92 protein-coding genes, 1 tRNA gene, 6 pseudogenes and 1 riboswitch (1 of these 100 only partly in view) are annotated in these 115,343 nt (G+C 71.9%); of the genes and pseudogenes, 68 read left to right on the top strand and 31 right to left on the bottom strand.

Features of this window, described 5'->3' with window-relative positions:
* From D6270_RS12765 to D6270_RS12740, 6 genes are all read left to right on the top strand, one after another.
* Window positions 1-2,426: the 3' portion of a lantibiotic dehydratase gene (locus tag D6270_RS12765; RefSeq protein ID WP_109165295.1), read on the top strand. 412 nt of this gene lie to the left of the window's left edge; the window shows 2,426 of its 2,838 coding nt (coding positions 413-2,838); the start codon falls outside the window, past its left edge; it ends in the stop codon at window positions 2,424-2,426.
* Window positions 2,423-3,493: a lantibiotic dehydratase C-terminal domain-containing protein gene (locus tag D6270_RS12760; RefSeq protein WP_109165296.1), complete on the top strand. Its 1,071-nt coding sequence runs from the start codon at window positions 2,423-2,425 to the stop codon at window positions 3,491-3,493. Before D6270_RS12765 ends, D6270_RS12760 begins: the two co-directional genes overlap by 4 nt.
* Entirely contained in the window at window positions 3,490-4,617 is a 1,128-nt protein-coding gene (locus D6270_RS12755) for a zinc metalloprotease (RefSeq protein WP_109165297.1), read from the top strand. The genes D6270_RS12760 and D6270_RS12755 overlap by 4 nt, the downstream gene beginning before the upstream one ends.
* 62 nt (window positions 4,618-4,679) lie before the next feature.
* Window positions 4,680-5,639, top strand: a complete 960-nt coding sequence (locus D6270_RS12750; protein WP_204117126.1) for an ABC transporter ATP-binding protein — start codon at window positions 4,680-4,682, stop codon at window positions 5,637-5,639.
* A 52-nt stretch (window positions 5,640-5,691) separates the two neighbouring features.
* A complete protein-coding gene (locus D6270_RS12745) occupies window positions 5,692-6,447 on the top strand; it encodes an ABC transporter permease (protein WP_109165298.1) in 756 nt (251 codons plus the stop codon).
* Window positions 6,444-8,423 carry a TOMM precursor leader peptide-binding protein gene (locus D6270_RS12740; protein ID WP_109165299.1) on the top strand — a complete coding sequence of 660 codons (1,980 nt, stop codon included), beginning with the start codon at window positions 6,444-6,446 and terminating at the stop codon, window positions 8,421-8,423. Before D6270_RS12745 ends, D6270_RS12740 begins: the two co-directional genes overlap by 4 nt.
* A gap of 80 nt (window positions 8,424-8,503) precedes the next feature.
* On the opposite strand, the gene D6270_RS12735 is transcribed toward D6270_RS12740, so the two are convergent.
* Window positions 8,504-8,680, bottom strand: coding sequence for a thiazolylpeptide-type bacteriocin (locus tag D6270_RS12735; protein ID WP_018515646.1), 177 nt, complete (start codon window positions 8,678-8,680; stop codon window positions 8,504-8,506).
* A 193-nt stretch (window positions 8,681-8,873) separates the two neighbouring features.
* Here D6270_RS12735 and D6270_RS12730 point away from each other — a divergent pair, with 193 nt between their 5' ends.
* Both D6270_RS12730 and D6270_RS12725 read left to right on the top strand, forming a co-directional pair.
* Complete coding sequence (locus D6270_RS12730) at window positions 8,874-10,241, top strand: amidohydrolase (RefSeq protein WP_109165300.1); 1,368 nt, start codon at window positions 8,874-8,876, stop codon at window positions 10,239-10,241.
* Entirely contained in the window at window positions 10,238-10,504 is a 267-nt protein-coding gene (locus D6270_RS12725; protein ID WP_109165301.1) for a hypothetical protein, read from the top strand. Before D6270_RS12730 ends, D6270_RS12725 begins: the two co-directional genes overlap by 4 nt.
* 22 nt (window positions 10,505-10,526) lie before the next feature.
* Here D6270_RS12725 and D6270_RS12720 read toward each other — a convergent pair whose 3' ends face one another.
* On the bottom strand, window positions 10,527-11,522 hold the full coding sequence (locus D6270_RS12720; RefSeq protein ID WP_109165302.1) for a helix-turn-helix transcriptional regulator: 996 nt from the start codon (window positions 11,520-11,522) through the stop codon (window positions 10,527-10,529).
* Window positions 11,523-12,033: 511 nt separating this feature from the next.
* On the opposite strand from D6270_RS12720, the gene mfd reads away from it, so the two are divergent.
* The 5 genes from mfd to D6270_RS12695 all read left to right on the top strand — a co-directional run bounded on the left by mfd (window position 12,034) and on the right by D6270_RS12695 (window position 18,275).
* Complete coding sequence (gene mfd, locus D6270_RS12715; RefSeq protein ID WP_109165303.1) at window positions 12,034-15,567, top strand: transcription-repair coupling factor; 3,534 nt, start codon at window positions 12,034-12,036, stop codon at window positions 15,565-15,567.
* A 124-nt stretch (window positions 15,568-15,691) separates the two neighbouring features.
* The gene (locus D6270_RS33975) at window positions 15,692-16,006 is read left to right on the top strand and encodes a hypothetical protein (protein ID WP_158650503.1); all 315 of its coding nucleotides are present in this window, start codon (window positions 15,692-15,694) and stop codon (window positions 16,004-16,006) included.
* Window positions 15,988-16,527: a GntR family transcriptional regulator gene (locus tag D6270_RS12705; RefSeq protein ID WP_109165304.1), complete on the top strand. Its 540-nt coding sequence runs from the start codon at window positions 15,988-15,990 to the stop codon at window positions 16,525-16,527. Before D6270_RS33975 ends, D6270_RS12705 begins: the two co-directional genes overlap by 19 nt.
* Window positions 16,524-17,321, top strand: a complete 798-nt coding sequence (locus D6270_RS12700) for a GntR family transcriptional regulator (RefSeq protein WP_109165305.1) — start codon at window positions 16,524-16,526, stop codon at window positions 17,319-17,321. Before D6270_RS12705 ends, D6270_RS12700 begins: the two co-directional genes overlap by 4 nt.
* A 162-nt stretch (window positions 17,322-17,483) precedes the next feature.
* Entirely contained in the window at window positions 17,484-18,275 is a 792-nt protein-coding gene (locus D6270_RS12695) for an HNH endonuclease family protein (RefSeq protein WP_109165306.1), read from the top strand.
* A 37-nt stretch (window positions 18,276-18,312) separates the two neighbouring features.
* Here the strand turns inward: D6270_RS12695 and D6270_RS12690 are convergent, their stop codons facing one another.
* Entirely contained in the window at window positions 18,313-18,978 is a 666-nt protein-coding gene (locus D6270_RS12690; RefSeq protein ID WP_109165307.1) for a hypothetical protein, read from the bottom strand.
* A gap of 181 nt (window positions 18,979-19,159) precedes the next feature.
* On the opposite strand from D6270_RS12690, the gene D6270_RS12685 reads away from it, so the two are divergent.
* From D6270_RS12685 to D6270_RS12605, 17 genes and pseudogenes are all read left to right on the top strand, one after another.
* Entirely contained in the window at window positions 19,160-19,906 is a 747-nt protein-coding gene (locus D6270_RS12685; RefSeq protein ID WP_109165308.1) for an N-acetyltransferase, read from the top strand.
* Between the two features lie 86 nt (window positions 19,907-19,992).
* Window positions 19,993-20,306: pseudogene (locus D6270_RS12680) on the top strand (restriction endonuclease subunit M); the annotation flags it as partial.
* Between the two features lie 102 nt (window positions 20,307-20,408).
* Window positions 20,409-21,013 (top strand): annotated as a pseudogene (locus D6270_RS32975) (hypothetical protein).
* Window positions 21,010-22,647, top strand: a complete 1,638-nt coding sequence (locus D6270_RS12670; protein ID WP_109165310.1) for a serine/threonine-protein kinase — start codon at window positions 21,010-21,012, stop codon at window positions 22,645-22,647. Before D6270_RS32975 ends, D6270_RS12670 begins: the two are co-directional and overlap by 4 nt.
* A gap of 141 nt (window positions 22,648-22,788) precedes the next feature.
* The gene (locus D6270_RS12665) at window positions 22,789-23,445 is read left to right on the top strand and encodes a SurA N-terminal domain-containing protein (RefSeq protein WP_109165311.1); all 657 of its coding nucleotides are present in this window, start codon (window positions 22,789-22,791) and stop codon (window positions 23,443-23,445) included.
* Between the two features lie 127 nt (window positions 23,446-23,572).
* Complete coding sequence (locus tag D6270_RS12660; RefSeq protein ID WP_109165312.1) at window positions 23,573-24,568, top strand: nucleoside triphosphate pyrophosphohydrolase; 996 nt, start codon at window positions 23,573-23,575, stop codon at window positions 24,566-24,568.
* A 125-nt stretch (window positions 24,569-24,693) separates the two neighbouring features.
* Window positions 24,694-25,407 (top strand): hypothetical protein, encoded by a 714-nt coding sequence (locus D6270_RS12655; protein ID WP_109165313.1) that lies wholly within the window; start codon window positions 24,694-24,696, stop codon window positions 25,405-25,407.
* The gene (locus D6270_RS12650; RefSeq protein WP_391040289.1) at window positions 25,404-26,744 is read left to right on the top strand and encodes a cytochrome P450 family protein; all 1,341 of its coding nucleotides are present in this window, start codon (window positions 25,404-25,406) and stop codon (window positions 26,742-26,744) included. Before D6270_RS12655 ends, D6270_RS12650 begins: the two co-directional genes overlap by 4 nt.
* Before the next feature lie 164 nt (window positions 26,745-26,908).
* Window positions 26,909-27,906: pseudogene (locus tag D6270_RS33805) on the top strand (transglycosylase family protein).
* 290 nt (window positions 27,907-28,196) lie between these two features.
* Window positions 28,197-28,394: riboswitch (cyclic di-AMP (ydaO/yuaA leader) on the top strand.
* Window positions 28,395-28,399: 5 nt separating this feature from the next.
* A complete protein-coding gene (locus tag D6270_RS12640) occupies window positions 28,400-29,116 on the top strand; it encodes a transglycosylase family protein (RefSeq protein WP_109165315.1) in 717 nt (238 codons plus the stop codon).
* Window positions 29,117-29,463: 347 nt separating this feature from the next.
* A complete protein-coding gene (eno, locus tag D6270_RS12635; protein ID WP_109165316.1) occupies window positions 29,464-30,744 on the top strand; it encodes a phosphopyruvate hydratase in 1,281 nt (426 codons plus the stop codon).
* Between the two features lie 93 nt (window positions 30,745-30,837).
* On the top strand, window positions 30,838-31,308 hold the full coding sequence (locus D6270_RS12630; RefSeq protein ID WP_109165317.1) for an FtsB family cell division protein: 471 nt from the start codon (window positions 30,838-30,840) through the stop codon (window positions 31,306-31,308).
* 82 nt (window positions 31,309-31,390) lie between these two features.
* Window positions 31,391-32,005: a DUF501 domain-containing protein gene (locus D6270_RS12625; protein ID WP_109165318.1), complete on the top strand. Its 615-nt coding sequence runs from the start codon at window positions 31,391-31,393 to the stop codon at window positions 32,003-32,005.
* Window positions 32,002-32,955, top strand: coding sequence for a Ppx/GppA phosphatase family protein (locus D6270_RS12620; RefSeq protein ID WP_109165319.1), 954 nt, complete (start codon window positions 32,002-32,004; stop codon window positions 32,953-32,955). The genes D6270_RS12625 and D6270_RS12620 overlap by 4 nt, the downstream gene beginning before the upstream one ends.
* A gap of 76 nt (window positions 32,956-33,031) precedes the next feature.
* Entirely contained in the window at window positions 33,032-34,030 is a 999-nt protein-coding gene (locus D6270_RS12615; RefSeq protein WP_109165320.1) for an arsenic resistance protein, read from the top strand.
* A 386-nt stretch (window positions 34,031-34,416) separates the two neighbouring features.
* Complete coding sequence (locus tag D6270_RS12610; RefSeq protein ID WP_109165321.1) at window positions 34,417-35,802, top strand: NAD(P)/FAD-dependent oxidoreductase; 1,386 nt, start codon at window positions 34,417-34,419, stop codon at window positions 35,800-35,802.
* A gap of 292 nt (window positions 35,803-36,094) precedes the next feature.
* Window positions 36,095-37,438 carry a class I SAM-dependent methyltransferase gene (locus tag D6270_RS12605; protein WP_109165322.1) on the top strand — a complete coding sequence of 448 codons (1,344 nt, stop codon included), beginning with the start codon at window positions 36,095-36,097 and terminating at the stop codon, window positions 37,436-37,438.
* Window positions 37,439-37,565: 127 nt separating this feature from the next.
* On the opposite strand, the gene D6270_RS12600 is transcribed toward D6270_RS12605, so the two are convergent.
* Both D6270_RS12600 and D6270_RS12595 read right to left on the bottom strand, forming a co-directional pair.
* Window positions 37,566-40,100, bottom strand: coding sequence for an ABC transporter permease (locus D6270_RS12600; protein ID WP_109165323.1), 2,535 nt, complete (start codon window positions 40,098-40,100; stop codon window positions 37,566-37,568).
* 102 nt (window positions 40,101-40,202) lie between these two features.
* Complete coding sequence (locus D6270_RS12595; RefSeq protein ID WP_109165324.1) at window positions 40,203-40,973, bottom strand: ABC transporter ATP-binding protein; 771 nt, start codon at window positions 40,971-40,973, stop codon at window positions 40,203-40,205.
* A 552-nt stretch (window positions 40,974-41,525) separates the two neighbouring features.
* On the opposite strand from D6270_RS12595, the gene D6270_RS12590 reads away from it, so the two are divergent.
* The 3 genes from D6270_RS12590 (at window position 41,526) to D6270_RS12580 (ending at window position 43,314) form a co-directional block, all read left to right on the top strand.
* A tRNA-Leu gene (locus tag D6270_RS12590) sits at window positions 41,526-41,611 on the top strand.
* Window positions 41,612-41,804: 193 nt separating this feature from the next.
* Entirely contained in the window at window positions 41,805-42,683 is an 879-nt protein-coding gene (locus D6270_RS12585; protein WP_109165325.1) for a Bax inhibitor-1/YccA family protein, read from the top strand.
* Window positions 42,684-42,996: 313 nt separating this feature from the next.
* Window positions 42,997-43,314 carry a hypothetical protein gene (locus D6270_RS12580; RefSeq protein ID WP_093691895.1) on the top strand — a complete coding sequence of 106 codons (318 nt, stop codon included), beginning with the start codon at window positions 42,997-42,999 and terminating at the stop codon, window positions 43,312-43,314.
* Between the two features lie 68 nt (window positions 43,315-43,382).
* Here D6270_RS12580 and D6270_RS12575 read toward each other — a convergent pair whose 3' ends face one another.
* The 3 genes from D6270_RS12575 to D6270_RS12565 form a co-directional block, all read right to left on the bottom strand.
* Window positions 43,383-44,273 carry a hypothetical protein gene (locus D6270_RS12575; RefSeq protein ID WP_225976830.1) on the bottom strand — a complete coding sequence of 297 codons (891 nt, stop codon included), beginning with the start codon at window positions 44,271-44,273 and terminating at the stop codon, window positions 43,383-43,385.
* A 478-nt stretch (window positions 44,274-44,751) separates the two neighbouring features.
* Complete coding sequence (locus D6270_RS12570) at window positions 44,752-45,972, bottom strand: acetyl-CoA C-acetyltransferase (RefSeq protein ID WP_109165327.1); 1,221 nt, start codon at window positions 45,970-45,972, stop codon at window positions 44,752-44,754.
* A 165-nt stretch (window positions 45,973-46,137) separates the two neighbouring features.
* Window positions 46,138-47,148 carry an SGNH/GDSL hydrolase family protein gene (locus D6270_RS12565; protein ID WP_109165328.1) on the bottom strand — a complete coding sequence of 337 codons (1,011 nt, stop codon included), beginning with the start codon at window positions 47,146-47,148 and terminating at the stop codon, window positions 46,138-46,140.
* A gap of 217 nt (window positions 47,149-47,365) precedes the next feature.
* Here D6270_RS12565 and D6270_RS12560 point away from each other — a divergent pair, with 217 nt between their 5' ends.
* Window positions 47,366-48,772 (top strand): cystathionine beta-synthase, encoded by a 1,407-nt coding sequence (locus D6270_RS12560; protein WP_109165329.1) that lies wholly within the window; start codon window positions 47,366-47,368, stop codon window positions 48,770-48,772.
* Between the two features lie 491 nt (window positions 48,773-49,263).
* On the opposite strand, the gene D6270_RS12555 is transcribed toward D6270_RS12560, so the two are convergent.
* The gene (locus D6270_RS12555; RefSeq protein WP_109165330.1) at window positions 49,264-49,710 is read right to left on the bottom strand and encodes a hypothetical protein; all 447 of its coding nucleotides are present in this window, start codon (window positions 49,708-49,710) and stop codon (window positions 49,264-49,266) included.
* A gap of 185 nt (window positions 49,711-49,895) precedes the next feature.
* Here D6270_RS12555 and D6270_RS12550 point away from each other — a divergent pair, with 185 nt between their 5' ends.
* The gene (locus tag D6270_RS12550) at window positions 49,896-50,741 is read left to right on the top strand and encodes a MurR/RpiR family transcriptional regulator (protein WP_109165331.1); all 846 of its coding nucleotides are present in this window, start codon (window positions 49,896-49,898) and stop codon (window positions 50,739-50,741) included.
* 79 nt (window positions 50,742-50,820) lie between these two features.
* On the opposite strand, the gene D6270_RS12545 is transcribed toward D6270_RS12550, so the two are convergent.
* The 5 genes and pseudogenes from D6270_RS12545 to D6270_RS12525 all read right to left on the bottom strand — a co-directional run.
* Window positions 50,821-51,195, bottom strand: coding sequence for a hypothetical protein (locus D6270_RS12545; protein ID WP_018515594.1), 375 nt, complete (start codon window positions 51,193-51,195; stop codon window positions 50,821-50,823).
* Window positions 51,196-51,318: 123 nt separating this feature from the next.
* The gene (locus D6270_RS12540; protein WP_109165332.1) at window positions 51,319-51,786 is read right to left on the bottom strand and encodes a roadblock/LC7 domain-containing protein; all 468 of its coding nucleotides are present in this window, start codon (window positions 51,784-51,786) and stop codon (window positions 51,319-51,321) included.
* A gap of 38 nt (window positions 51,787-51,824) precedes the next feature.
* Complete coding sequence (locus D6270_RS12535; RefSeq protein ID WP_109165333.1) at window positions 51,825-52,637, bottom strand: winged helix-turn-helix domain-containing protein; 813 nt, start codon at window positions 52,635-52,637, stop codon at window positions 51,825-51,827.
* The gene (locus tag D6270_RS12530; protein WP_109167474.1) at window positions 52,634-53,047 is read right to left on the bottom strand and encodes a hypothetical protein; all 414 of its coding nucleotides are present in this window, start codon (window positions 53,045-53,047) and stop codon (window positions 52,634-52,636) included. Before D6270_RS12530 ends, D6270_RS12535 begins: the two co-directional genes overlap by 4 nt.
* A gap of 171 nt (window positions 53,048-53,218) precedes the next feature.
* Window positions 53,219-53,734 (bottom strand): annotated as a pseudogene (locus D6270_RS12525) (amino acid permease); the annotation flags it as partial.
* A gap of 352 nt (window positions 53,735-54,086) precedes the next feature.
* Here D6270_RS12525 and hutU point away from each other — a divergent pair.
* The 4 genes from hutU to hutI all read left to right on the top strand — a co-directional run bounded on the left by hutU (window position 54,087) and on the right by hutI (window position 59,723).
* Complete coding sequence (gene hutU / locus D6270_RS12520) at window positions 54,087-55,745, top strand: urocanate hydratase (RefSeq protein ID WP_109165334.1); 1,659 nt, start codon at window positions 54,087-54,089, stop codon at window positions 55,743-55,745.
* Window positions 55,745-57,100 (top strand): allantoate amidohydrolase, encoded by a 1,356-nt coding sequence (locus D6270_RS12515; RefSeq protein ID WP_391040299.1) that lies wholly within the window; start codon window positions 55,745-55,747, stop codon window positions 57,098-57,100. Before hutU ends, D6270_RS12515 begins: the two co-directional genes overlap by 1 nt.
* Entirely contained in the window at window positions 57,091-58,476 is a 1,386-nt protein-coding gene (locus D6270_RS12510; RefSeq protein ID WP_391040301.1) for a formimidoylglutamate deiminase, read from the top strand. Before D6270_RS12515 ends, D6270_RS12510 begins: the two co-directional genes overlap by 10 nt.
* A 74-nt stretch (window positions 58,477-58,550) precedes the next feature.
* Complete coding sequence (hutI, locus tag D6270_RS12505) at window positions 58,551-59,723, top strand: imidazolonepropionase (RefSeq protein WP_109165335.1); 1,173 nt, start codon at window positions 58,551-58,553, stop codon at window positions 59,721-59,723.
* 144 nt (window positions 59,724-59,867) lie between these two features.
* Here hutI and D6270_RS12500 read toward each other — a convergent pair.
* Window positions 59,868-60,853, bottom strand: a pseudogene (locus D6270_RS12500) (RNA polymerase sigma factor SigF).
* A 287-nt stretch (window positions 60,854-61,140) separates the two neighbouring features.
* Here D6270_RS12500 and D6270_RS12495 point away from each other — a divergent pair.
* The 6 genes from D6270_RS12495 to D6270_RS12470 all read left to right on the top strand — a co-directional run bounded on the left by D6270_RS12495 (window position 61,141) and on the right by D6270_RS12470 (window position 66,795).
* Window positions 61,141-61,509 carry an STAS domain-containing protein gene (locus tag D6270_RS12495; protein WP_109167477.1) on the top strand — a complete coding sequence of 123 codons (369 nt, stop codon included), beginning with the start codon at window positions 61,141-61,143 and terminating at the stop codon, window positions 61,507-61,509.
* A 208-nt stretch (window positions 61,510-61,717) separates the two neighbouring features.
* Window positions 61,718-62,209 (top strand): ATP-binding protein, encoded by a 492-nt coding sequence (locus tag D6270_RS12490; protein WP_109165337.1) that lies wholly within the window; start codon window positions 61,718-61,720, stop codon window positions 62,207-62,209.
* A gap of 179 nt (window positions 62,210-62,388) precedes the next feature.
* Window positions 62,389-63,114, top strand: a complete 726-nt coding sequence (locus D6270_RS12485; protein ID WP_109165338.1) for a peptidase — start codon at window positions 62,389-62,391, stop codon at window positions 63,112-63,114.
* Window positions 63,115-63,146: 32 nt separating this feature from the next.
* Window positions 63,147-64,295 carry a hypothetical protein gene (locus D6270_RS12480; RefSeq protein WP_225976829.1) on the top strand — a complete coding sequence of 383 codons (1,149 nt, stop codon included), beginning with the start codon at window positions 63,147-63,149 and terminating at the stop codon, window positions 64,293-64,295.
* Window positions 64,292-65,371 (top strand): hypothetical protein, encoded by a 1,080-nt coding sequence (locus D6270_RS12475; RefSeq protein WP_109165339.1) that lies wholly within the window; start codon window positions 64,292-64,294, stop codon window positions 65,369-65,371. Before D6270_RS12480 ends, D6270_RS12475 begins: the two co-directional genes overlap by 4 nt.
* The gene (locus D6270_RS12470) at window positions 65,368-66,795 is read left to right on the top strand and encodes a hypothetical protein (protein WP_109165340.1); all 1,428 of its coding nucleotides are present in this window, start codon (window positions 65,368-65,370) and stop codon (window positions 66,793-66,795) included. The genes D6270_RS12475 and D6270_RS12470 overlap by 4 nt, the downstream gene beginning before the upstream one ends.
* Before the next feature lie 90 nt (window positions 66,796-66,885).
* Here the strand turns inward: D6270_RS12470 and D6270_RS12465 are convergent, their stop codons facing one another.
* The gene (locus D6270_RS12465; RefSeq protein WP_109165341.1) at window positions 66,886-68,370 is read right to left on the bottom strand and encodes an oligopeptide:H+ symporter; all 1,485 of its coding nucleotides are present in this window, start codon (window positions 68,368-68,370) and stop codon (window positions 66,886-66,888) included.
* A 508-nt stretch (window positions 68,371-68,878) separates the two neighbouring features.
* Between D6270_RS12465 and D6270_RS12460 the strand changes: the two genes are divergently transcribed.
* Entirely contained in the window at window positions 68,879-69,556 is a 678-nt protein-coding gene (locus D6270_RS12460) for a response regulator transcription factor (RefSeq protein ID WP_109165342.1), read from the top strand.
* Window positions 69,557-69,656: 100 nt separating this feature from the next.
* A complete protein-coding gene (locus tag D6270_RS12455) occupies window positions 69,657-70,922 on the top strand; it encodes a sensor histidine kinase (protein ID WP_109165343.1) in 1,266 nt (421 codons plus the stop codon).
* A gap of 20 nt (window positions 70,923-70,942) precedes the next feature.
* On the opposite strand, the gene D6270_RS12450 is transcribed toward D6270_RS12455, so the two are convergent.
* Window positions 70,943-71,476 (bottom strand): GtrA family protein, encoded by a 534-nt coding sequence (locus tag D6270_RS12450; protein WP_109165344.1) that lies wholly within the window; start codon window positions 71,474-71,476, stop codon window positions 70,943-70,945.
* Between the two features lie 162 nt (window positions 71,477-71,638).
* Here D6270_RS12450 and D6270_RS12445 point away from each other — a divergent pair, with 162 nt between their 5' ends.
* The 3 genes from D6270_RS12445 to D6270_RS12435 are packed head-to-tail and all read left to right on the top strand — an operon-like array spanning window position 71,639 to window position 74,521.
* Window positions 71,639-72,778: a 5-(carboxyamino)imidazole ribonucleotide synthase gene (locus tag D6270_RS12445; RefSeq protein WP_109165345.1), complete on the top strand. Its 1,140-nt coding sequence runs from the start codon at window positions 71,639-71,641 to the stop codon at window positions 72,776-72,778.
* Window positions 72,775-73,317 carry a 5-(carboxyamino)imidazole ribonucleotide mutase gene (gene purE, locus D6270_RS12440; RefSeq protein WP_109165346.1) on the top strand — a complete coding sequence of 181 codons (543 nt, stop codon included), beginning with the start codon at window positions 72,775-72,777 and terminating at the stop codon, window positions 73,315-73,317. Before D6270_RS12445 ends, purE begins: the two co-directional genes overlap by 4 nt.
* A 10-nt stretch (window positions 73,318-73,327) precedes the next feature.
* Window positions 73,328-74,521: a dipeptidase gene (locus D6270_RS12435; RefSeq protein ID WP_109165347.1), complete on the top strand. Its 1,194-nt coding sequence runs from the start codon at window positions 73,328-73,330 to the stop codon at window positions 74,519-74,521.
* Here the strand turns inward: D6270_RS12435 and D6270_RS12430 are convergent.
* The 3 genes from D6270_RS12430 to D6270_RS12420 all read right to left on the bottom strand — a co-directional run bounded on the left by D6270_RS12430 (window position 74,518) and on the right by D6270_RS12420 (window position 77,567).
* Entirely contained in the window at window positions 74,518-75,696 is a 1,179-nt protein-coding gene (locus tag D6270_RS12430; RefSeq protein WP_109165348.1) for a GDSL-type esterase/lipase family protein, read from the bottom strand. The two genes, D6270_RS12435 and D6270_RS12430, sit on opposite strands and share 4 nt — an antisense overlap.
* Before the next feature lie 61 nt (window positions 75,697-75,757).
* A complete protein-coding gene (locus D6270_RS12425) occupies window positions 75,758-76,120 on the bottom strand; it encodes a VOC family protein (protein ID WP_109165349.1) in 363 nt (120 codons plus the stop codon).
* Window positions 76,121-76,223: 103 nt separating this feature from the next.
* Window positions 76,224-77,567 carry a UDP-glucose dehydrogenase family protein gene (locus D6270_RS12420; RefSeq protein WP_109165350.1) on the bottom strand — a complete coding sequence of 448 codons (1,344 nt, stop codon included), beginning with the start codon at window positions 77,565-77,567 and terminating at the stop codon, window positions 76,224-76,226.
* A gap of 207 nt (window positions 77,568-77,774) precedes the next feature.
* Here D6270_RS12420 and D6270_RS12415 point away from each other — a divergent pair, with 207 nt between their 5' ends.
* Complete coding sequence (locus D6270_RS12415; protein WP_109165351.1) at window positions 77,775-78,932, top strand: acyl-CoA dehydrogenase; 1,158 nt, start codon at window positions 77,775-77,777, stop codon at window positions 78,930-78,932.
* Between the two features lie 79 nt (window positions 78,933-79,011).
* On the opposite strand, the gene D6270_RS12410 is transcribed toward D6270_RS12415, so the two are convergent.
* Window positions 79,012-79,584, bottom strand: coding sequence for a dihydrofolate reductase family protein (locus D6270_RS12410; RefSeq protein WP_162600275.1), 573 nt, complete (start codon window positions 79,582-79,584; stop codon window positions 79,012-79,014).
* Between the two features lie 138 nt (window positions 79,585-79,722).
* Between D6270_RS12410 and D6270_RS12405 the strand changes: the two genes are divergently transcribed.
* Window positions 79,723-80,193: a hypothetical protein gene (locus D6270_RS12405; RefSeq protein WP_109165353.1), complete on the top strand. Its 471-nt coding sequence runs from the start codon at window positions 79,723-79,725 to the stop codon at window positions 80,191-80,193.
* A gap of 123 nt (window positions 80,194-80,316) precedes the next feature.
* The gene (locus D6270_RS12400; RefSeq protein ID WP_109165354.1) at window positions 80,317-81,366 is read left to right on the top strand and encodes a DUF5954 family protein; all 1,050 of its coding nucleotides are present in this window, start codon (window positions 80,317-80,319) and stop codon (window positions 81,364-81,366) included.
* A gap of 51 nt (window positions 81,367-81,417) precedes the next feature.
* Here the strand turns inward: D6270_RS12400 and D6270_RS12395 are convergent, their stop codons facing one another.
* Window positions 81,418-82,692, bottom strand: a complete 1,275-nt coding sequence (locus D6270_RS12395; protein ID WP_109165355.1) for an LCP family protein — start codon at window positions 82,690-82,692, stop codon at window positions 81,418-81,420.
* Between the two features lie 137 nt (window positions 82,693-82,829).
* On the opposite strand from D6270_RS12395, the gene D6270_RS12390 reads away from it, so the two are divergent.
* Window positions 82,830-83,387, top strand: coding sequence for an acyl-CoA thioesterase (locus tag D6270_RS12390; protein WP_109165356.1), 558 nt, complete (start codon window positions 82,830-82,832; stop codon window positions 83,385-83,387).
* A 246-nt stretch (window positions 83,388-83,633) separates the two neighbouring features.
* Here D6270_RS12390 and D6270_RS12385 read toward each other — a convergent pair whose 3' ends face one another.
* The gene (locus D6270_RS12385; RefSeq protein WP_109165357.1) at window positions 83,634-85,019 is read right to left on the bottom strand and encodes an LCP family protein; all 1,386 of its coding nucleotides are present in this window, start codon (window positions 85,017-85,019) and stop codon (window positions 83,634-83,636) included.
* Between the two features lie 362 nt (window positions 85,020-85,381).
* Here D6270_RS12385 and D6270_RS12380 point away from each other — a divergent pair, with 362 nt between their 5' ends.
* Entirely contained in the window at window positions 85,382-86,413 is a 1,032-nt protein-coding gene (locus tag D6270_RS12380) for a glycosyltransferase family 2 protein (protein WP_109165358.1), read from the top strand.
* 93 nt (window positions 86,414-86,506) lie between these two features.
* On the opposite strand, the gene D6270_RS12375 is transcribed toward D6270_RS12380, so the two are convergent.
* The 4 genes from D6270_RS12375 to D6270_RS12360 form a co-directional block, all read right to left on the bottom strand.
* Window positions 86,507-88,219, bottom strand: a complete 1,713-nt coding sequence (locus D6270_RS12375; protein WP_204117127.1) for an LCP family protein — start codon at window positions 88,217-88,219, stop codon at window positions 86,507-86,509.
* Window positions 88,220-88,256: 37 nt separating this feature from the next.
* Window positions 88,257-89,975 (bottom strand): LCP family protein, encoded by a 1,719-nt coding sequence (locus D6270_RS12370; RefSeq protein WP_109165360.1) that lies wholly within the window; start codon window positions 89,973-89,975, stop codon window positions 88,257-88,259.
* A 224-nt stretch (window positions 89,976-90,199) separates the two neighbouring features.
* Window positions 90,200-91,702, bottom strand: coding sequence for an LCP family protein (locus D6270_RS12365; protein WP_391040312.1), 1,503 nt, complete (start codon window positions 91,700-91,702; stop codon window positions 90,200-90,202).
* Between the two features lie 187 nt (window positions 91,703-91,889).
* Window positions 91,890-92,642: a TIGR03089 family protein gene (locus tag D6270_RS12360; RefSeq protein ID WP_109165362.1), complete on the bottom strand. Its 753-nt coding sequence runs from the start codon at window positions 92,640-92,642 to the stop codon at window positions 91,890-91,892.
* Between the two features lie 137 nt (window positions 92,643-92,779).
* On the opposite strand from D6270_RS12360, the gene D6270_RS12355 reads away from it, so the two are divergent.
* From D6270_RS12355 to D6270_RS12345, 3 genes are all read left to right on the top strand, one after another.
* Entirely contained in the window at window positions 92,780-94,384 is a 1,605-nt protein-coding gene (locus tag D6270_RS12355; RefSeq protein ID WP_109165363.1) for a peptidoglycan recognition protein family protein, read from the top strand.
* 80 nt (window positions 94,385-94,464) lie between these two features.
* Window positions 94,465-95,556 carry a mannose-1-phosphate guanylyltransferase gene (locus D6270_RS12350; protein WP_109165364.1) on the top strand — a complete coding sequence of 364 codons (1,092 nt, stop codon included), beginning with the start codon at window positions 94,465-94,467 and terminating at the stop codon, window positions 95,554-95,556.
* A 63-nt stretch (window positions 95,557-95,619) separates the two neighbouring features.
* Window positions 95,620-96,639, top strand: coding sequence for a DNA-3-methyladenine glycosylase family protein (locus D6270_RS12345; protein WP_109165365.1), 1,020 nt, complete (start codon window positions 95,620-95,622; stop codon window positions 96,637-96,639).
* A 272-nt stretch (window positions 96,640-96,911) separates the two neighbouring features.
* Here the strand turns inward: D6270_RS12345 and D6270_RS12340 are convergent, their stop codons facing one another.
* The 3 genes from D6270_RS12340 to D6270_RS12330 form a co-directional block, all read right to left on the bottom strand.
* On the bottom strand, window positions 96,912-98,225 hold the full coding sequence (locus D6270_RS12340) for a coenzyme F420-0:L-glutamate ligase (RefSeq protein ID WP_343236518.1): 1,314 nt from the start codon (window positions 98,223-98,225) through the stop codon (window positions 96,912-96,914).
* Between the two features lie 98 nt (window positions 98,226-98,323).
* Window positions 98,324-99,280 (bottom strand): 2-phospho-L-lactate transferase, encoded by a 957-nt coding sequence (gene cofD / locus D6270_RS12335; protein ID WP_109165367.1) that lies wholly within the window; start codon window positions 99,278-99,280, stop codon window positions 98,324-98,326.
* A 13-nt stretch (window positions 99,281-99,293) separates the two neighbouring features.
* Entirely contained in the window at window positions 99,294-99,833 is a 540-nt protein-coding gene (locus D6270_RS12330; protein ID WP_109165368.1) for a cysteine dioxygenase, read from the bottom strand.
* A gap of 694 nt (window positions 99,834-100,527) precedes the next feature.
* Here D6270_RS12330 and D6270_RS12320 point away from each other — a divergent pair.
* From D6270_RS12320 to D6270_RS12310, 3 genes are all read left to right on the top strand, one after another.
* Window positions 100,528-100,791 carry a WhiB family transcriptional regulator gene (locus D6270_RS12320; protein ID WP_014046372.1) on the top strand — a complete coding sequence of 88 codons (264 nt, stop codon included), beginning with the start codon at window positions 100,528-100,530 and terminating at the stop codon, window positions 100,789-100,791.
* A 444-nt stretch (window positions 100,792-101,235) separates the two neighbouring features.
* Entirely contained in the window at window positions 101,236-105,105 is a 3,870-nt protein-coding gene (locus tag D6270_RS12315) for a glycosyltransferase family 2 protein (protein WP_109165369.1), read from the top strand.
* Window positions 105,102-106,652 (top strand): DUF5719 family protein, encoded by a 1,551-nt coding sequence (locus tag D6270_RS12310; protein WP_109165370.1) that lies wholly within the window; start codon window positions 105,102-105,104, stop codon window positions 106,650-106,652. The genes D6270_RS12315 and D6270_RS12310 overlap by 4 nt, the downstream gene beginning before the upstream one ends.
* Window positions 106,653-106,781: 129 nt before the next feature.
* On the opposite strand, the gene D6270_RS12305 is transcribed toward D6270_RS12310, so the two are convergent.
* Window positions 106,782-107,114 (bottom strand): metallopeptidase family protein, encoded by a 333-nt coding sequence (locus D6270_RS12305; protein ID WP_151414669.1) that lies wholly within the window; start codon window positions 107,112-107,114, stop codon window positions 106,782-106,784.
* 468 nt (window positions 107,115-107,582) lie between these two features.
* Between D6270_RS12305 and D6270_RS12300 the strand changes: the two genes are divergently transcribed.
* The 7 genes and pseudogenes from D6270_RS12300 to ahcY all read left to right on the top strand — a co-directional run bounded on the left by D6270_RS12300 (window position 107,583) and on the right by ahcY (window position 115,317).
* The gene (locus tag D6270_RS12300) at window positions 107,583-107,960 is read left to right on the top strand and encodes a DUF3499 domain-containing protein (protein WP_204117128.1); all 378 of its coding nucleotides are present in this window, start codon (window positions 107,583-107,585) and stop codon (window positions 107,958-107,960) included.
* Window positions 107,961-108,027: 67 nt separating this feature from the next.
* Window positions 108,028-109,395 carry a phosphomannomutase/phosphoglucomutase gene (locus D6270_RS12295; protein WP_109165372.1) on the top strand — a complete coding sequence of 456 codons (1,368 nt, stop codon included), beginning with the start codon at window positions 108,028-108,030 and terminating at the stop codon, window positions 109,393-109,395.
* A 374-nt stretch (window positions 109,396-109,769) separates the two neighbouring features.
* A complete protein-coding gene (locus D6270_RS12285) occupies window positions 109,770-109,952 on the top strand; it encodes a Trm112 family protein (RefSeq protein WP_018492918.1) in 183 nt (60 codons plus the stop codon).
* A 162-nt stretch (window positions 109,953-110,114) separates the two neighbouring features.
* A complete protein-coding gene (locus tag D6270_RS12280; protein WP_109165373.1) occupies window positions 110,115-111,248 on the top strand; it encodes an SIS domain-containing protein in 1,134 nt (377 codons plus the stop codon).
* 46 nt (window positions 111,249-111,294) lie between these two features.
* A pseudogene (gene manA / locus D6270_RS12275) lies at window positions 111,295-112,472 on the top strand (mannose-6-phosphate isomerase, class I).
* Window positions 112,473-112,559: 87 nt separating this feature from the next.
* Window positions 112,560-113,582, top strand: coding sequence for a cation diffusion facilitator family transporter (locus D6270_RS12270; protein ID WP_109165375.1), 1,023 nt, complete (start codon window positions 112,560-112,562; stop codon window positions 113,580-113,582).
* A 277-nt stretch (window positions 113,583-113,859) separates the two neighbouring features.
* The gene (ahcY, locus tag D6270_RS12265; RefSeq protein ID WP_109165376.1) at window positions 113,860-115,317 is read left to right on the top strand and encodes an adenosylhomocysteinase; all 1,458 of its coding nucleotides are present in this window, start codon (window positions 113,860-113,862) and stop codon (window positions 115,315-115,317) included.
* Window positions 115,318-115,343: the final 26 nt, after the last annotated feature.

The raw sequence follows: 115,343 nt of genomic DNA, 5'->3' as shown, positions 1-115,343 counted from the left end.
GCAGCCGTGAGGCCCTGCGCCGGCTCGCCGGTCACGAACGCCTCCGGCGGGCGCTGCTGCTCGCCTCACCGGCCCTGGACGCCCAACTCGACGTGTACCGGCACGGGTTGGGGAGTCCGGCCGCGCGCCCCGACAAGAAGCAGCGCAAGATCGAACGGTCGCTGCTGTCGTACGTCTACCGGACGGCGTGCAAGACGAGCCCCTTCTCCACCTTCACCGGCGTCGCGCTCGGCTCGCTCGCCGGCTCCGACGGGCTGCGGCTGCGCGTCGACGAGGAGTGGCGGGCGCAGACCCGGCTCAACGTCGTCGCGCTGGGCCGCCTCGCGGATGCCGTGATCGCCGACCCGGCCCGCCGCGCCGACCTGCCGGTCGCCCCCGCCTCCGGGTGGGGCCGTGACGACGACCGGGTGCGGTATGTGCGGCGCTGGGTCACGGCGGGCGACGACGACACGGCCGTCACGTTCGACGCGGTGAAGGACCGGCTGTTCTTCCTGCGCCGCAGCGGCACCCTGGACCGGCTGCTCGGCCTCTTCGAGGAGCGGGGCGGGGGCGGGCTGCGGTACGGGGAGCTGGTGGAGTGGCTGGCCCGGGACCAGGGGGCCGCGCGCGAGGAGTGCGAGCAGTACCTCGGGGCGCTGCTGGACGTCGGGATGGTCCAGGTGCCGTGTCTGCGGACCGAGGTGCACGACACGGACCCACTGCGGGCGTTCCAGGGCGCGCTGCGCGGTCTGGAACGTTCCTGGGCCGACCGGCTCGCGGACCGGCTGGAGGAGCCCGCCCGCTGCGTTGAGCAGTTCGCGGATGCCTCGCCGGACGAGCGGCGCGTGCTGCTGGACGCGTTGCGGGCGGGGCTGCGGGCGGTCCAGGAGGAGGAGCTGGGGGCGGACCGGGCGAAGGTCCCGCAGACGCTGGTGTACGAGGACGCGGCGGCGGGCGGGGCCGTGGAGGCGGGCGGAGCGGGCGGGGGGCCGGTGGAGGGCCGGGCGCGCGGCAGCGTGGAGTCCGGCTCGGACGCGGGTCGCGATCGCGGCAGCGTGGAGGCGCGCGTGGACCCGGGCCCGGATCGCGGCAGCGTGGAGCTGGACCCCGATGCCTGGCAGGAGCTGGCGGCCGGGCCGCTGGCCGCCGTGGAGCGGGTGCTGCCCGCCTTCGACCTCACCCTCCCGCAGCGGATCACCTTCGCGGGCTTCTTCCTCGCGCGGTACGGGCGCGGGGGCCGGTGTGACGACCTCCTGAAGCTGGTCCACGACTTCCACGAGGACTTCTTCGACCAGTACATGACGTTCACCGCCACCCGCACCCCGTACGACGCCGACGGCAGCTACGTTCCGGAGGTCAACTGGCTCGGCCTCGATCGCCTCCGCGCCCTCGACACCGCCCGCCGCACCTTCACCGCCCGCATGGCCGCACTGTGGGAGGCGGCGGGGCCGGGGACGGCCGAGGTGCGGGTGGACGAGGCGTTCCTGGCGGAGGTCGCCGGTGAACTGGACGGACTGGCACCGGACTTCGCCCCCATGAGCCACCACCTCCAGATCGCCGACCGCCCTGGCGACCCCCTCGTCGTCCTCAACCGGTCCTACGGCGGGGTCTCGTTCCCCTTCAGCCGGTTCACCCAGCTCTTCGACGGGCTGGACGAGCACCTCCTCGCGGACGCCCGGACGATCGTGCCCGAGGGGGCGGTGCTGGCCGAGGTCACCGGCGGCCCGGTCACCAGCAACCTCAACCTGCACGGCCGGCTGACCCCGTACGAGATCGTCTGCCCGGGTGAACGCGGAACCCTGGAGGAGCAGTTCAGGATCTCGCTGGACGACCTGTACCTCGTCCACGACCCGGACGCCGACCGGCTGGTCCTGCGCTCGGCCCGGCTGGACCGCGAGGTGATCCCCGTCTACCTCGGCTATCTCGTCCCCCTCGCCCTCCCCGAACTGCCCCGCACCCTGCTCCTCCTCTCCCCGACCTCCATGGCCCCGCTCAACGTCTGGGCCGGGGTCCCCGAGGGCGCGCCGGACGCGGGCGGGGTCACCACCCGGCCCCGGGTCCGGCACGGCTCGCTGGTCCTCAGCCGCCGCAGCTGGAGCGCCCCGGCCTCCGCTCTGCCGCTGCACCGGGCCGGGGCCCCGGAGGACGGCTGGTTCCTGGACTGGCACGCCTTCCGGCGTGACCACGGGCTGCCCGACCGGGTCTTCGCGACCGTGTCCGACTCCGGGGCCCGGGGCGCGACCGGGGCCAAGCCGCAGTACCTGGACTTCGACAGCCCGCTCTCCCTGTCGGCCTTCGAAGCCCTGATCAAGACGCCCGAGGCCCGGGTGGTGTTCCGGGAGGCGCTGCCCGACGAGGACGCGCTGCACACCGTCTCCGGCCACGGCCGCCATGTCGCCGAACTGGCCGTGGAGACGGCCGTACCCGTCCGCAGGAGGACCCCATGACCCCGCCCGCCGCCACGACCGCGACCACCACCGGTGCCTGGCAGGCCACCCATGTCTTCTACGCCGCCAACCCCCGACCCTTCCTCCTGCACTGCGTCCGCCCGCTGGTGGCGGAGCTGGAGGCGGACGGGCTGCTCGCCGGGTACTTCTTCATCAACTACTGGCTGGAGGGGCCCCACGTCCGCCTCCGCCTCAAGCCGTCCTCACCCGCCGCCGAGCCCGAGGTGGCCCGCCGCACCGGAGAGGCCGTGGACGCCTTCCTCGCGGAACGGCCCGCGCTGTACGCGGTCGACTCCGGGTTCCTCAACGACTTCTACAACACCCTCTTCGAGATCGAGTTCCCCGGCAGCGAGCGCGGCCACTACATGGACGAGCAGGGCCGGATGAACCTGCGCCCCAACAACTCCCGCCACCGGGAGGCGTACGAGCCGGAGTTCGGGAAGTACGGCGGCCCGGCCGGGACCGAGTTGGCCGAGTGGCACTTCCGGCACTCCAGCGATCTGGTCATCGACGCGCTCGCCACCAAGAACCTGCACCTGCGCACGGTCCTGCTCGGTACCTCGGCCCAGCTGATGATGGTGATGTCGTCCACCTTCCTGCCGGAGCGGGCGGAGCTGACCCATTACCTGGACAGCTACTACGAGTTCTGGCACCGGGCCTTCCCCGGCACCGGCTTCATCGGCACGGACGAGTACGACCGGAACTACGCCCGTACGGCGGACGGGCTGCGGGACCGATTCACCCGCATCCGGACCGCCACGGCCCCGCCCGGGAGCCCGGGTTCGCTGCCCGGGTCCCTGGCCGGGTGGGCCGAGCACTGTGCCGAACTCCGGGACCGGGCGCGGAAGCTGGCCGTCGACGGGGACCTGGTCTTCCGGTCCTGGGACGGTGAGCGGGACGAGCGGGTCACCGACCCGGCCGTGGCGCTGCCGCTGCTGCTCTCCCCGTACATGCATATGACCAACAACCGGCTGCACGTGACCATCCGGGACGAGGCGTATCTCAGCCATGTTCTGGGCCGGGTTCTGAAGGAGCCCGCCGCCGGGCCCGCAGGGGGGGCCGTATGAGTGCGCCCGGGGCTTCCGGGGTGTCCGGGGCTTCTGCCGGGCTCGCCGCCTACCGGCCCGAGCTGCGGCCCCGTGTCCTGCTCAGCGATCCGCTGCTCGACGGCGCCGCGACCGTCCACCTCATCAAGGACACCGGGAGCGGCAACTCCTTCAAGGTCGGCGCCAAGGAGCACTTCCTCATCGCCCGGATGGACGGCGAGCGGAGCCTCGCGGAGATCGGTGAGGAGTACGCGGGGGAGTACGGGCGGCGGCTGGGCGACGCGCACTGGCAGCAGATCCTCACCATGCTCGGGACGAAGGGGCTGCTGGCCGGAACGCCCGCCCCCAGGGTCCCCGTTGTCGCGGATGAACCCCGCACCCTCCTGCGCGGCACCCTCCCCCTGGTCGCCGACGCCGACGCCACCACCGCCCGCCTCCACCGGGTCTTCGGCTTCCTGCTCACACCGTGGGCGATGGTGCCGCTGCTGGTGCTGATCGTGGCGATGGAGGCGGCCGTCGCCAGCCGCACCGGTGAACTCCTCATCGCTGTCCGGGAATTGTTCACCAACCCGGTCCTGCTGACCGGTACGGCCATCCTGCTCTGGCTGAGCACCGCCCTCCACGAGCTGGCCCACGGCGTGGTGGCCCGGCACTACGGCGGGCAGGTCGCGGAGATCGGGCTGCGGTGGCGGCTGCCCGTCGTCATCATGTACTGCACCGTCGACAACTACCTCTATCTGGCGCGCCGTCGGCACCGCATCGCCACCGCTGTCGCGGGCGCGGTGATGAACCTCCTCTTCCTGCTGCCCTTCTGCGGACTGTGGCTCTTCGCCCCGCTGGACGACGCCACGCACGAGGCGCTCGCCGCGCTGCTGCTCCTCGGCAGCGTCCAGGCGTTCGCGATGCTCGTGCCGCTGCCGCCGCTGGACGGCTACAGAATCGCGAGCCAGCTCGCCGGGGCCACCGGTCTCGCCGCCTCCGCCGGCGGCTACCTGCGGCTCGCGCTGCGCCGCTCCCCGGAGGCGTCGGCCTACCCCCGCCGCGCCCGAATCGCTTATCCGGCCTATGCGTTGGGCACGGTGCTTGTTCTCGCCGCTGTGGTCGCGGCGGTCGTCGCGGGCGCCCATCATCTGCTGACAACCTGATGCACCCGCTGATGGCCCGATGTGCCTGCTGACGGCCTGATGTTCCCCTCAAGGAGAGTTCCATGACGTCCACCGCCCCCCGCACCCCGCACGACCCCCCGGCGGAACCGGCCGCCGGACCCGCCGCCGTGGCCCTGGCCGACGTCCACAAGACGTACGGCGCCACCCGGGCCGTCGACGGGGTCTCGCTGACCGTCGCCCGCGGGGAGTTCTTCGGGCTGCTCGGGCCCAACGGGGCGGGCAAGACCACCCTCGTCGAGATCATGGAGGGGCAGCGGCGCGCCGACTCCGGCAGGGTGGCGGTCCTGGGCGAGAGCCCCTGGCCGCGCAACACCGCCCTGCTGCCCCGGCTCGGCGTACAGACCCAGAGCTCCGCGTTCTTCGTCCGGCTGACCGCCCGCGAACACCTGGTCACCATGGCCGCCCTCTACCGGTGCGACGCGGCCGCCGCCGAGCGGGCCCTCGCCTCCGTCGGCCTCACCGAGCAGGGGGACACCCGGGTCGACGACCTCTCGGGCGGCCAGCGGCAGCGGCTCGCCATCGCCTCCGCCCTCGTCCACGACCCCGAGCTGATCTTCCTGGACGAGCCGACCGCCGCCCTCGACCCGCAGGCCCGCCGTTCGCTCTGGCAGGTGCTCCGGGACCTCAAGGGCGCGGGCCGCACCATCGTCTACACCACCCACCACCTGGACGAGGCCGAGGCGCTCTGCGACCGGGTCGCGATCATGGTCGAGGGCAGGGTCGCGGCCCTGGACAGCCCCGGCCGGCTCATCGCCGCCTCCAGCCCCACCACCCGGCTCCTGGTCCCGGCCGACCGCCTCACGCCCGCGCAGGCCCGCGCCATCCCGGGCGTGGACCGGGTCACCGAGGAGGGCGGCTCCATCGTGCTAGAGACCCTCACCTCGGGCCAGGTGCTGGCCGCCGTCGACGAGATCGCCGGGCTCCAGGGCGTACAGACCAGGACGGCGAGCCTGGAGGACGTGTACCTGGCGCTGACCGGGACCGGAGCCCCACAGCCGTAACTCCGTTGAGAACCAGACCCCTTGCACGGAACCACCGATACGGAGACACCTCATGAGCGCCTACACCGCGCTGAGCCAGGCCGGATACCGGGCCTACACCCGCGACCGCACCACCCTCTTCTTCACCTTCGCCTTCCCCCTGATCTTCCTCGTCGTCTTCGGGCTGATCTTCCACGGCCAGACCGTCGAGGAGAGCGGCAAGCCCTACATCAACTACATCGCGCCCGGCGTCCTGTCCTGGGGCGTCGGCAACGCCGCCGTCTTCGGTGTCGGGTTCGTCCTCATGCAGTGGCGGCGCGACGACATCCTCCGGCTGATCCGGATGACGCCCACGCCCGTCTCGGCCGTGCTCGCCTCGCGCTATGTGCTGGCGCTCGCCATCGGAGCCGTACAGGCGGTGCTGTTCGTAGCGGTTGCTCTACTGCCCTCCTTCGGACTCCAGTTGGACGGCCGCTGGCCGCTCGCCCTGCCGGTGCTGGTGCTCGGGATCACCGCGTTCCTCGCGCTCGGGGTCATCGTCGGCAGCTACGCGAGGACCCCGGAGGCGGTCGCCGCCGTCGCCAACTGCCTGATGATCCCGATGGCGTTCCTCTCCGGTTCGTTCTTCCCGCTGGACGCCATGCCGCAGTGGATGCAGAGCCTCTCCCGCGTCCTGCCGCTGCGCTACCTCAACGACGGGGTATCCGGCGCGCTGACCGGCGGCGGCACTCTGACGGACATCGGCGTCGCCTGTGCGGTGCTCGCCGGATTCGCCCTCGTCCTCGGCGCGGTGGCGCTGAAGACCTTCCGCTGGAGCGACAAGACATGACGACGGCCACCGCTTCGACCCCCCTGGACGTGGCGCGCGCCCAGCTCCAGGCCGCTCTGTCGGCCCGCCACTCCGGGATGGCGCTTCCCGCCCCCTACGTCGTTCCGCTCGGGGCCGCCGACACGCTCGGCTTCGGCCACCGGGACCCGTACGCCGGCACCCGGCCCGCCGCCAACGTCCAGCTGACCTCGCGGGCCGTGCTGATCGGCCCCTGGGGCGGCGGGCCGTCCGAGGGGGCCTGCGGGCAGTGCCTGGCGATGCGGTGGCAGCGGCTCCGGAGCCGGTCCGAGCGGGAGGCGCTGGAGCTGGGGCACGAGCCACGGGGGGCGGTGCACTGGCCGGTGCTCACGCGGTACGCGGTGGACGCGGTCTGGGCCACGTACAGCGCGGTCCTGGGCGGTCACGGCAGCCGCCCGGACGCGGCCCCCGCGAGCCCCCGCTCCACCCCCGCGAGCCCCGAAGCCACCCCCGCCGACCGCGCGCTCCCCCAGGTGACCCGCATCGACCTGGCCACCCTCGCCACGGCCACCTTCCCCCTGCTCCCCGAACCGCTCTGCCCCGCCTGCGTCACCGAGGTCCCCGACACGGCGGAGGCCGCCCGCATGGAGCTGGGCCCCACCCCCAAACCGGACCCCGACGGCTACCGCCTCCGTACCCTCGACTCCTACCCCCTGCCGACCGCCGCCCTCGCCAACCCCGTGTGCGGGGCGCTCGGTTCGGACACCTGGATCAACCCCGCCTCCACCACCACCGCACCCGTCGCCGGGACCCACTTCGTACGCGGCTACGCCGGACTCAACGACGTCACCTGGAGCGGCCAGGCCAACCGGTACGCCACCAGCCGCACCCTCGCCTATCTGGAAGGGCTGGAGCGGTACGCGGGCACCCACCGCCGGCGCGGCACCTCCCCGGTCGTCGACAGCTACCGCAACCTGGCCGGGCAGGCCCTGAACCCCGCGGACTGCGGTTTCTACGCCCCCGGGACGTACGCCTCCGATCCCCTGGTCAGCCCCTTCGACCCGGACCGGGCGATCCCCTGGGTCTGGGGCCACTCCCTCCGCGACGACCGCCCGATCCTCGTCCCGGCCCGGCTCGCGCACTACAGCGCCGGTGTCGACGCCGACAACTTCGTCTTCGAGTGCTCCAACGGCTGTGCGACGGGCGGCAGTCCCGAGGAGGCGATCCTCTTCGGCCTCCTCGAACTCGTCGAGAGGGACGCCTTCCTCCTCGCCTGGTACGGCCGCGCCCGCCTCACCGCGATCGACCTCGCCACCGCGACCACCCCCGCCGTCCGCTCCATGCTCGACCGGGCCGCCCTGCACGGCTACGACGTCCACGCCTTCGACACGCGGATGGATCTGGCCGTCCCCGTCGTCACCGCCCTCGCGGTCCGGCGCGACGGCGGCCACGGCACGCTCTCCTTCAGCGCGGCGGCGGGGTTCGACCCGGCGGACACGGTGGAGGCCGCCCTGTCGGAGGTCCTCACCTACATCCCGCACCTGCCCTACCAGGTGGCCGAGCGGCGCACCGAACTGGAGGCGATGGAAAGGGACTTCACCAAGGTCCTGCACCTCAAGGACCACGCCCAGCTGTACGGGCTGCCGTCGATGACCCGGCACGCGGCCGAGTATCTGGAGCCGGCGGCCGTCCTCCCGCTGGAGGAGGCGTTCGCCGACTGGCAGCCGCTGCGCCCGCGTACGGGAGACCTGCTGGACGATCTGCGGTGCCTGCGCGACCAGTTGACGGCCGGCGGGTACGACGTCATCGCCGTCGACCAGACGACCCCCGAGCAGCGCCGGATGGGCCTGCACACCGTCTCCACCACCGTCCCCGGCCTGCTGCCGCTGGACTTCGGCTGGACCCGGCAGCGGGCCCTGCACATGCCCCGGCTGCGGACGGCGCTGCGGGCGGCCGGGCGGCGGGCGGACGACCTTCCGGAGGCGGAGATCAAGGCCGTCCCGCACCCGTTCCCGTGACCGGCCCCGCGCACCACATACGTCAGCCCCCTCCGACCGACGGAGGGGGCTGGCGTACGCGCGCGGCCCGGGAACGGGTGTCAGGCGCTGCAGGAGGTGGTGCTGGTGGTGCTGGAGCAGGTGGAGGTGGAGGAGGAGGACGTGGAACCGGCGAGGACGACCTCCACCGCGTCGGAGTAGTCCGAGATCTCGAAGGTCTCCGACTCCAGCTCCAGGATCTCGTCGGCGAGGGTGGCGAGCTCGGTCTTGGGGGCCATGGTGTTCTCCCTGGTCTCGTGGGGACCGGCGGCCGGTGGCTCCGGCCCGGTGTCCCCGGTGCTGGATCCATTGGAGGGGTGGCCGCTGTCAGATCGGCCGCGCTTTCGCTGTCACTTCGCTGGCATCCGGTGACAGCGGGACGGCGGGGCCGCTGACGGTCGTACGGATCAGGCTCGTCGAGAGGGAAACGGGATGAGGTGCGAAATGGTCACAGCGGCGAGAACGGCGAAGGACGCGGGCGGCGCGGACGGCGACGGGCGCGCGGGGGCGGGTGGCGAGGCGGCACCGGGAAGCGCCCTGCCGCGCCCGCTGCTGAGATCGGCCCTCGGGCTCTACCTCGACCTGCACGCCCACCCCGAGCTCTCCGGCCACGAGCACCGCACCGCGGACCTCCTCGCTGCCCGGCTGGCCGAACACGGCCTCACGGTCACCCACGCGGTCGGCGGCGGCCACGGGCTCGTCGGCGTCCTGCGCAACGGCCCCGGCCCCACCGTGCTCCTGCGCACCGAGCTCGACGCGCTCCCCGTCACCGAGGCGACCGGTCTGCCGTACGCGAGCGAGGTGCCCGGGGTCATGCACGCCTGCGGCCACGACCTGCACATCGCGGCGGTCACCGGGGCGGTGGCCCTCCTGGCGGCGGACCGGGACAGCTGGCGCGGCACGGTGCTCGTGGTGGGCCAGCCCGCCGAGGAGACGCTGGGCGGGGCCCGGCAGATGCTGGAGGACGGCCGCCTGTACGAGCGGTTCGGCACCCCGGACGCGGTGCTCGCCCAGCACGCCGCCCCGCTCCCGGCGGGCACCGTCGCCCACGCGCCGGGCGGGGCGCCCCTGATGGCGGGCAGCATCGCGGCCGACGTCACCCTGTACGGCCGGGGCGGTCACGCGGCCACCCCGCACCTCACCGTCGACCCGGTCCTGATGGCGGCCTCGGCCGTGCTCGGGCTCCAGCCGGTGGTGGCCAGGGAGACCGCGCCCGCCGAACAGGCCGTGCTCACCGTGGGCTCGCTGCGGGCCGGCGAGCGCGGCAACATCACCCCCGACACCGCCGAACTCTCCTTCACGGCAAGGGCGTTCACCGACTCCGCCCTCGATCGCCTGCTGACCGCCGCGACCCGCGTCGTACGGGCCCACGCCGCCGCCTCGGACGCCCCGCGCGACCCGGAGGTCACGGTGACGGCCCGCTCGCCCGCCCTGCTCCCCGACCCGGCGCTGACGGCGGCGGTCCGCCGCGCCCACGAGGCGGTGCTCGGCGAGGGCCGGGTGCTGGACGCGGCCCCCACGACGGCCACCGAGGACTTCCCGCACTTCGCGGCGGGCGGGGTGCCGACGGCGTACTGGCTGCTCGGCACCACGGGCCTGCGTCAGTGGCGTGCGGCGCGGGCCGGGGGAGTGCCCGTACCGCCGAACCACGCGCCCGGGTTCGCGCCCGACGTGCGGACCGCCCTGCCCGTCGGTGTCACGGCGCTGGCGGCGGCGGCCCGGCAGGTGCTGGACGCGGGGCCGGGCGGCGGGAGCGCGGTGCCGGGCGAGGGTGAGGGTGGCGGGGAGGTGGGGTCATGAGGCCAGGTCCGTCCGGTGGCGCGGCCGGGGTCGCCGATGTCGTCCTCGTACGCCGCGACCGCGCCGCCCCGACCGGCTGGACCACCGTCGTACGGCTTCTGGGGCTGCTCCCCGGCCATTGGGCCTGCCACCCGGAGGCGGACCAGGACCGGGTGGTGCTGCGGGTGGAGCTGGCCGGGTCGACGGACGCCCCGGCGGTGCGGCGGGCGGTCTCCCGCGTCCTGGCGGACACGGCGCTGCGGGGGTGGGCGGAGGAGGCCTGACCCGGCCCCGTGGGACCGTGCGTCAGATCCAGCCCCGCTCCCGGGCGAGCAGCGCGGCCTGGGCGCGGCTGGCGGCGCCCAGGGTCTGCATCAGCTCGGCGACATGCCGCCGGTAGGTCCGTACCGACACCCCCAGCTCCCGGGCCCCCGCCTCGTCCTTGCCGACCGTGCACATCGCCACCAGCACGCGCCGCTCCATGGCGGAGAGGCCGCCCCGGTCGGGGCCGCCCTCACCGTCGGCGGCGGGCAGCTCCTCGGCCTGGGCCCAGATCTTCTCGAACAGCGCGATGATGTTGGAGACGAGCCCGCTGCGGTGGGCGAGCAGCGCCCCCCGGGAGGTGTCGCGGGGGTCCAGCGGTACGAGGGCGGCGCGGCGGTCGTAGACCAGGAGCCGTTCCGTGGTGTCCGCGGTGACCCGGATCGACGCGCCGTGCTCGGACAGCTCGCGCAGATAGGCGGCGGTCGGCGGGTCCTGGAGGGCGGTGCTGGAGACGACGTTGCGGATCCGGACCCCGCGTCTGAGACAGCGCAGGTCCAGCGGTCTGGAGCGGGCGATGTTCTCCGGGGAGAGCCGGGTGTACGGCTCCACGGAGAGGATCTCGTCCCGGGCGAAGAAGGCGAGGTCGTCGATCCGGTTGCGGATCTGGGTGAGCCCCTCCAGCTGTTCGATGCCCTGCGGAGGCGGCGTACGGGCCCCCTGCTCCGCGCGTAGACCATCAATGACGTGCCGCGACCGGGTGACGCGCTGCAGCTCCTGGTGGAGCGCGTGGAGCCGCAGGTCGACCAGGCGGGAGAGGGCGGTCTCGGGGTCCACGGGCGCTATACGGCGGCCGTCGTCCTCCACCCGCAGCAGGCCCAGCTCGCGGAGCCGGTCGATCCGGGTGCGGGCCTGCCCGGGCTCGGTGTGGAGCAGGAGGTGGAGGTCGTCGGCGGCGGTGGAGGGGTTGCGCAGGAAGTGGCGGTAGATCTCCTCCTCGGCATCGGAGACCCCGAAAACCGCCATCTCGTTCTCGCCCACGTACGCCCCCGATACCCGATACCTGGTGTCCGCTTGAGTCCGCGCACCGCGGGGGATCGCCCTGCGGAGCTGGTCGCCGCCCGCTGCCGCGGCCGGTGGAACTGGTGGAACCGTGTCTGCGCCGGTGATCCGTCGGAAACCGTTCGTGCCATGGTCGGCCACAGACTAGACGCTGGGATCACTCCTGTGAGCACCCCGGACGGAACTGTGTGCCGTACGGAGATGAACGGTGGGCGACCGGCGGTGAGCGGTGGCGGCGGAGCGACGGGCGGCCCGGTCCCGGTACCGCCGGTACCCGCCGGGGCGCCCGAACGGGCACCCCGTGGAGACCTCCCCACCCGGCCCGCCCGCTACACCGGTGCCCCCGGTCGCGGGTGAGCGGCTGTCACCGCGGGGTCGTAGTCTGGAACCCCCGGCTCGTCCCACGCGTCGGGCTCTTCGCGTTGCCCCTGGCCGCGGCAGCCGGCTGCCGGCCACACCTGAACACCTCATGACCCGGACGGATGCCCCTATGAGCCTGCACGGTCTGCTGGATGTCGTCGTAACGGACCCGGCGATCGCCGAGGCGGTGAAGGCCGCCGCCGACGGCCACCGCATGCATGTCGACCTGGTGGGTCCGCCCGGCGCTCGGCCGTTCGCGGTGGCCGCGCTGGCCCGGCAGACCGGCCGGACCGTGCTGGCCGTCACCGCGACGGGCCGGGAGGCCGAGGACCTGGCCGCCGCGCTGCGGACGCTGCTGCCGCCGGACACGGTGGCGGAGTTCCCGTCCTGGGAGACCCTGCCGCACGAGCGCCTCTCGCCCCGCTCGGACACGGTGGGCCGGCGCCTCGCCGTGCTGCGGCGGCTGGCCCACCCGCGCGAGGACGACCCGGAGACGGGCCCGGTCTCGGTGGTCGTCGCGCCGATCCGTTCCGTGCTCCAGCCGCAGGTCAAGGGGCTCGGCGAGCTGGAGCCGGTGAGTCTGACCGGCGGGCAGAGCGCGGACCTGGGGCAGGTGGTGGACGCGCTGGCGGCCGCCGCGTACGCGCGGGTGGAGCTGGTGGAGAAGCGGGGCGAGTTCGCCGTACGCGGAGGGATCCTGGACGTCTTCCCGCCGACCGAGGAGCACCCCCTTCGGGTGGAGTTCTGGGGCGACGACGTGGAGGAGATCCGGTACTTCAAGATCGCCGACCAGCGGTCCCTGGAGGTCGCCGACCACGGGCTGTGGGCGCCGCCCTGCCGTGAGCTGCTGCTGACCGACGAGGTGCGGGAGCGGGCGGCGGCTCTCGCCGAGGCGCACCCGGAGCTGGGCGAGCTGCTCGGCAAGATCGCGGAGGGCATCGCGGTCGAGGGCATGGAGTCGCTGGCGCCGGTCCTGGTCGACGACATGGAACTGCTGCTGGACGTCCTGCCGAAGGGGTCGATGGCGCTGGTCTGCGACCCCGAGCGGGTGCGGACCCGGGCGTCCGACCTGGTCGCCACGAGCCAGGAGTTCCTCCAGGCGTCATGGGCGGCGACGGCGGGCGGCGGCGAGGCCCCGATCGACGTGGGCGCGGCCTCGCTGTGGAGCATCGCGGACGTCCGGGACCGGGCCCGTGAGCTGGGCATGATGTGGTGGTCGACCTCCCCGTTCGCCGCCGAGGACGCCGAGCACGACGAGGACACCCTCAAGCTGTCGATGCACGCCCCGGAGGCGTACCGGGGCGACACCGCCCGGGCGCTCGCCGACACCAAGGGGTGGCTGGCCGACGGATGGCGCACGGTGTACGTCACCGAGGGCCAGGGGCTCGCCACCCGTACGGTCGAGGTGCTGGGCGGCGAGGGCATCGCGGCCCGCTTCGTCCCGGATCTCACCGAGATCGCCCCGTCCGTGGTCCACGTCTCCTGCGGGGCGATCGACCAGGGCTTCGTCGACCCGGCGCTGAAGCTGGCGGTGCTCACCGAGACGGACCTGACCGGCCAGCGCTCCGCCACCAAGGACCTCGGCCGGATGCCGGCCCGCCGCAGGAAGACGATCGACCCGCTGACGCTGGAGGCGGGCGACTACATCGTCCACGAGCAGCACGGTGTCGGCCGGTACGTGGAGATGGTGCAGCGCACGGTCCAGGGCGCGACCCGTGAGTACCTGCTCGTCGAGTACGCCCCCGCCAAGCGCGGCCAGCCCGGCGACCGGCTCTACATCCCGACCGACCAGCTGGAGCAGGTCACCAAGTACGTCGGCGGCGAGGCCCCGACCCTGCACCGGCTCGGCGGCGCCGACTGGACGAAGACGAAGCAGCGGGCGAAGAAGGCGGTCAAGGAGATCGCCGCCGACCTGATCAAGCTGTACTCGGCCCGGATGGCGGCCCCCGGCCACTCCTTCGCCCCCGACACCCCGTGGCAGCGGGAGCTGGAGGACGCGTTCCCGTACGCGGAGACGCCCGACCAGCTCTCCACCATCGCCGAGGTCAAGGAGGACATGGAGAAGACGGTCCCGATGGACCGGCTGGTCTGCGGTGACGTCGGCTACGGCAAGACGGAGATCGCGGTCCGGGCGGCGTTCAAGGCGGTGCAGGACGGCAAGCAGGTGGCGGTCCTGGTCCCCACGACCCTTCTCGTCCAGCAGCACTACGGCACGTTCACCGAGCGCTACTCCCAATTCCCGGTCAACGTGAAGGCGTTGAGCCGCTTCCAGTCGGAAGCCGAATCCAAGGCGACCCTCGCGGGCCTGAAGGACGGCGCGGTCGACCTGGTCATCGGCACGCACCGCCTCTTCTCCTCCGAGACGCGGTTCAAGGACCTGGGCCTGGTCATCGTGGACGAGGAGCAGCGGTTCGGCGTCGAGCACAAGGAGCAGCTGAAGAAGCTCCGCGCCAACGTGGACGTCCTCACGATGTCGGCGACGCCCATCCCCCGTACGCTCGAAATGGCGGTCACCGGCATCCGCGAGATGTCCACGATCACCACTCCGCCGGAGGAGCGCCATCCGGTGCTGACCTTCGTCGGCCCGTACGAGGAGAAGCAGATCGGCGCGGCGGTGCGGCGTGAACTCCTGCGTGAGGGCCAGGTGTTCTACATCCACAACCGGGTCGAGTCGATCGACCGGGCGGCCGCGCGCCTCCGCGAGATCATCCCGGAGGCGCGGATCGCGACCGCCCACGGCCAGATGTCCGAACAGGCCCTGGAGCAGGTGGTGGTGGACTTCTGGGAGAAGAAGTTCGACGTCCTGGTCTCCACGACGATCGTGGAATCCGGCATCGACATCTCCAACGCCAACACGCTCATCGTGGAGCGCGGAGACAACTTCGGTCTCTCCCAGCTCCACCAGCTGCGCGGCCGGGTGGGCCGAGGCCGCGACCGGGGGTACGCCTACTTCCTCTACCCGCCCGAGAAGCCCTTGACGGAGACGGCCCACGAGCGGCTGGCCACGATCGCCCAGCACACGGAGATGGGCGCGGGCATGTACGTGGCGATGAAGGACCTGGAGATCCGCGGCGCGGGCAACCTGCTGGGCGGCGAGCAGTCCGGCCACATCGCGGGCGTCGGCTTCGACCTGTACATCCGCATGGTCGGCGAGGCGGTCGCCGACTACCGGGCCCAGATGGACGGCTCCGTGGAGGAGGAGCCCCCGCTGGAGGTCAAGATCGAACTCCCCGTCGATGCCCACGTCCCGCACGACTACGCCCCCGGCGAGCGCCTGCGCCTCCAGGCGTACCGGGCGATCGCCCAGGCCACCTCGGAGGACGACATCCGCGCGGTCCGCGAGGAGCTGACCGACCGCTACGGCCCCCTGCCCGAACCGGTCGAGAACCTCCTCCTGGTAGCCGGCCTGCGCATGCTGGCCCGCGCCTGCGGAGTCGGCGAGATCGTCCTCCAGGGCTCCAACATCCGCTTCGCCCCGGTGGAGCTGCGTGAATCCCAGGAGCTGCGCCTCAAGCGCCTGCACCCCAAGACGGTCATCAAGCCGACCGCCCACCAGATCCTGGTCCCGCGCCCGACGACGGGCAAGATCGGCGGCAAGCCGGTGGTGGGGCGCGAACTGCTGTCGTGGACCGGGGAGTTCCTCACGACGATTCTGGGGTCGTAGGCCCCGGGGTCGCTGCACGTCGGCCCCGCCGGGCTTCCGGCGGGGCCGACGTGTTCGTTCGTGGGGGCGGCTAGAGGTCGGCGGGTCGCTTGAACGCGGCCCAGACAGTCTTGCCGACGACGTGATGGTCGGCCCCGAACTCCGACGCCAGCTCACCGACGAGGAACAAGCCGCGCCCCGAGCAGCTGTCTTCCTCCGGGGGCTGAACCAGCGGCTGACCATCGCCGCCGTCCCGGACCTCCAGTCGTACGAGGTCATCCGTCAGGTCGAGGCGACGCCGTGGAGCAGGGCGTTGGTCGCCAGCTCCAACGAGAGAACCGTACTGCTATTCGCGAAAGGCGGCAAGGTACTCTTAGGGGTGTTCGACGGAGTCGCCTACCGTGTGCACCGGCAAGGTCCGTCGTCGCGAAGGAGGAGGCCATGGGTGAGGGCGAAGTGATCAGCGCGTCCACTCACTACCTGACGACGGCGGAGGGTGGAGGCGACGTCTGGAGCGCCGAGGCGGCGTCGGCGGGGCTACGGGGCACCCAGAAGATCGTGAGTGCTGGTGAAGTCGCCGCTCCGGGGCGCGTGGCGGGCCTGCTCGCGGTGGAACCCGGCGGACAGGTCGTGGCACGGCGGCGGATCATGTATCTCGACGGCGAACCCTGCGAGTTGACCGACAGCTACTACCCCGTGGAGATCGCTCGGGGCACAGGGTTGGCGGGTATGGCGAAGATCCGGGGCGGGGCCGCCCGGCTGCTCGCCGAACTCGGTTACGTCGGTGCCCGCGCGCAGGAGGATGTGGTGGCCCGCATGCCCTCCGAGGGCGAACGGGCGTCCCTGGCTCTGGAGGGCGGCGAGCCGGTGCTCGAACTGACCCGACTCACCCTGAGCGCGGATGACCGGCCGATCCAGGCCGATGTGATGGTCATGCCTCCCCGGGGCCAGAAACTGCGGTACGAGATCAGGATCGGATGACGATGCGCGGACCGGAGACGGAAGAGGCGGACGGCCGTCCGCTGCACGAGCGGATCGCTGCCGATCTGCGGGGTGACATCATGTCCGGGGACCTGGCCCCGGGGGACAGCCTGCCCTCCACCGCACAGTTGAAGGACCGGTTCGGCGCGGCGAACGCCACCGTTCAGAAGGCCTTGCAGCTCCTCAAGGGCGAGCACCTCGTCATCGGCAGGGCAGGCGCGTCGGTGACCGTACGCGAGCACAGGCAGCGCACGCTACGGCCCGCCGCGTACATGGCGCCTTCCCCGTCGGGTGAGCCCTATCGCTGGCTTACAGAGGCGGCCAACTCCGGCGCACGCGCCCGCAGCACTCTCTTGGACGTCATGGAGGTCGAACCCCCGGCGGATGTCGCCGACGCGCTCGGTCTCGCCCCCGGCGGCACGGCGATCTTTCGGTACCAGCTCTTGTCGCTCGACGACGAGCCGGCCGAACTCGTCGCGTCGTACTACCCACTGGAGATCGCCGAAGGCACCGCCATCGCCGAACGCCGCCGCATCCCGGGAGGCACGCCCACCCTCCTGGCCTCGCTCGGTCACCCGCCCCGGCTCAGCGTCGACCGGGTCTCGGCCCGCGTAGCGACGCAGGAGCAGTACCGCCTCCTCCGCCTCCCCGGCGACCTGCCTGTTCTGCGGACCTTGCGGGTCGTGTTCAGTCACGACGACCGGCCCGTCGAGGCGACGGTGATGGTCAAGGCGGGGCATCTGTACGAGGTGCAGTACGAGTTCACGCCTGAGGCCGATGGAGATGGTCGGTAAGGGGGCGCGTCCCCCCCACAGCCGGTGGGAACAGCGCTCGCGCGGCAGACGAGGAATGAAGGCGAGTGCTGCAACTGAAGGAAAGCCATGAAGGGCCGCCTACGGGGAAGACGCCCATACGATTCCGCGCGTTCGGCTTTCTCCCCGTCAGGATGGCTTCACGTGATATCTCCCCGTACGTACCGAGCTGCGGCCCTCCCCGCCCTCGGCGCCCTCGTCGTGCTCGCCCTGGCCGGCTGCGACCCCGACGACCTCGCGGCGGAGAGCGGCGGCAGCGCCAGTGGCGGTGCGAACGGTGGCGGGGCGCAGTCCGCCGAGGGGTTCGGTGTCAGCCCGCTGGACAACCCCGACGGTACGAAGCCGGGCCTGGCGCCTCTCACCAGTGACGCGGACCGGGCCGCCGCCCGCAAGGTCATCGAGAAGGTCGCCACCAAGGGGCGCGGCCCGAAGACCGGTTACGAGCGGAGCAAGTTCGGCTCGGCGTGGAAGGACGGGATCGACGGCATCCCGCTCGCCCGCAACGGCTGCGACACCCGCAACGACCTCCTCGCCCGCGACGGCAAGGACGTCGAACACCGCTCGGGCTCCAACTGCGTCGTCGTCTCGCTGAAGCTCAAGGACCCCTACACCGGCAAGAGCATCGACTGGCGCAAGCAGCAAGCGACCGAGGTGCAGATCGACCATGTGATGCCGCTCTCCTACAACTGGCAGATGGGCGCCGCCCGCTGGAACGAGACCAAGCGGCAGCAGATCGCCAACGACCCGCTCAACCTCCTGCCGGTGGACGGCCCGGCCAACAATGCCAAGCGCGACTCCGGCCCTGCTGCCTGGCTGCCGCCGTACAAGCAGGTCCGCTGCTCCTACGCGGTGCGGTTCGCCCAGGTCTCGCTGAAGTACGAACTCCCCGTCACCGCACCGGACAAGCAGGCCATGCTCGCCCAGTGCGGAGGATGACGCCGCGGGTCCGTGCCCTGCGGAGCCGTGGAGCGTGTCAGGCCTTGCCGCCGCAGATCACGTTGTACGGCCTGCCCACCGCCATCATCAGCTGCATCGGCTCCGTCGCCGCCGCTGGGCACTCCTCCTTCTCCTCGACGAGGTCGAGGACCTTGAAGGCGTCGGACCCGGCCGAGGCGCAGGCGATCTCCTTGGCGGTCGGTGTGATGCAGTCACCCTTCACCAGCTGCCCGCCCCCGGCGCCCGCATCCCCGGGGTGGTCGCCCGTCAGGTTGCGGCCGCAGACGGTGTTGGTGGGGATGCCGCCGCCCTTCTTGTTGCCGCCGGAACCGAAGACCCGGGAGACCTGGATGATCAGGTCCGTCCCGGCCGGGCACTGGATCGCGTTGGGCAGGATGCTCGCGCTCCTGATCTCCAGCGCCTCGAAGGTCGCCCCGGAGTCGTCGCAGTCGAACGCGCGGTAGCCGTCCGGCTTGTTCTCCGGGTCCGGCCCGCCGCAGTCGCCCACCTTCCACGAACCGCCCTTGCCGTCCGAGGCGGAGGAGGGGGCCGACGAGGAGGAGTCCGAGGCGGAGGAGTCCTTGTCGCCGAAGACCTTGGACGCGCCGTAGCCCAGGCCGAGAATCACCGCCAGCACCAGCAGGCTCCGCAGACACCCGGCACCTCTGCGGGGACGGGAGGGCGTACTGCCTGGGTGGGTCATGGTGCTGCTCCTCATGGCGTCGTGCACGGGTACGAAGTCACGGGTGGGGACGCGGCATGAACACCTCACGGTTCCTCGGTCCGGGCTTCCGGAGAACGGCCCCCGGGATCGGCCGCCGCACGGGTCCGGACGGTCGGAAATGCCTGGTCGCAGGGGGTGTGGTCCGGTTAGGGTCGGCCGCATGGAACTGCGCATCACCACGCTCGCCGAGCGCCCCGAGCTCGCCGACGCCCTGGACCGGATGCCGGACGACTGGCCGGAGTTCGTCCTGGAGGACATCGTCGGCTGGGCCAACTTCGGGCGGGTGGCCGTCGAGTTCCCGCAGTACGTGCTCGTCGCCACCGACCCGGGCGGCACCGTGGTCGCCCGCGCCTACAGCGTCCCCTTCGAGGTGGACGCCCCCGGGCGCGGGCAGCTCCCCGCCGGCGGCTGGGACCGGATGCTGCTCTGGGCCTTCTCGGACCTGCGGCGCGGGCGGACCCCCGACACCGTCGGCGCGCTGGAGATCACGGTGGCCACCGGTCACCAGGGCAAGGGGATCTCGGGCCGCATGCTGGCCGCGATGCGGGAGAACGCGGGCCGGCACGGCTTCGGGGAGGTCGTCGCCCCGGTGCGGCCGAGCGGCAAGCACCTGCGGCCCGCGCTGCCGATGGAGGAGTACGCCCGGCTCACCCGCCCCGAGGACGGGCTGCCCGAGGACCCGTGGCTGCGGGTCCACGTCCGGGCGGGCGGGGTCGTGGACTCGGTGGCACCGGTGTCGATGACGGTGAGCGGGACGCTGGAGCAGTGGCGGACGTGGACCGGGCTGCCGTTCGACACGGACGGTCCGGTGGAGGTGCCGGGCGCGCTGGTGCCGGTGCAGTGTTCGCCCACGCACGGGTACGCCGTCTACGCCGAGCCGAACGTGTGGGTGCGGCACCGCGTGTGAGGGGGCACCAGGGCGCGGCGGCTGTCGCGGTACTCGACCCCTGGCGCGACCGGGCCCCGCGCCAGCCGCGCGTCCCCGTCATCGAACTCCTCGACGAGGCGACCGCAGGGGCCGTGCCCGGCCGCAACCTCCAGCTCCTGCGCCCCGATCCGGACGCCATCGACCCATGGTTCCTCGCCGGGTTCCTCCGGGGCACCGCCAACCACCGCCAGGCCAGCAGCTACGCCTCCACCGCCGCCCGGCTGGACGCCCGCCGCCGGCCGGACAGCAGCGGTACGGGGAGCAGTTCCGCGCGCTCGCCGCATTCGAGGACGCCCTGCGGACAGCGGGACGGCTCGGCGGGCAGCTGGTGAAGGCGATGTACGACGGGCTGACGGACGGTACGGTCACGCCCCGGTGACCTCATAGGCAACGGTTGGACACAACCGGGGACGGTCTGTCGGCGGCGGTGTATACGCTCACCTCACACGCCCGACTCTCGTACGCCTCCCAGGAGCAGCACATGCACGGCTACGGCTATCCGCCGCAGCAGCCGCCGACGTCCCGGCCGTCCTCGGGGACGATCACCACGCTGCGCGCGATCTTTGTTGTGCTGACCGTGCTGAGCTGCGGGTTCCTCGGGTGGGTGGCGATGCTGAGGCTCGCGGTCGTCACCCGTAAGCCCCGTGACTGGTGGCTGCTGGCGGTCACGGTCCTCCTCACCATCGGCCTGTCCGCCTTCTTCGCGGGCCTGCCCGAGGAGGAGGAGATGACGGACGCCCAGGCGCTGATCGGGATGGGCTGGCTCATAGTGAACCTGGCCGGCGTCATCACGTACTACCTGATCATGGAGACGCGGCACTTCGCCGGGCCCGGACCGTACGACACCCGGACGCCGGTGCCCGGCCCCGCCCCGTACCGGCCGGCCGTCCACCAGCACCCGCCCGCCCAGGTCCAGAACCAGCCGCCCGTCCGGCCCCAGGCGCAGCACCCGACGCCGCCGCCCATCCCGAACCCGTACACCGTCGAGACCACACCCCCAAGCCCGCGCCCCAGCGCCTCGACCAGGTCCGGGCGGAGCTGGACGAGCTCAGCGACTACCTCCGCAAGGAGGGCGAAGGCCGGTGAGCAACCGGGTCATCGCCGGGCGGTACGAGCTGGCCACCATCCTCGGCCAGGGCGGCATGGGCCAGGTCTGGACGGCGTACGACCAGCGGCTGGACCGCCGCGTCGCGGTGAAGCTGCTGCGTCCGGACCGGGTCGCCGGGCCCACCGGCAGCGACGCCGCCGACGAGCTGCGCCGCCGGTTCGTCCGCGAGTGCCGGGTCACCGCCCAGGTCGACCACCCCGGCCTGGTCACCGTCCACGACGCGGGCAGCGACGGCGACGACCTCTTCCTCGTCATGCAGTACGTGGAGGGCGCCGACCTCGCCGACCACCTGGCCGAGCAGGAACCGTACCCCTGGCCGTGGGCCGCCGCGGTCGCCGCTCAGCTCTGCGCGGTCCTCTGCGCCGTCCACGCGGTGCCGATCGTCCACCGCGACCTGAAGCCCCGGAACGTGATGGTCCGGCCCGACGGCTCCGTCACCGTCCTCGATCTCGGCGTCGCCTCCGTCCTCGACACGGACACCACCCGCCTCACGCACACCGGTTCACCGATCGGCTCCCCGGCCTACATGGCCCCCGAGCAGGCGATGGGCGGCGCGGTCGGCCCGTACACCGATCTGTACGCCCTCGGGATCGTCCTGCACGAACTGCTCAGCGGTGACGTGCCGTTCGCCGGGTCCACCGCGCTCGGCGTCCTGCACCGCCACCTCTACGAGCCGCCGGTGCCCGTACGGCAGAGCAGGCCCGAGATCCCGGCCGCGCTGGAGGCCCTCGTGCTGCGGCTGCTCGCCAAGGACCCGCAGGAGCGGCCCGCCTCCGCACAGGAGGTGTACGAGGAGCTGGCCCCCCTGCTCCCCAAGCACGGCGCCCCCGCCGGGCCCCTCGACCCGACCCGCCCCTTCCTGCGCCCGCACGCCCCCTGGCCGGACCGCGCCGCGACCCCGGCCACCTCGCCCGTACCCCCGTCCGTCTCCGTACCGTCGCAGGCCCAGGCCGGCACCACCCCCTGGCCCGCCGTCGCCTCCCTCCTCTCCCCGCCACCGCCGCTCACGGCCCCGGCCAACTTCACCCCGCCGCCCGCCCGGCCGGACGTCGCCCAGGCCGTCGACGAGGTGAAGAAGCTGCTCGGCGAGGGCCGGATCACCCAGGCCGTGGACATCCTCGGCGCGATCCTCCCGGCGGCCGCCGCCGAGCACGGCGAGCACTCCCCGGTCGTTCGCATCCTGCGCAAGCAGTACGCGGCGACGCTGATGGACGACGGGCAGTTCCGCCGTGCCCTCCCGGAGCTGCGCCGCCTCGCGGAGGACCGCACCGCCGAGTCCTGGCCGGCCGACCCCCAGGTCCTCCAGTTCCGTTACGACGCCGCCCAGTGCCTGGAACAGCTCGGCGAGGCCACGGCCGCGCTCGGCGAGTACCGCGCGGTCCTCCCGTACTACGAGAACGCCTACGGGGCCGTCACCACCGACCCCGGCCGCGCCCTCGACATCCGCCACCGCATCGGGCAGCTCCTGCTCGCGGTCGGGGACCACACGGCGGGGCGCGCCCAGCTCCAGGCGCTGCTGTACGACGCGGAGCGCACATACGGCCCGCACCACCCGCTCCCCGCCGACCTGCGCCGCCGCCTCAGCCACCAGCAGGACGTGCGCGGCGGCTGATTGCCGGGGCGGACCGCCCCCCACATCCCCAACTCCTACGGAATCGTTGGTCGAATCAGTGGCACCGATCACCACCACTGCCTAACATCGGTCACCGCAAGGCTTGTGCACCGATGCACAAACTCTCCACGGGAGGCTCCTTTGCACCGCCGTCGTCGCACCGCGCTCGCCGTCTCCGCCGCAACCCTGCTCGCGGCCCCACTCCTGGCCGCCTGCGGCAACGAGGCCCACCCCGGTGCCGCGGCCGTCGTCGGCGGCGAACGGATCGAGGTCTCGGCGGTCCAGGCCCAGGCCGCCGACGTCCGCGCCGCCCAGGAGAGCTCGCCCGAGGCGGCCCAGCTGGTCAACAAGTCGGGCCAGCTCAACCGCGCCAAGCTGCACGGGCTGATCTTCGGCCGGATCCTGGACAAGGCCGCCGAGGACGCCGGGGTCACCGTCACCCGCAAGGAGATCCAGGAGGCCCGGACCGCCGGCCGCGCGCAGTACGGCGGCGAGGAGCAGCTGCGGGCGATGATGCTCCAGCAGCGCTGGGTCGCCCCGGACCAGATCGACGGCGACATGCGCCAGGAGGTGCTGCTCCCGAAGCTCGCCAAGGCGCTCGGCGCGGACCTCGGCACCCCCGCCGGGCAGCAGGTCGTCGGCGAGGCGCTGACCAAGGCGTCGAAGCAGCTGAAGATCGACGTGAACCCGCGCTTCGGCGCCTGGGACGACCAGAAGATGCAGCTCGGCACCTACAAGGCGCCGTGGATCACCCAGGTCACGGAGTTCGCCCCGCAGCAGCCCGAGGCGGGCGCCTGAGCCGGGTCCTTGGGCGGGGCGTCCGAGCGCGGGCGCCGCTCGGGTATCGGCCGGGCGCCTGAGCCCGGGCGCCCGGCGGGCATCGGCCGGGCGTCTGACCCGGAAGCGCGGCGGGTAGGTTCGCGGGGTGAACGCTGAAGCCCCCGGCACGCCCACCGCCGGCCCCGGTGACCCCGGCCGCATCGTCCTGCTCACCGCCAGCCACCGGGTCGCGCCCGGCCTGCTCTCCTGGCCGGCCTGGCAGACGCTGCACGCCGCCGGCCAGGTCCTGTGCGCCGACCCGGACCACCCGCAACTGCCCTACCTCCGCGAGGCGGGCGTCCGCGTGGAGCACGCCGAGCCCTCCGCCGACGAGCTGGTCGCCGCCTGCGCGGACGGCCGCACGGTCGTGGTCCTGGTCGGCGGCGAGGGCGACAGCCGCCTGACCGACGGCCTGGCCCGGCTCGGCGGCTCGGGCCGGGTCGCCATGCCGGACCTGGAGCTGCTCCCCGGCTCGTACGACCTGCCCGGCGCCCGCCTCCTGGACCTCGTCCAGGTCATGGACCGGATCCGCCGCGCGTGCCCGTGGACCTCGCAGAAGACGCACAAGGGCCTCGCGAAATACGCCATCGAGGAGGCGTACGAACTGGTCGAGGCGATCGAGGACGGCGACCGGACCGAGCTGCGCGAGGAGCTGGGCGACGTACTCCTCCAGGTCGTCTTCCACGCGCGGATCGCGGAGGAGGACCCCGAGGAACCGTTCGCCATCGACGACGTCGCGGGCGGCCTCGTCGAGAAGCTGATCCACCGCCACCCGCACGTCTTCGGCGACGAGCGCGCCGAGACCCCGGAGGACGTCCACGCGCACTGGCTGCGCACGAAGGCGATCGAGAAGCAGCGCACCTCGGTCACCGAGGGCGTCCCCCTCGGCCAGCCCGGCCTGGCCCTCGCCGCCAAGCTGGGCAGCCGCGCCCGCACGGCCGGACTCGACGTCCCCCTCCCCACCGGCGACACCATCGGCTACGAGCTCCTCGCCCTGGCCGTGGCCGCCGAGGCGGACGGCACCGACCCGGAGGCCGCCCTGCGCGCGGCGGCCCGGGCGTACCGGGACGCGATCGTGGCGGCCGAGGGCGGGGCGGGTTAGTACGGTGACCTGAGAGGTCGCACGAGGGGCGGGGGCGGGCGGGGGCGGGCGGGGGCGGGGAACGGGAAGCGTCGGACGACGATGCCCGCCTGCGGGGCGCGGTACTGGGACGCGGTGCACACACCGTGCCGGAGTACCTTGCCGTCGGTCCCGAACTCCTGGAGGAGTGGCGGCGGGCGCGTCGGCCCACCGCCCACCCGCGCGGCCATCTGCTGGTGCGCGTGGCGATCGACTTCGCCCGGAGCGGGCCGGGCGAGGTCCCGCGAGAAGCGCTCCGCACGGCGCAGCCGCTGTATCGGCGGGAGCTGGTGGCGGCCCGAGCCGAGCCCTTCGACGACGGTCTCGGCTGGTCCCCCCACATCCGCCACGGGGTGACCGGGCTGCTGACTCCCGTGGGGAGGCAGGACAGCTGGGCCGTGCTCGGATCGCCCGTCGCCGATGTGGGGGACCGGCCGGAGAGCCCGCCCGTCCCGCTCGGCATGTGGACGCTGGCACTCCACGCGGCACCGGAGGAGGCCGCGCGGTGGACGGTGCGGCGGAACGCCCATCTGACGCTGGTGCCCCTGGCCGACGGCGATCCCGGGACAGCGGTGGTGCTCGGCCGCATCAACGCCACCCTCGGCGACATCGAGACCGCCGCGTTCTGGTACCGCAAGGGGGCGGACGCGGGGCACATCGGGGCGACGGCGTCGCTGGGAGAGCCGCTGGTCCTCCTCGACGCGGAAGCGGAAGCCGTCCCGTACCTGGAGGCCGCCGGGGCCGGCCACCCCGCCGCGGCGGAAGCCCTCACCGCACTCCGTGCGGTCACCGCCACCCCGCCCGATACCGTCAAGGAGTGACCGACACCCCCGCCTGCCCCCACCACACCCCCGCGCCCCCCGAAGACGCCCCAGCCATCCCCGAAGCGGCTCCCGAAGACGCCCCCGAGCTCTTCACCTGGGAGTTCGCCACCGACCCCTACCCCGCCTACGCCTGGCTCCGCGAGCACAGTCCCGTGCACCGGACCGCGCTGCCCAGCGGGGTCGAGGCGTGGCTCGTGACGCGGTACGGGGACGCCAAGCAGGCGCTCGCCGACGCGCGGCTCTCCAAGAATCCGGCGCACCACGCCGGGTCCGCGGCGGCCAAGGGGAAGACGGGGATTCCGGGGGAGCGCAAGGCGGAGCTGATGACGCATCTGCTCAACATCGACCCGCCGGACCACACCCGGCTGCGCCGGCTCGTCTCCAAGGCGTTCACCCCGCGCCGGGTCGCGGAGTTCGCGCCCCGCGTGCAGGAGCTGACCGATCGGCTGATCGACGACTTCGTCGAGAAGGGGGAGGCCGACCTCATCCACGACTTCGCCTTCCCGCTCCCCATCTACGCCATCTGCGACCTGCTCGGCGTCCCGCGCGAGGACCAGGACGACTTCCGGGACTGGGCGGGCATGATGATCCGCCACGGCGGCGGGCCGCGCGGCGGGGTGGCCCGGTCGGTGAAGAAGATGCGCGGCTACCTCGCCGAACTCATCCACCGGAAGCGGGAGAACCCCGGTGACGACCTGATCTCCGGGCTGATCCGGGCCAGTGACCACGGCGAGCACCTCACCGAGAACGAGGCCGCGGCGATGGCGTTCATCCTGCTCTTCGCCGGGTTCGAGACGACGGTGAATCTGATCGGGAACGGTACGTACGCCCTGCTGCGCCACCCCGGACAGCGTGCCCGGCTCGAAGAGTCCCTGGCGGCGGGGGAGAGCGCGCTGCTGGCCACCGGGATCGAGGAACTGCTCCGGTTCGACGGGCCGGTGGAGCTCGCGACCTGGCGGTACGCCACCGAGGCGCTGACCCTCGGCGGGCAGGAGATCGCGGCCGGGGATCCGGTGCTGGTGGTGCTGGCGGCGGCGGACCGGGACCCGGACCGGTTCACGGATCCGGACGCACTCGACCTCTCACGGAGTGACAATCAGCACCTGGGTTACGGACACGGCATCCACTACTGCCTGGGAGCACCGCTGGCCCGGCTGGAAGGCCAGGCCGCGGTGGCGACGCTGCTGAAACGCCTTCCTGGCCTACGACTTGCCGCGGAACCTGCCGATCTGCGCTGGCGCGGCGGGCTCATCATGCGCGGACTGCGCACGCTGCCGGTGCAATTCGAGCCGGGGCGACGCCTCCAGGAAAGTGACACGCTGTCACCTCTGTGACTTTCACGTGATCTGCGCTGCATCGACTTGTGACATGCGTTCGAGTCCCGCTAGGTTCACGGTTCGACACGTCGGCCACCGTTCACCGTTGGCCCGTCCGTCACTTGTGCAACAGCTTCATGCTCCTCAGTTCCTGCTTGTCAGTCGCACGGAAGGCAAACCCCATGGGCTCCGCGAACGGCAGACACCGCCGCCCTCGTCAGGCACCCGCCATCGTCGTCGCCGCGGGCGTGACCGGCTCGGCCATCGCCATCCCGCTCCTCGGCGCGGCAGGCGCACACGCGGCCGACGCCACCACCTGGGACCGGGTCGCGGAGTGCGAGAGCGGCGGCATGTGGAGTGCCGACCTCGGCAACGGCTACTACGGCGGGCTCCAGTTCTCGCAGGAGACATGGTCGGCGTACGGCGGTACCGCCTTCGCCGAGCGGGCCGACCTCGCCAGCCGTGCCCAGCAGATATCCGTCGCCGAGAAGGTCCTGGACGACAAGGGCCCGCAGGCCTGGCCGAGCTGCGCGGTGATCTCCGGCCTGGCGGTGGACGGCAGCCTCCCCGGTGTCGACCCCGGTACCACGCCCTCCGCCGACCCCACCGAGGACCCGACGACCGCCCCGGCGGACGAAGCGGATGAAAAGGGCGAGAGCGGCACTTCCGACAAGGCGGGCAAGGGCGAGAAGGGGGGCGGCGACGCCCTCGACCCCTCGGCGAAGCCTTCCGCGAAGCCCTCCACCGGGAAGGCCGGGGAGACCGGCAAGACCGGCGGGACCGGAAACGTCGAGTCCCCCGACGCCTCGCAGCCCTCCCAGGGCGCCGACCGCACCGGCGGCAAGCACCGGGGCGCCCCGGCCCCCGAGGAGACCGGCGCGGTGGACCAGGGGACGGCCCCCGCGAGTCCGGCCGGCACGCCTCGCGGGGCGAGGGTGACGCACGGGACGGCGGCGCGGTCGCCGACGGCGGCTACACCGTGCAGCCCGGGGACAACCTCTGGGCGATTGCTGACGCACAGAAACTTCCCCAGGGCTGGACCGGTCTGTACGAGGCCAACAAGGATCTCCTGGGCTCCGACCCGGACCTGATCCTGCCCGGGCAGAGCCTGGATCTGGGGCTGGACCAGGCCGGTCAGGCGGGTGCCGAGCAGGGCGCCGAGGTGCCTGCCGCCAACTGATCGAATTCGGGAAAACACCCCAAAATCGCGGGTAGTTCAGAGGCCTATGTCCACTTATGCGTAAGTGAGACATGGGTCTCTTTGCTTCAACTGGCGTGTTGCGTCCGCCCGCTCGGCGCAGATCCCCTCCGACCTGCGGAAACGGTCCATCAGGGTGGGCAAGTAAGCGCCGATTGGGCCATTATGTCCATCTTTGAATGTCGGGGTTGCCTGTGTTTACGGTCGGAACCGCTCGCACCGCGGGCCCCGTCGACCGTCACGCCGAATCCTGCCGTCGGTCGAAGGGAACAGACGCGTAAGCGCCGTAGGCAGGAGCGGGGGACCCAGGTAGGCCGCCGGGTCCGTACGGCCCCTTCGGAGGACAGCTCCTTCGAAGCCGGGGACGTACGGGAACGGCTTGGGGTGAAGTCGTGCGCAAGGTCGCGCGACCGGGCAACTCATCAGCCCGAACCCGACAGCTCACCTCGTAGGCGTCGGTGAGGAGATCCGTTCCATGCTGCTGAACAGCAAGGCCAAGCACCGCCGCCCCTCGAAGACCGTCCGTTTCGCCACCCTCGCGAGCATCACCGGTGCAGCCGTCGCCGTCCCGCTGATGGGCGCGACCAACGCTTCCGCCGCCTCCGTCTCGACCTGGGACGCCGTCGCCCAGTGCGAGTCCGGCGGCAACTGGTCCATCAACACCGGCAACGGCTACTACGGCGGACTGCAGTTCTCGCAGTCCAGCTGGGCCGCCGCCGGCGGTACGCAGTACGCCTCCCGCGCCGACCTGGCCTCCAAGGACCAGCAGATCGCCACCGCCGAGAAGCTCCTCGCCCTGCAGGGCCCGGGTGCCTGGGCGTGCGCCGGCGCCGGCGGCCTCACCAACGACGGTGTGGACCCGGGCGTGAACACCGGCTCCGGCCAGTCGCAGAGCAAGCCGCAGCAGGCGCAGCCCGAGCGCAAGGCCGAGCAGCCCACCACGCGCAGCGAGCAGCGCACCGCCCCGGCCGCCCCCAAGGCCGAGAGCTCCAAGAAGACCGTCACCACCCCGACCGGTGAGAAGGTCAAGAAGGGCGACGGCGAGTACAAGGTGAAGTCCGGCGACACCCTGAGCAAGATCGCTCAGAAGGAGGGTGTCAAGGGCGGCTGGAGCAAGCTCTTCAACCTCAACGACGACATCGTCGAGGACGCCGACCTGATCTTCCCGGGTCAGCAGCTCCACCTGAAGTAACAGCCGTCTCTCCTCCCCGGAGGGAGGGGGTCCGGCGGCACCCTCCCTCGCACGGCTCCCCGGCCCGGCGCGCTACTCCCCCCGTGCGCGTCGGGCCGGGGTCTTTCGGTGCGAGGGGCGCCGGCGGGCGGGCCGATCCGTTCACTTCTTGTCGGCAGCGCGCCGCCACTGCTTGTTACTACCCAGTAGATTTCTAGAGATTTGTCCCGTGATGCTGGTCCTTGGGTCCTTTTTCGTCCCAGGAGACGGGCGGTCGGCCGACTGACGCGGCCAGGCCGGTTAGGCTCGTGTCGCAAGGCCACAGTGACCCTGCACAACCAGCGTCATATCCCAGAAGGAGATGCCTCGTGCCGTCCATCGACGTCGTCGTAGCCAGGGAAATCCTCGACTCCCGGGGCAACCCCACGGTCGAGGTCGAGGTCGGCCTCGACGACGGCAGCACGGGCCGTGCTGCCGTTCCGTCCGGCGCCTCCACCGGTGCGTTCGAGGCCATCGAGCTTCGCGACGGTGACCCCAACCGCTACATGGGCAAGGGTGTCGAGAAGGCCGTCCTCGCCGTCATCGAGCAGATCGGCCCGGAGCTCGTCGGGTACGACGCCACCGAGCAGCGCCTCATCGACCAGGCGATGTTCGACCTGGACGCCACCGAGAACAAGGCCTCGCTCGGCGCGAACGCCATCCTCGGTGTCTCGCTCGCCGTCGCGCACGCCGCCTCCGAGGCGTCCGACCTGCCGCTCTTCCGCTACCTCGGCGGCCCGAACGCGCACCTGCTGCCCGTTCCGATGATGAACATCCTGAACGGCGGCTCGCACGCCGACTCCAACGTGGACATCCAGGAGTTCATGATCGCGCCGATCGGCGCGGAGTCCTTCTCCGAGGCCCTGCGCTGGGGCGCGGAGGTCTACCACACGCTGAAGAAGGTCCTCAAGACCAAGGGCCTGTCCACCGGCCTCGGCGACGAGGGCGGCTTCGCCCCGAACCTGGAGTCCAACCGCGCCGCCCTGGACCTCATCGTCGAGGCTATCAAGGAGGCCGGTTACGTCCCGGGCCGCGACATCGCGCTCGCCCTCGACGTCGCCGCCTCCGAGTTCTACAAGGACGGCGTCTACGAGTTCGAGGGCAAGTCCCGCTCGGCCGCCGAGATGACCGAGTACTACGAGGAGCTCGTCTCCGCCTACCCGCTGGTCTCCATCGAGGACCCGCTGTACGAGGACGACTGGGCCGGCTGGAAGGTCATCACCGACCGGCTGGGCGCCAAGGTCCAGATCGTCGGCGACGACCTCTTCGTCACCAACCCGGAGCGCCTGGCCCGCGGTATCGAGGAGGGCTCCGCCAACGCCCTGCTCGTCAAGGTCAACCAGATCGGTTCGCTGACCGAGACCCTGGACGCCGTGGAGCTGGCCCAGCGCAACGGCTTCAAGTGCATGATGTCGCACCGCTCCGGCGAGACCGAGGACGTCACCATCGCCGACCTCGCCGTCGCCGTGAACTGTGGCCAGATCAAGACCGGCGCCCCGGCCCGCTCGGACCGCGTCGCCAAGTACAACCAGCTGCTGCGTATCGAGGAGATCCTCGACGACGCCGCGGTGTACGCGGGCCGCTCCGCATTCCCGCGCTTCAAGGGCTGACCCGCAGTCGTAGGACGGTAGCCTCCGCCCGTCCCCGCACCCGGTCCCGTACCGTGTGCGGGGACGGACGTGCGTAACGGGGAGGCGGGAGACATGGCCGGGAAGGACCGGGACAGGTTCTCCACCGCGACCAGGCTGCGGCTGCTCGGCGAGCAGACCGCGGCCCGCGTGTACCGATCCCAGAACCGCCGTCAGGCGCGCCGCTCCCGGCTCACCGGCCGGGCCGCGTTCCTGGCGCTGGTGGTCTGCTCCCTGGTGGTCGCGCTGGCCTACCCGATGCGTCAGTACGTCTCCCAGCGCGACGAGATCGCCGAGCAGGAGCGGCTCTCGCGCCAGGCGGAGCAGCGCACCGAGGAGCTGCGGGACGAGAAGGCGCGGCTCCAGGACGACGCGTACATCATGCGTCTGGCCCGCCAGCACCTCCACTACGTACTCCCCGGGGAGACCGGCTACACCGTGGCCGACCCCGAAGCGGCGCAGGACCGCCGAGGGGATCAGGGCGCGAGCCACCGCCCCTGGCACTCCAACGTCTGGGACGGCGTGGACGGCGCCGACCGCGACTGACGCCCCCTCGCCCACGATCCTCCCCTCCCACGACCCTTCCCTTCTTCCCTCCGACGAGCTTCCGAGCAGAACCAAGGCAGGCATGGAAACGCCCCCTCCGCAGACCGAGTCCACCAAGCCCACCGACGCGGACATCGCCGCGTTCGAGCAGCAGCTCGGCCGCCCGCCGCGCGGCCTGCGCGCCATCGCGCACCGCTGCCCGTGCGGCAACCCGGACGTGGTGGAGACCCAGCCCCGTCTGGAGGACGGCACGCCGTTCCCGACGACGTACTACCTGACCTGCCCCCGGGCGGCCTCGGCGATCGGCACGCTGGAGGCGAACGGGGTCATGAAGGAGATGACGGCCCGTCTGGAGACCGACCCGGAGCTGGCCGCCGCCTACCGGGCCGCGCACGAGAACTACATCACCCGCCGCGACGCCATCGAGGTCCTGGAGGGCTTCCCGAGCGCCGGCGGCATGCCGGACCGGGTGAAGTGCCTGCACGTCCTGGTCGGCCACTCGCTGGCCGCCGGGCCCGGGGTGAACCCGCTGGGCGACGAGGCCATCGCGATGCTGCCGGAGTGGTGGGCCAAGGGCGCGTGCGTCACGCCGTGCACACCGCCGGCCAAAGGCGACGGCTGGACGGTGGAGGAGGGGGACGGCGGCCACTTCGCCTTCCGCCCGGCCGACGGCTCCACCGAAGGGCAGGGCGCATGACCAGGGTCGCCGCCGTCGACTGCGGCACGAACTCCATCCGGCTCCTCGTCGCCGACGCGGACCCCGCCACCGGCTCCTTCGCCGAGCTGGACCGGCGGATGACGATCGTCCGTCTCGGCCAGGACGTCGACAAGACGGGCCGGCTCGCCCCCGAGGCGCTGGAGCGCACTTTCGCGGCCTGCCGCGAGTACGCCGGGGTGATCGAGGAGCTGGGCGCCGAACGGGTCCGCTTCGTGGCCACCTCCGCCTCCCGCGACGCCGAGAACAGCGAGGAGTTCGTCTCCGGCGTCCGGGACATCCTGGGTGTGGAGCCGGAGGTGATCACCGGCGACCAGGAGGCGCAGCTCTCCTTCGACGGCGCCACCAAGGAGCTGACCGGCGGCGACCAGCTGGCGAAGCCGTACCTGGTCGTGGACATCGGCGGCGGCTCCACCGAGTTCGTGCTCGGCTCGGACGAGGTCGAGGCGGCCCGCTCCGTGGACATCGGCTGCGTACGGATGACCGAGCGTCATCTGACCGTGGACGGCGCCGTGGTGGACCCGCCCACCCACGAGCGGGTCGCCGCGGTCCGTGCGGACGTCGAGGCCGCCCTGGACGTGGCGGCCCAGGCCGTGCCGCTCACCGAGGCGGCCACGCTGGTCGGTCTGGCGGGCACGGTCACCACGATCGCGGGGATCGCGCTGGAGCTGACGGAGTACGACTCCGAGGCCATCCACCACTCCCGGGTCTCCCGAGGCCAGGTCCGCGCGATCACCGAGCACCTCCTCCAGGCCACCCACGAGGAGCGCGCCGCGATCCCCGTGATGCACCCGGGCCGCATCGACGTGATCGCTGCGGGCGCCCTCGTCCTGCTCGCCGTGATGGAGCGGACGGGCGCGCACGAGGTCGTCGTCAGCGAGCACGACATCCTGGACGGCATCGCCTGGAGTGCGGCAGAGGACCCTCGGTAACGCTCAGGGCGACCGGCCTCGACGGCTTCGACGGTCTCGCCCGCGGTGCCGCTCAACAGCCCAGGGGGCGTACGACATGACCGGCGACGCACCGCGCGGGGCCGTCGAGGTGATGGAGCACCACCAGGTGGCCGTCTATCTCGCCGCGATGGCCCTCGGCGCCCTCCTCGGCCTGGCGGCGCCCGCCGCCGGACCTGGGCTGGAGCAGCTGATCAACCCCGTCCTGGGCGCGCTGCTGTTCGTGACCTTCCTTCAGGTCCCGGCGGCCGAGCTGCTGCGCTCGTTGCGGGACGGGCGGTTCCTCTCCGCCGCGCTGGTGGTGAACTTCGCCGTCGTGCCGCTCGTGGTCGCCGCGCTGTTCACGTTCCTGCCGGACGACCGGGCGCTGCGCCTGGGTGTGCTGCTCGTGCTGCTCTGCCCCTGTGTCGACTACGTCATCGTCTTCAGCGGTCTCGCCGGGGGCTCGGCCCGCCGGCTGCTGGCCGTGACCCCGGTCCTGCTGGTCGCGCAGATGGTGCTGCTGCCGGTCTTCCTGTACGCGTTCCTGGGCTCGGGGCTTGCCGACATCGTGGAGGCCGGGCCGTTCCTGGAGGCGTTCGTCGTCCTGATCGTCATCCCGCTCGCGCTGGCGTGGGGGCTCCAGGCCTGGGCGGGGCGGCGGGAGAGCGGGCGGAAGGTGTCGGACGCGGCCACCACGACGATGGTCCCGCTGATGGCGGCGACCCTGTCGACCGTCGTCGCCTCCCAGGTGCCGAAGCTGGGCGGGAACCTCACCGACGTCGCCGCGGTCGTCCCCTTCTACGCCGGGTTCCTGGTGGTGATGGCCTTCGCGGGGAAGGCGGTGGCCCGGCTCTTCCGGCTGGACGTGCCCGGGGGGCGGGCGGTGGTCTTCAGTGGGGCGACGCGTAACTCACTGGTGGTGCTTCCGCTCGCGCTGTCCCTCCCCGACGCGTACGCGATCGCCGCCGTCGTGGTGGTCACGCAGACCCTCGTCGAGGTCGTCGGCATGGTGCTCTACGTGCGGGCCGTGCCCCGGCTGCTGCCCGCTCAGCCGCAGCGTCACCTGCACCTTTGAGCCCGTGGGCGGCCCCGGTCGGCCGCTCGGGGGACCCTTCCCGGGACACGCCGCGACGAAGTTCGTGAACTTCTTCACAAGGAATTCGGCCCTGTTGGGCGCAGTTCGGACCCGCAAGGGCCGTCCGGGCCCTACGAGGGTCTCTGCGGAAGGCGTACGGGCGCGTTCCGGGGGTGTTGCGTACATGTGAAGAAGGGGGGCGATGCGGCGCTCCTGGAGGGCCAAGGGCCAGCTCACAGGCGGTCAGGAACGTTTCCCGGGGCGTCGCGGTTCCCCTGCGGGGTCATGACCTGGGTCACGTGGGCGGCGAAGTGTAGCAGAGGGGGATGAATCCTTGTGAAGGGGCTCACGAGCACCCCCCTGGGGCGAGGTGGATACTCGATGGCATGAGCACCACGGAGCGTCCCAGGATCCTCGTTGTAGGCGGTGGGTACGTAGGCCTGTACGCAGCTCGTCGCATTCTGAAGAAGATGCGATACGGAGAGGCGACCGTCACGGTCGTCGACCCGCGGTCGTACATGACGTACCAGCCCTTCCTCCCCGAAGCTGCCGCAGGCAGCATCTCGCCTCGGCATGTCGTCGTCCCGCTGCGACGCGTGCTGCCCAAGGCTGAGGTTCTCACCGGTCGTGTCACGACCATCGACCAGGACCGCAAGGTCGCCACGGTCGCGCCGCTCGTCGGCGAGGCCTACGAGCTGCCCTTCGACTACCTGGTCATCGCGATGGGCGCGGTCTCCCGTACCTTCCCGATCCCCGGCCTCGCCGAGCAGGGCATCGGCATGAAGGGCGTCGAGGAGGCCATCGGCCTGCGCAACCACGTCCTGGAGCAGCTGGACAAGGCCGACTCCACCACCGATGAGGACGTCCGCCGCAAGGCGCTCACGTTCGTCTTCGTGGGCGGCGGCTTCGCCGGTGCGGAGACCATCGGCGAGGTCGAGGACATGGCCCGCGACGCGGCGAAGTACTACACCAACGTGAAGCGCGAGGACATGCGCTTCATCCTGGTCGACGCCGCCGACAAGATCCTTCCCGAGGTCGGCCCGAAGCTGGGCGCCTACGGCAAGGAGCACCTGGAGAGCCGCGGCGTGGAGATCTACCTCTCCACCTCCATGGACTCCTGCGTCGACGGCCACGTAGTGCTCAAGAACGGCCTGGAGGTCGACTCCAGCACCATCGTGTGGACCGCCGGTGTGAAGCCGAACCCGGCGCTCGCCCGCTTCGGTCTGCCGCTCGGCCCCCGCGGCCACGTGGACACCTCCGAGAAGCTCCAGGTGCAGGGTACCGACTACATCTGGGCCGCGGGCGACAACGCCCAGGTGCCGGACATGATCGGCCGCCGCGCCGGCAATCCGAACGCCTGGTGCCCGCCCAACGCCCAGCACGCGCTGCGTCAGGCCAAGGTCCTCGGCGACAACGTGATCTCCGGCATGCGGGGCTTCCCGCAGAAGGAGTACAGCCACGCCAACAAGGGTGCGGTCGCCGGTCTCGGCCTGCACAAGGGCGTCGCGATGATCGTCATGGGCAAGGTGAAGATCAAGCTCAAGGGCCGTCTCGCCTGGTACATGCACCGTGGCTACCACGGCATGGCGATGCCGACCTGGAACCGTAAGATCCGGATCTTCGCCGACTGGACCCTCGCCGTCTTCCTCAAGCGCGAGGTCGTCTCCCTCGGTGCCATGGAGACGCCGCGCGAGGAGTTCTACGAGGCCGCCAAGCCGGCTCCGGCCCCGGCCGTGGCCGCCAAGTCCGAGGGCGAGAAGGCCACGGCCTGACCCCCGGGTGACCCGCTCCGCGAGGAGCACCCCGTACGACGCCCGAAGGGGCCGTCCGCCATCCGTGGTGCGGACGGCCCTTTCGGCGTCTCCGCCGCCGGGACGGTTCGCGGGCCCCCGGGCGCCTCTTTGCCGTTTCGTTGTCCGGTGGCGGGATGACGGAGCGTGCCGGAAGAGTTGACACAGAAGTACCTCGTGGTGGCACCGAACCATGTCACGGCGCGACTATGAGCACGTACGTACGCAGTGGGCTTTTGTGTTTGTCGGGAACACCACCACGGAGGTGTGCGCCATGGCACGCGCCGCATCGCGGCTGACCGCTCTTGCCGAAGAGCTGCTCTCGGAACCCCTACCGGTCCGCATCCGGGCCTGGGACGGCAGCGAATCGGGTCCGCCCGGCGCCCCCGTCCTCGTGATCCGCCACCGCCGCGCCCTGCGCAGACTCCTGTGGAAGCCGGGTGAACTGGGCCTGGCCCGCGCCTGGGTGGCCGGTGAGATCGACGTCGAGGGCGATCTGTACGAGCTCCTCGACCGGATCGCCGGGCTGCTCTGGGACCGGGACGCCGACGCCAAGGACACCGTCCACCCGGTCCGCGACCCCGCCGTACGCGCCTTCGCCCGCGGCCTCCTCCAGCTGGCCGGCCCCTGGCCCCCGCCCGCCCCGCCCGCCGAGGAGGTCCGCCGCCGCACCGGCCCGCTGCACACCAAGCGCCGGGACAAGGAGGCCATCAGCCACCACTACGACGTGGGCAACGACTTCTACGCCCTCGTCCTCGGCCCGTCCATGGTCTACTCCTGCGCCTACTGGCAGGACGGCGGGAGCCTGGAGGACGCCCAGCGCGACAAACTCGACATGGTCTGCCGCAAGCTCGCCCTGAAGGAGGGCGACCGCCTCCTGGACGTCGGCTGCGGCTGGGGCGCGATGGCCATCCACGCGGCCCGCGAGTACGGGGCGCACGTCACCGGCATCACCCTCTCCCAGGAACAGGCCGCCCACGCCCGCAAGCGCATCGCCGAGGAGGGGCTGACCGACCGGATCGAGATCCGCGTCCAGGACTACCGGGACGTCCTTCCCCCAGCTCTCGGCCCCGCTCGAACAGGGGACACCCCACCCGGACCGTACGACGCGATCTCCTCGATCGGGATGGCCGAACACGTCGGGTCGGTCCGCTACCGCGAGTACGCCGACGACCTCTTCGCCCTCCTGAAGCCCGGCGGACGCCTGCTGAACCACCAGATCGCCCGCCGCCCGGAGAAGGACGAGGACGCCTACCGCATCGACGCGTTCATCGACTCCTACGTCTTCCCCGACGGCGAACTCGCCCCCCTCGGCCGCACCCTGTCCACCCTGGAGGAGGCCGGCTTCGAGGCCCGGGACGTCCAGGCGCTGCGGGAGCACTACGCGCTGACCCTGCGCAGCTGGGTGGCCAACCTGGAGCGCCACTGGGAGCAGGCGGTACGGGCCACCTCCCCGGGCCGGGCCCGGGTCTGGCGGCTCTACATGGCGGCCTCGGCGATCTCCTTCGAGCGCAACAGCATCGGCGTCAACCAGATCCTCGCGGTGCGTCCGCTGGAGGGCGGCTCCTCCCGGCTCCCGCTGCGCACCCGCGCCTGGACGGAGGGGACGGGCGGCTGACCGTACGCCCCTGAGCCGACCCGTACGCCGTACGTCCTCGGAACGGGCGAGGGGCCGGTGCGCCGCCTTCCAGCGGTGCACCGGCCCCTCGTCGTCCCTGTCCCGTCCCGGTCCCCCGGGACCCCGGCTACTCGGTCTTGATCGCCGTCAGCATGTTGAGCTTCGCGGCGCTGCGGGCGGGCCACAGCGAGGCGAGGACGCCCACCAGGCCGGCCAGGGCCAGGAAGACCGCGAGGCGGTCCCACGGGATGACCAGGGCGTAGCCGGGGATGTCGGAGGACAGGGTCTGGCCGATCGCCCAGCCGAGGAAGACCCCGAGGCCGATCCCGATCACCGCGCCGAAGACCGAGATGACCACGGCCTCCAGGCGGATCATGCGCTTGACCTTGGCCCGGTCGAGACCGATCGCCCGCAGCATGCCGATCTCCTGCTGGCGCTCGAACACCGACATGGCGAGGGTGTTGACGACGCCGAGGACCGCGATCAGCAGGGCCATGGCGAGCAGCCCGTACATGATGTTCAGCGCGGTGTTGATGAAGCCGCCGAACATGTCACGGATGTCCTGCCGGTCCATGACGCTCATCGCCGGGTTGTCGCCGAGCGCGTTCACGATGGACTCTTCGGTGGCCTTGCTCGCGCCGCCGTCCGCCTTGATCCAGATCTCGCGGATGTCGGGGCGCGAGGCGGCGCTGTGCTGGTCGGCGAGCTTCTTCGGGATCACGAAGGTCGACAGGAAGTCGTTCTCCTCGTAGACCGCCCCGATGGTGATCTCGCCCTTCTTCTCGTCGTCGAACTTCACGGGGAGGGTGTCGCCGGTCTTCCAGCCGTTCGACTTCGCGGTCTTGGCGCCGACGGCGACCTGGCCCTCCTTCAGGGAGGCGAGCGAGCCGGAGACGGTGTCCAGGGAGAAGACCTTCTCCACGTCGCCCGGGGTGACGCCCGAGGCGGAGTGGTGCTCCCCGTCGACCTCGAAGTACGTCGACTGCTGCGGGGAGAGCGCGGCGACGCCGTCCGCCTTCGACAGGGCGGTGAGCGCGGACTCGTCGAGGGAGCCGCCACTGGCCATCGTGACCATGTAGTCGGCCTTGATGTTGTCCGTGGTCATCTTGTCGATGGCCTGGCCGAGGGTGACGCCGAGCACCGAGATGCCGGTGACCAGGGTCAGCCCGATCGCCAGGGCGGAGGCGGTGGCTCCGGTACGCCGCGGGTTGCGGACCGCGTTCTGCGAGGCCAGCTTCCCGGAGACACCGAACAGCTTGGTGACCGCCGGCCGCACCAGGGCGATGACCGGGCGGGAGAGCAGCGGGATCAGGATGATGATGCCGATCAGGGCGAAGAAGGCGCCGACCGCGACCAGGTAGCGGCCGTTGGTCCCGCCGGTCGCCGCGCCGCCGACGATGGCCACGGCACCCACCAGGGCGATGAAGCCGCCGATCGAGTTCCGTACGACCAGGGACTTGGTGGAGGCGGTGGCGTGCACGCTGCTCATCGCCGCGACCGGGGCGATCTTCGCGGCCCGGCGGGCGGGCAGCCAGGCGGCCAGGATGGTGATCACGACGCCGACGGCGAAGGCGGAGACGACTGCCGTGGGCGAGACGATCAGCGGTCCGGCCGGAATCTTGCCGCCGAGCTGGCCCATCGCGGAGCGCAGCCCGGTGGCGAGTCCCAGGCCGAGGGCGAAGCCGATGACGGAGGCGAGCGCGCCGACGACGGCGGCCTCGATCAGCACCGAGCGCTTGACCTGGCGGCGCGTGGCGCCGATGGCCCGCATCAGGGCCAGCTCACGGGTGCGCTGGGCGACCAGCATGGTGAAGGTGTTGGCGATGAGGAAGATGCCGACGAAGAGGGCGATGCCCGCGAAGGCCAGCAGCATGGTGTTGAGGCTGGTGAGACCGGACTCGATCTGCCGTGCCTGCTCGTCCGCGAGGGCCTTGCCGGTCTGCGCGGTGGCCTCCTCCGGCAGCAGCGGGACGATCGCGTCGACCAGCTCCCGGTCGGAGGCGCCCGCGGTGGATGCCACGGTGGCGTTCTTGAAGACGCCGGGCTCCAGGTAGAGCTTCTGGGCGGTGGCGGTGTCGAACAGCACCAGGCTGCCGCCCGCGTTGACCGCGCCGTCCTCGGTGGTGAAGACACCGGAGAGGGTGTACTCCTTCACCGGGCCGTTGGTGGCGACCCGCACCGGGTCGCCGACCCGGTACTTGCCCTTGGCGGCGGTGTCCTCGTCGAGGGCGATCTGACCGTCCTTCACCGGGCCGCTGCCCTGGGTGAAGTCGTACGCGCTGTCCTTGCCGTCCTTGCCGGGGGCGAAGTTGGCGCCGGTGTTGGACCAGCCGTTGCCGATCAGCTTGCCGTCGGGGTCGGCGACTCCGGCGAAGCCGTCGACCCGGCCGGTGACGGAGGCCACGCCGTCCACGCCGCGGATCTTGTCGAGGGTGGCCTCGTCGAGGCCGGGGGTCTTCTCGTCGCGCCCGCCGGCGTAGGTCTCCACGGCGACGGCGACGTCGTCGTAGCTCTTGGCGGACTGGTTGCGGAAGGCGTTGCCGAGGGTGTCGGTGAAGACGAGGGTGCCGGAGACGAACGCTACGCCGAGCATGACGGCGAGCACGGTCATCAGCAGCCTGGCCTTGTGCGCGAGCACATTGCGCAGGGCGGTACGGAACATGTCTGTGTGTCCTGGGATGGGTTCCGGAAGGGGGACGGGGACGCGCGGACGGCGGCCGTACGCGTCAGCCGGTACGGCGGCGGTGGTACGGGGCCGCCGGCGTCAGCTCTTGCGGCCCTTCGCGTCGAACGCCTTCATCCGGTCGAGGACCCCGTCGGCGGTCGGGCGCATCATCTGGTCGACGACGGCACCGTCCGCGAGGAAGATCACCCGGTCCGCGTAGGAGGCGGCCACCGGGTCGTGGGTCACCATCACCACGGTCTGGCCCAGCTCGCGCACCGAGTTGCGCAGGAAGCCCAGGACCTCGGCGCCGGAGCGGGAGTCCAGGTTCCCGGTCGGCTCGTCACCGAAGATGATGTCGGGCTGCGAGGCCAGGGCGCGGGCCACGGCGACACGCTGCTGCTGGCCGCCGGAGAGCTCGGTGGGCCGGTGCTTCAGCCGCTCCGAGAGCCCCACCATGTCGATGACCTTCTGGAGCCACGCGGCGTCGGGCTTCCGGCCCGCGATGTCCATCGGCAGGGTGATGTTCTCCAGCGCGGTGAGCGTCGGCAGCAGGTTGAAGGCCTGGAAGATGAAGCCGATCTTGTCCCGGCGCAACTGGGTGAGCTGCTTGTCCTTCAGCGTCGACAGCTCGGTGTCGCCGATGCGCACCGAACCGCTGCTGAAGCTGTCGAGACCGGCGACGCAGTGCATCAGCGTCGACTTGCCCGAACCCGAGGGGCCCATGATCGCGGTGAACTCGCCCTGCGGGAAGTCCACGGTCACCCGGTCCAGGGCGACGACCTGTGTCTCGCCCTCGCCGTAGACCTTCGACAGCTCCGTGGCGCGGGCGGCCACCGCGGTGGCGCGGTGAACGGTGGGGGTGGTGGTCACAGGGACGCTCCTGGTTCGGTGATGCGGACGCATACGGGATGACGCGGCCCGCCCTGACGGCGTGGCCTAGGGGACTACTCCATCGTCACGTCCCGACTGCCCCGGGGCGTCACTCCCGATGCCCGTTCCCGTGGCCCCCTTGAGTCGCACCACAGGGGTGGAGCCGTCCTCCTCGGGTATGACATCGACCCTGACGCTTCATCCGAGGGACGGTGCTGTGACACAGGGTGACCGCCACTTCCCGGCCCGCCGGGACGCCCGCGGAGCCGGAAGGGGAGCCTCCCCCCACGCCTTGGATCCCGAGGGTGGCGTACCCCCTGGCGAGGCATGGCGCGTACCCGGCGCATTGGGCCGTACGGGTGCGGCGACTTTCCGTCATTCCGTCACGGTGTCCTACCTGGCGGTATCCGGTGCGGGCGCGTGGTGAGGCCGCGCCCATGTGCTGACGGTCCCTCAAGCGGTCAATAAAATAGGACAACATCGCGCCACTGTTCCGCTGATCGGGGGACGCCCCCGGATAGGGTCAGTTGCCAACGCGGAGCCGCGCGGCACGCCCGGATGGTGGAACGTAGACACGGCGAGCTTAAACCTCGCTGCCCCTCGGGGGCGTGCCGGTTCGAGTCCGGCTCCGGGCACCACGCAGCGTACGGAGCGTGACGCCGGCAGCCCTCTCCGTGGGCTTCTGCCAACGGGGCGCCCGCACCGGTACGCCGGCGGCCCACCGCCCGCGACGGCCGGGGTGACAAAGATCCTCCTCCGGCACTGGGTGGTTCTTTTGCCTACCCATTACTCTTGTCGCAAGGCCGCGCAGTGTGGCCATGGAGGAGTGAGATGAGGAGCAGCAACCCGGTCTTCTCGCGACGGGGGTTCAGCCGCGACAACGGCCACGCGGGCTTCAACGCGGCGCCGCAGGCCGGGGCCGCCGCGACGGCCGGCAACCCGTTCGCGCAGGGCACCGCCGCAAACCCGTACGCCACCAACCCTTACGCACAGCAGGGCACCCAGCCCGGCGCCCCGGCGCGCACCGACGCGATGACCATCGACGACGTGGTGACGCGTACGGCGATGACGCTCGGACTGGTCGTCGTGGCCGCCGCCATCGCCTGGTGGGTCATGCCGGTCGACCAGGCGAACCTGGGCACCGCCTACGGCGTCGCCATCGGTGCCGCGATCATCGGCTTCGTGCTGTCGCTGGTGAACTCGTTCAAGCGTCGGCCCTCGCCGCCGCTGATCCTGTTGTACGCCGCCTTCGAGGGTGTCTTCCTCGGCATCGTCAGCAACATCGTCAGCGTCTACGTCGCCCCCGGCGCCGCGATGCAGGCGGTGCTCGGCACGATGGCGGTCTTCGCCGGTGTGCTGATCGCCTACCGCACCGGTCTGATCCGGGTCACGCGCCGTTTCTACGGCTTCGTGATGGCCGCCGCCATCGGCTTCATGCTGCTGATGATGGTCAACATGCTGTTCGCCGTCTTCGGCGGCGGTGACGGCCTCGGCTTCCGCAGCGGCACGCTCGGCATCATCTTCGGCATCGTGGCCATCGTGATCGGCGCGTGCATCCTCGCCCTCAACTTCAAGCAGGTCGAGGACGGCATCGCCTACGGCGCCCCGCGCGAGGAGGCATGGCTGGCCGCCTTCGGCCTCACCGTGACCCTGGTGTGGATCTACATCGAGATGCTGCGGCTGGTCGCCATCCTCCAGGGTGACGACTGACCGGCAACCACATCGGAAGGGCCCGCAGGCATCGCGCCTGCGGGCCCTTCCGCGTTCCCGGTGCACAGGGGGGCGGGTGCGGGTCGCAGCAGCTTGCGGGTGGCCCGCCTGAGGTCGTACGCGTGGGTGATCGCTGTGGCGTGCCCGCAGACGAGTTCGTGCTCCTCGCGCGGCGGGCTCAGGCGTTCGCCCTTCGGCGACCGTGTGGGGAGGGCGCGCAGGCGCGCGCGGCGGTACCTGAGGAAGGGCGCGCGGCGGTACCTGAGGAAGGGCGCGTGGCAGCCGGGCGGGAAGCGCGCGTAGGGTCGGCCGGGTGCTTGATACGACGCCTCTGATCCTGGCCGTGGACCGATTCGCCGACCGGCTGCGCTCGGCCCCGCAGAGCCGCCTCCAGCGCGGTGCGGCCGCCGAGGCCCTGGCCGCCGCCCGCGAACTCGCCGTACGGGCCCAGCGCTTCGAGAGCCCCGGGGTGGAGCCGCGGGTGCTGCCCGACGCCGGGGTGTTCGCCGTGGGCGACCAACTCGCCGTCGCCGGGCGGGATCTGGCCGTGGCACTGGTAACGGCCCCGCCCGGAGAGCTGGACGAGGCCGTGCGATACGTCGAGGAAGCGGCGGCGCGGGCTTTCGCGTAGCCGGGCCCGCGCCCGGGGGTGCCTGGGGCGGACCTGGCCGCTTGGCCGCCGGTCCGCCGGAAGCAGGCTCAGAACGAGGCGATGACGCGGTCCGCCAGGATGTAGACGTTGTCCTCGCCGCAGGAGAAGGTCAGCGCGTAGGCGCCGGAGACGCCCGAGCCGCCCAGCAGCACCGGCTGCCGGCCCGCCCGCAGCGCGTCCGCGAGGCGCTCGGCCGTCTCGCGGTGGCCAGGGGTCATGCAGAGCGTGGTGCCGTCGGCGAAGACGTACACATCGAGGGTCCCCAGCGGGCCCGGCCGCACATCGGTGAGCTCGGTGGCCAGATCGGCCAGCTCCTCCAGGCGGCTCACGGTGCGCTCGTGGTCGGTGACCACGGGGGTCTGTACGGGGACGAAGTCCGGGTGCGAGGGGTGGCGGCGGCGGGCCGCGGCCAGCTCGGGGGAGTCCTCGGGGTGGTCCGAGATCTCCGGGAGATCCGTGAACTCACCGGCGAAGTCGGCGGCGAAATCGGCTGCCTCGTGCTCCGCGAGGGTCCGCTCGCTCAGCTCGGCCAGCTCCTCCATGGCCTCGGCCGCCTCGATGTCCAGCGACTCCAGACCGGCGAAGTCGGCCTGGCGCGGAAGGTAGAACGGGGCCTCCTCGCCGAGCACCGGCATCCCGCCCAGCAGGGACGGCGCGTCCGCCGCGTCGCGGGCCTCCTGGGCGGCCCAGAACGCGCGCGCCTCGGCCAGCTCGCGCTCGCGCTCCTCGGCGAGCGCCTCCGACACGGCCGCGCGTATCTCCTCGGCGGGGGTGGCGGTACTACGGCTCTGCGGTGGCACAGACGCACCGAGAGCGCGGCCCTCGGCCAGGTCCGTGCGCAGGGCCGCGACCTGCTTGCGCAGCCCGTGAGCGGCATGCAGCGCGGCGGCGCCGACGGCCGTGGCAGCGGCGGTGGTCAGCAACAGGGCAAATGACATGGCGCTCACTGACAACTCCCGGTTTCAATCGATACCCCCGACTTCCTACATCAGCTTGGCCTGTACCCGTACCGGCTGTCAGTGCATTACGTCACGAAATGGACAGGTCTTTCGGTCCTGGGTTTAGCCCCAAAAGGCCGTGACCTGCAGAAACGACTCTCCCCCGGGACGCAGATCACATCCTGGGGGAGATTCGGTCACGGTCGGGGCTCGGCCGGATTCGGGCACCCCTTGGTGAGGGAAGGCCTGCGGCGCGTAAGGGAGGCCTCCGCTGCGGCTCAGCTCAGCCGCTCGTGCTGGTGGTCGCGCTGGGCCTCGCCTCCGCTGCGGGCAGGTGCCGCACTCGTCCCTCGTACGACCCCTACCCTCCGCTGCGGCTCAGCTCAGCCGCTCGTGCTGGTGGTCGCGCTGGGCTTCGCCTCCGCTGTGGGCAGGTGCCGCACTCGTTCCTCGTACGACCCCTACCCTCCGCTGCGGCTCAGCTCAGCCGCTCGATCACCATCGCCATGCCCTGTCCGCCGCCCACGCACATCGTCTCCAGGCCCCACTGCTTGTCGTGGAACTGGAGGCTGTTGATCAGCGTGCCGGTGATGCGGGCGCCGGTCATGCCGAAGGGGTGGCCGACTGCGATCGCGCCGCCGTTGACGTTGACCTTTTCCAGCGGCAGGCCCAGGTCCCGGTAGGAGGGGATGACCTGGGCGGCGAACGCCTCGTTGAGCTCGGCGAGGTCGATGTCGCCGATGGTCAGGCCCGCCCGCTTCAGCGCCTGCTTGCTCGCCTCGACGGGGCCGTACCCCATGATCTCGGGGGAGAGGCCGGAGACGCCGGTGGAGACGATCCGGGCCAGCGGGGTCAGGCCCAGCTCGCGCGCCTTGGTGTCGGACATGATCACCAGGGCGGCGGCGCCGTCGTTGAGCGGGCAGCAGTTGCCCGCGGTGACCAGGCCGTCGGGGCGGAAGACCGGCTTCAGGCCCTGCACGCCCTCCATCGTGACGCCCGCGCGGGGGCCGTCGTCCTTGGAGACGACCGTGCCGTCGGGGGTGGTGACCGGGGTGATCTCCCGCTCCCAGAAGCCGTTCTTCAGGGCCTCCTCGGCGAGGTTCTGCGACCGTACGCCGAACTCGTCCATCTCCTGGCGGGTGATGCCCTTGGTGCGGGCCAGGTTCTCGGCCGTCTGCCCCATCGAGATGTACGCGTCCGGGACGATGCCGTCCTCGCGCGGGTCGTGCCAGCCGGCGCCGGACTCCTCGGCGCGGGCGGCGGTGCGGGCCTCGGCCTCGGCGAAGAGCGGGTTGTGCGTGTCCGGGAGGCTGTCGGAGTTGCCCTTGGTGAAGCGGGACACCATCTCGACGCCCGCCGAGATGAAGACGTCGCCCTCGCCCGCCTTGATCGCGTGCAGCGCCATCCGGCTGGTCTGCAGCGAGGAGGAGCAGTAGCGGGTGACCGTACAGCCGGGAAGGTGGTCCATCCCCATCTGTACGGCGATGATGCGGCCCAGGTTGTTGCCCTGCTCGCCCCCGGGCAGACCGCAGCCCAGCATCAGGTCGTCGATGTCCTTCGGGTCCAGCTCGGGGACCTTGGCCAGCGCGGTCTGGATGATCGTGGCGGTCAGGTCGTCCGCGCGCAGGTCCTTGAGGGACCCCTTGAAGGCCCGGCCGATCGGCGAACGGGCGGCAGAGACGATCACGGCTTCGGGCATCACGCGGCTCCATGAGGGCTGGAAAGCTGGGTGGACAGGGGGAACTCCCTTGGAAGCTACCCGGGCGTATCGCCGGGGTCACCCGGCAGGCCGTGTGATGCGGGACTCTTTTCTAAGCGCTTGCTCAGCCCCCTGGCCTGCCGGGTCCGCCCGCTCCGCGGAGGCCTATGTGTGCCCGCGCGCCGTGTCCGGGTGGGGATGCGGCGCCGCCGGTTCCGCCTCGGTGGAGGCGGGCAGGCGCCGCCGCCTGCGGTGCTTGAGGAGGGCCCACGGGGCGCGGGCCCCCGTGACCTCCGTACCGGCTTCGCGGGCCGCCTGGGAAGCCGCCTTGGCCACCGGGAGGATGTCCTCGCGGCGCGAGCTGTCCAGCCGGTCCGACTCCGGCCACAGGCCCAGCACCGCGCACAGGGTGGGCAGCACCGCCATCGCCGCCGTGGCGTACCCCTCGGCGGAGGGGTGGTAGTTGTCGGGACCGAACAGCTCGCGCGGGTTCGCCGCGAACTCCGGGCCCAGCAGGTCGCCCAGCGACACCGTGCGCCCGCCCTGCTCCACCGAGCCGATCGTCTGCGCCGCCGCCAGCTGCCTGCTCACCCGCCGGGCCAGCCACCGCAGCGGCTGGTAGACCGGTTCGATCGTGCCCAGGTCCGGGCAGGTCCCCACGACCACCTCCGCCCCCGCCGTCCGCAGCCTGCGCACCGCCGTCGTCAGACAGCGCACCGACTGCGTGGCGGGCATCCGGTGGGTGACGTCGTTCGCCCCGATCATGATCACGCAGACGTCCGGGGTACGGGCCGGGTCCGCCAGCAGCAGCGACACCTGCCGCTCCAGATCGTCCGACCGGGCCCCCGGCAGCGCCACGTTCCGCAGATCCACCGGCCGCTCGGCCACCGCCGCGAGCCCCGAGGCGAGCAGCGCCCCCGGGGTCTGCCCGGCCCGCCGCACCCCCTGGCCCGCCGCCGTCGAATCCCCGAGCATCCCGAGCCGCAACGGATCGTTCGGGCCGGCGAACGCCACCCCGTACCGCCCGTCCGCGCTCGGCGGAACCGGCGCCGAACCGCCGCCCACCTGCCTCTTCGCGAGCTGGACCTCCGCCAGGAACACGCCGACGGCCGCCGCACCGATCAGTCCGATGCTGCCGCCGCCGTAGGCCGCGCCCGCCGCGATCCGCCGTGCCACCCTTGCTCTCGACACAGTCCGGTCCACCTCCTTCTCGCCGTACCGTCCTCCATGTACCTACCTGCCCCGCGAAGGGCGCCGCCCAATCGCACCGCGCGTTTCGGGGCCCGTACGCTCCGTATCCGGCCTTCCTTCCCCGGAGGCGCTCGTACGTACGCATCGTCCGGCTCGTACGCATACCCTTGGCCGGACCATCTCGGAGATCCCGGAGTACACGGTGCAATTCCACGATTCGCTGATCACTCTTGTCGGCAACACCCCGCTGGTGAGGCTGCGCAACGTCACGGCAGGCATTCAGGCGACCGTCCTGGCCAAGGTCGAGTACTTCAACCCCGGCGGGTCGGTGAAGGACCGCATCGCCCTGCGCATGATCGAGGCGGCCGAGCAGAGCGGCGAGCTCAAGCCCGGCGGCACGATCATCGAGCCGACCAGCGGCAACACGGGCGTCGGCCTCGCGATCGTCGCCCAGCAGAAGGGCTACAAGTGCATCTTCGTCTGCCCGGACAAGGTGTCGACGGACAAGATCAACGTGCTGCGCGCCTACGGTGCCGAGGTCGTCGTCTGCCCCAGCGCGGTTGACCCGGAGCACCCGGACTCCTACTACAACGTCTCCGACCGCCTGGTCACCGAGACGCCCGGGGCCTGGAAGCCGGACCAGTACTCGAACCCGAACAACCCGCGCTCGCACTACGAGACCACCGGTCCCGAGCTGTGGGAGCAGACGGAGGGGAAGATCACCCACTTCGTCGCGGGCGTCGGCACCGGCGGCACGATCACCGGCACCGGGCGCTACCTCAAGGAGATCAGCAACGGCGCCGTGCAGGTCATCGGTACCGACCCGGAGGGCTCGGTCTACTCCGGCGGCTCCGGCCGGCCGTACCTGGTCGAGGGCGTCGGCGAGGACTTCTGGCCCTCCGCCTACGACGCGAGCGTCACCGACGAGATCGTCGCGGTCTCCGACAAGGACACCTTCCAGATGACCCGCCGCCTCGCCAAGGAGGAGGGCCTCCTCGTCGGCGGCTCCTGCGGCATGGCGGTCGTGGGGGCCCTGGAGGTCGCCAAGCGGCTCGGCCCGGACGACGTCGTCGTGGTGCTGCTGCCCGACAGCGGCCGCGGCTACCTCAGCAAGATCTTCAACGACGAGTGGATGGCCGACTACGGTTTCCTGGAGGACACCAGCTCCTCTCCGCAGGTCAGCGCGGTGCTGAACTTCAAGGAGGGCCCGCTGCCCTCCCTCGTCCACATGCACCCGGACGAGACCGTCGGCGAGGCGATCGACGTCCTGCGCGAGTACGGCGTCTCCCAGATGCCCATCGTGAAGCCGGGCGCCGGACACCCCGACGTGATGGCCGCCGAGGTCATCGGCTCCGTCGTGGAGCGGCAGCTGCTGGACGCCCTCTTCACCCAGCGCGCCTCGCTCAGCGACCCGCTGGAGAAGCACATGTCGGCCCCGCTGCCGCAGGTCGGCTCGGGTGAGCCGGTCGAGGACCTGATGGCCGCGCTCAGTGGTGCCGATGGTGCGGACGCGGCGATCGTGCTGGTCGAGGGCAAGCCGAAGGGCGTCGTGAGCAGGCAGGACGTGCTCGCGTTCCTCGCGAAGGACGCCGGGGCGACGAAGGCCTGACCGGTCGGAGCCGGTCGGAGCCGGTCGGGGCCGGTCGGGGCCGGTCGCGGTCAGCGCTTCGCGAAAACGGTACGAGCGCGTCACGTCCGCGCAGCACCCGCTTAACACGGCTCCGGCACATTGGTGGGTGTCGGCAGGGAAACCCGCCGGCACCCAGAACGGCGACACCGGACTACGGAGCGGCTCCCGGACCTCCACCGTCGCCCGGACGCGGGCACCCGGCCCTGACCCGGACCGCGTCCTTCGCGGGGACCGCCGTCGTCCCGCCCCCCGGGCCACCGGGGGTGCGGCGGCCCCCGCGACATACTTGGCCTCGCGGCCGGACCCCCCGTGGGTCCGGCCGCTCGGTCGTTCCCGGCTGCCGGAGACGGGTGTCGGCCGCACGGACGAGGCGCGGCTGTGCGGAGGCCGCGCGGTCGTGCGCTCGTACGGTCGTGCCGAAACGACGCGCGGGCGGCCGGAGGCGGCGGTCAGTTGTCCCGAGGCGGCGGTCAGTCCTCCTGCCAGGCCGAGGCCGGGACCGCGTTCCGCTCCCGCCGTCGGAACAGGCCCCCGCCGCGCGCCGCGTGGACCGCGTTCACCCCGACGATCCCCAGCCAGGCCACCACCAGCCCCTCGATGCCCGCGTTGACCACCCCGATCGCGGAGAGCGGGACGGCCAGCACGAGCGAGACCACCCCGAACCCGAACCGCTCCCCGAACCCGGGCGGTGCCCCCGAGGCGGACGGCGGCCGTATGGAGCGGGGGTCCCGGGCGGCCGTCACCTGCTGCTCGGCCAGGTGGCGCCGGACCCGCCGGTCCATGGTGGTGTCGAGGCGTTTCTCGACCTTCTCCAGGAACGAGTCGACGAGCGCGGACTCATACTCCGGCCCCAGCTCGCCGCGCGCCCGGAGAGTGGCGGCCAGCTCCTTCTCGATCTCGTGGTCACGGGCTTCCATACCGGTTACGTTACGAGCGGCGGCGGCCCGGAACACGGGGGCTAACCCCCGTATTTCCCCGCCGGGAGGCTGCCCCGTCCACCCGCTGCATATGGACATGCAGGGGCCTTCCTGGCTGAATGGATCTGTCGGCGCCGACCCTGGCGCGACGGATCCGGCACGGCACAGCCCAGCAAGGGGACAGCATGAGTGGGAGCAGCCCCGCCGCGCGGTTGCAGCAGCTCTTCGAGGGGCACCGGCTCACGCCCACCCAGCGGCGCATCGCGCACTGCATGGTCCGCCGGGCGGCCGACGCGCCGTTCCTCTCCAGCGTGGAGCTGGCCGAGCTCGCCGGGGTCAGCCAGCCCTCCGTCACCCGCTTCGCCGTCGCCCTCGGCTTCGACGGCTACCCGGCGCTCCGCCGCCATCTGCGCGAGGTCGCACCCGCCGACACCGAGCAGGAGGAGGCGGGCGAGACGTACAACGAGTACCAGCAGGCCGTCCGCGCCGAGATCGAGAACCTCCAGCACCTCTCGGACTTCCTCGCCGACCCCGCCCCCGTGGAGCGGGCGGGCCGCCTGCTGGCCACCTCCCGGCCGCTGCCCGTGCTGGGGCTGCGTGCGGCCTCCTCACAGGCGCGCGGGTTCGGCTACTTCGCGGCCAAGGTCCACCCCGACGTCCGGGTGCTGGACGAGGGCGGCTCCATGCTCCTGGACCGGATCGACTCCGCCCGCCGGGCCGGCGCCACCGCCCTGATGTGCTTCGCGCTGCCGCGCCACCCCAAGGAGTGCGTGGAGGCGCTGGCGTACGCCGGGGAGCACGGGCTCACCGTCGTCACCGTCGCCGACTCGGCCTTCGCGCCCGTCGCCCAACACAGCGACCTGCTGCTCCCGGCGGCCATCGGCTCCGGGCTCTCCTTCGACACCGTCTGCGCGCCGATGCTGCTGGGGCGGGTGCTGCTGGAGGCGATGTGCGACGAACTGCCCGACGCCCAGGCGCGGCTGGAGGAGTTCGACGTACGGGCGGCAGCGCGGGGGCTGTTCGTGGAGTGAGTACCCGCGCCCGGTGGCGGGGGACGCCGCGCCGGGCAGGGCGCGGCGTCGCCGCCGGTGAGGTCGGACCTTTGGCGGCTCAGACCTCCAGCTCGGCCTCGATCTTCTTCAGCTGGTGGCGGGCCATCGCCAGGTTCGCGCGGCTCGCGTCCAGCACCAGGTAGAGGAAGAGGCCGTTGCTGCCACGGGTCTTGAGCAGCCGGATCAGGTGGTACTGGGTGCCCAGCGTGATGAGGATGTCCTCGATCTCCTCCTTGATGCCCAGGTGCTCCATGGTGCGGAGCTTGGCGCGGATCACATCGGTGTTGCCCGCGGCCGCGACCTCCAGGTTGAAGTCCTTGCCGCCGCCGAGCGTGCCCAGGGCCATCCCGCTCGTGTAGTCGACGAGGGCGACACCCGTGGTGCCCTCGATCGAGCTCATCGCTTCCTTCAGTGACGCTTCGGTGTTCGCCATGGAGGCTCGTTTCCTTTCCGTGGCCGGTCGCGGTGACCGGGTCCGTTTCTGTGTGCGTGGTGTGGGGTTACGCGTGATGGCGTGAGTCCCGGTGGTCTGGGTGTACGGGTGGGGGGAAAGGGGTTACGTCGGGCGCTGCGGGAGCGTGCGGTTGGGGGCACCGCGTGAGGGGGCGGTGCGGGGCATGGGGGGCGTGCGCTCGGCGCGCTCCAGCGCGGTGTCGACGAGTTCGCCGATCCGGGCACCCGCGCGGCGGCCCTCCAGATGGAGCCGGCCGACGTTGATGCGGTCCTCGGCCAGCAGGGTCAGGACGGCGGAGGAACCGGCGGCATAGGTGGCGATGTAGCCGCTCTCGCCGCGGACCAGGAGCTCCCGGAAGCCGCCGCGGCCGGTGGCCTCCGTCATCCGGATCGAGACGCCGAGCGCGGCGGCGGTGAGGGCGGCGACGCCCTCGGCCTCGATGCCCGGGGTGTCGTGGGCCAGGACCAGGCCGTCGGTGGAGGCGGCCAGCGCCCCGCCGAGAAGGGGGACCCGGGCCCGTAACCGCTGGAGCTCGTCGAGGACACCGCGCGTCTCGGCCTCGGGAACCATCAGCTGTCTCCTCCCGGCACGCTGTCTGAGCGCGCGTATCACAGGGCCTCCAATGCGTCTCGGAGCCGGCGCAGCAGGGCGATATCGGGGTCGGCCGTCACCTCGGGGAGCGTGATCCGGCCGGGTGCCGAGGTGGCGGCGGGCAGCGGCTGCGCGCGGACCGCCTCCACCAAGCCGGCCGCGGCGAGCCGCCGCAGGTCGACCAGGATGTGGAACGCCGAACGGCCCAGTGCCTGGGCGATGTCGGAGGCCGTGCGCGCGCCGTCGGCCAGCTCGAGCACCGCGCGCTGGCGGGCGGGTACGGGGCTGTCGCCGGTGTGCGCGGCCGTCCGGGCCACGGGGGAGCTGTCGCAGGCGGCGTCGGGCCAGATCCGGTCCAGCAGCTCCCGTCTGCGCAGGGTCTCGCGCTGGACGGCGGCCACCGGGACCGGTCGCACCGGGCCGATCCAGTGGGACACCCCGTAACGGAAGCGGGCGGGCGTCCCGGTCGGCGCGAGGGCGAAGAACGCGGCGTCGTACAGCGCACCCAGGTGGCACAACTCCAGGGCGCCGCCCGGCACATGGCCGCTGTCCACGAGGTAGCGGCCGACCCGCTGTCCGGCCCCGGCCTGCGCCACCGCGTCCCACCACCCCTCGTGCCGCAGGGTGCCGCCGGTGGTGAGGAGCACGTCGATGCCGGGGGTGGCGGGGCTCTCGGCGTGCACCACCTGGCCGTCGGCGAGGTAGAGCGTGCCGCGGTCGCGCATCAGGGCGCCAGTGGCCCGTTCGGCGGCGAGGCGTTGGAGCATCGGGGAGAGGACCGGGAGCCGGTCCGTCCCGGGGGCGCCGGGGTCGGCGGCTATCGCGCTCATGCCAGCACCAGCCGCTCGGCCAGCTCGCCCAGCCGTAACCGGGCCAGCGCGAGGTTGCCATCGGAGCGGCTCAGCCAGAGATGGAGGAAGACGCTGCTGTCGAAAGCCGTCTCCACGAAGCGGAGCATGTGGTAACCGTCTTGTGTGGTGACGATGACGTCCTCGACGGCGGTGCTCGGCGCTTCCCCGGAGCGCTCGGCTCCGCCCCCTGACGCGAGGTGGGCGAAGGCGGGCTGCTCGGCGGTCATCCGGGCGACCTCCGCCGTCTCGGCCGCCGTCGCCTCGTGGTCGCCGTTGGGGGACTCGCCGATGGTGCCGAGCGCGAGGCCGCTCGTCCAGTCGACCACCGAGGCGCCCCGGGCGCCGGGCAGCCTCATGACTTCGAGCAGGCACTCGTCGATTCCGGGCACGCGGATTCCCCTCCCGACGCGGCGTACGGCTGTGACCCTGAGGCTACGCAACGTGCTCACGGCAGGTGGGGGTTCTGGCATTTTCCTTTGGTACATGCGCCCCAGGGTGTAAAGGAGCGGCTGGAATGTGTTGGCCGGGAGACGAGGTGACGTCCCGTCAGCCGTAGTGCCCCCGGACTTCCCGGCGGCCGTCATCACCGCTTCCTTCACCGCCCGGAGCCCGACGCCGATCGGCAGCAGGGTCCCGGCGCGCACGTGGCCGCCGGCGCCCCGGTCGGCGAGCGGGCTCGCCAGGATCGCCGAGGTGATGGCGCCGAGCACCGGCTGGGCGGTCGGTGTGCCGAAGCGGTGGTGCTCCACCCGGTCCCCGCACAGCGCCAGTAAAGCGATGTTGACCACGCCGAAGACGCGGAGCGGCAGGGGGGAGGTGGTGTCGTCGCGCCCCTCGATCTCGCCGGTGGAGACCGGGCCGATCGCCAGGACGGAGGCGAGGACGATGCCGACCCGGGGGGCCCGCCGGCCCGTCGGCACCTTGCCCATCCCGGGCGGGAGGGTGCGTTCGTCGGCCATGCCGCAGCAGGGCCGGGAGGCCATCATCAGGTTGATCAAGGCCGATTCGGTGACCGCGAACAGAGCGATCGGCGCGAAGAGTTTCGGCGGAAAATCGACGCCGCCCGCCTTCACCACCCAGCGGGGCATATGCGCCGATCGCCAGGATCGCCACGAACCCGCCGACCTCCACCAGGGTCGGCGCGAGCTTCGCCTTCACCTGCCCGGAGCCCGCGCAGCGCGGCCCCGGCCGCCTTCGGGTACGTGCCGATGAGCTCCACGTACGAGGCCGCGTCAAGCGGGGCAGCGACGACCCCGATCGCGTACGGCGGTCAGGGCGCGCTCCGCACGCGCTCATCGGCGCCTCCGGGCGGGCCGAGACGGTTCGGGAGCCGCTTTCCCGGGCGCGGCGCGAACCGCACCTGTTGACTACGACTATTCAGCGCCTCAGGATGTGAATATCTAGTCATCGTCGCGAGGAGGCACCGCCATGTCAGGACCCCGCCCCGTACGAGCGCCGCGCGGCAGCGCCCTGAGCGCCCTGGGATGGCAGCAGGAAGCCGCCCTGCGCATGCTCCAGAACAACCTGGACCCCGAGGTCGCCGAGCACCCCGACAAGCTCGTCGTCTACGGCGGCACGGGCAAGGCGGCCCGCGACTGGCGCTCGTTCGACGCGATGGTCCGCACCCTCCGGACGCTCAAGCAGGACGAGACGATGCTCGTCCAGTCCGGCCGGCCGGTCGGGGTCATGCAGACCCACGAGTGGGCGCCGCGCGTCCTGATCGCCAACTCCAACCTGGTCGGGGACTGGGCGAACTGGGAGGAGTTCCGCCGTCTGGAGGCGCTCGGCCTCACCATGTACGGCCAGATGACCGCCGGGTCCTGGATCTACATCGGCACCCAGGGCATCCTCCAGGGCACCTACGAGACCTTCGCCGCCGTCGCCGCCAAGAAGTTCGGCGGGTCCCTGGCCGGGACGATCACCCTCACCGCCGGGCTCGGCGGCATGGGCGGCGCCCAGCCGCTCGCCGTCACCATGAACGACGGCGTCGCCATCTGTATCGACTGCGACCCGCGCGCCATCGAACGCCGCATCGAGCACCGTTTCCTGGACGTCAAGGCGGACAACCTGGAGCACGCCCTCCAGCTCGCCGTCGAGGCCCGCGACGCCCGCCGCCCCCTCTCCATCGGCCTCCTCGGCAACGCGGCGGAGCTGCTGCCCCGGATGCTCGCCGAGGGCGCGCCGGTCGACATCGTCACCGACCAGACCAGCGCCCACGACCCGCTGGCCTACCTCCCCATCGGCGTCGACTTCGACGACATGGCCACCCTCGCCGCCGAGAAGCCCGCCGACTTCACCCAGCGCGCCCGCGAGTCGATGGCCCGCCATGTCGAGGCCATGGTGGGCTTCATGGACGCCGGGGCCGAGGTCTTCGACTACGGCAACTCCATCCGCGGCGAGGCCCAGCTCGCCGGGTACGCCCGCGCCTTCGACTTCCCCGGCTTCGTCCCCGCCTACATCCGCCCCCTCTTCTGCGAGGGCAAGGGCCCCTTCCGCTGGGCCGCCCTCTCCGGCGAGGCCTCCGACATCCACAAGACCGACCGGGCGATGCTGGAGCTCTTCCCGGAGAACGAGTCGCTGCACCGCTGGATCAAGATGGCCGGCGAACGCGTCCACTTCCAGGGCCTGCCCGCCCGCATCTGCTGGCTCGGCTACGGCGAGCGCGACAAGGCCGGCGAGCGCTTCAACGACATGGTCGCCGGCGGCGAACTGGCCGCCCCGCTGGCCATCGGCCGCGACCACCTCGACTGCGGCTCGGTCGCCTCCCCGTACCGCGAGACCGAGGCCATGCTGGACGGCTCCGACGCCATCGCCGACTGGCCGCTCCTGAACGCCATGGTCAACGTCGCCTCCGGTGCCTCCTGGGTCTCCCTCCACCACGGCGGCGGCGTCGGCATGGGCCGCTCCATCCACGCGGGCCAGGTCACCGTCGCCGACGGCACCGAGCTCGCGGGCGAGAAGATCCGCCGCGTCCTGACGAACGACCCCGGCATGGGCGTCATCCGCCATGTCGACGCGGGCTACGACATCGCGGAGTCCGTCGCCACCGACAAGGGCGTACGCGTCCCGATGGCGGAGGACAACTGATGCCCACGGGCACCACGCCGAACGGCACGACGGGCACGACGTGCACGCCCGGGGCCACGTCAGGGGCTGCGACCGGCGACGCGTCAGTGCCTGCCCCCGGCACCGTGACAGGCACCAACTGGCGTACGGGTGACTCCTTCCTCTCCATGTGGCGCGAGCTGGCCCCCGTCGGACGCCACCCCGACAGCGGCGGCTACCGGCGTTACGCCTGGTCGGCGGCGGACCTGGAGTGCCGGGCCTGGTTCCGTACGCAGGCCGAGGCGCGCGGGCTCACCCATGAGACCGACCGCAACGGCAACCAGTGGGCCTGGCTCGGCGACCCCCTGGCGGGCGACGCCGTCGTCACCGGCTCGCACCTGGACTCCGTCCCCGACGGCGGCGCCTTCGACGGGCCGCTGGGTGTGGTCTCCTCCTTCGCCGCACTCGACGAACTCCACGGCAGGGGCGCGGTGTTCACCCGCCCCCTGGCGATCACCAACTTCGGTGACGAGGAGGGCGCGCGCTTCGGTCTCGCCTGTGTCGGGTCCCGGCTCGCCGCCGGACAGCTCACCGTCCACGACGCCCACCGCCTCCGGGACGCGGACGGGACCGCCCTGCCCGCCGCCATGGAGGCAGCCGGATACGACCCAGGAACCATCGGCCCCGACCCCGAACGGCTCGCCCGGATCGGCGCGTTCGTCGAACTCCATGTGGAGCAGGGCCGCGCCCTCGACCTGACCGGCGACCCCGTCGGCATCGCCTCCGCCATCTGGCCGCACGGCCGCTGGCGGTTCGACTTCCGGGGCGAGGCCAACCACGCGGGCACCACCCGCCTGGCCGACCGCCGCGACCCGATGCTGACGTACGCCGAGACCGTGCTCGCCGCCCGCCGCGAGGCCGAACTCACCGGTGCCCTCGCCACCTTCGGCAAGATCGCGGTCGAGCCCAACGGCGTCAACGCCATCCCCTCCCTCGTCCGTGGCTGGCTGGACTCCCGCGCCGCCGACCAGGCCACCCTGGACGCCGTCGTCACCGGGATCGAGAGCGCCGCCCACCGGTACGCCGAGCGGGCCGGTATCGACCTCGATGTCGTACGCGAATCGTTCACGCCCGTGGTCGAGTTCGAGCACGCCCTGCGCCACGAGCTGGCCAGGATCCTGGAGGGGACCGGCGACACGGGGCGCCCGGTCCCCGTCCTCGGCACCGGCGCGGGCCACGATGCGGGTATTTTGTCCGCTTCGGTGCCCACCGCCATGCTCTTCGTGCGGAACCCCACCGGAATCTCGCACTCTCCGGCCGAGCACGCCGCCGAGGAAGACTGCACGGCCGGGGTGCGGGCACTCGCCGACGTACTGGAAGGCCTCGCGTGCAGCTGACGAACCGGACCGCGCCGACAACCCGCACGGCCGGCGGGCCCGTCACCGCGACGTACTGGATGGACCACGCCTGGCTCGGCACCCATGTGGAGCCCGACGTCACGGTCGAGGTCGCCGGCGGCCGGATCGCCGGGGTCAGGACCGGCGTGGAGACACCCCCGGCCGACGCCACGGTGCTGCGCGGCCTGACCCTCCCCGGCCTGGCCAACGCCCACTCCCACGCCTTCCACCGGGCCCTGCGCGCCACCGTCCAGGTGGGCTCCGGCACCTTCTGGACCTGGCGCGAGCTGATGTACCAGGTGGCCTCCCGGCTCACCCCGGACACCTACTTCGACCTGGCCCGCGCCACGTACGCGGAAATGGCCCTGGCCGGCATCACCTCCGTCGGCGAATTCCACTATCTGCACCACGCGCCCGGCGGCACGCCCTACGCCAACCCCAACGCCATGGGCGAGGCGCTGATCGCGGCGGCGGCCGAGGCCGGGATCCGGATCACCCTGCTGGACACCGCCTACCTCGCCGCAGGCTTCGGCGAGAAGCCCAACCGGCACCAGCTGCGCTTCTCCGACACCACCGCCGACGCCTGGGCCGAACGCGCCTCCCTCCTCAAGGGCGACGACCACACCCTGATCGGCGCGGCCATCCACTCCGTCCGCGCGGTCCCGGCCGGCCAACTGGCCACCGTCGCCGCCTGGGCCGAGGAGCGGGGCGCCCCGCTCCACGTCCACCTCTCCGAGCAGACGGCGGAGAACGACGCCTGCCGGGCCGCCCACGGCCGCACCCCCACCCGGCTCCTGGCCGACCACGGTGTCCTCGGCCCGCGCACCACCGGCATCCACAACACGCATCTGACGGAGGAGGACATCGCCCTGCTCGGCTCCTCCACCACCGGCACCTGCATGTGCCCGACGACCGAGCGCGACCTCGCCGACGGCATCGGCCCCGCCGCCGCCCTCCAGAAGGCCGGCTCGCCGCTCTCGCTGGGCAGCGACAGCCACGCCGTCATCGACCTCTTCGAAGAGGCGCGGGCGATGGAGCTCAACGAGCGGCTGCGCACCCACATCCGGGGCCACTGGACGGCCGCCGCCCTGCTGAGGGCCGCCTCCGCCGACGGGCACGCCGCGCTCGGCCGTCCCGACGCGGGCGTCCTGGAACCGGGCGCCCCCGCCGACCTGACGACCATCGCCCTGGACTCCGTCAGAACGGCGGGACCGGTGCCCCGGCTGGCAGCGGAGACCGCCGTATTCGCCGCCTCCGCCGCTGATGTGCGGCACACGGTCGTGGCAGGGCGTCAGATCGTCCGCGACGGCCGGCACGCGCTGATCGAGGATGTGCCAGGAGCGCTCGCGGCAGCCGTGGCCGCCCTGCACCACTGACCGCCCCACGCCCTGGACCTGCCGAACGTCCGGCACTCCGGGCGCTCCCGGAACGCAAGGAGAACACTCTCCAGATGACGACCACCGCCGTCACCCATATCGCCAGCCTGGTCACCAATGACCCCTCCCTCGGCAACGGGACCCCCCTGGGCCTGATCCAGGACGCGGCCGTCGTCATCGAGGGCGACCGCATCGTCTGGACCGGTGAATCAAGCAAAGCACCCGCCACTGACAACGTCCTCGACGCGGCGGGCCGGGCCATGATCCCGGGCTTCGTCGACTCCCACTCTCACCTCGTCTTCGCGGGCGACCGGACCCAGGAGTTCAACGCCCGGATGTCCGGGCAGCCCTACACCGCCGGCGGCATCCGCACCACGGTCGCCGCCACCCGCCAGGCCTCCGACGAGCAGCTCTCCGACAACGTCGCCCGCTACGTCGCCGAGGCCCTGCGCCAGGGCACCACCACCCTGGAGACCAAGTCCGGCTACGGCCTCACCGTCGAGGACGAGGCCCGCGCCCTGCGCATCGCCTCCCGCCACACCGACGAGGTCACCTACCTCGGCGCCCATGTCGTCTCCCCGGACTACGCCGACGACCCGGCCGGCTACGTCGACCTGGTCACCGGCCCGATGCTGGAGGCCTGCGCCCCGCACGCCCGCTGGATCGACGTGTTCTGCGAGCGCGGCGCCTTCGACGGCGAACAGGCCCGCGCCATCCTCACGGCGGGCCGCGCCAAGGGGCTGCACCCCCGCGTCCACGCCAACCAGCTGACGTACGGCCCCGGAGTCCAGCTCGCCGTGGAACTCGACGCCGCCTCCGCCGACCACTGCACCCACCTCACCGACGCGGACGTGGACGCGCTCGGCCAGGGCGACACGGTCGCCACGCTGCTCCCCGGCGCCGAGTTCTCCACCCGCGCCACCTGGCCCGACGCCCGCCGCCTGCTGGACGCGGGCGCCACGGTCGCGCTCTCCACGGACTGCAACCCCGGCTCGTCGTTCACCTCGTCCATGCCGTTCTGCATCGCCCTGGCCGTACGCGACATGGGGATGACCCCCGACGAGGCCCTCTGGTCCGCCACCGCGGGCGGCGCGGCGGCCCTGCGCCGCACGGACGTCGGCCGCATCACCCCGGGCGCCCGCGCCGACCTGGTCCTTCTGGACGCCCCGAGCCACGTCCACCTCGCCTACCGCCCGGGCGTCCCGCTGGTCAGCGCGGTGTGGCGGGGCGGGAAGCGGGTGGAGTAGCCGCCGGACACGCGGAAGGACCCGCTCCCCGTACGTGGATACGTACAGGAGCGGGTCCTTCCGCAGAGCCGCAGGCCCGCAGAGCCGCAAGCCCCGCAAAAGCCGTCAGCCGCCGGCCCGCAGCGCGCAAGCGCTCAGGCGGCCCTACTCGTCCAGAGTCAGCCCCTTGCGGAGCTTGACCAGCGTCCGGGAGAGCAGCCGGGACACGTGCATCTGCGAGATGCCCAGCTCCTCCCCGATCTCCGACTGCGTCATGTTGCTGACGAAGCGGAGCGAGAGGATCATGCGGTCGCGCGAGGGCAGTGCGGCGATCAGCGGCTTCAGGGACTCGACGTACTCGATGCCTTCGAGCCCGTGGTCCTCGTAGCCGATGCGGTCAGCGAGGGCGCCCTCGCCGTCGTCGTCCTCGGGCTTGGCGTCCAGCGAGCTGGCGGTGTACGCGTTGCTCGCGGACATGCCCTCGACGACCTCGTCCGGCGTGATGCCGAGGCGCTCGGACAGCTCCGCCACGGTGGGCGCGCGGTCCAGCTGCTGGGACAGCTCGTCCCCCGCCTTGGCCAGGTCGAGGCGCAGCTCCTGGAGTCGGCGCGGGACGCGCACGGACCAGCTGGTGTCGCGGAAGAACCTCTTGATCTCGCCGACGATGGTCGGCATCGCGAACGTCGGGAACTCGACACCGCGGCTCAGCTCGAACCGGTCGATCGCCTTGATCAGGCCGATGGTGCCGACCTGGACGATGTCCTCCATGGGCTCGCTGCGCGAGCGGAACCGGGAGGCGGCGAACTTGACGAGCGCGAGGTTGAGCTCGACGAGGGTGTTGCGGACGTACGCGTACTCGTGCGTGCCCTCTTCGAGGGATTCGAGACGCTCGAAGAGCGTCTTCGACAGGGCCCTGGCGTCCAGAGCCCCTATTTCGGCGTAGGGCGGGATCTCGGGCAGTCCTTCAAGCCCTGTGGAGAGCCCTGCGGAGAGCCCGTGAAGCCCTCGAACCCCTCGCCGGAAGATTCGGGTGTAGTGCTGGTGCGCGGGCCGGGAACGGCGCTCGCGGCGGGGGAGTCGGAATTGGTCGGTCCCTGAGGACATGCCGACGACGCGTTGGGGGTACGCGCTTCGTCGAGCCGGGGTGACATGGTTCTCCTCCATCGTTCTCGGCATATGGCTGCCGATGCCCATACGTGTTCCTGCGGTGAAGCGGCGCCTCCAAAGCCGGTCGTGTTTTAGGTGTCCCTCTACCCTTACCCGGTTCTTGCCAGCAGTTACAAGCGCCAATTCACCGCATATGTCCGGTTTGTTGAGGTCTTCGACTACCGCGTGGCCTACGAAACGCGTACTGTTTCACGAACGTCGGCGGCAGCTCTGTACGCAGCCGCACAGGCGGTGACGCGCACAGTGACGGACGGCGAAGAGGTACATGGGCATGGACCGCGGGACGGTCGGCAGTGCGAACCGGGGTCGGCTTCAGGTCGAGACCCGGACCGAGGGGCGCAGCGAGGTCGTGACTCCGGTAGGTGAACTCGATCACCACACCGCCGATCTGCTGCGGGAGCCGCTGGAGAGTGCGGTCGAGCAAGGGCGGTCACGCCTGGTGGTCGACTGCTCACGCCTGGACTTCTGTGACTCCACCGGGCTGAACGTGCTGCTCGGCGCCCGCCTCAAGGCGGAGGCGGTCGGAGGGGCGGTCCATCTGGCCGGGATGCAACCGGTCGTGGCGAGAGTGTTCGAGATCACCGGCGCCGAGGCGGTCTTCACCGTCCACGCCACCATCGAGGACGCCCTGCGGACCTAGATCCGGTACGGTGCGCTCGCGCGTCACCCGGCCTGACGGCCGTGTTACGCGATCGACAGCCCGAAGTGGGTGTCGTAAGGGTGCGGCCGGGCAGGAGACCCCCGTCGGCATCACGCAAAGATCCGGCACATTCGGTAACTGATCATTTCTGTTCAATCGTGAACGTGGCGAACATGACGACATGGCGAATCGGTGAGGTGAAGCGCTGATGAGCACCACCCGGCAGCATCCGCCGGGCGACCTCGGCCGCGAGCCGGAAGGAGCGGGCGCGGACTCGCCCGTTCCGGCCGAGCGGCAGTGGCGCACGCTCTCACTCGGGCAGGCCAGCGGCATTGTCCCGATGGCCCGTGATTTCGCCCGGCAGGCTCTGCACGACTGGGGCTGGCTCCCGGCCTCCAGCGCGGACCGCCGGGCCGCGGCCGAGGACGTCCTGCTGGTCGTCTCCGAGCTCGTGACCAATGCCTGCCTCCACGCGGAGGGCCCCGAGGAGCTCCGGATCGGCCGCACGCCCAAGGCGCTGCGCGTCGAGGTCGTCGACCGGGGGGCCGGCCAGCCCGCCCCCCGTACGCCGCACCGCGCCGGCCGCCCCGGCGGGCACGGCATGTTCATCGTGCAGCGCCTCTGCCTGGACTGGGGCGTGCAGCGTACGCCGGAGGCGCCGGGCAAGACCGTCTGGGCGGAGCTCGCCGCCCCAGCGTGACCGGCCGAAGCCGGGAACGTATCCCTCACGTCGAAGAGCGCGCCGGATCCGGCGCGCTCTTTGTCTTCCCTCCATCAGGCCCCGGGCGTACCTTGAGCGCCCAATCTGATGTGTCGTCAGTAACTCGCGCCCATACGGACCGTGGCGCGCGGCGACGTCCGGCATGAGGGGAACACGAGGTGTCGAACCAGAAGCGGACAGCTCTCGCGCTGACGGCCGCGCTGACGACCGGTCTTGCGGGCTCGGTGGTGCTGATGGCCGCACCCGCCGCCCACGCCGAGGTCGTGGACGTCAACTACCAGTGCGAGACGCCCATCGGGCCCAAGGGGGCCGTCTCGCCCATCGATATCAAGAGCGTAAGGAGCGGGGGCGGCTACAAGCTCACCGTGTCCTTCCAGAAGGGCGTCTCCTCCAGCCCTGTGGAGCTGGGCAAGGGGGCCATGAACCCGAGCGCCGTGATCGAGGTGGGCGGTGCGGAGACGGGGAAGGTCCAGGTCTCGGGCCCGGCGAACGGCGAGGCGATTCCGGCCAACACCCCTATCAAGATCAGCGACTTGTCGGGGACGTACACCCCGAAGAAGAGCGGCAAGGTCACCTTCACCGCCGGGGTGCTCACCATCAAGGCGCTCGGTACGACCACGACCTGTACGCCGAAGAACAGCCCCGGCCCCTCCCTGGAACTCGACGTCGAAGGCGCCGGGGGATCCGGGGGATCCGGAGGTTCCACGGGCGGTTCGACGGGCGGCGGCTCCGCCGGAGGCAGCGCCTCGGGCGGCGGTGAGCTGCCGAAGACCGGCCCCCTCGACTCGGTGGCCGCGCTCGGCACCCTCGGCGGGACCGTGCTGCTGACCGGGGCGGCCGGAGTGCTCTGGCTGACCCGGCGAGGACAGCGCCCCACAGGCTGAACGCCGGAACCGTCAGCGTGAGGGAGCCGCCCATGGAGCCGTCGACCCCGTACGGACGCTCGCCGTCGACCCCGTACAGATGCGCGGCGCCGATCCCGTACGGGCACTCGCCGTCGGTCCTGTCCGTACGCCTGCTCGCCGCCTTGCTGCTGGTGCTGCTCGTCGTCCCTGAGGCGGCGGCCGACGACGGCCCCGGGGCGCCGGCGGGCTGGACGGTCCGGCCTGCGGGAGGCGGGAGCGGTGGGCAGGAGACGAGGCCGTACGTGTACGGGGAGGCCACCCCCGCGACCGTGCTCCAGGACCTGCTCTCGGTGACCAACCCCGCCCGCACCCCGCTGACCGTACGGCTGCGGGGTGACGGCCCGGCCGGGGCGGGGCTCCGGTTCGCGGCGGAGACCGTCACCGTGCCGGCCCGGACCCGCGCCGACGTGCCGTTCGCGCTCTCCGTGCCGGGCGACGCGGTGCCGGGCGACGCGGTGCCGGGTGACCTCGCGGGGGAGATCGTGGCCGTCGGCGGGGGCCAGGAGAAGCGCGTACCGGTACGGGTGCGGGTCGGCGGTCCCACCCTGGCGGCGCTCACCGTGGAGGACGTCGAGGTGTCGGGCCGGACCATCCGGTACGCGCTGGTCAACCGGGGCAACGCGCCGCTGCGGCCCCGGCTGGCGGTGCGCGCGGACGGGGTGTTCGCCACGCTGCTGGACCGCCCGGCCCGGCCGCTGGACCTGGAGCTGGCCCCCGGCCGCCGGATGGAGCTCACCGAACCCTGGCCCGACGTGCCGGCGTTGGATTCCGTCACCGTACGGCTGCGGGTCGCCGCGGAGGGCGGGGCGCGGGACGAGGCGGCGGCCTCGGCGGTGTACGTCCCGGTGGCGCCGGTCGTCGGGGGAGGGCTCCTGGCGCTCGGCGTACTGGCGCTGCTCGGCACCGGGACGTACCGGCGGCGGCGGGACGGGCGCGGGACGGCGATGGCCGACCCGGCGGGTACGGCGGTCACCGGCCTGGACGGCGCGACGGACATCAAGCCGTCCGGAGCGACGCTCGCCGACCCGGACGGCACGTCGGACACCGATCCGGACCGCACGACTGACAGCGGGCCGGACCGCACGACGGACACCGGGCCCCAAGCCGCGCAACCGGCCCAGGAATCAAGCCCCTTGGCGAAGGCGGGAGCGGAATCGTGACGCAGCACCCCGGAAGCGGAGTCGGCAGCCGCGTCTCCCCGACTCTCCTGCTCCTCCTCTCCGTTCTCCTGCTCCTGGCCGCCTCCACCACCGCCCCGACAGCACGGGCGGCCGAAAGCGACGGCCCCTCCGTCACCCTCTCCAAGAAGGAGGCGGGCAAGGGCGGTGACATCACCGTCAAGGGAGGCGGCTGGCGCTCCGAGGCGCTGCTGATGCTGCTGATCTGCGGCAAGTCCACGCCCGAGCGGGGCGTGGTCGGCGGCACCAACTCCTGTGCGAACGCCGACGGCCGGGCCGTCACCACCGACAAGAAGGGCGCCTTCAGCAAGAAGCTGCCGGTGGCCGAACCGCCCGAGCCCTGCCCCTGCGTGGTGCACGTCGCCACGGTCACCGGCGAACAGGGCCTGGTCGACGCGGTGTTCACGGTGGCGGGCCACCCCACCGCCCCGCTGCCGCCCCCGGCCGATGAGGGAAGGCTGGCAGTGCTGGCCACCACCCGTCTTGAAGGCGAGAGTTCGCTGCTCACCTGGTTCGGGGCGCCGCCCGCACGGCAGTTGGTCTTCACCGTCGGCAACCTGGGGTCCGCGCCCGTGGAGGACCCGGTCTTCGAGATCGGCACGGCGCACGGCGTCTTCGCCCCGCAGTGGGAGGAACGCCAGTGGCGCGGCACGGTCGCCCCCGGGGGCAAGGCACAGATCAAGCTGCCGGTCGAACTCTCCGCCGGCGCGCACGGCGATTACCAGGTCTCCCTGCGGTACGGGACGAAGGTGCTGGCCGAACAGCCGTGGGAGGTGGGCCGCCCGTGGGGCGTCACGCTCTTCTGGGTGCTGCTCTGCCTGGTCGTCCCGGCCGCCGTCTTCCGTATCGGCATGGCCGTCGTGGACAAGGTCCGCCCCCGCCCCGCCGGCATGGTGGCCCGCCACGCCCGCCGCACACGGCCCGCGAGCACCGACACGGCCGTACTGCCGTGGTTCACCCAGGACTCCGCACCGTCAGAGAACCGGCGTTCCGCACCGCCGGAGAACCGACCCCCACCCACGACGAAGGGACACGTGTGGACACGCAACGGAGGATGAGCGCGGCCGGTCTCGCGCTGATGCTCGGCGGCGCGGGCCTCGTGCTGGCCGCGAGCCCGGCGCAGGCCGCCGAGGTCAGTTACGCGACGGAGTGCGTTCCGCCGCCCATTTCGGGACTGCCGCCGGTCCAGGGCACCACGAAGGTGGAGCTGAGCGCCCCGGCCGAGGCGAAGGTCGGCGACGAGATCGAGGTCGTCTGGAAGACGGTCGAGGCCGCGTCCAGGAACCCGGACGTGCTGGACCTGGGCAAGGACACGGTCAAGCCGACCGGCACGATCACGCTGGGCGGGGCCGCGAGCGGCGAGCTGAAGCTGGAGGGCCCCCGGCAGAACCCGCCCATCCCCAAGAACAGCCCCATGCTGCTGCCGGACATGACGGCCAAGCTGAAGCTGGCGGCGGCCGGGGAGATCACGCTGACCCCGGGGGCGTACAACATCAACGTCTCCAAGCCGATCTCCACGGACACCAAGTGCGCCCCGAAGGAGGCGGTGCGGCCGGGCGCCACGATCAAGGTCACGGAGGCGGGCTCCACCACCGGTGGCAGCACAACCGGAGGCTCGGACTCCGGGGGTACGGCGACGGGCGGCACGGACTCGGGAGGCGCCACGACCACCGGAGGCACGGACTCCGGCGGCACCGCCGACGGAGGAAGCACCGACGGCGGCATCACCACCGGAGGGGACGACACGGGCGGCGCCACCACCGGAGGCACCACATCCGGAGGCGGTGACACCGGTGGCACCACAGGCGGCACCGGCGGCCAGACCGACTTCCCCGGCAAGGAGATCTCCGTCGCCTACGCCTGCAAGACCCCCATCGGCGACAAGAACGCCACCTCCCCGGTCCGGATCAGCGCCAGGAAGAACGGCGGCGCCTACGACCTCACGGTGAAGTTCGGCAAGTCCGTGATGGACAGCCCGATCGACATCCCGGCCGAACAGGTCAAGCCGTCCATGGAGGTCAAGCTCGGCGGGGCCGACCAGGGCACGGTCACGGTCGAGGGGCCGCTGAACAAGGAGGTCATCAAGACCGGCGCCCCGATCGAGATCCCGGACCTCACCGGCACGTACAAGCCCGGTGCGAGCGGCAAGTCCACGCTCAGCCCGGGCGTCCTGACGGTGCTGGCCGCCGGTACGACGACGACCTGCACCCCGCCCGCCGATGTCGCGGTCTCCCTGGAGCTGGACACCTCCGCCCAGCCGGGCGGCGCGTCCGGAGGCACGGGCTCCGGCGGCTCAACGGCCGGATCGGGCGGAGCGGCGGCGTCCGGCGGCGGTACGGACTCGGGCGGCGGTCTGGCCGCCACCGGCTCCGAGGACGACGGAGCCCTGCGCGCGCTCGGCCTGGTCGCGGGTACGGCGATCCTGCTGGGCGGCGCGGTGTTCACGTTCACCCCCTGGCGGCGGCTGCGCTCCCCGCGCTGAGCCACCGGCACGGGAAAGGCGGAGGGCCGTCGCACCGGAACACTCCGGTGCGACGGCCCTCCGCCGCGTAGCGCTACAGGCTGTACGACGTCAGCGGACGTCGCCCATGAGCTGCTTGACCTTGCCTCGGTACATGAAGATCGCGATACCGGCGGCCACGGCGAGCGCCGCCTCCAGGGCCACCACCCCGGTGCCGTTGAGCCCCACACCGGCCAGCGAGAGCAGACCCGTGGTGCAGTCACCGGCGGTGACGGCGAGGAACCAGACACCCATCATCTGGCTCGCGTACTTCGCCGGGGCCATCTTCGTGGTGACCGACAGGCCGACCGGCGAGAGCGTCAGCTCGGCGACGGTCTGGATGAAGTAGATCGCGACCAGCCACATCGCGGCGGCCTTGTGGCCGTCACCCGCGATGGTCAGCGGCATCAGGAAGACGAAGAACGAGGCACCGACCAGGACGAGGCCGGAGCTGAACTTCACGATCGTGCTCGGCTCCTTGCCGCGGCGGTTCAGCGCCAGCCAGAAGGCGGCGAAGACCGGCGCGAGCGCCATGATCAGGACCGGGTTGACCGACTGGTACCAGGAGACCGGGAAGTCCCAGCCGAAGACGCTGTTGTCGGCCGAGGACTCGGCGAAGATCGCCAGCGTCGAACCGCCCTGGTCGTAGATCATCCAGAAGATGGCGGCGGCCACGAAGAACCAGATGTAGCCGGACATCTTCGACTGCTCGGCCTCGCTGAGCTCCTTGTCGCGCTTGATGCGGACGAGGACCATCACCGGGATGACCAGACCGGCGAGGGTGATCGGGACCAGCAGCCAGTTCAGCGTGTAGACGCCGGTGACGACCGTACCGATGTAGAAGACGGCCGCGATGCCGAGCCAGATCATCGACTTGCGCAGGGTCGAGGCGCGCTCGTCCTTGGAGAGCGGCTTCGGGACGATCAGGCTGCGCTCGTTCAGGTGGCGGGTGCCGAGCAGGAACTGGAGCACACCGAGGCCCATGCCGAGCGCGGCGAGGGCGAAGCCCAGGTGCCAGTTGACGTTCTCACCGACGGTGCCGATCACCAGGGGCGCCGCGAAGGCACCCATGTTGATGCCCATGTAGAAGATCGTGAAGCCACCGTCGCGGCGCGGGTCGTCCGGGCCGTCGTAGAGGTGGCCGACCATCGTCGAGATGTTGGACTTCAGCAGACCGGAGCCGATGGCCACGAGACCCAGGCCGGCGAAGAACGTGCCCTCGGCGGGCAGGGCCAGGGTCAGGTGGCCGAGCATGATCACACCGCCGGCGATGGCGACGGTCTTGCGCGGGCCCCAGACCCGGTCGCCGAACCAGCCGCCGGGCATGGCGAGCAGGTACACCAGCGACACGTAGACCGAGTAGATCGCGGTCGCCGTGGCGGGGTTCATGTCGAGACCGCCGGGCGCGATCAGGTAGAGGGGGAGCAGTGCCCTCATGCCGTAGTAGCTGAAGCGCTCCCACATCTCCGTCATGAAGAGTGTGGCCAGGCCGCGGGGGTGGCCGAAGAAGGTCTTCTCGCCGGAACTGGCCGAGTCCTTCGTCAGGCTGGACGCCATGGTCGATCCTTGCTGGTCGGGACGGGCTCGCCTTGTGAGCGGTGCGCGCCCGGTGGGGGGGGGGGGGGGGGGGGGGGTAGCCGGCACCGGCGCGGCCGCACCCCATCCCCACGCCTGAGGGGGGACTCGCCCCGGGGCCGGGCTCCGGATCGGAGCGTTCGGCGGCGGGGCGGGGAAGTGCCGCGTCGGGATCCACACCCGGGTGCGTTCGTACGCTCCGGGCCCGGCTCACAGGTCATTCACTCAAGACGGGCCGGCGCGAACCGGCCCAACACACAGAAGAGACCCTTGGTGCTCATGGCGGCCCAAAGGTCCTTCATCAGTGCAACAGGCACGGGACACCATACGACACGACACAGCGGGATATGGAAGGACTTGAGACATGGATCACAGGTAATGGTGGAACCAGGCTCCCATATTCAAAGGTCTGTGGCCGGATTGCGACCCTGACCCGCAGGCGTGGGCGAGGGCCTCACTCCGGACGTCCCGGCCGGACTACCATCAGTCCATGACCCGTGTACTGCTCGCCGAGGACGACGCGTCCATCTCGGAGCCACTGGCCCGCGCACTGCGTCGGGAGGGTTACGAGGTCGAGGTCCGCCAGGACGGCCCGACGGCTCTGGACGCCGGACTCCAGGGCGGGATCGACCTCGTGGTCCTCGATCTGGGGCTGCCCGGGATGGACGGCCTCGAAGTCGCCCGCCGCCTCCGCGCCGACGGCCACACCGTGCCGATCCTGGTGCTGACGGCCCGTGCCGACGAGGTCGACACGGTGGTCGGCCTGGACGCCGGCGCCGACGACTACGTCACCAAGCCCTTCCGCCTGGCCGAGCTCCTCGCCCGGGTCCGCGCCCTGCTCCGCCGCGGCGCCTCCGAGCCCGTCGCGCAGCCCGCCACCCACGGCGTCCGGATCGACGTCGAGTCGCACCGGGCCTGGATGGGCGAGGAGGAACTCCAGCTCACCGCCAAGGAGTTCGACCTGCTGCGGGTCCTGGTCCGGGACGCCGGCCGGGTCGTCACCCGCGACCAGCTGATGCGCGAGGTCTGGGACACCACCTGGTGGTCCTCCACCAAGACGCTGGACATGCACATCTCCTGGCTCCGCAAGAAGCTCGGAGACGACGCGGCCAATCCCCGTTACATCGCCACGGTCCGGGGCGTCGGCTTCCGGTTCGAGAAGAGCTGACGTACGAAGCCCTCATGCCTCCGTTGCCTCCGTACGAAGCACCCGTGCCCCCTGACGGCGAACAGCTTCCCGATGAAGCCCGACGACCCGACGGGCAGCCGTGCGCCGCCGTCTGATCAACTCCACGCTCGCCGTGGTCCTCGTCGTCATCGCCGTCTTCGGTGTCTCCCTGGTCATCGTGGAGACGCGCACCATCAGCGCCAGCGCCCAGGAGAGCATCGAATCCGAGGCGCTGCGGCTGATCAGCGTGGTCGACAGCCGGCTGCTGGGCGACGAGGTGATCAGCTCCGGGGTGCTGTCCGAGCAGATCGGCGCCGACCGGTTCGCCCTGATCGAGATCCCGGGCCGCGCCCCCATCGCCGTCGGGGAGCGCCCCAGCGGCAGCGTCCTGAGCGCCACCCAGACCGGTGAGCGGGGCGAGAAGGTCACCGTCGAGGAGTCCCGCTCGGCCGTCACCCGCGAGGTCGGGCGCACGCTGCTGATCATCGGCGCGGTGGCGCTGCTCGCGATCATCTCGGCCGTGCTCCTCGCCGTACGCCAGGCCAACCGGCTGACCTCCCCGCTCACCGACCTCGCCGAGACCGCCGAACGCCTCGGCTCCGGTGACCCCCGCCCGCGCCACAAGCGGTACGGGGTGCCCGAGCTGGACCGGGTCGCCGACGTCCTGGACTCCTCCGCCGAGCGGATCGCCCGGATGCTGACCGCCGAGCGGCGCCTGGCGGCGGACGCCTCGCACCAGCTGCGTACGCCGCTCACCGCGCTCTCCATGCGGATCGAGGAGATCTCGGTGACCGACGACCCGGAGACGGTGAAGGAGGAGGCGAACATCGCCCTCACCCAGGTGGAGCGCCTCACCGACGTCGTGGAGCGGCTGCTGACCAACTCCCGGGACCCGCGGACGGGCTCCGCCGTCGTCTTCGACCTGGACGAGGTCATCAAGCAGCAGATCGAGGAGTGGCGCCCCGCCTACCGCTCCACGGGCCGCGCGCTGGTCTGCTCGGGCAAACACGGCCTGCGGGCGGTCGGCACCCCGGGCGCGGTCGCCCAGGTCCTGGCGGCGCTGATCGAGAACTCCCTGATGCACGGCGGCGGCACCGTCGCCCTGCGCACCCGCGTCACCGGCAACCAGGTGGTCATCGAGGTCACCGACGAGGGCCCCGGCGTCCCGGCCGAGCTGGGGGCGCGTATCTTCGAGCGGACGATCAGCGGCCGTAACTCCACCGGGATCGGCCTGGCCGTCGCCCGCGACCTGGCGGAGGCGGACGGCGGCCGGCTGGAACTGCTCCAGCAGCACCCGGCGGTCTTCGCGCTCTTCCTCAGCCGCATCCCGCTGGACCGCATGGACCCCGAACGCCCGGTGCGCTGAGCGGAGAACTGCCGAAGGCGTCAGTTCCGTACGGGACCGGGCTCTACGGTCTCCGTCGACCGCCGCTGTTCCAGAAACCGGTCCGGGCTGAGCACGGCCTCCTCGGAGGGGAGCGCCTTGCCGGGGAGGGTCTTGAAGACCCACGTCCGGTAGGACCAGAAGCGGAAGAGGGTCGCGATCCCGATGCCGAGGACCTTGAAGACGTTGCTCTGGACCGGGCTGTCCCAGCCGAAGCCGTACGTCGCGAGGTACAGCACACCGTTCTCGATCACCGCGCCCGCCGCGCTGAACAGCAGGAACAGGGTCAGCTCACGGGTCCGGCCGGTCTTGTCGCGGTCCCGGTAGGTCCAGTAGCGGAAGCCGACGTAGTTGCAGAGGATGGCGACGAAGGTCGCCAGCACGCTCGCCCGGACGACCTGGAGGTCGGTGGTGTGCCGGATCAGGTTGAAGACCAGGATGTTGACCAGCAGCCCCACCGCACCGACCGCGCCGAACTTGGCGACCTCCCGGGCCAGCAGATCAAGCCGGGTCCGCAGTGCGCCCCGTTCGCTCATGGTGATCGCTCAGTCCGTCCGTTCGGTGGCGTCGACGGGTCCGTCAACCCAGCCATGCTAACCAGCCCTCCCGTGTGACACCCCGCCGATGGGCCGGAGCCCGCCGGGGACGGCACCCGGACGGGGTCCCGGCCGCCCCGGCGCGCCCGATACCCTGGGGGTGTGACGTTCCCGGTAGTCGGCATGGTCGGCGGCGGTCAGCTCGCCCGTATGACCCACGAGGCGGGTATCCCCCTCGGCCTGAAATTCAAGCTCCTCAGTGACACGCCCCAGGACTCGGCGGCCCAGGTGGTCAGCGAGGTCGTCATCGGCGACTATCGCGACCTGGAGACGCTGCGCGCCTTCGCGCAGGGCTGCGACGTGATCACCTTCGACCACGAGCACGTGCCCACCGAGCACCTGCGGGCCCTGGAGGCGGACGGCATCCCCGTGCGCCCCGGCCCCGATGCCCTGGTGCACGCGCAGGACAAGGGGGTGATGCGCGCCCGGCTCGCGGAGATCGGCGCGCCCTGCCCCCGTAACCGCATCGTGAGCGACCCGGCCGACGCCGTCGCGTTCGCCGAGGAGGCCGGGGGCTTCCCCGTCATCCTCAAGACCGTGCGCGGCGGGTACGACGGCAAGGGCGTGTGGGTGGTCCGCTCCGAGGCGGACGCGGCCGACCCGTTCCGCGCCGGGGTCCCGGTTCTCGCGGAGGAGAAGGTCGACTTCGTACGGGAGCTGGCGGCCGACATCGTCCGCTCGCCGCACGGCCAGGCCGTCGCCTACCCGGTGGTCGAGTCCATCCAGGTCGACGGGGTCTGCGACACGGTGATCGCCCCCGCCCCCGGCCTGTCCGAGGAGCTGGCCGGCGAGGCCCAGCAGCTCGCGCTCCGCATCGCCGCCGAGCTGGGGGTCGTCGGCCACCTCGCGGTGGAGCTGTTCGAGACGCGCGACGGCCGCATCCTGGTCAACGAGCTGGCCATGCGCCCGCACAACTCGGGCCACTGGACCATGGACGGCGCGATCACCTCGCAGTTCGCCAACCACGTACGGGCGGTCCTCGACCTCCCCCTCGGCGACCCGCGCCCGCGCGCCCCCTGGACGGTCATGTGCAACGTCCTGGGCGGCGACTACCCGGACATGTACCAGGCGTATCTGCACTGCATGGCACGCGACCCGCAGCTCAAGATCCACATGTACGGAAAGGACGTGAAGCCCGGCCGCAAGGTCGGCCACGTCAACACCTACGGCGACGACCTGGCGGACGTGCGGGAGCGCGCCCGGCACGCGGCCGACTACCTGCGAGGAACGATCACCGAATGACATCCCCCTCCGCACCGGCCGCACCCGTGATCGGCATCGTGATGGGCTCGGACTCCGACTGGCCCGTCATGGAGGCGGCGGCCAAGGCGCTCGACGAGTTCGAGATCCCGTACGAGGTCGACGTCGTCTCCGCCCACCGCATGCCGCGCGAGATGATCGCGTACGGCGAGGAGGCGGCGGGCCGCGGTCTGCGGGCGATCATCGCGGGCGCGGGCGGAGCCGCCCACCTGCCCGGGATGCTGGCCTCGGTCACCCCGCTGCCGGTCATCGGCGTGCCGGTCCCGCTGAAGTACCTGGACGGCATGGACAGCCTGCTCTCCATCGTCCAGATGCCCGCCGGTGTCCCCGTCGCCACCGTCTCGGTCGGCGGCGCGCGCAACGCGGGCCTGCTCGCCGCCCGGATCCTGGCCACGCGGGACCCCGCGCTCCAGGAGCGGATGCGGGAGTTCCAGCAGGAGCTGAACGACCAGGCCACGGAGAAGGGCAAGCGGCTGCGCTCCAAGGTCCAGGGCTCGGACTCCTTCGGCTTCGGAAAGTAGGGGCAGGCTGATGGACCACCTCCAGCGAGCCCACGAGCTCCTCGCCGCCCACCCGGTCGTCGACGGCCACAACGACCTCCCCTGGGCCCTGCGCGAGCAGGTCGGCTACGACCTGGACGCCCGGGACATCGCCGCCGACCAGCGCGGCCGGCTCCACACCGACCTGGCCCGGCTGCGGGCCGGCGGGGTCGGCGGCCAGTTCTGGTCCGTCTACGTGCGCACCGACCTGACCGGCGACGCGGCGGTCAGCGCCACGCTGGAACAGATCGACATCGTCGCCGAGCTGATCGCCCGCTACCCGACCCATCTGCGCCGCGCGCTCACCGCCGACGACCTGGAGAAGGCCCGCGCCGAGGGCCGGATCGCCTCCCTGATGGGTGCCGAGGGCGGCCACTCGATCAACAACTCGCTGGGCACCCTGCGAGCCCTGCACGAGCTGGGCGTCCGCTATATGACGCTCACCCACAACGACAACATCGACTGGGCCGACAGCGCCACCGACCTGCGCCGCCTCGGCGGCCTCTCCGCCTTCGGCCACGAGGTCGTCCGCGAGATGAACCGCATCGGCATGCTGGTCGACCTCTCGCACGTCGCGGACGGCGTCATGCGCGACGCGATCGCCACCAGCACCGCGCCGGTGATCTTCTCGCACTCCTCGGCCCGCGCCGTCTGCGACCACCCGCGCAACATCCCCGACGACGTGCTGGCGGCGCTCCCGGCCAACGGCGGGGTCGCGATGGCCACGTTCGTCCCGAAGTTCGTGCTGCCCGCGGCCGTCGCCTGGACCCAGGCCGCCGACCGCAACATGCGCGAGCACGGCCTGCACCACCTGGACACCACCCCGCAGGCGATGCGCATCCACGAGGACTTCGAGGCGGTCAACCCCCGCCCGCAGGCCACCGTGGCGACCATCGCGGACCACCTGGACCACATGCGGGAGGTTGCCGGCGTCGACCACATCGGCATCGGCGGCGACTACGACGGCACGGCCTTCACCCCGCACGGCCTGGAGGACGTCTCCGGCTATCCCAACCTGATCGCCGAGCTGCTCCGCCGCAACTGGTCCGAGGCCGACCTCGCCAAGCTGACCTGGCAGAACGCCGTACGCGTGCTGCGCGACGCGGAAGCCGTGGCCCGCGACGAGCAGGCCACGCGCGGCCCGTCCCACGCGACGATCACGGAGCTGGACGGGCGGATCCACTAGCGGGCGGTGGCGAACGGTCCCCCCGGCCCGAAGGCGTGCGTCCCGAAGCGCTCGCCCATGCGCCGGTGGGCGGCCGCGTCCGGGTGGAGCCGGTCGGGCAGCGGCAGCTCGGCGAAGTCGGCCTCGCCGTACAGGGCGAGGCCGTCCAGGTAGGACAGCCGCGGGTCCTCGTCCGCCCGCTCCGCCACGATCCGGGCGAGCTCCTCCCGTACGACCCGAAGCGTCAGCTTCCCGAGGGCCGCCTCCGAGGGGTCGCCCAACGCCGCGAACTCCACCCGCCCGTCCGCGATGTCCGGGGCGGCCGGTCCGGGGGTGGTCTCCTGGGCTGGGCAGAGGATGGGCGAGACCACCAGCAGGGGCGTGGTGGGGTGCCCCTCGCGGACGGTGTCGAGGAACCCGTGCACGGCCGGTCCGAAGGCGCGCAGCCGCATCAGATCCCGGTTCACGAGGTTGATGCCGATCTTGACGCTGATCAGGTCGGCCGGGGTGTCCCGCAGGGCGCGCGCGGTGAACGGATCGAGGAGCGCGCTGCCGCCCAGGCTCAGGTTGATCAGCTCCACACCTGCCGAGGCGGCGGCCAGGGCGGGCCAGGCGGTGGCGGAGCTGTCGGCGGCGGACCCCTGGCTGATCGAACTGCCGTGGTGCAGCCACACCCGCCGCCCGCCCGGCTCCACGGGGGTGACGGGAGCATCGGTGCGCAGGGCCATCAGCTCGGTGGTCTCGGTGTACGGCAGCCAGACCTCGACGGTCTTCTCCCGCGCGGCCAGCCCGTCGAACCGGACGGTGCCGACCGGCCCGTGGACCGTCTCCTGAGACCCGTCGCCCAGGTCCACCGTCACCCGGTCACCCCCGCCCGCCGAGGCCCGCCCGGCCGGCTCCCCGTCGACGTGGAGGTCGTACGCGCCGTCCGGGCGTGGCGGGACGCCCCGGTACCCGACGACCGTGCGCAGGACGTCCACCTCGACGGCGGTGGCCCGGGTGCGGAACACCAGCCGTACGCCGGAGGGCTGGGTCTCCGCCTGCGCCACCTGCTCGTCACCGCCGAACTGGGCCCGGGCGCGGGCGGGCAGCCGGTGGGGGAGAAGGCCGCCGCGTGCGGTGCGCTCCAGGTCGAGTGCGCCGCGTACGAGGTCGTCGGTGAGGGGGGTGGTGATCAAGCCGGGGGAGTCGTCCATGGGTGCAGCCTGTCCACGGGACGCGCGATCACCACGTGCCGAGGGCCACTTTCGCCCCGGTTCAGCGGGCGCAGAGGCAGAACGGGTGCCCGGCCGGGTCGGCGTACACCCGGAAGGACCGCTTCCGGTCCTTGGTGTCCAGCGGCCGTGCCCCCAGCGCCAGCACCTCCCGCTCCGCCGCGTCGAGATCCTCCACGGTCAGGTCCAGGTGGAACTGCTGGGAGCCGTCGGGCCGGGGCCACCGCGGCGGTACGAAGCCCGGGGTGGCCTGGAACGCCAGCGGGGTGCCCGGGGCGTCCACGAGGTCGACCCAGCGGCCCCCGTCGTCCTTGACGGTGCCGCCGATCAGATCGGCGTAGAAGTGAGCGAGCGCGGCGGGGTCGGGGCAGTCCAGCACGACGGCGCCGAGTGTGGCGATGGGCATGACGCGTACCTCCGGATGATCGCCGCCCTGTTGCGGCATGGGGCAACGCCTACCCCGTCCCGGCCGGGGGGTGCGGGTACATCCGGGTGGATGGGGCGGGCGCTCAGGCCTTCGGCCGCCCCATCGCCCGGTAGGTCCAGCCGGCCTCGCGCCACACCGCGCTGTCCAGGGCGTTCCGCCCGTCCAGGATGATCCGGCGGGACACCGCCTCGCCCAGCTCCGCCGGGTCCAGCTCGCGGAACTCCCGCCACTCCGTCAGATGCAGCACCACGTCCGCCCCGCGCACGGCCTCCAGCGCGGAGTCGGCGTAACCGAGCGTCGGGAACAGCCGACGGGCGTTCTCCATCCCCTTCGGGTCGAAGACGGTCACCTGGCCGCCCTGGAGGTGGATCTGCCCGGCGACATTGAGCGCGGGGGAGTCGCGTACGTCGTCGGAGTCCGGCTTGAACGCGGCGCCCAGGACGCCCACCCGCGTACCGAGGAATGAACCGCCGCCCACGGCCTCCCGGGCCAGCTCCACCATGTGGCCGCGGCGGCGCATGTTGATGGAGTCGACCTCGCGGAGGAAGGTGAGCGCCTGGTCCGCGCCCAGCTCGCCGGCGCGCGCCATGAAGGCCCGGATGTCCTTGGGCAGGCAGCCGCCGCCGAAGCCGATCCCGGCCCGCAGGAACTTCTTCCCGATGCGCTCGTCGTGCCCGATGGCCTCGGCGAGCTTCACGACGTCCCCGTCGGCGGCCTCGCAGACCTCGGCCATGGCGTTGATGAAGGAGATCTTGGTGGCGAGGAAGGAGTTGGCGGAGGTCTTCACCAGCTCGGCGGTCGGGAAGTCCGTCACCACGAAGGGGGACCCCTCCGCGACCGGCCCGGCGTACACCTCGCGGAGCAGCTTCTCGGCCCGCTCGCTCTCCACGCCGACCACGATCCGGTCCGGGTGCAGGGTGTCGTTGACGGCGAAGCCCTCGCGCAGGAACTCCGGGTTCCAGGCCAGCTCGGCGCCCGTGCCCGCCGGGGCCAGCTCCGCGAGGCGGGCGGCGAGGCGGGCGGCGGAGCCGACGGGGACGGTCGACTTGCCGACGACCAGGGCGGGCCGGGTGAGATGGGGGGCGAGCGACTCGAAGGCGCTGTCGACGAAGCTCATGTCACAGGCGTACTCACCGTGCTTCTGCGGAGTGTTCACACAGACGAAGTGCACGTCCCCGAACTCCCCGACCTCCTCCCAGGAGGTGGTGAAGCGCAGCCGTCCGGTGGACCCTTCGATGCCCGCGACATGCCGCTGGAGCATCTCCTCAAGACCCGGCTCGTACATCGGCACGCGCCCGGTGGACAGCAGTTGGATCTTCTCCGGTACGACGTCGAGTCCGAGGACCTCGAACCCCAGCTCTGCCATGGCCGCGGCATGGGTGGCGCCGAGATAGCCGGTGCCGATCACAGTGATCCTGAGGGCCATGGGTGCTCCTGGGAGGTACGGACGGACGTGCGAACCGAGCATAGTCGCGGCGGTTGCCCCCACCTCTCCCCACCCGATACACCACTTACCACCTCATTTGCCCGACCCCTGTCACGAAGCTCACGTGGCACTCACGTATGCCGTCCCGGGGCTTCGGCACTAAAATTGAGTTACTTAACGGTAGTTAGCATCTGGGGAGTGAGCGTCTTGGCGGGTTCGACCGATTTCGACCTGTACCGTCCGGCCGAGGAGCACGACATGCTCCGCGACACCATCCGCGCGCTCGCCGAGACGAAGATCGCCCCCTTCGCCGCCGCGGTCGACGAGGAGGCCCGCTTCCCGCAGGAGGCGCTGGACGCCCTGGTCGCCTCGGACCTGCACGCCGTCCACGTCCCGGAGGAGTACGGCGGGGCCGGGGCCGACGCGCTCGCCACGGTCATCGTGATCGAGGAGGTGGCCCGGGCCTGCGCGTCCTCCTCCCTGATCCCGGCGGTCAACAAGCTCGGCTCGCTCCCGGTGATCCTCTCCGGCTCCGAGGAGCTGAAGGCCAAGTACCTCGGCCCGCTGGCCAAGGGCGACGCGATGTTCTCGTACGCGCTCTCCGAGCCGGACGCCGGCTCGGACGCGGCGGGCATGAAGACCAAGGCCGTCCGCGACGGTGACTTCTGGGTCCTCAACGGGGTGAAGCGCTGGATCACCAACGCGGGCGTCTCCGAGTTCTACACGGTCATGGCGGTCACCGACCCGACCAAGCGCTCCAAGGGCATCTCCGCGTTCGTCGTGGAGAAGTCCGACGAGGGTGTCTCCTTCGGCGCCCCGGAGAAGAAGCTCGGCATCAAGGGCTCGCCGACGTGCGAGGTCTACCTCGACAACGTCCGTATCCCCGCCGACCGCATGATCGGCGAGGAGGGCACCGGCTTCGCCACCGCGATGAAGACCCTGGACCACACCCGCATCACCATCGCCGCCCAGGCCCTCGGCATCGCCCAGGGCGCGCTGGACTACGCGAAGGGCTACGTCCAGGAGCGCAAGCAGTTCGGCAAGCCGATCGCCGACTTCCAGGGCATCCAGTTCATGCTCGCCGACATGGCGATGAAGCTGGAGGCGGCCCGCCAGCTCACCTACTCCGCCGCCGCCAAGTCCGAGCGCGTCGACGGCGACCTGACCTTCTTCGGCGCGGCGGCCAAGTGCTTCGCCTCGGACGTGGCGATGGAGGTCACCACGGACGCGGTCCAGCTCCTGGGCGGCTACGGCTACACCCGCGACTACCCGGTGGAGCGCATGATGCGCGACGCCAAGATCACCCAGATCTACGAGGGCACCAACCAGGTCCAGCGCATCGTGATGGCGCGCAACCTGCCGTAACGGCTTCTCACGGCTCTTCGCGAAACGACGGCCCCCGGCGCGCGATGCCGGGGGCCGTACGTGCGCACCGGCCCGGGCATCAGCGCACCACGTCGAACACGTTCTTCTGGATGCCGTTCGCGTACGCCTCGTACTCGACCAGCTTCAGCTTCTGGGTGTCCTTGTCGCTCGTGCTGAACAGCCGCTTGCCGGCGCCCAGCAGCAGCGGGAAGACCAGCAGGTGGTAGCGGTCGATCAGGCCCGCGTCGGACAGGCTGTGGTTCAGGGCGGCGCTGCCGTGGACGATGACCGGTCCGCCCTCGGTCTTCTTGAGGGCGGCGACCTCGTCGGCTGACCGCAGGATCGTGGTGTCGCCCCAGCCGGAGACCAGATCGTCCTCCTGGAGCGTGGTGGAGACGACGTACTTCGGCATCACCTTGTACCGGGCGAACTCCTCCATCCCCGGCCACACCGCGCTGAACGCCTCGTAGCTGGTCCGGCCCATCATCAGCGCGCCGGCCTCCTCCTGCTCCCGGCCCTTGATCTCGTACGCCTCCGGGAGGAACTCCACGTCCTGGAAGGTCCACCCCGAGTTCCGGTAGCCGGGCTCGCCTCCCGGGGCCTCCATGACGCCGTCGAGGGAGACGAAGGCGGTGCTGATCAGAGGGCGCATCGGGGGCTCCTGGATTTCTCGGACGGCGCTCGGTGCGAGCATCGGCTCTTACGGGCGTGCTGACCGCGCGCCCCGCCGAAACTCATCGGTCCGGCCAGGCCCAGCCATCCGGACCCACAGCCGGTACCCTCCCACCCCATGACCGAACTGGACAGGCTCACCGCCCTCTTCCGCGCCCTGGGGGCGGACGGCGACGCGGAGGACTGGGCCGAATCCGAGGCCGAGGAAGGGCTGCCGCAGCTCGCCCGCTACCGGTTCCTGCGGACGGTGTGGCAGGACGTCGACGCCTGGACCACGGAGGCACCCCGGTGGGTGGCCGCCTACCGAACCGACGGCGTGGCCGCCGAGGCCGTCGACCGCGCCCTCGCCGCCGGGCTCGCCCCCGAGGACCTCGGCGAGCTGGCCCGTGAGGTGGCCCGGGAGACCGCGTCCGGGGTGCTGCACGCCCTGGCCGAGCCGGCGGACGGGTCGTTGCCCGACGAGGTGGAGGAGCAGCTGCCGGGCTGGCGGCTGGCGGAGCTGGATCCGGCGGGCGAACCGACCGGCCGTCATCTCGACGCACTCCACGAGGACTTCGCCGACCTCGAACCGAAGGGGCCTGTCGCATGACGCGGTGGCCGGTGCGGCGGCCGTGGTCCGCGCGATCTCGTACCGCGACGCGACGGTGCGAACCCGGCAGCCCTTTGTGGCGGAACCCCTGACACCGGCACCCCCCTTCGGCACACTGAGTACATGGGCGATCACCCGGAGAAGTCGCCGGACCATCTCACCATCAACGTCACGCACCGGGACGACCCGGTCTTCGAGGTCACCCAGGCGGATGCGTTCGCCTCGGTGCGGAAGTATCCGAACATCGTGGTCCGGGGGCCGTTGTTCGGGCTCGCCGCGCAGGGACGTGGCGAGCGGCCGCGCTGGCGACTGCTGGGGGAACTCGACACCGGGTTCCCGCAGATGGCCCGGGACGAGCTGAACTCGCATCTCTGGTTCCAGGCGAAGGACCACACCGAGGACCGGGCCGTGCGGCGGTCGTTGCTGGAGGCCGTGGCCCGGCTGGAGAAGGAGCCGGTCAACGAGGTGACGGCGGACGGGGTCCGCTACCGCGTGGTGCGGGCCGACGAGTTCGCCCGGATCGGTGACGGGCGTCTGGAGCCGCCCCGGGCCACCGACCCGGACGAGGACAGCTGGGACCTGGACGCGCCCGACCCCTCCCGTACCGAGGACTTCGTGGTCGACCACGCGGCCGCCGTCGGGCTGGCCGAGGGGATCGACCGGGCCGGGCTGCTCCAGCTCTCCTACACCGCCGGCCGCTTCCCCGACGACGTACGGGCCGATTCCCAGAGGGCGTTGATCACCCACCCGGGCGTCGTGCTCCTCCCGACGACCTTCCGGGTGGTGGAGCGCAAGGAGCTGTCCTGGTCGATGGTGTCCGGGCAGTACGCGACCCCGCAGGGCGCCCGGCGCGCCCTCGTCCACCACCTCACCCGGCCCGTGCCGCAGCTCCCCGACCTGCCGGACATGCCCGAGCTGCCCGCGTGGATGATGGTGGACGAGAAGGAGCAGGCGGTCCACGACCGGGCCGCCAAGAAGTTCATGGCGCGCCGCAGGCCCAACGAACTCGTCGTGCGGGGGCGCCGGTACGAGGTCGTGCGGGTGGAGCGCGTGATGCGCATCGGGCCCGACGGCCCGGAGAAGCCGCGGCCGTCCGACACGGACGACTACGGCCCCTCCCAGATCCATCCCCTCATGGACGAGGAAGGGAACATCACCCACAGCAGCTCGTAGCCCGGTAGGTGATGTTCCCCGACGTCTCTCGCAACAGCCTTGTGAGGGGCCTCAGTCGCCCTTGACCGTGACCTTCTCGTCGTTCTTCAGCTGCTCCACGAGCTGCTTCACCTTCGCCTTGTCCCAGACCAGGTTGCCGCCGGAGCTGCCGGAGATCGGCATGTTCATCGACGTACCTTCGCCGCCCGTGACGCCCTTCATGGCGAAGAACATCTGGCTCAGCGACCAGAGCGACATGTCCTTGTCCACGATGAGGGTGTCCAGGCCCGCGCCCAGCGTCGGGTAGAGCTTGAACGGGTTGAGGATCGTGGACGGGGTCGCCGTCTGGCTCGCCAGCGCCGCGAGGAACTTCTGCTGGTTCTTCGTACGGTCCAGGTCGCTGCCCGCGAACGCGTACCGGGTGCGGACGAAGGCCAGGGACTGCTCACCGTTCAGCGTCTGCTTGCCGGCCTGGAAGTCGGCGCCCGACTTCTTGTCCTTGAACGCCTTCGGGATGTCCAGCTCGACCCCGCCGATCGCGTCCACGATCTGCGCGAAGCCGGCGAACCCGATCTCGACGTAGTGGTCGATGCGCAGCCCGGTGTTGAACTCGACCGTGCGCACCAGCAGTTCGGGGCCGTCCTCGGCGTAGGCGGCGTTCAGCTTCACCTGGCGGCCGGTGCCCTGGAACATCTTGCCGGACTCGGACCCCTTGAAGGAGGGGATCTCGACCTGGGAGTCGCGGGGCAGCGAGATCAGCGTCGGGCCGTTGGAACCCCGGTGCAGGATCATCATCGAGTCGGTGCGCTTGCCCTCGGCGGAACCGGTGCGCAGCCGCTTCTTCTCCTCGGCCGACATGCCCTCACGGCTGTCGGAGCCGACGATCAGATAGTTCGTGCCCTCGCCCTCGCCGGGCCTCTCGATGACCTTGGAGAGGTCGACCTCGCGCTTCAGCTTGCCGTCGGCCCAGAAGTACGTCGATACGGAGCCGACGAGGAGCACCACGACCAGGGTCAGCGCGCCGAGCTTGATCCGGCGGCGCCAGTTCGGTGCCGGGCGGCCCTGGACGTAACCCGCGTCACCGCCGCCGTGCCCGCCCCCTCGGCCGCCGCCCGCGCCACCGCCGTAGACCTGGCCGGTGTTGTAGCCGCTGTCGTAACCGGGCTGTCCGCCCTGGTAGCGGTCGTCGTACCCCTGGCTCTGCGGGGGCACCGTCGGCCTCTGCGGCGGGGCCGGGCGGCGCTGGATGTGGGGCATCGCCCGGGCGCCCTCGGGCTGGGGGCTGGCGCTGCCCCGCCCGTAGCGCTCGCTGCGGTCGCCGGTCCGTCGATCGGGCCAATCGTTCATCCGAACAGTGTGCCGTCCCGACCCACAGCTATTACAGGGTGTAAGGGAAATCGCACCAGGGCTGTTGCGAAGCTGATGCATTTCACGCGATCAGGGCCCGCGCACAAGGTGGACGGCCCGCGCATAAGGTGGACTGTATGACAGATCAGGCCACCCGCTCGGAGCGCTCGGAAGAAGAGATTCCGGGCAAGCCCACCGCCGCGTCCCGGACCACCCTCAGCCACATCATGACCGGCAGCGACACCAACCTCCTGGGTACGGTGCACGGCGGCGTGATCATGAAACTGGTGGACGACGCGGCGGGCGCCGTGGCCGGTAGGCACTCCGGCGGGCCCGCCGTGACCGCCTCGATGGACGAGATGGTGTTCCTGGAGCCGGTCCGGGTGGGTGACCTCGTCCACGTACGCGCCCAGGTGAACTGGACCGGCCGCTCCTCCATGGAGGTGGGCGTCCGCGTGATGGCCGAGCGCTGGAACGAGTCCACCCCCGCCCAGCAGGTCGGCAGCGCCTACCTCGTCTTCGCCGCCGTGGACGCGGACGGCAAGCCGCGCCGCGTACCGCCGGTGATCCCCGAGACCGAGCGCGACAAGCGGCGCTACCAGGAGGCGCAGATCCGGCGCACCCACCGGCTCGCGCGCCGCCGGGCGATCAAGGAGCTGCGCGAGAAGCGCGTCGCCGACGGCATCGACGACTGAGGTCCCCGAGCGGCCGTCTCGACGGCTGAGGCTCCCGAGCGGTCGTTACGGACCCGGGCTGAGGTTCCCAGACAGCCGTTACGGGCCCGAGCTCAGGCCTCCGAGTGCCGTCACGCTCCCGCCGCCTCACAGGTCCGAGCGGTCCTTACGGGCCCGGGCTGAGATCCCCGTGCGGCCGTCACGGGCCCGACACCCCACGGGCCCAGGCAGCCGTTACGGGCCTCACGGGCCCGCCGCCCATACGTCCTACGGGCAGACCACCTCGTCGCCCGTCACCGTCGCGAACTCGCCCGTCTGCTTGCTCTCCGCCCGCACCGGCCGCACCTTCGTGAAGTCCGAGCCGGCCGTCACCTCCATCGTGGCGCCCTGCCCCTTCACCGCCTTCAGCTCGCTCCCGGGCAACGCGCTGGCCAGCGACTTCGCCGACCGGTCCCAGCGGGGGTCGTACGTCACCAGCGTTCGCGCCAGATCGCGCAGCTTGCCGTTGAGCGGGGCGTTCGTCGTGTTGAAGCCGGTCGCGCGCAGGCCCGCGTCCACGTCCTTGCCGAGGCCGTCCTTCGGGGTGCCGTTGTAGACCTGCACCCGGATCTCCTCCGGCGCCACGTCCACCAGGGTCGCCTGGGCCTTCTTCGGCGCCCCGGCCGCGGGCTTCGTCTTCACCGGGGCGAGCGGCCGGTCCTCGCGCAGCGCCTGGAACAGCTTCTTCGACTTCGCCGCGTCCCACTGGACCGTGGAGCCGATGCCCTTGACCGGGAAGCTGGGATTCCCGATGGGCACGGAGGTGAACTCCGACGACGCCGGGCTGAAGTCCTTCATCGCCTTGCCGAGCGCCAGCATCTCCTCCGTACCGAAACCCTCGTCGGCCCGGACCGAGCCCAGCACGGAGGCGGAGACCTGCTGGAAGCGCACCGGGTTCAGCAGCACCCCGTTGCTCGTCGCCTCCTTGATCAGCGCCGCCACGAACTTCTGCTGGCGCTGCATCCGGCCCAGGTCGGAGCCCACGTCGACATGGCGGGAGCGTACGTACTGGAGCGCCCGGCCGCCGTCCAGCCGGTGGGTGCCGGCGGGCAGGTCCAGTCCGGTGTACGAGTCCTTCATCGGCCGGGCCGTGCAGATCTGCACCCCGCCCACCGCGTCGACCGTCTTCATGAAGCTGGTGAAGTCGACCTCCAGATAGTGGTCGACCTTGACCCCGGTCATGTGCTCCACCGTCCGCACGGTCAGCGTGGGCCCGCCCTCCGCGTAGGCGGCGTTCAGCTTCACCGGATGGCTGTTGTGCTTCTTGCCGGTCGTGCGGTCGGTGTGCGCGGGGATCTCGGCGTAACTGTCCCGGGGCAGGCTCACGACGCTCGCCCGCTGCTTGTCGGCCGAGAGGTGGACCAGCATGATCGTGTCGGTGCAGTGGCAGGGCGCGCCGCCCAGCTTGTACTTCTGCTTCTCCGCCTTGGTGATGGTGTCCCGGCCGTCGGTGCCCACGAGCAGCAGATTGGTGCCGTGCCCGGACTGGGGGCGGTTCTTCATGTCCTTGAACGGGTCGACCCGGCCGATCCCGCCTTCCAGGTTGCTCACCATGGCGTGACCGATGCCACCCGCGCCCAGCACCAGCACCGAGAGCCCGGTGGCCACCCGCATACCCCAGCGCGGCCGTTCGTCCTGCTTCCGGGAGCGCGGCGGGCGGACACCCTGCGGAGGGCGGCGGCGCGGGGGAGTGGCGCGAGGGCGGGGCGGACGCTGCGGTGGACGGGGGGTGGGCACGGGGGGAGACACCTCCGCGGTGCACGGGGGAAGGAGACACCTCTGCGGTGTGTCGGGTGACGGAGACACTCTGCGGTGCAAGGGGACCATCGCACGGTAGGCCCATACGATCTCCGCCCCGGCCCACCACCGGGCGGCGCGCGCACCGGTGTCCCCCATTCGCGGTAACGTGGCGGCCGAATAACGCCGCCTCCGGGGTGCGGAACCCCTGGCGCCCCCGAGGACCCCCTGAGGACCACATGCCTGCCGCGCAGTACCCCGCCGTCTCCGTGATCATGCCGGTGCTCAACGAGGAACGCCATCTCAGGAACTCGGTCCGGCACATCCTGGAGCAGGAGTACGCCGGTGAGATGGAGGTCGTGATCGCGCTCGGCCCCTCGACCGACCGCACGGACGAGATCGCCGCCGAGCTGGTCGCCGAGGACCCCCGGGTCCACACGGTCCCCAACCCCACCGGCCGTACCCCCGCCGCCCTCAACGCGGCGATCAAGGCCTCCCGCCACCCCGTCGTCGTACGCGTCGACGGCCACGGCATGCTCTCCCCGAACTACATCGCGACCGCCGTCCGTCTCCTGGAGGAGACCGGCGCGCAGAACGTCGGCGGCATCATGCACGCCGAGGGCGAGAACGCCTGGGAGGACGCCGTCGCCGCCGCGATGACCTCGAAGATCGGCGTCGGCAACGCGGCCTTCCACACCGGCGGCCAGGCGGGCCCCGCCGAGACGGTCTACCTGGGAGTCTTCCGGCGCGAGGCGCTGGAGAAGGCCGAGGGCTACAACGTCGAGTTCATCCGCGCCCAGGACTGGGAGCTCAACTTCCGCATCCGCGAGGCCGGCGGGCTGATCTGGTTCTCGCCCGAGCTGAAGGTCCAGTACCGCCCGCGCCCCACGGTGAAGGCGCTCGCCAAGCAGTACAAGGACTACGGCCGTTGGCGCCACGTCGTCGCCCGCTACCACTCCGGCTCCATCAACCTGCGCTACCTCGCCCCGCCGACCGCCGTCGTCGCCATCGCGGCGGGCCTGGTGCTCGGCGCGGCCGTCACCCCGTGGGCGCTCGTCGTTCCCGGCGGTTACGTGGCCGCGATCGTGGCCGGGTCGCTGCCCGCCGGCAAGGGGCTCTCGCTGAAGGCCCGCGCCCAGATCCCGGTGGCGCTGGCGACCATGCACATGTGCTGGGGCTTCGGCTTCCTCACCAGCCCGCGCTCCCTGGCCAAGCGGGTCATCGCGAGCCGCCGCCCGTCCCTTGCGGCCAGCAGCAGCGAGACGGTCTGACCCGGCCGGTTCCGTCCAGCCACTCACGTACGCGAAGGGCCCCACCGGTGACGACCGGTGGGGCCCTTCGCATACGTGCTCTCCGCTACCGGGTCACCAGCTGTACTGGGGGTTGACCTTCATGCAGCCCTCTTCCTCGCCGTTCTGCGCGCCCGCCGACTCCGGGGTCTTCTCCGTGCCCTTGGAGACGGGGTAGGACCCGTCCTCGCGCCAGTCGGCGCCCACGGCGAGCGAGATGCCGGAGACGTCGGTCGACCTCCTCACCTGAGAGATCGGGACCCCGAGCGCCTTGGCGACCGCCTGGGCGTCGCCCTCCAGATCCGCGCTCGGATACAGGATCGAGGTCCGCGTCGACCCCGCCACGTTGTCCGGGTCGACGGTGGCCTTCGCGAAGCCCGCCTCCTTGAGCAGCTTCTCCACGTCACCCGCCCGCCCCGGGACCGGTCCTTGGGCGTCGGTGGCGGTCCCGTTCCGTACGGCCACGGCGATCTCACCGACCGGCGCCGACGGGTCCTTGGGCTCCGCCTTCTTCCGCTTGGACGCCTTGCCGTCCAGCGGCATGTCCTCGCGGACCATCCGGAACAACTGCTCGGCGTCGCCCGCCTTCGGGTACACGCGGCCCGCGTTGACGCCGGTGCCGTACACGTTCGGCATGGTCGACATCGTGATGCGCTTCGTCGGGACCTTCTTCAGCTCCTCGGCCAGGTCGTAGAGCTTCTTGACCGTGTCCAGCCCCTTGTCGACCGTCAGCGCCTTGGTCGCGGCCTCGGCCAGGTTCATCAGCTTGCCCGGGTCGCTGAGCTTGGTGCCCTTGCGCAGCTGGCGCACCATCGAGTTCATGTACTGGTGCTGGGCCTTGGCCCGTGCCAGGTCGCTGCCGTCCTCGAAGCCGTACCGGGTGCGCAGCCACTGGAGGGCCTGCTCGCCCTTGACCGAGGTGGTGCCCTTCTCCAGCTTCAGTCCGGAGCCGCCCCGGCCGTTGGCGCCGCGGGAGTAGATGTTGGCGTCCACACAGACGGGAACGCCTCCGATCGCGTCGGCCATCGAGACCACACCGGCGAAGTCGATCATCATGAAGTGGTCGATCCGGATGCCGGTCAGCTCGTACCAGGCGGCCACCGTGCACCCCGGACCACCGCGGCCCAGGCTCTGGTTGGTCTGAACGTCCCCCGTGCTGGCCGGGAAGACCTCGCCGTCCGGGGCCGTGCACTTGGGCATCTTGAGCATGGTGTCGCGCGGCATGCTGACCACGGAGAGGTTGGAGCGGTCCGCCGAGAGGTGGAGCAGCATCTGCACATCGGCGAGCGGGGGAGCACCGAAGGTCTCCTTGGCACCGCCCAGCTTCTGGTTCGCCTCGGAGTCCCGGGCGTCGGAGCCGATGAGCAGGATGTTGAGCGGGGTCTGCCCGGCGGCGTTGGCCTTGTGGTCGGCCATCCGCTTGTCGCCGAGAGTCAGATCCTCTTTCTTGATATTGCCGTTGAGGTGCTCGTAGTAGAGGTAGCCGGCCCCACCGGCGCCGAGTATGAGCAGGGCGAGCACGGCGGAGCCCCAGCGCAGGACGCGCCGTTTGCCGCTCTTCGGGGCGCGGCGGCCGCTGCGTACGCCGCCGTCCCCGCCCTGGCCCTGGCCGCCCCGCCCCCGCGAGCCGGCCCGGCGCTGCGCGGTGGTTTCACCGCTCGTCCGGCCTCCGCCGTCCCCGTCGCTGTCCTCGTGCGGGTCCCCACCCTCACCAGGCCGATCTGCGTGGCGGACACGTGACCGTGTCCCCTCCCCGGGCGTACTGCTCCGTCCCACCGGACCCCCCATGCTGTTCAGATTCCCGCTGTGGCGCGGCCGCCGGCCGTCACTTGGAGCAGACCGCCTTGTCGGCGCTGGCCCGCTCCACGTCGTCCGAGATCTTCGCGGGGCCCGTGATCGGAATGCCCGCGCCCTTGAAGTCCGACCCCAGCGTCAGCACCATCGCCTCCAGCCCCTCGGCGTCGGCGGTGCCGGGCTTCATGGCCGCGGCGGGCAGGCCCATCATCTCGGCGAGCGCACGGGCCTGGTCGGCCTGGTTGGGCGCGTACTCCAGCGTCGTCTTCTTGATCTTGTCGGGGGCGTTGGCCTTGTTCGTGGACTTCAGCACGCCCTGCTGGTTCTGCAGCCAGGTGACGGTCGCACCCGCCGCGCCCGCGATCTCACCGCCGTTGAGGACGTCCACGCGTACGTCGGCGGGAGCGGCCTTCGGGCCCTTGAGGAGGGCCGCCTGCTTGCTCTTGGCGGCCTTCTCCTTCTGCTTCACCTCGGTCAGCGACGTGTCGGAGCGCATCATCGCGAAGAGCGGCTCCGCCTGGGTGGGATGCGGGACGACGGTGGCCCGGACCGCCTCGGCCGGGTTGTCGACCACCGGCATCGTCACGAAGGTGATGTTCTTGGCGTCCACCTTGCCGATCTCCTGCGCGAGGGTCATCAGCTTCTTCGCGCTGCCGATGCCCTGGTCGACGGTGAGGGCGTTGGTCGCCGCGTCGGCCAGCTTGAAGAGTTTGGACGGGTTGGTGAGGGTGTCGCTCGACTTCATCTCGCGGATCATCGACGCCAGGAACTGCTGCTGCACCTTGATCCGGTCGAGGTCGCTCTCGTTGCCGAAGCTGTGCCGGGTACGCAGCAGGGCCAAGGCGTCCTCGCCCGCCACCGTGGACTCGCCCTCGGGAAGCTTCAGATGGGACTTCGGGTCGTCGATCGGCTTGGCCATGCAGACCTTGACGCCGCCGACCGCCGTGGTCAGCTCCTTGACCGCGTTGAAGTCGACCATCATGAAGTGGTCGGGTTTGATGCCGGTGATGGCCTCGACGGTCTGCATGGTGCAGCCCGGGTTACGGCCCTCCTGGCCGAGGCTCACGTTGAAGCGGACGCCGGAGGTGCCGGGGATCGTCTTCTTCGACCCGTCCGGCTGGACCGTCTCGCACTCCGGGATATCGGTCCACAGGTCGCGCGGGATGCTGAGTGCCGTCGCGTTGGTGCGGTCCTCGGAGACGTGGAAGAGGATGTTGGTGTCGGCGTGGCCCTCGCTGCCCTTGTCGCCGTAGCCCTCGTTGCCCTTGCCGGTGCGCTTGTCGGTGCCGATGATCATGATGTTCATCGGGCCGTCGCTGAGGACGTCCTTGTTGCCGGCGTCGCCGATGTCGATGGTGCTGATGTTGCCGTTGAACCGCTCGTACAGGACGTACGCGCCGACCCCGGCGGCGACCACGACGAACGCCGTCACCCCGCCCGTCCACATCAGCGCCTTCTTGCGGCGCGCCTTCGGGGACTTGCGCTTACGGCGTCCCGCGCCGCCGGCCTCCGGGCCGCGCGCGGCCTTCTGGACGGACCGGCGGCTGCGCTGCGCGGGCACCTCGCGGCGTGGGCCGTCGGGGGATTCGGTGCGACGCCCGGAACCCTCGGCCGTGGTGGTACGCGCGGCGACCGGCGACTCCCCAGCGGATTGATCCAGTCGCAGTTCGTAATTGCCGGTGTGCGGGTTGAGCACCCACTGGTCTGCGGGGTCGATATCGTCCGCCCGCCCACGGCTTTGCGCATCCACGGTTGTTTGAGTCCTCCGTCGGTGCCACGCGAGGCGCCTTCCCCCGGCAAGGCGCTCATTCCTTCGCTCCAGCAGCGCACGACCTGATGGCCGGAAGTACCGGATCGCGTCACACTATCCGCCCGGTTCGTGAAGGAGCGACGCGCGTGACCCACACCACGCTCCTTACAACCGGTCATTCTTCCCATTAGGCGCCGATTGTCTTCTATGTCTTGGCAATTGCTTTACTGCTTACACAGGTCGTCCGCAGCGCTCGAACCCGAATAGGTGGGTGTCGGGGTCGGACTTTCGGAGCCGGCGTCGTCCGGCTTCCCGTCCTGCTCCTGGTCCTTCTTCTTTTCCTTCTCGGCGTCCTTGAGCTCGTCCGCCGGGACCACGGCCACGGGCTTGTCCTCGCGCAGCTGCTTGAAGAGCTTCCCCGCGTCCGGTTCGACGAGTTCGTCCCGGTTCGGGTTCTGACGGTACGGCTGCCGGGGCACGGTCAGGAACTGCACCTGGTCGGTCGGCACGTCCCGCATGCTCCGCACCAGGTCGTACAGGTCCCGCAGCGAGTCGAGGCCCGGGTCGGTCGTCAGCGACTTGGTCGCCGCGTCCAGGACCGGGTAGAGCCGCGTCGGGTTGAGCAGGACGCCGTTGCTCTGCATCTTGTTCACCAGGGCGCCGAGGAACTTCTGCTGGCGCTCCATCCGTTCGGTGTCGCTGCCGTCGCCGAGGGTCTTGCGCGCCCGTACGTAGCCGAGCGCCTCCTCGCCGTTCAGCGTCTGCCGCCCGGCCGGCAGCTCCAGGTGTGCGTCCTTGTCGTCGATCGGCTCCTTGAGGCAGACCTCGACCCCGTCCACGGCGTCGACCATGTCCTTGAACCCGTTGAAGTCGACGACCATGTGGTGGTCGATCCGGATGCCGGTCATCCGCTCCACGGTACGGATCGTGCAGGCGGTGCCGCCGAGCTCGAAGGCCGAGTTGAACTGGGTGAACTGCTCCCGGGTCTCCTTGTCGTCCCCGGTGTGGCAGCTGGGGACCTCCACCATCAGGTCGCGCGGCAGGGACACCGCCGTCGCACTCTTCCGGTCCGCCGCGAGGTGCAGCAGGATCGTGGTGTCGGAGCGCTGGCTGCCGCCGTCGTCACGGCCGTACTTGCCGTTGTCGCCGGCCCGGCTGTCCGACCCGATGAGCAGGATGTTCTGGGCATCCATGACGACCGGGGTGGGCCGCTCCTTCTCGTACACCTTCAGCTCGGCGGCGGCGCCGGTGTCGGTGGTGATGTTGCCGTCGAGCTTCTTGTACAGCCACCAGCCCGCCCCCGCCGAGACCAGCACGAGGAACGAGGCACCGAGGGCGGCCCAGCGCAGCCACGGCCGCTTACGGCGGGAGGCGCTGCCGTCCTTGGGGTGATCGGCCCAGGTCTGTACGCCGGGGGCCTCGCCCTGGCCGGCGGCGGCGTCGGCCAGGGCGTCGGGGGCACCCCCACCCGCACCGGCGCCGGCACCGGCCTTGGCGTCGGCACCGGCGCCCGGGGCAGCCTCGGCACCGGCACCGGCACCGGCACCGGCATCGGCGTCGGTCCCGCCCTCGGCGTCCGGAGTCTCGTCCTGAGGGGGCTCGTTCGCGGGCCCGGGCTCGGACTCGTTCTTCGAGTCCTCGGCCCCCGGCTCTTCCTGCGACCTGCCCTGCGGCGTTTCCCCGGCCGGGTCGTCCGGTTCGGCCGGCGTGCCAGCACTGTCGGTCACGTCTGCGTCCATCCTTCACGTTCGGCGGCGCGATAGGCCGCCGGTCGCAGGAGTAGACGGCTGAACCTCACGCTTGGTTGTGCACTACCGGAGAGTGGTCTGTACCGCCGATCATCTACCCCCGTCGTCGATCGTTATCGGGGGCTCGGCCCGCTGTGGGCCGGACGAGTGCACCTCAGGGCGCTTTTCATACCGCCGTGTTGGTGACCCGTTCGCTCTCGACCCGCTTCGCCAGGCCCTCCGCGCCCAGCTCCCCGAGGTGGCGGCAGAGGACCACGGACCCCCCGGAGGCCAGTGGCGCGAAAAGACCGGTGCTCAGCCCCTCCCAGGTGTCGTACGTGTGCCCGGTCAGCAGCCGGGACCCCGGTGCGAGCCCGAGGGCCTCGGCGTCCTCGCGGGCCTTGGAGACGAGCTGTGTCCCGCTCAGCTCCACCCCGCCCACGGTCAGCGCGGGGGCCTCCGGGTCCACCGGGGCGTAGGGCGTGAAGCGGTCGCCCTGGCTCGGCACCTCCACGGCGTAGTCGGCGAAGCCCGCGGGCGGCTGCGGGAAACGGCCGCCCAGCGGGCGCAGCGCCAGCGCGACCCGCTCACCCCGGCAGGCCCGGGCCCGCTCCAGGGTGTCCGGCCCGCTCACCACGAGGTCGGCGGCGGCCGGGTCGCCCTGGACGTCGGCGACGACCCCGGCCGAGGAGCAGGCGAGCAGCCAGACCGCGGACTGCCAGTGCGCGGGGAGGAGCAGGGCGAGCCGGTCGCCGGGCTCGGCGGCCAGGTCGCTCTGGAGCAGGTTGGCGGTCTTGGCCACCCAATTGGCGAAGGTGGCCACCGACAGTTCGACGCGTTCTCCGGTGGCGTCGTCGTAGAAGGTGACCAGTGGGCGGGCCGGGTCCGCGGCGAGGGCGGATCGCAGCAGGTCGGCGGCGGTGCGGTCGCTGGAGTTCATCCGCGCAAGAGTACGCGGGGGCGCTGTGCGGGGCGGGCTGAACGGGTGTCACGTACACCGGTTCGGCAGACACCTCATCAGATATGGCTCTCCGCCCGGGTAGCCGGACTTGTCTGGTTATGGCGAGGATCGTGCGTATGCGTGCACTACTTGTCACCTCAGTCGGCGTCACCTGTGCAGCGGCCCTCACCCTGCCGCTCGCCGCCCCCGCGGCCTCCGCCCCCGCTCCCCACTCCGCCTCGGCCCCGCCCCCCTTCACCTCCCCGGCGTCACCGGGTGCGGGACCGCCTTCGGCCCAGGCCGGGGCGACGACGCGGGAGGCCCCCACCCCTGACACGCCCGAAACCGCCCCCGGTACGGATACCTCCAGCCCCTCCGACACCCCCGAACCCCGCGTGGCCGAAGCCGAGGCCGCATCCGCAGCCGAACCCGCCGGCTCCACCCAGTCGCTCCCCCTGGCCCCCCTCGCCACCCCCTCGAACCGGGTCGCGGGAGCGCCGCTGGTCCAGGGCCTGCCCCAGCGCGACGCCCGTCCGTTCTCCCTGGTGGGCGTGGTCTGGGACGATCCCGAGGCCGAGCTGCACGGCACGGTCCAGGTCCGCACCCGCGCCACCGGCACCACGCGCTGGTCCGACTGGCAGGACGTCGAGACGCACAACGCCGAGCACGCCGCCGACCTCGGCAGCGCCGAGCGCGAAGGGCGTACGGTGCGGGGCGCGACGGCTCCGCTCTGGGTCGGCGACTCGGACGGCGTAGAGGTACGGGTACGTCCGGAAGACCCGAAGTCCCGGGAAGCCCAGGAGTCCCACGAAGCCCAGGACTCGCGGGACCGGGCCGCCACCCCCGTCCCCCTGCCGGAAGGCATGCGCCTGGAGCTCGTCGACCCCGGAGAGGGCCCCGGCGAGGACACGGCTCCGGAGCCCGCCCGGGGCGCCCCCGCCAACCGGGCGGCCGTCCCCGCCGTCCTCGCCGACACCCCGGCGAAGCCGAACGTCCTGCCGGAGGTCCTCACGGCCGAGACCGCCGCTGCCTCGGCCGTCAACGCGGAACTCGCCGAACTCGGCGCCACCGTCATCCCGGCCCTGACCCGGGCCCAGACGCTGGAGTCGATGGAGCTGGCGCCGGGCGCGAAGCCCTACATCGGCCCGCGTCCGGGCATCGTCACCCGCAAGGGCTGGGGCGCCGACGAGAAGCTGCGCGAGAAGAACTTCGCGTACACGAAGACCGTCAAGGCCGCCTTCGTGCACCACAGCGCGACCGGCAACAACTACACCTGCAAGCAGGCCCCCTCGGTGCTGCGCAGCATCTACCGCTACCACGTCAAGAGCAGCGGCTGGCGCGACTTCGGCTACAACTTCGCGGTCGACAAGTGCGGAACCATCTACGAGGGCCGGGCCGGCGGCGTCACCAAGGCGGTCCTCGGAGCCCACACCCTGGGCTTCAACACCAACACCATGGGCATCGCCGTACTCGGCTCCTACGGCTCCACCAACCCGCCCGCCGCCGCGGTGACCGCCGTCTCCAAGCTCACGGCCTGGAAGCTCGGCCTGTTCGGCAAGAACCCGAAGGGCAAGGTGACGCTCGTCTCCGGCGGCAGCAACAAGTACAAGGCGGGCGTGAAGGTCAAGATGAACGTCATCTCGGGCCATCGGGACGGGTTCGCAACCGAATGCCCCGGAGCGCGTCTTTACAAGAAGCTCGGCACGGCCCGGACCACCTCCGCCAAACTGCAGGGCCGCTGACCGGGGCACGTCCGACCGGTCTGCTTAGACTGGCCAGCCATATCCAGGCCAGGCCCCAGCAGGAAAGCAGAGACGGTGCTGTGACAGAGGCAAAAGAAGCGATTCTCCTGGTCGGTGGCAAAGGCACCCGGCTGCGCCCGCTCACGGTGCACACCCCGAAGCCGATGGTCCCGGCGGCGGGGGTCCCCTTCCTGACCCACCAGCTGGCGCGGGCCAGGGCGGCCGGGGTGGAGCACATCGTGCTCGCCACGTCCTACCTGGCCGAGGTCTTCGAGCCGTACTTCGGCGACGGCTCCTCGCTCGGTCTGCACATCGAGTACGTCACCGAGCAGGAGCCGCTCGGCACCGGCGGCGCGATACGCAACGTCGCGGCCAAGCTGTCCTCGGGCCCGGACGAGCCCGTCCTGATCTTCAACGGCGACATCCTGACCGGACTCGACATCCGGGCCCTGGTCGCCACGCACAACGATTCCGGTGCGGACGTCTCGCTCCACCTGACCCGGGTGGAGGACCCGCGCGCCTTCGGCCTCGTACCGACGGACGGGACCGGCCGGGTCACGGCCTTCCTGGAGAAGCCGCAGACGCCCGAGGAGATCGTCACCGACCAGATCAACGCCGGGGCGTACATCTTCCGGCGCTCGGTCATCGACACCATCCCCGCGGGCCGCCCGGTCTCCGTGGAGCGCGAGACCTTCCCCGGCCTCCTCGCCTCCGGCGCCCACCTCCAGGGCATGGTCGACTCCACCTACTGGCTGGACCTCGGCACCCCGCAGGCCTTCGTACGCGGCTCCGCCGACCTGGTCCTGGGCCGCGCCCCGTCCCCTGCCGTTCCGGGCCGCTGCGGCGACCGCCTGGTCCTGGAGACAGCCACGGTGGCAGCCGACGCCAAGCTCACCGGCGGCACGGTGATCGGCGCCGACGCGGTGATCGGCGGGGGCGCGAGAATCGACGGCTCCACGGTGCTGGACGGAGCGGTGGTCGAAGCGGGCGCGGTCGTCACGGACTCGCTCATCGGAGCGGGCGCGAGGATCGGCGGCCGTACGGTGCTGAGCGGCGCGGTGATCGGGGACGGCGCCCGGGTGGGCGCGGACAACGAACTGCGCGACGGGGTCAGGATCTGGTGCGGGGCGGTCCTCCCCGACGCCTCGATCCGCTTCTCCTCGGACCAGTAGGGCGAGGCCCGGCCCGTACCCTCAAGAGGACACTTCCAGCACCACCACCCTGAGGTCCCACCCGTGGCAGGACGATTCGCCCCGCGCACCGCCCGCCCGGCCCTGCCGCACCAGGCAGCTCCGGCGACGCGGGGCACGGTCGCGGGCTCTGCCACGGCCCTGCCCGCAGGTCCTCCCCTGACCCGGGAGTGGACCCCGCCGGGCCCGCTGGACCTGCGTCTGGTGCTGAGCCCGCTGCGCAGGGGACCGGCCGACCCCACGTTCCGGATGACGGCGGACGGCAGGTTCTGGCGGGCCACCCGGACGCCGGAGGGCCCGGGCACCCTGCGGGTGGTGGCGCGTGGCGACCGGGTCGGGGCCGAGGCCTGGGGCCCGGGGGCGGAGTGGCTGCTCGCTGGCCTCCCCGCGCTCCTGGGCGCCGACGACGACCCGGACGCGTTCACCCCGCACCACCGCCTGCTCGCCGCGGCACAGCACCGGCGTCCTGGCCTGCGGCTGCTCCGCACGGGCCTGGTGATGGAGTCGCTGATCCCATCGGTCCTGGAACAGAAGGTCACCACGGACGAGGCCTACCGCGCCTGGCGCCTCCTGGTCCGCCGCTACGGCACCCCGGCCCCCGGTCCGACCGCCGAACTGGGCCTCCACGTCATGCCGGACGCGCGCACCTGGGCGATGATCCCGTCCTGGGAGTGGCACAAGGCGGGAGTGGACGCCAAGCGCTCGTCGACGATCATGCGTGCGGTACGGGTGGCCCGCAGGCTGGAGGAGGCGTCGAGGATGCCCCTGGCCGAGGCCACGGCCCGCCTGGAACTGATCCCCGGCATCGGCCCCTGGACCTCCGCCGAAACCCTCCAGCGCTCCAACGGCGCCCCGGACGCGGTGACGGTGGGCGACTACCACCTCCCCGGCATCGTGGGCCACGCCCTGGCGGACAACCGCCACGCGGACGACGAGGAGATGCTGGCCCTCCTGACCCCGTACAAGGGCCAACGCCACCGGGCGACGCGCCTGATCCTGCTGTCGGGCCGAACCCCGGAGCGCAGGGGCCCGAGGATGACCCCGGGGAACATCGCGGCGCTGTAGCCCACCGCAGACCTCCTGGGTCCGCCAAGCCAGCCCCTCCGGAGCCAATTTCAGCCCCTCCGGCGCCCTTCCAGCCTCTCCGGCGTTTGAGGAGCGGGGTCCGGGGCGGAGCCCCGATCTTCAGCCGGTCCGGCGCTTGAGGACCAGGGGGCTCCGGGGCACAGCCCCGGTTTCGGGAAGGGGCGGGTAGGGGAGAGGCCCCGCGCAGCGGCCCCACCGCCCCCGCACCCGGCCCCACCGTTCCCAGCCCCCCAACGCCCCGCCACCCCACCTCACCGCACGGTGAGAAAGTCCTCCGCATCCCGAACAGCCCGCTCCCGAGCCACCCCCACCGCATGCCCCACAGCCACCGCCCCCAACGGATCCCACGACTCCGGCAACGACAGCACCTCCCGCACCACCGACCGGCAGAACATCGTCGAGGACACCCACGCCGACCCCAACCGCTCACCGGCCAACGCCACCAGGAAGTTCTGCACCCCCGCCCCCGCCGCGACCACGAACATCTCCCGCTCCGCCGTGTCCCGCCGCTCGTCCCCGTACGCGTGGGACCCGTCCATCACCAGACACGGCACCGCCAGATACGGCGCGTTGCGCAGCACATCCCCGCGCCGCACCCGCTTCGCGATCGACTCCTCGCTCTTCCCGTCGCGCCGCAGATCCGCGATCCAGGCGTCCCGCATGGCGTCCAGCAGCCGCGTCCGCGACTCGGCGGACTCCAGCAGCACGAACCGCCAGGGCGTCGTGTGATGAGGCGCGGGCGCGGTCACCGCCGCCGCCACCGCCCGCCGCACGGCCCCCGGATCCACCGGCTCATCGCTGAACTCGCGCACCGTACGCCGCAGGGTCACCGCTTCCCGTACCGCCTCCGACGTCCCGAGCCGGAACATGTCGTCGGCCGCACTCCGCACCAGCGCCCGCGCACCGGAGTCGTCCACGGCGTCAGGGGCCACCACATGCGGCAACCCCCGCACCACGGCCACCGGCAGCCCCGCCGCCTTGCCCTTGACCAGATCTCCGGCGGCGGCCAGCTCGTCCGCCGTCGCCACCACCGTGGCGCTGAGCGGATTCCCGTACGCGTCCGTCCCGCCACGCAGATCGTCCAGCACCCGCACCCCCGCCGCCCCGATGGCGACATCGGTCAGCCCGTTGCGCCAGGCCCGCCCGAAGGTGTCCGTGACGACGACGCCGACCTCGACGCCCAGGGTGTTCCGTAGCCCGTCCCGGATGGCCCGGGCGGAGGCGTCGGGGTCCTCGGGCAGCAGGAGCACGGTCCCGGCCGGGGTGTTGGAGGCGTCGACCCCGGCGGCGGCCATGACGAGCCCCTGCCGGTTCTCCACGATCCGCAGGGCCCCGCGCCGCGCCACGACCCGTACGGTCTCGGCGTCGATGGCGGCCTCGCGGTCGGCGGCCTGGACGATCCGGCCCTCGGCCTTGGAGACGATCTTCGAGGTGACGAGCAGGACGTCACCGTCGACCAGCCCCGGCTCGGCCCCGGCGATCAGCCTGGCGAGATCGTCACCGGCGCGCACCTCGGGAATCCCACCCAGGGCCCACACCCGAAAAGAAGGCGCACCACCGGCCACAAGCCCTCCACCACCGGCCACAGGCCCACCACCGGAAGCCACAACCTCACCCCCACCAGCCGCAGCCCGACCACCACCGGCACCATCGGCAGGAGCACTCACACCCCCACCTCCCCCGCCAGCTCCAGCGCCCGCCGGGCCATCTCCGCCGTCGCGTCCACGTCCGTCATCATCAGCGGCACCGCCCGGCACCGGATCCCCGCCGCCTCGACCTCGTCGACCGCACCCGCGTCCACCGTGTCGACCAGCCAGCCGTCCAGCAGCCCCGACCCGTAGTGCTGGGCCACGGCGGCCGCCGTGGCCTCGACGCCCACGGCCGCGAGCACCTTGTCCGCCATACCCCGCACGGGCGCGTCCCCGACGATGGGGGAGAGGCCCACGACCGGCACCCCGGCCTCGGCGATCGCCTCCCGGATCCCGGGCACGGCGAGGATGGTGCCGATGGAGACCACCGGGTTCGACGGCGGGAAGAGGATGACGTCGGCGGCGGCGATGGCCTCCAGCACTCCCGGTGCCGGCTTCGCCTGCTCCGCGCCGACCGGCACGATCGCCTGCGCCTCGACGGAGGCGCGCAGCTTCACCCAGTACTCCTGGAAGTGGATGGCCTTGCTCTCGCCGTCCGTCTCGACGGCGACATGTGTCTCGACCCGGTCGTCCGACATGGGCAGCAGCCGGACCCCCGGCTGCCAGCGGGCGCAGAGCGCTTCGGTGACGGCGCTGAGCGGATAGCCCGCGCCGAGCATCTGCGTACGGACGATATGGGTGGCGAAGTCGCGGTCGCCGAGACCGAACCACCCGGGCCCCACCCCGTACGCCGCGAGCTCCTCCTTGACCTGGAAGGTCTCGTCGGTCCGCCCCCAGCCCTGCTCCTCGTTGATGCCACCGCCGAGGGTGTACATCACGGTGTCGAGGTCGGGGCAGACCTTCAGCCCGAACAGATGGATGTCATCACCCGTGTTGCCGATGACCGTGATGTCCGCGTCGGGCGCGGCCTGCTTGAGGCCGCGCAGAAAACGAGCACCACCGATACCGCCGGCCAGAACAACAATGCGCATGCACAGCAGTTTGTCAGGCGGGTACGACATCCACGGCCGTCGGGGCGCATTGCGCGGCGTGCATCGGCATCTCGGTCAGACCCGGGTAGTAGATGTGCAGGCTGACGGCCGGTTCGAGCGAGTCGTTGACCACTTCGTGGACGTATCCGGGGGCGAAGGCGCGCTGCGCACCGGCGCCGAGCGCCTGACGGCCCCGCTCGGTGTGCTCGGTCAACTCGCCTTCGAGGACCGTGAGTACACCGGCGGAGCGGCCGTGGTCGTGGCGCCCGCTGCCCTGTCCGGGCACCCAGCTGAGCAGCCACACCTCGTAGCCGAGTGGGGCCTCCCCTGCTCGAGCGGAGCCGGGAGCTGGGGGAACCGTCTGGAGGCGGTGGTACCAGCGGGTGGTGGTGTCGTACCGGACGAGTCCGGCCCAGCGCGAGCGGTCGGCCGCGATGGAGCGGGCGAGGCCGACGAACTCGGAGACGGTGGAGGGGTGCTCGCGGGCGGGCTGCAGGAGGTGCTGGACCTCAAGGATGTCGCCGGCGATCTGAAGGTCGCTGTCGCTGTTCATGGGTGCGGTGGATCCTCGGCATGGGGGTGCACGTGCGGGGGAGTCGCGTGGAGCGTCGGCGGCCGTGGAGAGAAGAGAGCCACGGGGCAGCCGGAAAAGCGGGGGGGAAAAAAGCTGGATCAGAGCTGGAGCACTACGGCATCAACAGCTGTGACAGCTGGAACAGCAACAGCGGGCCTGGACAGCGCTGCGGAACCCACGGACGTGGGTGAGCTGCATCGCTGCGATCGCTGACATGAGATCAAGGAGACCGGCTGCATCCCTCCCTGTCAACCCAATGCCCGATTTGGGGGCAATGTTTCACCCCTTCCGGTTGTCGTGTCAGGAGAAAGGTTTGTTCACCGCTGAAGGCGGAGAAATGGCGCATCACCCGCACCTCCAAACCTGGCCGAGGGTCTGTGACCCGAATGTGATCTTGGTCGCTACAGTGATCGAATCGCAACACAAGAGCACCCCTGATCGTCTTGACCGGGGGAAGGCGTGATGAAGTGGCGCGGGTGGCATATGTCAGGTTTTTGGTGATTTGAACACTTTCCGCATACGCTTGGTTCCGCAGAGTGAATCCCTGGGCCAATAGCAGATCCTCGCTTGACTGCCCCGGAGATACACACTTGTAATTTCACTCGTGTCGTTCGGTCGTGACCAGTCAGTAACGGCCGCATCACGGGACGCAAGAGACAGACGAGGGGCGCACATGACCGAGCTGTTCCAGCAACTGCTGGTCGAGGACGCGGACGAGGAACTCGGCTGGCAGGAGCGCGCACTGTGCGCCCAGACCGATCCCGAGTCCTTCTTCCCCGAGAAGGGCGGATCCACCCGCGAGGCCAAGAAGGTCTGTCTCGCCTGTGAGGTGCGTTCGGAGTGCCTCGAGTACGCGCTGGCCAACGACGAACGCTTCGGCATCTGGGGCGGACTTTCCGAACGTGAACGACGCCGCCTCAAGAAGGCAGCGATCTGAACGACGCCGCCTTGATGAAGACTTGAGAAGCATGAAGCCGGCGAGCTTGACCACGCCCCCTCAAGAAGCTGCGAGAGACATGAAAGCAGCGACCTGAACGGCGTCGCTCCAAGGAGCACGTAGGCAGCGATCCAGGCGCCTTCCCCGGCCCCCGGCCTTCGCCTCCGGCCCCGGCAGCCCTTTCCCGAGCAGGGCTCCCCAGGACCACACCCCGACGGCCCGTCGCCCACCACTCCCTCCCCGGGGAGCGGGCGACGGGCCGTCGGCCTGTCCGGGACCCCCGCGCACCAGGGGCTTGCACCCGCTCCGGGCCACCCCCAGGTATCCGTACCGTTAGTGTGGGGCCCCGTCCGAGATGCGCCAACGCCCCGCCGGGGCGCGCGTGTACACCGATGCAGCCCCCGGGGATACGCCCCCGGACCCGGCCGGAGGGCCCGTACCTCGATGTCCGTGCACAGCCACTCGGCGGCGCCGAACGCGGTCGCCGCCGCCCCAGAGTTCCCCCGGCACGTCGTCACCGCCGTGCTCGTCTCCCACGACGGCGCGCGCTGGCTGCCCGACGTGCTGGCCGGGCTGCTCGGGCAGGAACGCCCCGTACAGAACGTCGTCGCCGCCGACACCGGCAGCGCCGACGACTCCGCCCGGCTGGTCACCGAGGCGCTCGGCGACGACCGTGTCCTGCACCTCGCCCGCCGTACGAGCTTCGGCACCGCCGTCGACGAGGCTGCCCGCACCGCCGGGCCGCTGACCCCCGACGACCTGCCCTACCTCAAGCGCCCCGGCGGCTGGGACCCGGTGACCCGGGCCTGGGTCGACGAGAACTACGACCTGCCGGAGCTGCCGCACGGCGAACCGGTCCAGTGGCTCTGGCTGCTCCACGACGACTGCGCACCCGAGCCGGACGCGCTCGCCGCGATGCTGCGCGTCGTCGACACCGACCGGCACGCCGCCATCGTCGGGCCCAAGCTGCGCGGCTGGTACGACCGCAAGCAGCTCCTCGAAGTCGGCGTCTCCATCGCCAACAGCGGCCGTCGCTGGACCGGGCTGGACCGCCGCGAGCAGGACCAGGGCCAGCACGACCAGGTCCGTACGGTCCTCTCGGTCTCCTCCGCCGGCATGCTGATCCGCCGCGACGTCTACGAGGAGCTCGGCGGCTTCGACCGCGGCCTCCCGCTGATGCGCGACGACGTCGACCTGTGCTGGCGGGCCCACCTCGCCGGCCACCGGGTCCTCGTCGCCCCGGACGCCGTCCTGCGCCACGCCGAGGCGGCCGCCCGCGAGCGCCGCCCCATCGACTGCGCCGGCCGCTCGGTCGCCTTCCCGCACCGCGTCGACAAGGCGGGCGCGGTCTACACGATGCTCGTCAACGCGCGCGCCAAGGCCCTGCCCTGGGTCCTGCTCCGGCTCGTCGTCGGCACCCTCCTGCGTACCCTCGCCTACCTCGTCGGCAAGGTCCCCGGACAGGCACTCGACGAGGTCACCGGCCTCCTCGGCACCCTGCTGCGGCCCGGCCGCATCCTCGCCGCCCGCCGCGAGCGCGGAAAGGGCGTGGTCGACGCCGCCGAACTGCGCGCGCTCTTCCCACCGCCCGGCGCCACCGTCCGCGCCACCGTCGAACAGGTCGCGGGCAACTTCGGCAACAAGGGCGAGGCCGAGTCCAGCGGTTCGCGGCACGGGGCCGTCGAGTCCGGGCCCGGCGGCGACGACGCGGACTTCCTCGAAGTCGACCAGTTCGCGCGGCTCAAGCGGATCGGCCGCAAACCCGGCCCGGTCCTCTTCGCGCTGCTGCTCGTGGTCTCCCTCATCGCCTGCCGCAACCTGCTCACCGGCGGCTCCCTCGCGGGCGGCGGCCTGCTGCCCGCCCCGGCGGAGGCCGGTGAGCTCTGGGACCGGTACGCGGACGCGTGGCACACGATCTCCACCGGCTCCACCGAGACCGCCCCGCCCTACCTCGCGCTCCTCGCCGCCCTCTCGGCCCTCTTCCTCGGCTCCACCGGCTTCGCCGTCGCGGCGATCCTGGTCTGCTCGGTCCCGCTGGCCGGGCTCACCGCGTACTTCGCCTCCCGCCCGCTGCTCCCCTCGCGGCTCCTGCGGGCCTGGGCGAGCGTCGCGTACGCCTTCCTGCCCGCCGCGACCGGCGCCCTGGCCACCGGTCGCCTCGGCACCGCCGTCCTGCTCGTCCTGCTCCCGCTGATCGCCCGCGCCGCCGTCGCCGCCCACGGGCTCCGCAACGGCACCGACCCGGACGCCCCGCGCGGCAGCTGGCGGGCGACCTGGGCGCTCGCCCTGCTCCTCACCGTCACGACCGCCTTCACCCCGGTCGTCTGGCCGCTCGCCGTGGTCCTCGGCCTGGGCGTGCTGGCGCTGCGCCGCCAGGACATCGCGGCGTACGGGCTCCGCTTCCTCGCCGCCGTCGGCTCCCCGATGCTGGTGCTGGCCCCGTGGTCGCTGACGCTCCTCACCGACCCGTCCGCGTTCCTGCGGGAAGCGGGCCTGGACATCGGTACGGGGACTGCTTCGGCGTTCGACCTGCTCGGGATCAGCCCCGGCGGCCCCAAGGCGGCAGGCAGCTTCCTGCTCCTCGGCGTCGTGCTGGCGGCGCTCGCGGCCCTGCTGCGCGAGGACCGGCAGTTCGCCGTGCGGACCGCCTGGGCCACCGCGCTGGTCGGCCTGCTCTTCGCGGCCCTCGCCAACGGCTCCACCTGGGCCGGACCCGCCACCCTCGTCTACGGTGCCGCCCTGATCGCCGCCGCACTCGTCGGCGCCGACGGGGCCCGGGTCCGGGTCGCCGAGCAGAGCTTCGGCTGGCGCCAGCCCGTCGCCGCCCTGATCGCCCTGGCCGCCGGGCTCGCCCCGGCCCTGGCCGCCGTCGGCTGGATGATCGGCGGCGCCGACGGCCCCCTGGAGCGCCGCGACCCCGTGCAGGTGCCCGCGTTCGTGGCCGAGGAGAGCTCGACCCAGGACCAGGCGCGCACCCTCGTCCTCGGCGGCACCTCGCCCGAGGCCGTCTCGTACAGCCTGGTCCGGGGCTCCGGCGCCCGCCTCGGCGACGGCGAACTGACCGAGGCGGCGGGCTCCAACAGCCACCTCGACAAGGTCGTCGCCAACCTGGTCGCGGGCTCCGGCGCCGACCAGGGCGGCCAGCTCGGCAACTTCGCCATCCGTTACGTCCTCGTACGCGACGGAGCACCGCGCCAGATGAGCCGCGTCCTCGACACCACCCCGGGCCTCAGCCGCCTCAGCCAGCTGGACGGCAGCGCCCTGTGGCGGGTGGACCGCCAGGTCGCCCGGGTCATGGTGGTCCCGGCCGGCGGTGAGGGCGAGCGTCTTCCGGTCGGCTCCGGGCCGGTCGAGGCCCACTCCGGGATCCCGGCGGGCGACGAGGGCCGCATCCTGCGGATCGCCGACGAGGCCGCACCCGGCTGGCAGGCCACGGTCGACGGTCAGGCGCTGACCCGGGTGACCGTCGACGGCTGGGCCCAGGGCTTCGAACTGCCCGCGGGCGGTGGCCGCCTCGACCTGACCTACGACGCCCCCTTCACCCACACCGTCTGGCTCTGGACCCAGGGCGCGCTCGCCGTGGTCCTGGTGGTCATGGCCCTGCCGGGCCGCCGCCGGGAGATCGACGACGACCTGCCCGAGGAGGCGCTCGCGGTCGCCGCCGCCGACGCGGACGGCGACGGCCGCCGGGCCCGCAGGCTCCGCGCGGCGGCCGAGGCGGAGGCGGCAGCGGCCGAGGCCGCCGAGGACGGCCACCCGGCCGACGGAGCCGGCGAGATCCCGCCGCCCCTGCCACCGTCCGCACCGGCGGAAGCGGCCGCTCCGGCTCCGGGGGAGTACATCCCCGGCCAGCAGAGCGGCGGCTACGACCAGCAGGACACCAACGGCGGCTACGCGGTGCTCCCGCAGCAGAGTCACGGGGAGTGGGACGGGCAGCAGTACCAGGGTGCCGACCAGCAGGCGCCGACCACCTACCAGCAGGGCGACTACGCCGCGTACCAGCAGGACCCGTACACGCAGCACGACCCCGGCTACCCGGCCGGCTCCGGCTACCCGGACCAGGGCGGCTACGGCGCCCAGGACCCGTACGTACAGCAGCAACAGCAGCAGTACGGCGGCGAGCAGGGCGACGGTGGCGGCCAGTACGGCGGCCCCGGCCAGTACGCGCAGTACGACCAGTACGGGCAGTACACGGGCGAGCAGCCCCGGTACGCCGATCCCGCCCAGCACCCCGCCGAGACCGGCGAGCAGCCCGACACCCCTGGCCAGGCCCCCTGGCAGACCCGTAACGCATCGCGAGGCGAGTCCGAGTGAAGTCCACCCACCTGTCCCTCATCGCGGGCGCCGTCGCCCTGGCCGCCATCACCGGCTTCGCCTCGCTCAACGCCCCCGAGGGCACGGCCGCCGAAGAGACCGCGACCGCCTCCCGGCTGCCGGTCGAACGCTCCAGCCTGGTCTGCCCGGCGCCCAGCACCTCCGACCTCGCGGAGACGACGTACACCTCGTTCACCCCGCCCGGAACCGGGGCCGGAAAGGGCGAGGACGCGAAGGGCACCGCCGAGCTGAAGCCGGCCCTGCCCGTCCTCGACGACGAGGCCGAGACCGATCCCAAGAAGGCGAAGAAGGCCGAGGAGGCCGCGAAGAAGGCGCGGGCGGAGGCCGACAAGCCGTTCCTCGCGGTGAGGGAGCCCGGAAAGCCGGTCCTCGCCGAGGCCGACGGCGCCGACGCCCCGGCCCTCGTCGGCACGGCCACCGGGAGCCTCGCCCCCGGCTGGGCCGCCCAGCAGACCACCACGGTCACCGTGGGCGGCTCCCGGGGCCTCCTCGGGGTCCGCTGCACCGCCCCGGACACCGACTTCTGGTTCCCCGGCGCCAGCACCGCGCGCTCGCGCCAGGACTATCTCCACCTCACCAACCCCGACGACAGCGCGGCCGTGGCCGACATCGAGTTGTTCGGCGCCAAGGGCGCGGTCACCTCAGAGGTCGGCGACGGCATCACGGTGCCCGCCCGCTCCAGCGTCGCGCTCCTGCTCTCCACCCTCACCGACGAGTCCGCCGACGATCTGACGGCCCACGTCACCACCCGCTCCGGCCGGGTCGGCGCGGTCCTCCTGACCGCCGACGACGGTTCGGGCACCGACTGGCTCACCGCGGCGGCGGACCCCTCCAGCAGCCTGGTGATGCCCGGCATCCCGGCCGACGCCACGTCGGTGCAGCTGGTGGCGTACGCGCCCGGCGAGAACGACGCGGACGTGAAGGTCCAGCTGATGGGGAAGAACACGACGTTCGCCCCGGCCGGGAACGACACCCTCCACATCAAGTCCGGGATGACCGCCACGATCGACCTGAAGGACATCACCCGCGGCGAACCGGGCTCCCTGCGCCTCACCCCCGTCGAGAAGAACCGGGCCACCCCGATCGTGGCCGCCCTGCGCGTGGTCCGGGGCACCGGCGCCAAGCAGGAGTACGCCTACATCCCGGCCACCGGCCCGGTGGGCGACCGCGCGAGCGTCACCGACAACCGCGCCAAGGGCTCCACGCTCTCCCTCGCCGCGCCCGGCGCGGACGCCGAGGTGAAGGTGACCACGTCGGCGGGGACCGGGGGCGGCGAGGCGGCCGTCGAGACGTACACGGTCAAGGCCGGTACGACGATGGCCGTCACCCCGAAGCCCCCGGCCGGTCTCAAGGGCGCGTACGCGCTGACCGTCGAGACGGTGTCCGGCGGCCCGGTGCACGCGTCACGGGCGCTGGTTCTCCCGAAGGACGGCGTCCAGATGTTCACCGTGCAGACGCTGCCGGACGACGGCGGCACGGTCGTGGTGCCGTCGTCGCGGCAGGACCTGTCGGTACTGGACGACTGAGCGGTACGGGCAGGGGCGCGGGCCGGCCGGGCAGGGGAAGTTCAGGCGGTACGGGTCCGGCCGCACGGCACAGCTACGGTTCGGACGGGCAGGGCGCAGCTACGGCTCCTGCTCCGGCTACGGGCGGGCTCAGTCCTGCCCGTACCGCGGATCGACGGATTCCGGGGCCAGCCCCAGCAGCTCGGCGACCTGCTCCACGACGACCTCGTGGACCAGCAGGGCCCGCTCGTCGCGGGTCTTGGTGCGGATCTCCACGGGCCGCCGGTAGACGACGATCTGGGCGGGCCGGCCCTTGGCCGCCGGTACGGCGCCGCCGAGCGGAACGCTCTCCTCCAGCTCCGATGGCACATCCAGCACGACGAAGTCGACCTCGGCCAGCTGGGGCCAGCGCCGCTCCAGCCGCTCCACCGAGTCCTGGACCAGATCGCGGAAGACCTCACCCCGGCTGCGCGACAGCGGCACCTGGGGTGGCGCGACGGGCCCCGCATACCGCGGCCATGACGGTCGCGGCGCCGGGGCCGCGGCTCGAAGGGGTGGGGGGGAGGTACGGAGCTGTCCATCACCGACGCAGCGTAACGCTCCCAGGGGCGGCCCGATCGTGCCGACGACACGGCCCCCGCGACGGTTTCTCCCGGCCGGACACCCCGCTCTCGGCCCTGCCGCCGGTTGTCTCGTTCCCGGCTGAACATTCAGGCCAAGGTTGAGCACTTTTCAGGCCCCTGATCCGATCATCGACGGTGTGCGGAACGCCGGCCACCCGCCCCGGCGCGCGCCCCCGGGACCACTCGCCCCGCTCCGCGCCCCCACCGCCCCGCAGGTCAGGAGGGCCACCGGGGGCGGGGGTGTGGTGGGGACCACAGGGCGACACGGTGGGGTGAGCCGGGGGAGAGTCGTCGCAGCCCGCTCAAGAGTGCGGTACCGTCCAACATCGTGAGCCCTGTACGTCGCTGTTCGCGCACCGCGTGCGGCCGCCCTGCCGTCGCGACACTGACGTACGTCTATGCCGACTCGACTGCGGTCCTCGGCCCGCTCGCCACCTACGCCGAGCCCCACTGCTACGACCTCTGCGCCGAGCACAGTGAGCGGCTGACCGCGCCACGCGGCTGGGAGGTGGTGCGCCTCTCCGACGGCTCCGCTCCCGCACAGCCCAGCGGTGACGACCTCGAAGCCCTGGCCAACGCGGTACGGGAAGCGGCCCGGCCGCACGACCGCGGACCGGACGGCGGAGGCAGGGGCCCCCGCGCCGCCGACCCGGTGGAGGTCGCCCGCCGAGGCCACCTGAGGGTGCTGCGCTCACCGGACTCCTGAGGCCACCTCTTCCGGTATCACCCGGCCGGGTAGTTTGGACTCTCCGTAGACACCAGGAGGACCGGCCGTGGTTGCTGATCTGTCGCAGCTCGTGAAGGCGTACGACGTCCGTGGCGTGGTGCCCGACCAGTGGGACGCATCGCTGGCCGAGCTGTTCGGAGCCGCGTTCGTCCAGGTCACGGCAGCCGACGCGATCGTGATCGGCCACGACATGCGCCCCACGTCACCGGCCCTGTCCGGCGCCTTCGCCCGGGGCGCGGCGGCCCGGGGCGCGGACGTCACGCTCATCGGCCTCTGCTCCACGGACCAGCTGTACTACGCGTCGGGGGCGCTGAACCTCCCGGGCGCGATGTTCACGGCCTCGCACAACCCGGCACAGTACAACGGCATCAAGATGTGCCGGGCGGGCGCGACGCCGGTGGGCCAGGACACCGGCCTGAGGGAGATCCGCACACTGGTGGAACAGTGGTCGGAAGGCGTCCCGCAACCCCCGGCACCCGCCACCCCCGGCACCATCACGGAACGCGACACCCTCACCGACTACGCGGCCCACCTCCGGGGCCTGGTCGACCTCAAGGCGATCCGACCCCTGAAGGTCGTGGTCGACGCGGGCAACGGCATGGGCGGCCACACGGTCCCCACGGTCTTCGAGGGCCTGCCCCTCGACCTCGTCGCGCTCTACTTCGAGCTGGACGGGACGTTCCCCAACCACGAGGCCAACCCCCTCGACCCGAAGAACATCGTCGACCTCCAGGCCCGCGTCCTCGCCGAGGGCGCCGACCTCGGCCTCGCCTTCGACGGCGACGCGGACCGCTGCTTCGTCGTCGACGAGCGGGGCGCCGGCGTCTCCCCGTCCGCGATCACGGCCCTGGTCGCCGCCCGAGAACTGGCCCGCAACGGTGGCGAGGGCATCGTCATCCACAACCTGATCACCTCCTGGTCGGTCCCCGAGGTGGTACGCGAGAACGGCGGCACCCCGGTCCGCACCCGGGTCGGCCACTCCTTCATCAAGACGGAGATGGCCGAGCACGGCGCGATCTTCGGCGGCGAGCACTCGGCGCACTACTACTTCCGCGACTTCTGGAACGCCGACACGGGCATGCTCGCCGCCCTCCACGTCCTGGCCGCCCTGGGAGGCCAGGAAGCTCCCCTCTCGGACCTGGTGGCGGCCTACGACCGCTACGCCGGCTCCGGCGAGATCAACTCCACGGTCACCGACCAGACCGCCAGCCTGACCAAGGTCAGGACGGCCTACGGCACCCGCGACGACATCACCTTCGACACCCTGGACGGCCTGACGGTCACGTCCCCGGACTGGTGGTTCAACCTCCGAGCCTCGAACACGGAACCGCTGCTGCGCCTGAACGTGGAGGCGAGGGACGAGCGGACGATGGAGTCGGTACGGGACGAGGTACTGGCTCTGATCCGCGCCTGACGGCTCTGCCGTCCCAGCCCCTCCGCTGCCATCCCAGCCGCCCCGGCGCCCTCCCAGCTTCTCCGGCGCCCTTCCAGCCTCTCCGGCGTTTGAGGAGCGGGGTCCGGGGCGGAGCCCCGATCTTCAGCCGGTCCAGCGCTTGAGGACAAAAGGGGGCTCCGGGGCGCAGCCCCGGTTTCGGGAAGGGGCGGGTAGGGGACAGGCCCGCCGCAGGCGCCCCACCACCTCACCCGCACTGCCCCCCACACCCCATCCCGCCCCACCGCCCCATCCCCCACCCCCGGGCCGGGCCGCGCCCCCATTCCCCCAGCGGTAGGCTGACGACGCCTGATCCACGTGAATCAGAAACCGCACCGCTCGAAGGGACCCACCCCATGCCGCTCGAAGCCGGCCTCCTGGAGATCCTGGCCTGCCCGGCCTGCCACTCCCCGCTGGACGACCGCACCGCGGCCGACAGCCCGGAGCTGGTCTGCACCGGCACCGACTGCGGCCTGGCCTACCCCGTCCGGGACGGCATCCCGGTCCTGCTCGTCGACGAGGCCCGCCGCCCCGCCTGACCGCGAGCGACGCGCGTACGGACAGATCCCCGCGCGGCACCGGCCCCACCGGAGACAGGGCGCAAGCACCGGACACCCAGCGCCCCCCGGGTGAAGGCCTCCCCGCCACCGACCCCCGCACCCGCATCCCGCACCCCACCCGGCGATCGGAGGCCCACCGCCATGCTCGACGAGTCCATGCTCGACGCCCCGGAAGCCCTGGCCAGGGCCGACCGCCGCGACCTGCTCCGCGGCGCCGCCGAGGCAGGCGCCCGGGTCCGCACCGCCGCCCGGCACGCCGCCGAGGCCGGCATCGGCGGCCTGAACCCGGAGGGCCGCCCCCGCGCCGTCCTCGTCGCCGGCCCCGGCACCGCCGCATCCGGCGTCGCCGACCTGATCGGCGCACTGGCGGGCGCGGCCGCCCCCGTGGCCCGGATCCGCCCGACCGGCGTCGCCCCCGCCCCCGGCGCCCTGCGCTGGACCCTGCCCGGCTGGGCCGGCTCCGTCGACCTCCTCCTCATCGCGACCGCCGACGGCTCCGAGCCCGGCCTCGCCCTCCTCGCCGAGCAGGCGTACCGCCGCGGCTGCACCGTGGTCGCCGTCGCCCCCACCCGCTCCCCGCTGCGCGAGGCGGTCGACGGGGTGCACGGCCTGGTCGTACCGATGGCGGCCGCCCCGCACGGCGAGTACGACGCGGAGACCTCAGCCGCGGGCCCCGGCACCCTGTGGGCGCTGCTCACCCCGCTGCTGGCCCTCCTCGACCGGGTCGGCCTGGTCGCCGCCCCCGCCGAGGAGCTGCAGAAGGTGGCCGACCGCCTGGACCGCACCGCGGAACGCTGCGGCCCGGCCATCGCCACGTACAGCAACCCCGCCAAGACGCTCGCCGCCGAGCTCGCCGACAGCCTCCCGCTGCTGTGGACGGAGGGCGAGGCCGCAGGCCCGGTCGGCCGCCGCTTCGCCGCCGTACTCTCCGAGCTCGCGGGCCGCCCCGCCCTCGCCGCCGAACTCCCCGAGGCGCTGCCCGCGCACGGCACCCTCCTCGCGGGGGACTTCGCGGCCGGCGCGGACCCGGACGACTTCTTCCGCGACCGGGTCGACGAGGGCGAGACCCTCAGGGCCAGGGTCGTTCTGCTGCGGGACCGCCCCACGGGAGGCCTGAGCGCCTATCCCGCGGCCAGGGAACTGGCGCTTGGCCACGACACCCCCCTCAGCGAACTGGAACCTGACGAGGGCAGCGAGCTGGAGGCCCTGGCAGAACTGCTGGCCATCACGGATTTCGCCGCTGTTTACGTGGCTCTGGCATCAAGGGCCACGTAAGCAAGAAGCACCACACGCCGCACAACCCATCAGCGAGGACGACTCCATGGACCGGCTGTCCAACACCGTGCGCCCCTACGCCTGGGGCTCCACCACGGCCATCCCCGCCCTGCTGGGCACCGCCCCCACCGGCGAACCGCAGGCAGAGATGTGGATGGGCGCCCACCCAGGAGCCCCCTCCCGCGCAACCCGCCCCACGGAGGGCCCGGCCCCCGCGGAACTCCCCCTCACCGACATCATCGCCGCCGACCCCGAAGGCGAACTCGGAGCGGCCACCGTCGCCAGGTTCGGCCCCCGCCTCCCCTTCCTCCTCAAGCTGCTCGCGGCCGGCGCCCCCCTCTCCCTCCAGGTCCACCCCGACCTGGACCAGGCCCGCAAGGGGTACGAGGACGAGGAGGCCCGGGGCGTCCCGATCGACGCCCCCCACCGCACGTACAAGGACGCCAACCACAAGCCCGAACTCATCTGCGCCCTCACCCCCTTCGACGGCCTCTGCGGCTTCCGCAGGCCCACCGAGGCGGCCGACGCGATGGAGGCCCTCGGCGTCGACTCCCTGAAGCCGTACGTCGACCTCCTCCGCGCCCACCCCGAGGAGGCCGCCCTCCGCGAGGTGCTCACGGCGATCCTCGGCGCGGACCCGGCGGAGATGGCCGGCACCGTGGCAGAGGCGGCGGCCGCCTGCGAGCGCCTCGGCGGCCCCACGCCCCGTACGCCCGCATCGCCCACCACTACCCCGGCGACCCCGGCGTCCTCGCCGCGATGCTGCTGAACTACGTCCAACTCCAGCCCGGTGAGGCCCTGTTCCTCGGCGCCGGTGTCCCGCACGCCTATCTCGACGGCCTCGGCGTCGAGATCATGGCCAACTCGGACAACGTCCTGCGCTGCGGCCTCACCCCCAAGCACATCGACGTCCCCGAACTCCTGCGCATCGTCCGCTTCGAGGCCACCGAGCCCGGCGTGCTGCGCCCGGAGGCGTCGCCCTCCGGTGAAGAGCGGTACGAGACCCCCGTCGCCGAGTTCGCCCTCTCCCGCTACACCCTCGCGCCCGGGGCCGCGCCCGCCGAACTCACCGCCCCCACCCCGCAGATCCTCCTCTGCACCGCCGGCACGGTACGGGTCGGCGAACTCGACCTGACCCCTGGGCAGTCCGTCTACGTACCGGCCGCCGAGGCGGTGGAAGCCACCGGAGGGGGCACACTCTTCCGTGCCACGGTGGCGGCCTGACACAGCGTCCCTCTCCGAGGCTGCAACAATGTGCCGCCGCAGCGCGGCACCACCAGCCGCACACCGAGGAAGGGACACCACGCACTCATGAGCGCGTCCGGGGGAACCAAGGCGATCGTGGCGGCACTTGCCGCCAATCTCTCGATCGCCGTGGCCAAATTCGTAGCGTTTCTTTTCAGCGGTTCCTCGTCGATGCTCGCGGAGAGCGTCCACTCGCTCGCCGACTCGGGCAATCAGGGCCTTCTGCTGCTCGGCGGCAAGAAGGCCAAGCGCGAAGCCACCCCGCAGCACCCGTTCGGCTATGGGCGCGAGCGCTACATCTACGCGTTCCTCGTCTCCATCGTCCTCTTCTCGGTCGGTGGCATGTTCGCGGTCTACGAGGGCTACGAGAAGATCAAGGACCCGCACGAGATCACGGCCTGGTACTGGCCGGTCGGGGTCCTGGTCTTCGCGATCATCGCCGAGCTCTTCTCCTTCCGTACGGCGATCAAGGAGTCCAACCAGACGCGCGGCGACCGCTCCTGGACCGAGTTCGTCCGCCGCTCCAAGGCGCCCGAACTCCCGGTCGTCCTCCTGGAGGACCTCGGCGCCCTCGTCGGCCTGGTCCTCGCGCTCGGCGGTGTCGGTCTCGCCCTCGCCACCGGCAACGGCGTCTGGGACGGCATCGGCACCCTCTGCATCGGCGTCCTGCTGATCGTCATCGCGATCATCCTGGCCGCCGAGACGAAGTCCCTCCTGCTCGGCGAGTCCGCCGGGATCGAAGAGGTCGAGAAGATCAAGGCCGCGGTGGTGGACGGCGACACCGTCACCGGCATCATCCACATGCGTACGCTCCACCTCGGCCCGGAGGAACTGCTGGTCGCCGCCAAGATCGCTGTCCAGCACGACGACACCGCGGCCGAGGTCGCCAACGCGATCAACGCCGCAGAGAACCGGATCCGCGAGGCCGTCCCGATCGCCCGGGTCATCTATCTGGAGCCGGACATCTTCAATGCCGAGGCCGCGGCGACCGGCACCAACCCCGGCAAGCCCGCCGGCACCCCGGCCCCGGACGGTTCCGGCACCCCGGCCCCGAAGGATCCGGGGGCCCCGAAGGGTCTCGGCCACTGACCCACCGCACACCGGCCCCGATCGGCCCGGTGACCCCTCACACACGCCCTGCTCCACGAACGGGCTGGGGGTCACTGGGCCGTTCGGTGTAGATTCGGATACGGAACAGACGTCGCTGCTGATGGCGGTCGACCGGTCCGCGGACGCGAGCCGGGCGAGGGACAGAGGGCCTCCGACGGACTGCACTGCGAACGCGCTCGGGCATTCGTATGTCCGTCGTCGCCGCAGAGTCAGCCCAGACAGCCCACCTCGACCCATCACGAGGAGCAGCCCCGTTATGACCACGGTCACCAACCGCCATGACTTCAAGGTCGCCGACCTTTCTCTCGCAGCCTTCGGCCGCAAGGAGATCACTCTCGCCGAGCACGAGATGCCCGGCCTGATGTCGATCCGCAAGGAGTACGCCGCCGCCCAGCCGCTGGCCGGTGCGCGCATCACCGGCTCGCTGCACATGACGGTGCAGACCGCCGTCCTCATCGAGACCCTCGTGGCCCTCGGTGCCGAGGTCCGCTGGGCCTCCTGCAACATCTTCTCCACCCAGGACCACGCCGCCGCGGCCATCGCCGTCGGCCCGAACGGCACCCCGGAGGCCCCCGCGGGCGTCCCCGTCTTCGCCTGGAAGGGCGAGACGCTGGAGGAGTACTGGTGGTGCACGGAGCAGGCGCTGACCTGGCCGAACACCCCCACCGGCGGCCCGAACATGATCCTCGACGACGGTGGCGACGCCACCCTCCTCGTCCACAAGGGCGTCGAGTTCGAGAAGGCCGGAGCGGCCCCGGACCCGTCGACGGCGGACAGCGAGGAGTACGCCCACATCCTCACCCTGCTGAACCGCACCCTCGGCGAGGCCCCGCAGAAGTGGACCCAGCTGGCGTCCGAGATCCGCGGTGTCACCGAGGAGACAACCACGGGTGTCCACCGCCTCTACGAGATGCACCGTGACGGCACCCTCCTGTTCCCCGCGATCAATGTGAACGACGCGGTCACCAAGTCGAAGTTCGACAACAAGTACGGCTGCCGCCACTCCCTGATCGACGGCATCAACCGCGCCACCGACGTCCTGATCGGTGGCAAGACCGCCGTCGTCTGCGGCTACGGCGACGTGGGCAAGGGCTGCGCGGAGTCCCTCCGGGGCCAGGGCGCCCGCGTGATCATCACGGAGATCGACCCGATCTGCGCGCTCCAGGCCGCGATGGACGGCTACCAGGTCGCCACCCTCGACGACGTGGTGGAGCAGGCCGACATCTTCATCACCACGACGGGCAACAAGGACATCATCATGGCCTCGGACATGGCCAAGATGAAGCACCAGGCCATCGTCGGGAACATCGGCCACTTCGACAACGAGATCGACATGGCCGGCCTGGCCGCCATCGACGGGATCGTCAAGGACGAGGTCAAGCCCCAGGTCCACACCTGGAAGTTCTCCGACGGCAAGGTCCTCATCGTGCTCTCCGAGGGCCGCCTGCTGAACCTCGGCAACGCGACCGGCCACCCGTCCTTCGTGATGTCGAACTCCTTCGCCGACCAGACCCTGGCGCAGATCGAGCTCTACACGAAGCCCGAGGAGTACCCGACCGACGTCTACGTGCTGCCCAAGCACCTGGACGAGAAGGTCGCCCGCCTCCACCTCGACGCCCTCGGCGTCAAGCTGACGACGCTCCGCCCCGAGCAGGCGGCGTACATCGGCGTAGAGGTCGACGGCCCGTACAAGCCCGACCACTACCGCTACTGATCCGGCACCGTCGGCGGCCGGGAGAC

The sequence above is a fragment of the Streptomyces griseus subsp. griseus genome (genome assembly GCF_003610995.1).
GTDB lineage: Bacteria > Actinomycetota > Actinomycetes > Streptomycetales > Streptomycetaceae > Streptomyces.
The sequence above is the reverse complement of the archived record's forward strand: the minus strand, read 5'-3'. Positions and strand labels throughout refer to the sequence as shown.

Excerpts from the sequence above, each read along its gene's own strand:
- D6270_RS12760 (WP_109165296.1), top strand. The coding sequence starts at position 2,423 with ATGACCCCGCCCGCCGCCACGACCGCGACCACCACCGGTGCCTGGCAG.
- D6270_RS12755 (WP_109165297.1), top strand. The coding sequence starts at position 3,490 with ATGAGTGCGCCCGGGGCTTCCGGGGTGTCCGGGGCTTCTGCCGGGCTC.
- D6270_RS12750 (WP_204117126.1), top strand. The coding sequence starts at position 4,680 with ATGACGTCCACCGCCCCCCGCACCCCGCACGACCCCCCGGCGGAACCG.
- D6270_RS12745 (WP_109165298.1), top strand. The coding sequence starts at position 5,692 with ATGAGCGCCTACACCGCGCTGAGCCAGGCCGGATACCGGGCCTACACC.
- D6270_RS12740 (WP_109165299.1), top strand. The coding sequence starts at position 6,444 with ATGACGACGGCCACCGCTTCGACCCCCCTGGACGTGGCGCGCGCCCAG.
- D6270_RS12735 (WP_018515646.1), bottom strand. The coding sequence starts at position 8,680 with ATGGCCCCCAAGACCGAGCTCGCCACCCTCGCCGACGAGATCCTGGAG.
- D6270_RS12730 (WP_109165300.1), top strand. The coding sequence starts at position 8,874 with ATGAGGTGCGAAATGGTCACAGCGGCGAGAACGGCGAAGGACGCGGGC.
- D6270_RS12725 (WP_109165301.1), top strand. The coding sequence starts at position 10,238 with ATGAGGCCAGGTCCGTCCGGTGGCGCGGCCGGGGTCGCCGATGTCGTC.
- mfd (WP_109165303.1), top strand. The coding sequence starts at position 12,034 with ATGAGCCTGCACGGTCTGCTGGATGTCGTCGTAACGGACCCGGCGATC.
- D6270_RS33975 (WP_158650503.1), top strand. The coding sequence starts at position 15,692 with ATGGTCGGCCCCGAACTCCGACGCCAGCTCACCGACGAGGAACAAGCC.
- D6270_RS12705 (WP_109165304.1), top strand. The coding sequence starts at position 15,988 with ATGGGTGAGGGCGAAGTGATCAGCGCGTCCACTCACTACCTGACGACG.
- D6270_RS12700 (WP_109165305.1), top strand. The coding sequence starts at position 16,524 with ATGACGATGCGCGGACCGGAGACGGAAGAGGCGGACGGCCGTCCGCTG.
- D6270_RS12690 (WP_109165307.1), bottom strand. The coding sequence starts at position 18,978 with ATGACCCACCCAGGCAGTACGCCCTCCCGTCCCCGCAGAGGTGCCGGG.
- D6270_RS12685 (WP_109165308.1), top strand. The coding sequence starts at position 19,160 with ATGGAACTGCGCATCACCACGCTCGCCGAGCGCCCCGAGCTCGCCGAC.
- D6270_RS12640 (WP_109165315.1), top strand. The coding sequence starts at position 28,400 with ATGCTGCTGAACAGCAAGGCCAAGCACCGCCGCCCCTCGAAGACCGTC.
- D6270_RS12630 (WP_109165317.1), top strand. The coding sequence starts at position 30,838 with ATGGCCGGGAAGGACCGGGACAGGTTCTCCACCGCGACCAGGCTGCGG.
- D6270_RS12625 (WP_109165318.1), top strand. The coding sequence starts at position 31,391 with ATGGAAACGCCCCCTCCGCAGACCGAGTCCACCAAGCCCACCGACGCG.
- D6270_RS12620 (WP_109165319.1), top strand. The coding sequence starts at position 32,002 with ATGACCAGGGTCGCCGCCGTCGACTGCGGCACGAACTCCATCCGGCTC.
- D6270_RS12615 (WP_109165320.1), top strand. The coding sequence starts at position 33,032 with ATGACCGGCGACGCACCGCGCGGGGCCGTCGAGGTGATGGAGCACCAC.
- D6270_RS12610 (WP_109165321.1), top strand. The coding sequence starts at position 34,417 with ATGAGCACCACGGAGCGTCCCAGGATCCTCGTTGTAGGCGGTGGGTAC.
- D6270_RS12605 (WP_109165322.1), top strand. The coding sequence starts at position 36,095 with ATGGCACGCGCCGCATCGCGGCTGACCGCTCTTGCCGAAGAGCTGCTC.
- D6270_RS12600 (WP_109165323.1), bottom strand. The coding sequence starts at position 40,100 with ATGTTCCGTACCGCCCTGCGCAATGTGCTCGCGCACAAGGCCAGGCTG.
- D6270_RS12585 (WP_109165325.1), top strand. The coding sequence starts at position 41,805 with ATGAGGAGCAGCAACCCGGTCTTCTCGCGACGGGGGTTCAGCCGCGAC.
- D6270_RS12575 (WP_225976830.1), bottom strand. The coding sequence starts at position 44,273 with ATGTCATTTGCCCTGTTGCTGACCACCGCCGCTGCCACGGCCGTCGGC.
- D6270_RS12570 (WP_109165327.1), bottom strand. The coding sequence starts at position 45,972 with ATGCCCGAAGCCGTGATCGTCTCTGCCGCCCGTTCGCCGATCGGCCGG.
- D6270_RS12555 (WP_109165330.1), bottom strand. The coding sequence starts at position 49,710 with ATGGAAGCCCGTGACCACGAGATCGAGAAGGAGCTGGCCGCCACTCTC.
- D6270_RS12550 (WP_109165331.1), top strand. The coding sequence starts at position 49,896 with ATGAGTGGGAGCAGCCCCGCCGCGCGGTTGCAGCAGCTCTTCGAGGGG.
- D6270_RS12545 (WP_018515594.1), bottom strand. The coding sequence starts at position 51,195 with ATGGCGAACACCGAAGCGTCACTGAAGGAAGCGATGAGCTCGATCGAG.
- D6270_RS12540 (WP_109165332.1), bottom strand. The coding sequence starts at position 51,786 with ATGGTTCCCGAGGCCGAGACGCGCGGTGTCCTCGACGAGCTCCAGCGG.
- D6270_RS12535 (WP_109165333.1), bottom strand. The coding sequence starts at position 52,637 with ATGAGCGCGATAGCCGCCGACCCCGGCGCCCCCGGGACGGACCGGCTC.
- hutU (WP_109165334.1), top strand. The coding sequence starts at position 54,087 with ATGTCAGGACCCCGCCCCGTACGAGCGCCGCGCGGCAGCGCCCTGAGC.
- D6270_RS12515 (WP_391040299.1), top strand. The coding sequence starts at position 55,745 with ATGCCCACGGGCACCACGCCGAACGGCACGACGGGCACGACGTGCACG.
- hutI (WP_109165335.1), top strand. The coding sequence starts at position 58,551 with ATGACGACCACCGCCGTCACCCATATCGCCAGCCTGGTCACCAATGAC.
- D6270_RS12495 (WP_109167477.1), top strand. The coding sequence starts at position 61,141 with ATGGACCGCGGGACGGTCGGCAGTGCGAACCGGGGTCGGCTTCAGGTC.
- D6270_RS12490 (WP_109165337.1), top strand. The coding sequence starts at position 61,718 with ATGAGCACCACCCGGCAGCATCCGCCGGGCGACCTCGGCCGCGAGCCG.
- D6270_RS12480 (WP_225976829.1), top strand. The coding sequence starts at position 63,147 with ATGGAGCCGTCGACCCCGTACGGACGCTCGCCGTCGACCCCGTACAGA.
- D6270_RS12470 (WP_109165340.1), top strand. The coding sequence starts at position 65,368 with ATGAGCGCGGCCGGTCTCGCGCTGATGCTCGGCGGCGCGGGCCTCGTG.
- D6270_RS12465 (WP_109165341.1), bottom strand. The coding sequence starts at position 68,370 with ATGGCGTCCAGCCTGACGAAGGACTCGGCCAGTTCCGGCGAGAAGACC.
- D6270_RS12460 (WP_109165342.1), top strand. The coding sequence starts at position 68,879 with ATGACCCGTGTACTGCTCGCCGAGGACGACGCGTCCATCTCGGAGCCA.
- D6270_RS12450 (WP_109165344.1), bottom strand. The coding sequence starts at position 71,476 with ATGAGCGAACGGGGCGCACTGCGGACCCGGCTTGATCTGCTGGCCCGG.
- purE (WP_109165346.1), top strand. The coding sequence starts at position 72,775 with ATGACATCCCCCTCCGCACCGGCCGCACCCGTGATCGGCATCGTGATG.
- D6270_RS12435 (WP_109165347.1), top strand. The coding sequence starts at position 73,328 with ATGGACCACCTCCAGCGAGCCCACGAGCTCCTCGCCGCCCACCCGGTC.
- D6270_RS12430 (WP_109165348.1), bottom strand. The coding sequence starts at position 75,696 with ATGGACGACTCCCCCGGCTTGATCACCACCCCCCTCACCGACGACCTC.
- D6270_RS12425 (WP_109165349.1), bottom strand. The coding sequence starts at position 76,120 with ATGCCCATCGCCACACTCGGCGCCGTCGTGCTGGACTGCCCCGACCCC.
- D6270_RS12420 (WP_109165350.1), bottom strand. The coding sequence starts at position 77,567 with ATGGCCCTCAGGATCACTGTGATCGGCACCGGCTATCTCGGCGCCACC.
- D6270_RS12410 (WP_162600275.1), bottom strand. The coding sequence starts at position 79,584 with ATGCGCCCTCTGATCAGCACCGCCTTCGTCTCCCTCGACGGCGTCATG.
- D6270_RS12405 (WP_109165353.1), top strand. The coding sequence starts at position 79,723 with ATGACCGAACTGGACAGGCTCACCGCCCTCTTCCGCGCCCTGGGGGCG.
- D6270_RS12400 (WP_109165354.1), top strand. The coding sequence starts at position 80,317 with ATGGGCGATCACCCGGAGAAGTCGCCGGACCATCTCACCATCAACGTC.
- D6270_RS12395 (WP_109165355.1), bottom strand. The coding sequence starts at position 82,692 with ATGAACGATTGGCCCGATCGACGGACCGGCGACCGCAGCGAGCGCTAC.
- D6270_RS12390 (WP_109165356.1), top strand. The coding sequence starts at position 82,830 with ATGACAGATCAGGCCACCCGCTCGGAGCGCTCGGAAGAAGAGATTCCG.
- D6270_RS12385 (WP_109165357.1), bottom strand. The coding sequence starts at position 85,019 with ATGCGGGTGGCCACCGGGCTCTCGGTGCTGGTGCTGGGCGCGGGTGGC.
- D6270_RS12380 (WP_109165358.1), top strand. The coding sequence starts at position 85,382 with ATGCCTGCCGCGCAGTACCCCGCCGTCTCCGTGATCATGCCGGTGCTC.
- D6270_RS12375 (WP_204117127.1), bottom strand. The coding sequence starts at position 88,219 with ATGGGGGGTCCGGTGGGACGGAGCAGTACGCCCGGGGAGGGGACACGG.
- D6270_RS12360 (WP_109165362.1), bottom strand. The coding sequence starts at position 92,642 with ATGAACTCCAGCGACCGCACCGCCGCCGACCTGCTGCGATCCGCCCTC.
- D6270_RS12355 (WP_109165363.1), top strand. The coding sequence starts at position 92,780 with ATGCGTGCACTACTTGTCACCTCAGTCGGCGTCACCTGTGCAGCGGCC.
- cofD (WP_109165367.1), bottom strand. The coding sequence starts at position 99,280 with ATGCGCATTGTTGTTCTGGCCGGCGGTATCGGTGGTGCTCGTTTTCTG.
- D6270_RS12330 (WP_109165368.1), bottom strand. The coding sequence starts at position 99,833 with ATGAACAGCGACAGCGACCTTCAGATCGCCGGCGACATCCTTGAGGTC.
- D6270_RS12320 (WP_014046372.1), top strand. The coding sequence starts at position 100,528 with ATGACCGAGCTGTTCCAGCAACTGCTGGTCGAGGACGCGGACGAGGAA.
- D6270_RS12315 (WP_109165369.1), top strand. The coding sequence starts at position 101,236 with ATGTCCGTGCACAGCCACTCGGCGGCGCCGAACGCGGTCGCCGCCGCC.
- D6270_RS12285 (WP_018492918.1), top strand. The coding sequence starts at position 109,770 with ATGCCGCTCGAAGCCGGCCTCCTGGAGATCCTGGCCTGCCCGGCCTGC.
- D6270_RS12280 (WP_109165373.1), top strand. The coding sequence starts at position 110,115 with ATGCTCGACGAGTCCATGCTCGACGCCCCGGAAGCCCTGGCCAGGGCC.
- D6270_RS12270 (WP_109165375.1), top strand. The coding sequence starts at position 112,560 with ATGAGCGCGTCCGGGGGAACCAAGGCGATCGTGGCGGCACTTGCCGCC.
- ahcY (WP_109165376.1), top strand. The coding sequence starts at position 113,860 with ATGACCACGGTCACCAACCGCCATGACTTCAAGGTCGCCGACCTTTCT.